The organism is Mycolicibacterium aromaticivorans JS19b1 = JCM 16368 (assembly GCF_000559085.1).
In the GTDB taxonomy this organism is placed as follows: Bacteria; Actinomycetota; Actinomycetes; order Mycobacteriales; family Mycobacteriaceae; genus Mycobacterium; species Mycobacterium aromaticivorans.
The window spans coordinates 4,231,718-4,347,060 of record NZ_JALN02000001.1; the positions used below are offsets into that span (position 1 = coordinate 4,231,718).

104 protein-coding genes and 2 tRNA genes (2 of these 106 running past the window's edge) are annotated in these 115,343 nt (G+C 66.4%); 62 read left to right on the top strand and 44 right to left on the bottom strand.

Annotated features, from left to right (window positions below; genetic code table 11):
• On the top strand, positions 1-459 hold the 3' portion of the coding sequence (locus tag Y900_RS20240) for a TetR/AcrR family transcriptional regulator (protein ID WP_036344143.1). 228 nt of this gene lie to the left of the window's left edge; 459 of the gene's 687 nt are visible here — the last part of the coding sequence; its start codon lies beyond the left edge, outside the window; its stop codon occupies positions 457-459.
• On the opposite strand, the gene Y900_RS31040 is transcribed toward Y900_RS20240, so the two are convergent.
• Positions 375-788 (bottom strand): Rv2576c family protein, encoded by a 414-nt coding sequence (locus Y900_RS31040; RefSeq protein WP_081845345.1) that lies wholly within the window; start codon positions 786-788, stop codon positions 375-377. The genes Y900_RS20240 and Y900_RS31040 overlap by 85 nt on opposite strands.
• A gap of 146 nt (positions 789-934) precedes the next feature.
• Here Y900_RS31040 and Y900_RS20245 point away from each other — a divergent pair, with 146 nt between their 5' ends.
• From Y900_RS20245 to Y900_RS20255, 3 genes are read left to right on the top strand one after another with little or no spacing between them, the layout of a single operon-like run.
• Positions 935-2,149, top strand: coding sequence for an acetyl-CoA C-acetyltransferase (locus Y900_RS20245; RefSeq protein ID WP_272945574.1), 1,215 nt, complete (start codon positions 935-937; stop codon positions 2,147-2,149).
• A complete protein-coding gene (locus Y900_RS20250) occupies positions 2,149-2,922 on the top strand; it encodes an enoyl-CoA hydratase/isomerase family protein (protein ID WP_036344144.1) in 774 nt (257 codons plus the stop codon). The genes Y900_RS20245 and Y900_RS20250 overlap by 1 nt, the downstream gene beginning before the upstream one ends.
• Positions 2,923-2,940: 18 nt before the next feature.
• Positions 2,941-4,239, top strand: a complete 1,299-nt coding sequence (locus Y900_RS20255) for an acyl-CoA dehydrogenase family protein (RefSeq protein WP_036344146.1) — start codon at positions 2,941-2,943, stop codon at positions 4,237-4,239.
• On the opposite strand, the gene Y900_RS20260 is transcribed toward Y900_RS20255, so the two are convergent.
• The 5 genes from Y900_RS20260 to Y900_RS20280 form a co-directional block, all read right to left on the bottom strand.
• Positions 4,236-5,537, bottom strand: a complete 1,302-nt coding sequence (locus Y900_RS20260) for an HNH endonuclease signature motif containing protein (RefSeq protein ID WP_036344148.1) — start codon at positions 5,535-5,537, stop codon at positions 4,236-4,238. The genes Y900_RS20255 and Y900_RS20260 overlap by 4 nt on opposite strands.
• A 107-nt stretch (positions 5,538-5,644) precedes the next feature.
• Complete coding sequence (locus Y900_RS20265) at positions 5,645-6,610, bottom strand: phosphotransferase family protein (protein WP_036347340.1); 966 nt, start codon at positions 6,608-6,610, stop codon at positions 5,645-5,647.
• Complete coding sequence (locus Y900_RS20270) at positions 6,607-7,392, bottom strand: SDR family NAD(P)-dependent oxidoreductase (protein WP_036344150.1); 786 nt, start codon at positions 7,390-7,392, stop codon at positions 6,607-6,609. Before Y900_RS20270 ends, Y900_RS20265 begins: the two co-directional genes overlap by 4 nt.
• Before the next feature lie 75 nt (positions 7,393-7,467).
• On the bottom strand, positions 7,468-8,574 hold the full coding sequence (locus tag Y900_RS20275; protein ID WP_036344152.1) for an NAD-dependent epimerase/dehydratase family protein: 1,107 nt from the start codon (positions 8,572-8,574) through the stop codon (positions 7,468-7,470).
• The gene (locus tag Y900_RS20280) at positions 8,574-9,074 is read right to left on the bottom strand and encodes a nuclear transport factor 2 family protein (protein ID WP_036344154.1); all 501 of its coding nucleotides are present in this window, start codon (positions 9,072-9,074) and stop codon (positions 8,574-8,576) included. Before Y900_RS20280 ends, Y900_RS20275 begins: the two co-directional genes overlap by 1 nt.
• 82 nt (positions 9,075-9,156) lie before the next feature.
• On the opposite strand from Y900_RS20280, the gene Y900_RS20285 reads away from it, so the two are divergent.
• Genes Y900_RS20285 through Y900_RS20310 form a run of 6 tightly spaced genes read left to right on the top strand, consistent with a single transcriptional unit; the run spans position 9,157 to position 14,971 of the window.
• Positions 9,157-9,798 (top strand): TetR/AcrR family transcriptional regulator, encoded by a 642-nt coding sequence (locus Y900_RS20285; protein ID WP_036344156.1) that lies wholly within the window; start codon positions 9,157-9,159, stop codon positions 9,796-9,798.
• A gap of 26 nt (positions 9,799-9,824) precedes the next feature.
• Entirely contained in the window at positions 9,825-10,643 is an 819-nt protein-coding gene (locus tag Y900_RS20290) for a TauD/TfdA dioxygenase family protein (protein WP_036344158.1), read from the top strand.
• Positions 10,643-11,770 carry an LLM class flavin-dependent oxidoreductase gene (locus tag Y900_RS20295; RefSeq protein WP_036344160.1) on the top strand — a complete coding sequence of 376 codons (1,128 nt, stop codon included), beginning with the start codon at positions 10,643-10,645 and terminating at the stop codon, positions 11,768-11,770. The genes Y900_RS20290 and Y900_RS20295 overlap by 1 nt, the downstream gene beginning before the upstream one ends.
• The gene (locus Y900_RS20300) at positions 11,767-12,936 is read left to right on the top strand and encodes a sulfotransferase family protein (RefSeq protein ID WP_036344162.1); all 1,170 of its coding nucleotides are present in this window, start codon (positions 11,767-11,769) and stop codon (positions 12,934-12,936) included. Before Y900_RS20295 ends, Y900_RS20300 begins: the two co-directional genes overlap by 4 nt.
• 6 nt (positions 12,937-12,942) lie before the next feature.
• Positions 12,943-13,746, top strand: coding sequence for a sugar phosphate isomerase/epimerase family protein (locus tag Y900_RS20305; protein WP_036344164.1), 804 nt, complete (start codon positions 12,943-12,945; stop codon positions 13,744-13,746).
• Positions 13,747-13,762: 16 nt separating this feature from the next.
• Positions 13,763-14,971 (top strand): DUF1214 domain-containing protein, encoded by a 1,209-nt coding sequence (locus Y900_RS20310; protein WP_036344166.1) that lies wholly within the window; start codon positions 13,763-13,765, stop codon positions 14,969-14,971.
• Positions 14,972-14,979: 8 nt separating this feature from the next.
• On the opposite strand, the gene Y900_RS20315 is transcribed toward Y900_RS20310, so the two are convergent.
• The gene (locus tag Y900_RS20315; RefSeq protein WP_036344167.1) at positions 14,980-15,696 is read right to left on the bottom strand and encodes an enoyl-CoA hydratase/isomerase family protein; all 717 of its coding nucleotides are present in this window, start codon (positions 15,694-15,696) and stop codon (positions 14,980-14,982) included.
• A 73-nt stretch (positions 15,697-15,769) separates the two neighbouring features.
• Between Y900_RS20315 and Y900_RS20320 the strand changes: the two genes are divergently transcribed.
• Positions 15,770-17,305 (top strand): AMP-binding protein, encoded by a 1,536-nt coding sequence (locus tag Y900_RS20320; protein ID WP_036344168.1) that lies wholly within the window; start codon positions 15,770-15,772, stop codon positions 17,303-17,305.
• Positions 17,306-17,362: 57 nt separating this feature from the next.
• On the opposite strand, the gene Y900_RS20325 is transcribed toward Y900_RS20320, so the two are convergent.
• The 3 genes from Y900_RS20325 to Y900_RS20335 all read right to left on the bottom strand — a co-directional run bounded on the left by Y900_RS20325 (position 17,363) and on the right by Y900_RS20335 (position 20,784).
• Positions 17,363-18,190: a putative endonuclease domain-containing protein gene (locus Y900_RS20325; protein ID WP_036344169.1), complete on the bottom strand. Its 828-nt coding sequence runs from the start codon at positions 18,188-18,190 to the stop codon at positions 17,363-17,365.
• 108 nt (positions 18,191-18,298) lie between these two features.
• Positions 18,299-19,945 carry an FAD-dependent oxidoreductase gene (locus Y900_RS20330; RefSeq protein ID WP_051660173.1) on the bottom strand — a complete coding sequence of 549 codons (1,647 nt, stop codon included), beginning with the start codon at positions 19,943-19,945 and terminating at the stop codon, positions 18,299-18,301.
• Between the two features lie 137 nt (positions 19,946-20,082).
• Positions 20,083-20,784 (bottom strand): IclR family transcriptional regulator, encoded by a 702-nt coding sequence (locus Y900_RS20335; RefSeq protein ID WP_051660174.1) that lies wholly within the window; start codon positions 20,782-20,784, stop codon positions 20,083-20,085.
• Positions 20,785-20,955: 171 nt separating this feature from the next.
• Here Y900_RS20335 and Y900_RS20340 point away from each other — a divergent pair, with 171 nt between their 5' ends.
• The 8 genes from Y900_RS20340 to Y900_RS20375 are packed head-to-tail and all read left to right on the top strand — an operon-like array spanning position 20,956 to position 30,059.
• Positions 20,956-21,819 carry an alpha/beta fold hydrolase gene (locus Y900_RS20340; RefSeq protein ID WP_036344172.1) on the top strand — a complete coding sequence of 288 codons (864 nt, stop codon included), beginning with the start codon at positions 20,956-20,958 and terminating at the stop codon, positions 21,817-21,819.
• A 2-nt stretch (positions 21,820-21,821) separates the two neighbouring features.
• Entirely contained in the window at positions 21,822-23,501 is a 1,680-nt protein-coding gene (locus Y900_RS20345) for a bifunctional 3-(3-hydroxy-phenyl)propionate/3-hydroxycinnamic acid hydroxylase (RefSeq protein WP_036344174.1), read from the top strand.
• Positions 23,428-24,366: a 3-carboxyethylcatechol 2,3-dioxygenase gene (locus tag Y900_RS20350; protein ID WP_081845346.1), complete on the top strand. Its 939-nt coding sequence runs from the start codon at positions 23,428-23,430 to the stop codon at positions 24,364-24,366. Before Y900_RS20345 ends, Y900_RS20350 begins: the two co-directional genes overlap by 74 nt.
• A gap of 29 nt (positions 24,367-24,395) precedes the next feature.
• The gene (locus Y900_RS20355) at positions 24,396-26,117 is read left to right on the top strand and encodes an FAD-binding protein (protein ID WP_036347346.1); all 1,722 of its coding nucleotides are present in this window, start codon (positions 24,396-24,398) and stop codon (positions 26,115-26,117) included.
• A complete protein-coding gene (locus Y900_RS20360) occupies positions 26,114-27,421 on the top strand; it encodes an LLM class flavin-dependent oxidoreductase (RefSeq protein ID WP_036344175.1) in 1,308 nt (435 codons plus the stop codon). Before Y900_RS20355 ends, Y900_RS20360 begins: the two co-directional genes overlap by 4 nt.
• A 12-nt stretch (positions 27,422-27,433) precedes the next feature.
• The gene (locus Y900_RS20365; protein ID WP_036344177.1) at positions 27,434-28,246 is read left to right on the top strand and encodes a coniferyl-alcohol dehydrogenase; all 813 of its coding nucleotides are present in this window, start codon (positions 27,434-27,436) and stop codon (positions 28,244-28,246) included.
• 14 nt (positions 28,247-28,260) lie between these two features.
• Positions 28,261-29,241, top strand: a complete 981-nt coding sequence (locus tag Y900_RS20370; protein ID WP_036347347.1) for a cyclase family protein — start codon at positions 28,261-28,263, stop codon at positions 29,239-29,241.
• Positions 29,238-30,059 carry an alpha/beta fold hydrolase gene (locus tag Y900_RS20375; protein WP_036344178.1) on the top strand — a complete coding sequence of 274 codons (822 nt, stop codon included), beginning with the start codon at positions 29,238-29,240 and terminating at the stop codon, positions 30,057-30,059. The genes Y900_RS20370 and Y900_RS20375 overlap by 4 nt, the downstream gene beginning before the upstream one ends.
• 79 nt (positions 30,060-30,138) lie before the next feature.
• On the opposite strand, the gene Y900_RS20380 is transcribed toward Y900_RS20375, so the two are convergent.
• Genes Y900_RS20380 through Y900_RS20390 form a run of 3 tightly spaced genes read right to left on the bottom strand, consistent with a single transcriptional unit; the run spans position 30,139 to position 34,356 of the window.
• A complete protein-coding gene (locus Y900_RS20380) occupies positions 30,139-32,313 on the bottom strand; it encodes a molybdopterin-containing oxidoreductase family protein (protein ID WP_036344179.1) in 2,175 nt (724 codons plus the stop codon).
• Positions 32,301-33,140 (bottom strand): mycofactocin-coupled SDR family oxidoreductase, encoded by an 840-nt coding sequence (locus Y900_RS20385; protein ID WP_036344180.1) that lies wholly within the window; start codon positions 33,138-33,140, stop codon positions 32,301-32,303. The genes Y900_RS20380 and Y900_RS20385 overlap by 13 nt, the downstream gene beginning before the upstream one ends.
• Positions 33,141-33,174: 34 nt before the next feature.
• On the bottom strand, positions 33,175-34,356 hold the full coding sequence (locus Y900_RS20390) for a cytochrome P450 (RefSeq protein WP_192827532.1): 1,182 nt from the start codon (positions 34,354-34,356) through the stop codon (positions 33,175-33,177).
• A gap of 216 nt (positions 34,357-34,572) precedes the next feature.
• Here Y900_RS20390 and Y900_RS20395 point away from each other — a divergent pair, with 216 nt between their 5' ends.
• On the top strand, positions 34,573-35,973 hold the full coding sequence (locus tag Y900_RS20395; protein WP_036344181.1) for a xylulokinase: 1,401 nt from the start codon (positions 34,573-34,575) through the stop codon (positions 35,971-35,973).
• Here Y900_RS20395 and alr read toward each other — a convergent pair.
• From alr to Y900_RS20415, 4 genes are all read right to left on the bottom strand, one after another.
• Positions 35,934-37,076, bottom strand: a complete 1,143-nt coding sequence (gene alr / locus Y900_RS20400; RefSeq protein ID WP_036344182.1) for an alanine racemase — start codon at positions 37,074-37,076, stop codon at positions 35,934-35,936. The genes Y900_RS20395 and alr overlap by 40 nt on opposite strands.
• Before the next feature lies 1 nt (position 37,077).
• On the bottom strand, positions 37,078-38,097 hold the full coding sequence (locus Y900_RS20405; protein ID WP_051660175.1) for an aminotransferase class IV: 1,020 nt from the start codon (positions 38,095-38,097) through the stop codon (positions 37,078-37,080).
• A 22-nt stretch (positions 38,098-38,119) separates the two neighbouring features.
• On the bottom strand, positions 38,120-39,640 hold the full coding sequence (locus Y900_RS20410; protein ID WP_036344183.1) for an APC family permease: 1,521 nt from the start codon (positions 39,638-39,640) through the stop codon (positions 38,120-38,122).
• 89 nt (positions 39,641-39,729) lie between these two features.
• On the bottom strand, positions 39,730-40,635 hold the full coding sequence (locus Y900_RS20415) for a LysR family transcriptional regulator (protein ID WP_036344184.1): 906 nt from the start codon (positions 40,633-40,635) through the stop codon (positions 39,730-39,732).
• Positions 40,636-40,811: 176 nt separating this feature from the next.
• Between Y900_RS20415 and Y900_RS20420 the strand changes: the two genes are divergently transcribed.
• From Y900_RS20420 to Y900_RS20460, 9 genes are read left to right on the top strand one after another with little or no spacing between them, the layout of a single operon-like run.
• Positions 40,812-41,627: an SDR family NAD(P)-dependent oxidoreductase gene (locus Y900_RS20420; RefSeq protein WP_036344185.1), complete on the top strand. Its 816-nt coding sequence runs from the start codon at positions 40,812-40,814 to the stop codon at positions 41,625-41,627.
• A gap of 46 nt (positions 41,628-41,673) precedes the next feature.
• Positions 41,674-42,339, top strand: coding sequence for a TetR/AcrR family transcriptional regulator (locus tag Y900_RS20425; RefSeq protein ID WP_036344187.1), 666 nt, complete (start codon positions 41,674-41,676; stop codon positions 42,337-42,339).
• 7 nt (positions 42,340-42,346) lie between these two features.
• Positions 42,347-42,541, top strand: coding sequence for a ferredoxin (locus tag Y900_RS20430; protein WP_036344189.1), 195 nt, complete (start codon positions 42,347-42,349; stop codon positions 42,539-42,541).
• A 3-nt stretch (positions 42,542-42,544) separates the two neighbouring features.
• Entirely contained in the window at positions 42,545-43,783 is a 1,239-nt protein-coding gene (locus Y900_RS20435; RefSeq protein WP_036344191.1) for a cytochrome P450, read from the top strand.
• Positions 43,784-43,823: 40 nt separating this feature from the next.
• Positions 43,824-44,993: an amidohydrolase family protein gene (locus tag Y900_RS20440; protein ID WP_109751243.1), complete on the top strand. Its 1,170-nt coding sequence runs from the start codon at positions 43,824-43,826 to the stop codon at positions 44,991-44,993.
• Positions 44,994-45,051: 58 nt separating this feature from the next.
• Entirely contained in the window at positions 45,052-46,320 is a 1,269-nt protein-coding gene (locus Y900_RS20445) for a M24 family metallopeptidase (RefSeq protein WP_036347361.1), read from the top strand.
• Positions 46,310-47,458: a M24 family metallopeptidase gene (locus tag Y900_RS20450; protein ID WP_036344193.1), complete on the top strand. Its 1,149-nt coding sequence runs from the start codon at positions 46,310-46,312 to the stop codon at positions 47,456-47,458. The genes Y900_RS20445 and Y900_RS20450 overlap by 11 nt, the downstream gene beginning before the upstream one ends.
• Complete coding sequence (locus Y900_RS20455; protein WP_036344194.1) at positions 47,451-48,464, top strand: enoyl-CoA hydratase/isomerase family protein; 1,014 nt, start codon at positions 47,451-47,453, stop codon at positions 48,462-48,464. Before Y900_RS20450 ends, Y900_RS20455 begins: the two co-directional genes overlap by 8 nt.
• A gap of 2 nt (positions 48,465-48,466) precedes the next feature.
• Positions 48,467-50,866 carry a CaiB/BaiF CoA transferase family protein gene (locus Y900_RS20460; protein ID WP_036344195.1) on the top strand — a complete coding sequence of 800 codons (2,400 nt, stop codon included), beginning with the start codon at positions 48,467-48,469 and terminating at the stop codon, positions 50,864-50,866.
• 2 nt (positions 50,867-50,868) lie between these two features.
• Here the strand turns inward: Y900_RS20460 and Y900_RS20465 are convergent, their stop codons facing one another.
• Together Y900_RS20465 and Y900_RS20470 are read right to left on the bottom strand one after the other, a co-directional pair.
• Complete coding sequence (locus Y900_RS20465; protein ID WP_237752608.1) at positions 50,869-51,459, bottom strand: TetR/AcrR family transcriptional regulator; 591 nt, start codon at positions 51,457-51,459, stop codon at positions 50,869-50,871.
• On the bottom strand, positions 51,456-51,887 hold the full coding sequence (locus Y900_RS20470; protein WP_109751108.1) for a nuclear transport factor 2 family protein: 432 nt from the start codon (positions 51,885-51,887) through the stop codon (positions 51,456-51,458). The genes Y900_RS20465 and Y900_RS20470 overlap by 4 nt, the downstream gene beginning before the upstream one ends.
• Positions 51,888-52,006: 119 nt before the next feature.
• On the opposite strand from Y900_RS20470, the gene Y900_RS20475 reads away from it, so the two are divergent.
• The 12 genes from Y900_RS20475 (at position 52,007) to Y900_RS20530 (ending at position 62,200) form a co-directional block, all read left to right on the top strand.
• A complete protein-coding gene (locus Y900_RS20475; protein ID WP_036344199.1) occupies positions 52,007-53,197 on the top strand; it encodes an amidohydrolase family protein in 1,191 nt (396 codons plus the stop codon).
• Complete coding sequence (locus tag Y900_RS20480; protein WP_036347363.1) at positions 53,197-54,654, top strand: FadD3 family acyl-CoA ligase; 1,458 nt, start codon at positions 53,197-53,199, stop codon at positions 54,652-54,654. Before Y900_RS20475 ends, Y900_RS20480 begins: the two co-directional genes overlap by 1 nt.
• 252 nt (positions 54,655-54,906) lie before the next feature.
• The gene (locus tag Y900_RS20485; protein WP_036344201.1) at positions 54,907-55,617 is read left to right on the top strand and encodes an Rv1363c family protein; all 711 of its coding nucleotides are present in this window, start codon (positions 54,907-54,909) and stop codon (positions 55,615-55,617) included.
• Entirely contained in the window at positions 55,614-56,327 is a 714-nt protein-coding gene (locus tag Y900_RS20490) for an Rv1363c family protein (RefSeq protein ID WP_081845177.1), read from the top strand. Before Y900_RS20485 ends, Y900_RS20490 begins: the two co-directional genes overlap by 4 nt.
• 25 nt (positions 56,328-56,352) lie before the next feature.
• Positions 56,353-57,849: a class I adenylate-forming enzyme family protein gene (locus tag Y900_RS20495; RefSeq protein WP_036344202.1), complete on the top strand. Its 1,497-nt coding sequence runs from the start codon at positions 56,353-56,355 to the stop codon at positions 57,847-57,849.
• Positions 57,850-57,865: 16 nt separating this feature from the next.
• Positions 57,866-58,168 (top strand): hypothetical protein, encoded by a 303-nt coding sequence (locus Y900_RS20500; protein ID WP_036344203.1) that lies wholly within the window; start codon positions 57,866-57,868, stop codon positions 58,166-58,168.
• Between the two features lie 8 nt (positions 58,169-58,176).
• Positions 58,177-58,815, top strand: a complete 639-nt coding sequence (locus Y900_RS20505; protein ID WP_036344204.1) for a hypothetical protein — start codon at positions 58,177-58,179, stop codon at positions 58,813-58,815.
• Between the two features lie 10 nt (positions 58,816-58,825).
• Positions 58,826-59,029, top strand: a complete 204-nt coding sequence (locus tag Y900_RS20510; RefSeq protein WP_036344205.1) for a (2Fe-2S)-binding protein — start codon at positions 58,826-58,828, stop codon at positions 59,027-59,029.
• Between the two features lie 3 nt (positions 59,030-59,032).
• On the top strand, positions 59,033-59,491 hold the full coding sequence (locus Y900_RS20515) for a nuclear transport factor 2 family protein (RefSeq protein ID WP_036344206.1): 459 nt from the start codon (positions 59,033-59,035) through the stop codon (positions 59,489-59,491).
• Positions 59,488-60,225: an SDR family NAD(P)-dependent oxidoreductase gene (locus tag Y900_RS20520; RefSeq protein WP_036344207.1), complete on the top strand. Its 738-nt coding sequence runs from the start codon at positions 59,488-59,490 to the stop codon at positions 60,223-60,225. The genes Y900_RS20515 and Y900_RS20520 overlap by 4 nt, the downstream gene beginning before the upstream one ends.
• An 83-nt stretch (positions 60,226-60,308) precedes the next feature.
• Complete coding sequence (locus tag Y900_RS20525; protein WP_036344209.1) at positions 60,309-61,298, top strand: Acg family FMN-binding oxidoreductase; 990 nt, start codon at positions 60,309-60,311, stop codon at positions 61,296-61,298.
• A 20-nt stretch (positions 61,299-61,318) separates the two neighbouring features.
• Positions 61,319-62,200 carry a universal stress protein gene (locus Y900_RS20530; RefSeq protein ID WP_036347370.1) on the top strand — a complete coding sequence of 294 codons (882 nt, stop codon included), beginning with the start codon at positions 61,319-61,321 and terminating at the stop codon, positions 62,198-62,200.
• Between the two features lie 25 nt (positions 62,201-62,225).
• Here Y900_RS20530 and Y900_RS20535 read toward each other — a convergent pair whose 3' ends face one another.
• The 5 genes from Y900_RS20535 to Y900_RS20555 form a co-directional block, all read right to left on the bottom strand.
• Positions 62,226-63,953 (bottom strand): GAF domain-containing sensor histidine kinase, encoded by a 1,728-nt coding sequence (locus tag Y900_RS20535; RefSeq protein ID WP_237752609.1) that lies wholly within the window; start codon positions 63,951-63,953, stop codon positions 62,226-62,228.
• Between the two features lie 35 nt (positions 63,954-63,988).
• Positions 63,989-64,636 (bottom strand): hypoxia response regulator transcription factor DosR/DevR, encoded by a 648-nt coding sequence (gene dosR / locus Y900_RS20540; RefSeq protein ID WP_036344212.1) that lies wholly within the window; start codon positions 64,634-64,636, stop codon positions 63,989-63,991.
• Positions 64,637-64,669: 33 nt separating this feature from the next.
• Complete coding sequence (locus tag Y900_RS20545) at positions 64,670-65,539, bottom strand: universal stress protein (RefSeq protein WP_036344213.1); 870 nt, start codon at positions 65,537-65,539, stop codon at positions 64,670-64,672.
• Between the two features lie 73 nt (positions 65,540-65,612).
• Positions 65,613-65,885 carry a dsRBD fold-containing protein gene (locus tag Y900_RS20550; RefSeq protein ID WP_081845178.1) on the bottom strand — a complete coding sequence of 91 codons (273 nt, stop codon included), beginning with the start codon at positions 65,883-65,885 and terminating at the stop codon, positions 65,613-65,615.
• Between the two features lie 71 nt (positions 65,886-65,956).
• A complete protein-coding gene (locus tag Y900_RS20555; RefSeq protein WP_036344214.1) occupies positions 65,957-67,348 on the bottom strand; it encodes an acyl-CoA dehydrogenase family protein in 1,392 nt (463 codons plus the stop codon).
• 224 nt (positions 67,349-67,572) lie between these two features.
• On the opposite strand from Y900_RS20555, the gene Y900_RS20560 reads away from it, so the two are divergent.
• Entirely contained in the window at positions 67,573-67,992 is a 420-nt protein-coding gene (locus Y900_RS20560; RefSeq protein ID WP_036347375.1) for a ChaB family protein, read from the top strand.
• Here the strand turns inward: Y900_RS20560 and Y900_RS20565 are convergent, their stop codons facing one another.
• The 5 genes from Y900_RS20565 to Y900_RS20585 form a co-directional block, all read right to left on the bottom strand.
• A complete protein-coding gene (locus Y900_RS20565) occupies positions 67,993-69,288 on the bottom strand; it encodes an MFS transporter (RefSeq protein ID WP_036344215.1) in 1,296 nt (431 codons plus the stop codon).
• A 67-nt stretch (positions 69,289-69,355) separates the two neighbouring features.
• Positions 69,356-70,156, bottom strand: coding sequence for an ABC transporter permease (locus Y900_RS20570; protein WP_036344217.1), 801 nt, complete (start codon positions 70,154-70,156; stop codon positions 69,356-69,358).
• Positions 70,156-71,019: an ABC transporter permease gene (locus Y900_RS20575; protein WP_237752610.1), complete on the bottom strand. Its 864-nt coding sequence runs from the start codon at positions 71,017-71,019 to the stop codon at positions 70,156-70,158. Before Y900_RS20575 ends, Y900_RS20570 begins: the two co-directional genes overlap by 1 nt.
• Positions 70,998-72,188: an ABC transporter substrate-binding protein gene (locus Y900_RS20580; protein ID WP_036344218.1), complete on the bottom strand. Its 1,191-nt coding sequence runs from the start codon at positions 72,186-72,188 to the stop codon at positions 70,998-71,000. The genes Y900_RS20575 and Y900_RS20580 overlap by 22 nt, the downstream gene beginning before the upstream one ends.
• Before the next feature lie 16 nt (positions 72,189-72,204).
• Positions 72,205-73,236, bottom strand: coding sequence for an ABC transporter ATP-binding protein (locus Y900_RS20585; protein WP_051660177.1), 1,032 nt, complete (start codon positions 73,234-73,236; stop codon positions 72,205-72,207).
• 172 nt (positions 73,237-73,408) lie between these two features.
• On the opposite strand from Y900_RS20585, the gene Y900_RS20590 reads away from it, so the two are divergent.
• The 3 genes from Y900_RS20590 to acpS all read left to right on the top strand — a co-directional run bounded on the left by Y900_RS20590 (position 73,409) and on the right by acpS (position 84,283).
• Complete coding sequence (locus Y900_RS20590) at positions 73,409-74,152, top strand: DUF1906 domain-containing protein (RefSeq protein ID WP_109751109.1); 744 nt, start codon at positions 73,409-73,411, stop codon at positions 74,150-74,152.
• Positions 74,153-74,632: 480 nt separating this feature from the next.
• Positions 74,633-83,881 (top strand): type I polyketide synthase, encoded by a 9,249-nt coding sequence (locus tag Y900_RS20595; protein WP_036344220.1) that lies wholly within the window; start codon positions 74,633-74,635, stop codon positions 83,879-83,881.
• 9 nt (positions 83,882-83,890) lie between these two features.
• A complete protein-coding gene (acpS, locus tag Y900_RS20600; protein ID WP_036344221.1) occupies positions 83,891-84,283 on the top strand; it encodes a holo-ACP synthase AcpS in 393 nt (130 codons plus the stop codon).
• Positions 84,284-84,286: 3 nt separating this feature from the next.
• Here the strand turns inward: acpS and Y900_RS20605 are convergent, their stop codons facing one another.
• Both Y900_RS20605 and Y900_RS20610 read right to left on the bottom strand, forming a co-directional pair.
• Complete coding sequence (locus tag Y900_RS20605) at positions 84,287-84,676, bottom strand: VOC family protein (protein ID WP_036344222.1); 390 nt, start codon at positions 84,674-84,676, stop codon at positions 84,287-84,289.
• Positions 84,661-84,999: an ArsR/SmtB family transcription factor gene (locus Y900_RS20610; RefSeq protein WP_202807780.1), complete on the bottom strand. Its 339-nt coding sequence runs from the start codon at positions 84,997-84,999 to the stop codon at positions 84,661-84,663. The genes Y900_RS20605 and Y900_RS20610 overlap by 16 nt, the downstream gene beginning before the upstream one ends.
• A gap of 38 nt (positions 85,000-85,037) precedes the next feature.
• Between Y900_RS20610 and Y900_RS20615 the strand changes: the two genes are divergently transcribed.
• Positions 85,038-86,369 carry a dipeptidase gene (locus Y900_RS20615; protein ID WP_036344225.1) on the top strand — a complete coding sequence of 444 codons (1,332 nt, stop codon included), beginning with the start codon at positions 85,038-85,040 and terminating at the stop codon, positions 86,367-86,369.
• A 5-nt stretch (positions 86,370-86,374) separates the two neighbouring features.
• Here the strand turns inward: Y900_RS20615 and bcp are convergent, their stop codons facing one another.
• Positions 86,375-86,848, bottom strand: coding sequence for a thioredoxin-dependent thiol peroxidase (gene bcp, locus Y900_RS20620; RefSeq protein ID WP_036344226.1), 474 nt, complete (start codon positions 86,846-86,848; stop codon positions 86,375-86,377).
• Positions 86,849-86,935: 87 nt separating this feature from the next.
• Between bcp and Y900_RS20625 the strand changes: the two genes are divergently transcribed.
• Complete coding sequence (locus tag Y900_RS20625) at positions 86,936-87,163, top strand: DUF3618 domain-containing protein (RefSeq protein ID WP_036344227.1); 228 nt, start codon at positions 86,936-86,938, stop codon at positions 87,161-87,163.
• A 156-nt stretch (positions 87,164-87,319) separates the two neighbouring features.
• Here Y900_RS20625 and Y900_RS20630 read toward each other — a convergent pair whose 3' ends face one another.
• Positions 87,320-88,411: a M42 family metallopeptidase gene (locus tag Y900_RS20630; protein WP_036344228.1), complete on the bottom strand. Its 1,092-nt coding sequence runs from the start codon at positions 88,409-88,411 to the stop codon at positions 87,320-87,322.
• Positions 88,412-88,616: 205 nt separating this feature from the next.
• Between Y900_RS20630 and Y900_RS20635 the strand changes: the two genes are divergently transcribed.
• The gene (locus tag Y900_RS20635; RefSeq protein WP_420329834.1) at positions 88,617-90,275 is read left to right on the top strand and encodes an MFS transporter; all 1,659 of its coding nucleotides are present in this window, start codon (positions 88,617-88,619) and stop codon (positions 90,273-90,275) included.
• A gap of 428 nt (positions 90,276-90,703) precedes the next feature.
• Here Y900_RS20635 and Y900_RS20640 read toward each other — a convergent pair whose 3' ends face one another.
• From Y900_RS20640 to Y900_RS20650, 3 genes are all read right to left on the bottom strand, one after another.
• Complete coding sequence (locus Y900_RS20640; RefSeq protein ID WP_036347386.1) at positions 90,704-91,903, bottom strand: cytochrome P450; 1,200 nt, start codon at positions 91,901-91,903, stop codon at positions 90,704-90,706.
• 89 nt (positions 91,904-91,992) lie between these two features.
• Positions 91,993-93,378 carry an FAD-binding oxidoreductase gene (locus Y900_RS20645; protein WP_036344230.1) on the bottom strand — a complete coding sequence of 462 codons (1,386 nt, stop codon included), beginning with the start codon at positions 93,376-93,378 and terminating at the stop codon, positions 91,993-91,995.
• A gap of 122 nt (positions 93,379-93,500) precedes the next feature.
• Positions 93,501-93,573 (bottom strand) — tRNA-Lys (locus tag Y900_RS20650).
• A gap of 165 nt (positions 93,574-93,738) precedes the next feature.
• Here Y900_RS20650 and Y900_RS20655 point away from each other — a divergent pair.
• Positions 93,739-94,959, top strand: a complete 1,221-nt coding sequence (locus Y900_RS20655; RefSeq protein WP_036344232.1) for a L,D-transpeptidase — start codon at positions 93,739-93,741, stop codon at positions 94,957-94,959.
• On the opposite strand, the gene Y900_RS20660 is transcribed toward Y900_RS20655, so the two are convergent.
• The 5 genes from Y900_RS20660 to orn all read right to left on the bottom strand — a co-directional run bounded on the left by Y900_RS20660 (position 94,956) and on the right by orn (position 98,767).
• A complete protein-coding gene (locus tag Y900_RS20660) occupies positions 94,956-96,242 on the bottom strand; it encodes a hypothetical protein (RefSeq protein WP_051660178.1) in 1,287 nt (428 codons plus the stop codon). The genes Y900_RS20655 and Y900_RS20660 overlap by 4 nt on opposite strands.
• Before the next feature lie 222 nt (positions 96,243-96,464).
• Entirely contained in the window at positions 96,465-96,923 is a 459-nt protein-coding gene (locus Y900_RS20665) for a hypothetical protein (protein WP_036344233.1), read from the bottom strand.
• Positions 96,924-97,223: 300 nt separating this feature from the next.
• Positions 97,224-97,559 (bottom strand): hypothetical protein, encoded by a 336-nt coding sequence (locus Y900_RS33120; RefSeq protein WP_237752611.1) that lies wholly within the window; start codon positions 97,557-97,559, stop codon positions 97,224-97,226.
• Positions 97,560-98,015: 456 nt separating this feature from the next.
• A tRNA-His gene (locus tag Y900_RS20675) sits at positions 98,016-98,088 on the bottom strand.
• Between the two features lie 43 nt (positions 98,089-98,131).
• Complete coding sequence (gene orn, locus Y900_RS20680) at positions 98,132-98,767, bottom strand: oligoribonuclease (RefSeq protein ID WP_036344235.1); 636 nt, start codon at positions 98,765-98,767, stop codon at positions 98,132-98,134.
• 75 nt (positions 98,768-98,842) lie between these two features.
• On the opposite strand from orn, the gene Y900_RS20685 reads away from it, so the two are divergent.
• Entirely contained in the window at positions 98,843-100,414 is a 1,572-nt protein-coding gene (locus tag Y900_RS20685; protein ID WP_036344237.1) for a helicase HerA-like domain-containing protein, read from the top strand.
• A gap of 122 nt (positions 100,415-100,536) precedes the next feature.
• On the opposite strand, the gene cmrA is transcribed toward Y900_RS20685, so the two are convergent.
• The gene (cmrA, locus tag Y900_RS20690) at positions 100,537-101,343 is read right to left on the bottom strand and encodes a mycolate reductase (protein ID WP_036344238.1); all 807 of its coding nucleotides are present in this window, start codon (positions 101,341-101,343) and stop codon (positions 100,537-100,539) included.
• Positions 101,344-101,417: 74 nt separating this feature from the next.
• Here cmrA and Y900_RS20695 point away from each other — a divergent pair, with 74 nt between their 5' ends.
• A complete protein-coding gene (locus Y900_RS20695) occupies positions 101,418-102,734 on the top strand; it encodes an MFS transporter (protein ID WP_036344239.1) in 1,317 nt (438 codons plus the stop codon).
• On the opposite strand, the gene Y900_RS20700 is transcribed toward Y900_RS20695, so the two are convergent.
• A complete protein-coding gene (locus tag Y900_RS20700) occupies positions 102,731-103,492 on the bottom strand; it encodes an MmpS family transport accessory protein (protein WP_036344240.1) in 762 nt (253 codons plus the stop codon). The two genes, Y900_RS20695 and Y900_RS20700, sit on opposite strands and share 4 nt — an antisense overlap.
• A gap of 136 nt (positions 103,493-103,628) precedes the next feature.
• Here Y900_RS20700 and Y900_RS20705 point away from each other — a divergent pair, with 136 nt between their 5' ends.
• The 3 genes from Y900_RS20705 to Y900_RS32800 all read left to right on the top strand — a co-directional run bounded on the left by Y900_RS20705 (position 103,629) and on the right by Y900_RS32800 (position 105,980).
• Complete coding sequence (locus tag Y900_RS20705; RefSeq protein ID WP_036344241.1) at positions 103,629-105,512, top strand: alpha/beta hydrolase family protein; 1,884 nt, start codon at positions 103,629-103,631, stop codon at positions 105,510-105,512.
• Positions 105,513-105,574: 62 nt separating this feature from the next.
• Positions 105,575-105,784 carry a hypothetical protein gene (locus tag Y900_RS31045; RefSeq protein ID WP_081845180.1) on the top strand — a complete coding sequence of 70 codons (210 nt, stop codon included), beginning with the start codon at positions 105,575-105,577 and terminating at the stop codon, positions 105,782-105,784.
• Positions 105,785-105,824: 40 nt separating this feature from the next.
• A complete protein-coding gene (locus tag Y900_RS32800; RefSeq protein WP_165760857.1) occupies positions 105,825-105,980 on the top strand; it encodes a DUF6131 family protein in 156 nt (51 codons plus the stop codon).
• Here Y900_RS32800 and Y900_RS20710 read toward each other — a convergent pair.
• Positions 105,977-106,600, bottom strand: a complete 624-nt coding sequence (locus Y900_RS20710) for an SACE_7040 family transcriptional regulator (protein ID WP_036347393.1) — start codon at positions 106,598-106,600, stop codon at positions 105,977-105,979. The genes Y900_RS32800 and Y900_RS20710 overlap by 4 nt on opposite strands.
• Positions 106,601-106,698: 98 nt before the next feature.
• Here Y900_RS20710 and Y900_RS20715 point away from each other — a divergent pair, with 98 nt between their 5' ends.
• The 8 genes in view from Y900_RS20715 to Y900_RS20750 are tightly spaced (at most 59 nt apart) and all read left to right on the top strand, a layout consistent with a single transcriptional unit that may run on beyond the window.
• Positions 106,699-108,243 carry a carboxyl transferase domain-containing protein gene (locus Y900_RS20715; RefSeq protein WP_036344243.1) on the top strand — a complete coding sequence of 515 codons (1,545 nt, stop codon included), beginning with the start codon at positions 106,699-106,701 and terminating at the stop codon, positions 108,241-108,243.
• Positions 108,244-108,245: 2 nt separating this feature from the next.
• A complete protein-coding gene (locus Y900_RS20720; RefSeq protein WP_036344244.1) occupies positions 108,246-110,225 on the top strand; it encodes an ATP-binding protein in 1,980 nt (659 codons plus the stop codon).
• On the top strand, positions 110,222-111,382 hold the full coding sequence (locus Y900_RS20725) for an acyl-CoA dehydrogenase family protein (protein ID WP_036344245.1): 1,161 nt from the start codon (positions 110,222-110,224) through the stop codon (positions 111,380-111,382). The genes Y900_RS20720 and Y900_RS20725 overlap by 4 nt, the downstream gene beginning before the upstream one ends.
• Positions 111,382-111,870, top strand: coding sequence for a MaoC family dehydratase (locus tag Y900_RS20730; protein WP_036344246.1), 489 nt, complete (start codon positions 111,382-111,384; stop codon positions 111,868-111,870). Before Y900_RS20725 ends, Y900_RS20730 begins: the two co-directional genes overlap by 1 nt.
• Positions 111,870-112,688, top strand: a complete 819-nt coding sequence (locus tag Y900_RS20735; protein ID WP_036344247.1) for an HpcH/HpaI aldolase/citrate lyase family protein — start codon at positions 111,870-111,872, stop codon at positions 112,686-112,688. The genes Y900_RS20730 and Y900_RS20735 overlap by 1 nt, the downstream gene beginning before the upstream one ends.
• A 59-nt stretch (positions 112,689-112,747) precedes the next feature.
• On the top strand, positions 112,748-113,809 hold the full coding sequence (gene pdhA / locus Y900_RS20740) for a pyruvate dehydrogenase (acetyl-transferring) E1 component subunit alpha (RefSeq protein WP_036344248.1): 1,062 nt from the start codon (positions 112,748-112,750) through the stop codon (positions 113,807-113,809).
• Positions 113,806-114,858 carry an alpha-ketoacid dehydrogenase subunit beta gene (locus tag Y900_RS20745; protein WP_036344249.1) on the top strand — a complete coding sequence of 351 codons (1,053 nt, stop codon included), beginning with the start codon at positions 113,806-113,808 and terminating at the stop codon, positions 114,856-114,858. Before pdhA ends, Y900_RS20745 begins: the two co-directional genes overlap by 4 nt.
• On the top strand, positions 114,855-115,343 hold the start of the coding sequence (locus Y900_RS20750) for a dihydrolipoamide acetyltransferase family protein (RefSeq protein ID WP_036344251.1). The gene runs 606 nt beyond the window's last position; 489 of the gene's 1,095 nt are visible here — the first part of the coding sequence; the start codon lies at positions 114,855-114,857; its stop codon lies off the right edge, out of view. The genes Y900_RS20745 and Y900_RS20750 overlap by 4 nt, the downstream gene beginning before the upstream one ends.

Sequence of the window (115,343 nt, forward strand, 5' to 3'; positions counted from 1 at the left end):
CGGGTGGCGCTCGCCTCGCCGCAACCGTTGTGGGCGCTCTGGCGGTTCGGTATCAACCCCGACGCCAGCCGTCTGACGATGGAGATGGCGGCGCTGGCCAACCATCGCAAGGCGCTGCGCACCGAGATGTCGCGATACGCCGAGCTCTTCCGCGAGCAGCAGCGAGAAGTGTTCGTGACCGCGCTGGACCGGCACGGTGTGCTGCCCAGTGAAGTGCCGCCGGTGGTCTGGTCGATCCTGCTGACCGGTCTGTCGACGGTGGTCATGCTGGGCGAGGCGCTCGGCGTGACCGCGGGCCACGCGGAGACCATGGAACTCGTGGAGCGCTACCTCACGCTGATGGAAGGACCGCCGCTACCGGTGGACGACTCAGCTCACCAGTGGCGCAGCGAGCAGAGCGCGCCTTTGGGCCCGGAGTTCTCCGCGACGACGACGCCGTCGACCGCAAGTACACAGTGAACGTTCGGCGGGGTGGGAGATAGCCCGCTGGTGGCCGCCACCATCGCCCACTCGTCGGGGTTCGCCAACGTCACGTTGAGCACCCACTTCTTGGTGGGGCCGATGTCCGCCTCGACCTTCGGGCTGAACACGTAGGGGTCGTGGCTGTAGTCCGACCAGTTCGCCGGTTCGGTGTCCCGGTAGTAGATGTCGGCGGCCCGGAACGGCAGCTCCGAGAACACGCTGTACGTGACTTGGTGCAATGGCTCGTCAGCGCCGGCGGGAGCCGACGAACCGGCCACGCACGCCGCAGCCAATGCGATCGCAGAACCCACCCGGACAACGCGCATGGCTCAGTTTGACATGGGGACGTCGTCCTGGTGGACGGTTTCTTGTGTGGTGGGACCTTCTATGCAACAGTGCGCTTAGAGAACTCTATTCTCGGTTTCAGCGAAGCAGCATTCCAACGAAGGGGCCTGTTATCAGAGACGCGCTCATCCTCGACGCGGTGCGCACTCCGCGTGGTCGGGGTCGCCCCGACGGCGCGCTACACGGTGTTCATCCGCAGGATCTCTTGGCGCAGTGCCTCACCGCGACGGTCCACCGAGTCGGCTTCGATCCCGCCGACGTCGACGACGTGATAGCCGGCAACGGCATCTTGGCGGGGGAGCACGGTGACGACATCGCCAGGCTGTCGCTGCTGCTGGCCGGCTGGCCGCAGACGGTCCCGGGGATGACGTTGAACCGCTTCTGCGGATCCGGACAGCAGGCCGTCACGGTGGCGGCCGCCGGGATCACCGGCGGCCAGCAGGATTTGGTGGTGGCCGGCGGCGTGGAATCGATGTCACGCTGGAACGTCAGCGTCGGTGCGCCGACGATCGACGGAGCGAATCCGGCGTTCCGGCGGTTGTATCCGACCGTGCCGCAGGGTGTTTCGGCGGACCTGATCGCCTCGATGGAGGGATTCAGCAGGGCGGACGTCGACGCGTTCGCGGTCACCAGCCAGGACCGCGCCGCGGCGGCCATCGCGGGCGGGCACTTCGACCGGTCGATCATCGCGGTGCGGGGCCGTGACGGAGAGGTCGTCGCGGACTCCGACGAGCACCCGCGGCCGGGTTCGACAGCGGAAAAGTTGGCCAAGCTGCCACCCGCCTTTGAGCGGATGGGCGCAGCGAACCTCGACGGCGAGGACCTCAGCTTCGACGAGATCTGTCTGAGCCGGTACCCGGATGTGGCGCGCATCGACCATGTTCACCATGCAGGCAACTCGTCAGGCGTCGTCGACGGTGCCGCGGTGGTGACGCTGGCGTCCGCGGAGTGGGCGCGGGCCCACGGTGCGGTGCCGCGTGCGCGGGTTCGGGCCACAGCCGCGATCGGCAGCGAGCCGATCATCATGCTCACCGCACCCGGCCCGGCCGCCGAGCGCTGCCTGGCCAAGGCCGGGATGACCGTCGGCGACATCGATCTCTGGGAGATCAACGAGGCGTTCGCCGCGGTGCCGCTCAAGACGATTCGCGATCTGCATCTGGACCCCGAACGGGTCAACGTCAACGGCGGAGCGATCGCGCTCGGACATCCGATCGGGGCCACCGGGGCCATGTTGATCGGCACCGTCCTCGACGAGTTGGAGCGCCGCGACCTCAGCACCGGCTTGGTCACCATGTGTACCGGCGGTGGGATGGGCACGGCGACCGTCATCGAGCGAGTCTGATGACCGAGACCCTCGAAATCGAGACGCCAGCACCCGGCGTCGTGCTGATCCGGCTCAATCGCCCGAAACAACTCAACGCGATCAACGAGGTGATGCGCGACGAGCTTGCGCTGCTGCTGGCCTCGCTGGCGCGGGACACGTCGGTGCATGCGGTGGTGATCACCGGCGCCGGGCGCGGCTTCTGCTCGGGCATTGACATCCGTGACTTCGGCCCGGGCATGCTCGACGCCCAGGCCCCCGCTATTGACCGGATGCGGTTCCAGGAGGCGATGGCGGGCCTGGTGCGCGCGGTCGCCGACCTGCCGCAACCGGTGATCGCGGCGGTCAACGGAGCGTGCGTGGGCGCCGGGCTGGCGTTGAGCCTGGCCGCTGATATCCGGATCTGTTCCACCGCAGCCACATTCGGTAACGCGGCGATCCTGCTCGGGCTGTCCGGCGCGGAGATGGGGATGAGCTATCACCTGCCCCGGATCGTTGGGGCGGGGGTAGCCGCGGACTGGATGCTCACCGGCCGCACCGTGTCTGCCGAGGAGGCAGACCGTCGGGGCTTGGTCAGCCAACTGGTGGAGCCGGAGAAGCTCGTCGAGCGATCCGTCGACGTCGCCCGTGGGGTTGCCGAACTGGCGCCGTTCGGCGTTCAGCTGACGAAGCGGGCGCTGCAGGTCAACATCGCCGCCGCGGGGCTGGGCCCGGCTCTGGAGCTGGAGAACCGCAATCAGGTTCTCAGCCACGCGACCGATGATGCGGCAGCCCGCAGATCCAGCCGGTCGTAATCGAAAGGGGCGACGCATATGTCGTGGGATTTCTCCGCCGATCCGGAGTGGGCGGATCAACTGAAGTGGGTCGAGGAATTCGTTCGCTCGGAGTGCGAGCCGATCGATTACATCGTCAAAGAATCCCATGACCTCACCGATCCGGTACGTCAGGCGCTGATTCCGCCGCTGCAGAAGATCGTCAAAGACCGCGGCTTGTGGGCAACTCACCTCGGCCCGCATCTCGGCGGCCCGGGCTACGGTCAGGTGAAGCTGGCGCTACTCAACGAGATCCTCGGCCGGTCGGAATGCGCACCAATAGTTTTCGGCTCGCAGGCACCCGACTCAGGCAACAGTGAGATCCTCGCCCACTATGGCACGCCGGAGCTCAAGGAGCGTTACCTCGAGCCGCTCCTGGACAACCGCATCATCTCCTGCTTTTCGATGACCGAACCGCAGGGCGGCGCCGATCCGAAGATTTTCGAGACCACCGCTGTGCAAGACGGCGACCACTGGGTCATCAACGGCGAGAAGTGGTATTCGTCGTTCGCGTCGAAGGCGTCGTTCATCATCGTGATGGCGATGACGGACCCGGATGCTGCGCCTTACGACCGGTATTCAATGTTCGTGCTGCCCGGCGGTGCCCCGGGCATCAATGTCCTGCGCGATGTCGGGCTGGGCTATCAGCCACTCGGGGGCGGCGGCCGCGAGGGTTACGTGCGGTACGAGAACGTGCGGGTGCCGGCTGACCACATGCTTGGGCCGCGCGGCGGTGCGTTCGTGGTGGCGCAAACCCGTCTGGGCGGCGGCCGAATTCACCACGCGATGCGGACCGTCGGCCTGGTGCGGCGGATCTTCGACATGATCTGCGAGCGAGCGGTGTCGCGCTACACCCAGGGCAGTGTGCTGGCGGCCAAGCAGATGGTGCAGGAGATGATCGCCGACTCTTGGATGGAGATCGAGGCGTTTAGGCTGCTGACCTTGCAGACCGCCTGGAAGATCGACCAGTACAACGACTACAAGGCGGTGCGAGCCGACATCTCGGCTGTCAAGGCGATGATGCAGAAGGTGTTGCACGACGTCTCGGCGCGCGCGCTGCAGATTCATGGTTCGCTGGGCACCAGCCACGAGATGCCGTTCGTGCAATACCTTACGGAGTCGTTCGTGCTGGGGCTCGCCGACGGACCGACGGAGGTACACAAGGTGACCTTGGCCAGGCTGCTGCTCAAGAACCGCGAACCGGCGCCGGACCTGTTTCCCTCGGAGCACCTGCTGCGGTTGCGCGCCGCCGCCGAGGAGAAGTTCGCCGAACGGCTTGCCGGCATTCCGCGCGGCTAGTCCTTTTCGTCGTCGTTGGGCAGGAAACGCTCAGGGTGGTGGTAGTCGTTGGTGCCGCCGCGCAGGGGTATGTCGGGTGGTGGGGTCCAGTGAGTCTGGCCGTTAGGGAGTTGGTGGGTGGTCCAGCCGTCGTTTTCGACGAGGAGGTTGTCGCATTTGCAGGCCAGGGTGAGGTCGTCGATGTCGGTGCTGCCGCCGTGTTTCCAATCCTTGGTGGCGTGGTGGACGTGGCTGGTGTAGCCGTTGACGGTGCAGTCGGGTGCGGTGCAGCCGCGGTACTTGGCCAGCAGCATGATTCGCTGATCGGCTGAGGCCAGGCGTTTGCTTCGGCCCAGCCACAGTGATTGTCCGGTGACGCCGTCGAACACGGCGAGGTAGTGGTGGGCGGGGGCGGCCATCCGGATCAGGTCGGTGATCGGGAGCAGGGTGCCACCGGCGGTGACGGCGTGTCCGGCGCCGGCCTGTAGGTCTTGCAGGGTGGTGGTGACGATCATGGTGACGGGTAACCCGTTGTGCTGGCCGAGTTTGGGGTCACCAAGACGGCCGCGGACCAACTCGGCGAGCGCGTCGTGTTGGCGTTGGGCGTGGCTGCGGAGGTCGGGTTCGGCACCGTCCGGATCGGGTTTGGGGGCGGCGAATTTCGCCAGCCAGGCATCCAGCATCGATCGTAGTTCGGGATCGGCGATCAGTTTCCCGATGCTCATGCCGTCGGGGCGTTGACTGCCGCACCATTGGAAGCCACGCTTGCGGGCCCGGTCTTCCTCGGAGTACTGGCCGTCGGGGTTGAGGTGGACGGCGAGGCGGTCGGCGATTTTCTCCAGTTGATCGGGGCGCATGGTCTGGGCGTGCTCGGCCAGGGTGTGTTCAGCTTTCTCGATCTCGACCGGGCCGACGTGATCGGGTAGGTCGCGGAAGAACTTCTGGATCACCCGGACGTGCTCACCGTCGAGAAGCCCGGCCTCCCAGGCTTTTGCGGTCTCAGGTAGCAGCGCAGCCAACGGTTCGCCGGTCAACGCTCGGCGCGGAATCAACTGCTCGGCATCGCGCATCCGGCGCTTGGCCGCGGAACGGCTGATCCGCAGCACGTCGGCCACCACGATCGGGATCGGTGGGCAGCCCTCATACCGTTCCAGATGGGTGATCTGCTCGTGGGATATCGCGACCTGGCGGCGCACCGCACTTTCCAGCCGCTCCAAAGCCGAGAAGCGTTGCGGGGCAGGCAGTTCCTCGATATCGGCGGCACCCAGAAGTTCGACCGCCGCGTCCAGCGCATCCAACGCCGCACTGATCGAACTCATATTCGAAACACTACGCCGACCCACCGACAGGAAGCCGGTCAGAAAGCCGACCTGTGGATGAACGTGGAACTGTGGAAAACGCTGCACTGCTTCGTAGTTCGACTGTCCTAGCCGAGATGGTCCGCAGCTCGGGCCAGCAGGCCGGGTAGGGTCACGGCCATCGCCTCGAGCTCGGGGTCAGGTGAAGGTCGGCGTCGGTTGTGTTTGACGATCAGCGACCAGGTCGCCGTCGATTTGAAACAGGCGAGCGCCTGGAACCACTCCAGCTGAGGTGCATCGCGCCCCAGCGCATCCTCGTACTCGACGACCAGTTCGTGCACCGGCGGGGTCGTCCCGCTGTACGGGGTGGCTCGCCGATAGGTGTCCGGGTCGGAGTTGATCAAGAACCAGCCCACGTCGACGCGCGGGTCCCCGACTGACCAGATCTCCCAGTCGATCACAGCGGTGATGTCCCCCTCGTCGGCCAGCAGGTTGCCCAACCGGAAGTCGCCGTGCACGATCGCAGGCGCGGTCGGGGGCGGGGAGGCAACGCGTAGCGCGGCCGCAACCTGTTGCCAACCGGGCACGAGCGCCGGATCCACCGTTTCCAATGTGCGACACCACTTGTCGACTTCCGCCACGGGCGCGACGACGGGCTCCTCAGCCAAACCGAGCTCGGCAGGGGACAGCCGGTGCAGCGCACCCAGCGTCCGCGCGCCGTCACGGAATCGCGCGGCAACCACGGGCTCTGGGCCCGCGTCGTCGGTGTCGAACAGCGGCTCCACCGACGTTCCGGGGGTGAACGACATCACGAACAGCGGTGGGACCCCGGGTGGTTCGCCCGCGTCGTCGAACAGGATCTGCGGTACCGGAACCTCGGTGCCACGCAGGGCGCGGATGATCCTGGCCTGGCGAAGAACGTCACGGTGCGCGATGGGCGCATGGCCGGGCGGGGCAACTTTCACCACGACACGACGATCGGCGAGGTCACCGGCGAAGGTCAGGCTGGACGCCCCACCGGCCAACGGCTGCAGCCCGGAAATCCCCTGGGGGGCAAGACGGGTCTGCAGCTCGTCGAGGAGATCGCTGGTCAGCTCAGCACGCCGATCTCGCGAAGAAATGTCTGGGTCTGCACGATGCGCCCCGTCACGGTCGACGGATCGCCGGTACACAACTCCAACGCGGTCCGGGTGATCAGCTCGATGTCCTCGGTATCGGTCTTGGCCAGGTCCAGAGTGCCGGCACCCGGAGTGGCGACAGGGTTGGTCGGCGCGGCGGCGTTCACCGCAATACCGTCGTCGTACAGTTCGGCGGCAAGGCTTTTGGTCATCCGATTCATCGCCGCCTTGGCCGTGCCGTAGATCCCGAACCCGGCGGTGCGGTCGAACTCGGAGAACGGCGGTCCCGGGGGCAGATCGCCGCCGACCGAGGTGAGGTTGAGCACCCACCCGCGGCCGCGCTCCCGCATGGCAGGGATGGCGAGCTGCGTCAGGTGCAGCGGTGCAACGACGTGCATCTCCAGCATCAACCGGACCCGCCGCTCGGGGAAGCCGTCCAGTGGGCGCAGGAAGGTCACCGCGGCATTGTTGACGACGATGTCGGGGGCGCCGACCTGAGCCACGGCCTCGGCGAACAACCGCTCGCGGTCCGCGGTGTCGGACAGGTCCGCAGCGATGGTGACCGCGGTGCCGCCGGCGTCGGCGATCTCCTGCTGGGTCTGCACCAGTGAGCCGTCGTATCTCGGATCGGGTTCTGCGGTGCGGGCGGTCAGCACCACGGTGGCGCCCTCCGCGGCCAGTCGCTGCGCAATTGCCTTGCCGAGGCCCCGGCTGCTGCCGGTCACCAATGCCACCTTGCCCGCGCACCGTCCTGACACGTCGGCTCCTCTCGCGACTATCCGAGAACCGGTTCTCGGATATTTGTGTTGCCAGGCCTTCTCGAACTGAGATGCCTAGTTGCCGGCACCGGCCAGGATTTCGGGCCCGTACTTCCCGGCGATGAAATTCCACGGGTCGGCGTACTTGCCGCGGCCCTCTTGGCGGCGTTGCGCGGCCAGCACCAGCCGCAACGCCGGCCTGATGACCGGTCCAGCCAGTGCAAGAACGGTTTTCAGCGCACCGCTTTGCGAGCCGGATACCCAGGCCACGGTCTCGGACCAGGGGTGCTCTTGAAAGTCCAGCAGCGCTTGGGATTCCGTTGTGTCGTACCACCCGGTAAAACTCCAGCCCCGGTCGTCGTCGGGGTCGCCGGGAAGACTGGCACCGGCGCCCAGTCGGCCGAGCCCCATCGCGGACATCATGTCGTCCTCGACGTCGCGGTGAGTGTGCAGGTGGGTGTCGTCGCCGCCGATCAACAGCACCTTGCCTGCGATGGCCTTGGCGCGGTCGACCCCGTTGGCGAAGGCCAACGCGACATCGCGGGCGTCGACGGTGTGCAACCGGTTGTCGCCGGGAGTCGCCCGCATCAGAACCAGGTAGTCACTGTTCATCGAGCCTGCGGCATCGGGGGAGATGACACCGGCCAGGCGCAGCATCGCATACGGCAGACCGCTGTCGGTGATCACTTTCTCGGCCAGCACCTTGTCCTCGCCGTACTGGTCGATCGGATTCACCGGTGTCTGCGGGGTGATCAACTCGGGGTAGCGGTAGGGATTGCGGGATCCGTAGACCGACGCACTGGACGCGTACACCATCGTCGGCGGCGCAGACAGCGCGGCTGCGCCGTTGACCAGATTGGTGGTACCGCCGACATTGACCCGGCGGGCCAGCTTCGGATTGCGGTACGAGGCAGGCGAAAGCATCGCGGCCAGATGCACGATAGCGCTCGGAGAATGCTCGGTGAGCATTCCCTTCACCGCGTCGGCGTCGGTCAGGTCGGCGTACACCGGCAGGAGTGTTCCTGGGTGCGCCGCGGCGGCCAGTCGGGCAGCGACGGTCCGGGACGTGTCGGTCGGCAGATCTGTGGCGACGACGGTGTACCCGCGTTGCAACAGGATCTCCGCCGTGCGCCAGCCGACTTGACCGAACGCTCCGGTGACGAGAACTGTGCGTTGCGACATCAGACCATGCCTCGCTTTCGTGCCAGCCGCGCCGCGGAGTCCCGTAAGCGTGGCGAAATACGGACGGAGAACAGGGGATTGAACACGTCCTCGCGCAGCCTGGTCAGTGTCGACGTCTTGATCCGCCACCGCCCGTCGGCCTTCTCATAGGTCTCGTGATAGTGGCCGTATCCCGCGAGGTTGACCCCGGGGGCCAGGCGCACAACATCATTCAGCGCCCAGATGCCCGAGGCGGTCGTCGGCGAGGTCAGTTCGATCTCAGGGGCGTGCACCTGATGCACGGTGGGTTGAGAGGGTTTTCCGAGTGTCTTCTTGATGAAGGCGACCATATTGTCGGCGCCGGTGATGAGCACGCCGCCGGATGCGGTGGTGTCGCTGACGAAGTCGTCGGTGAAGACCTCCCGCCAGCCCGTCCAGTCTTTGGTGTCGAGTAGACGGCAGTACCGGGCTTTCAGCTGTTTGATCGCTTCGATGTCCGCTGCCTCGTCGGTCACCGGCATAGGTTAGCGAACCGGCGCTGCGCGGGAGACAGACTCACGCGGTCGCCGCCGATGTGATAGACGGCGACGTAAACTCTCGCGAATGGCAAAGGCATCGCCGGCGCAGCGGCGGGGCGGTCGGCCGACACAGGTGGAGGCCGCCGCCCTTCACCAGCGGCTCAGGGAAGCCGCGGTGCGCATCTTCCTGGAGAACGGCTACGACGCGACCACGATGGTGGCGATCGCCGACGCCGCCGGAATCGCCAAGCCCACGCTGTATGCCCGCTACCCCGACAAGCGTGCGGTGTTCCTCGATGTCATCCCGTGGGCGTTCAGCCGTGCCGTGCCGGTCGACGCGGACGACACCGTCGACAAGAAGGATTTGCGTGCCGCCTTGATCGCCATCGGCCAGGGCGCGCTGCGTCATGCACTTGATCCGGACATCGTGCAACTGCATCGAATCGCGCGAACTGAAGCGCATCGTTTTCCCGAATTCGCGCTCAGTGCCGACTCTCTGGGCTGGGCACGTCGCCAGCAGCAGGTGATGGATCTGCTGCGGCAACACGTGGCGGCCGGTGCCATCGACGTCGATGACATCGAACTCGCCGCCGAGCACTTCCTGGCAATGGTCGAGGTCCTGCCCGCCCGACTGGCAGATTTCGGCCTTTACCGCAGCCGAACGGAAGAACGACGACGCCTGCTGCACGCGGTCGATCTGTTCCTACGCGGAATCCTTCCCCGGTAACTGTACACCTGTGTATAGTTTCGCTCATGACCTTGTCGGTCGCCGATATCGCACCGGCCATCGCCTCAGAAGTGCGGGCGACCAAAGCGGAGTTGCTCACCGGCGTCCACGCCGACACTCTCCGCGAGCTCCTCGAACGTCGTGGTGTGCTGGTGTTCCCCCAGATCGGCTTCAGCGATGCCGAGCAGATCGAGTTCACCCAGACACTGGGCACATTCGTCCCCGAGCGCACCGGTGAGCAGGTCTATTCCGTCACCTTGGACACCACCGTCAACGAGCTGGCCGACTATTTGAAGGGCTCGTTGTACTGGCACATCGACGGGACCATGAACGAGGTACCGATCCGTGCATCCTTGCTGTCCAGTAAGGTCGTGTGCCCAGACGGCTCCGGCGACACCGAATTCGCCAATACCTACGCGGCCTACGATGCGCTGGACGATGCCGACAAGGATGCGCTCGAATCGCTGCGGGTGATGCACTCGGCGTGGAACACGCTGTTCTACTACGACCCCGAACCCAGCTATGCGACGCTGCGGAAGATGATGGCTATCGGCGACCGGGAACTTCCGCTGGTGTGGAATCACCGCTCCGGGCGCCGATCTCTGGTTTTGGGGTGTACGGCGCGCCACGTGGTGGACATCGACTTCCGCAGGAGCGTCGAACTGCTTGTCCGATTGCGGGATTGGGCTACCCGGCCTGAGTTCGTCTACCGCCACCACTGGTCGGTCGGCGATCTCGTCATCTGGGACAACACCGGAACTATGCACCGCGCAACGCCTTACGATCCGCAGTCCGGCCGGTTGCTGCACCGCACCAAGCTGGAAGGCGAGGAGCCGTTCGCCTGATGGATGTCCAGCCGGCCGCATTCCTGCGGACCACCCTTCCGTTGGATCTGTCCTGCCTCGACGAGCTGGACAGTGGCCGGTACCACTCGATCTGGCTGCCCGACCACATGGTGAGCTTCTGGCCGGATTCGTTGTGGACCCCGGAGTTCACCGATCTGGCGACCGCATCGCCGTCGCCGCATCGCCATCTGGATGGCATGGCGGTAGCTGCTGCCGCGGCCGTGCTCACCAGCAACGTGTCACTGGCCACCAGCGTCGTCGACACAGTGCGGCGTCATCCCGCCTTGCTTGCCCAGAGCGCCTTGACGGTCGACCACCTGTCCCGCGGACGGTTCATCCTGGGTCTCGGCAGCGGTGAGACCGAGAACATCGTGCCGTACGGCTTCGACTTCGCCAAGCCGGTCAGCCGCTTCGAGGAAGCACTACAAGTGATTCGTCTGCTGTGGGAGAGCCACGGCCCGGTCGACTTCGACGGTCGGTTCTATCGGCTCGAGCATGCTCGGCTGGACACCGAACCGTACGGGGGGCGATTCCCCCCGATCTGGATCGGTGCCAGCGGCCCGCGCATGCTCGAGATCGTCGGCCGGTACGCCGACGGCTGGTGGCCGGCCGGGGCGTGGACACCCGATCACTACGCGGACATGCTTGCTGCGGTGCGTCAGTCGGCCGAACGAGCCGGACGTGACCCACTGGCGATCACCCCGTGCTTCGTACAGGTATGCCTGATCGGCGAAGACGACGCCGCCCTCGAGCGCATCGTTCGCGCACCGCTGGTGGCGAGCTTCCTGCTGCAGGTGTCGGCACACGTGCTGCGCGGCTTCGGATTCGACCATCCGATGGGGGAGGACTGGGGCGGGTTCCACGACCTCAACCCCGCCACCCTCACCCGGGAACGCATCCTCGGATTCCTCGACAAGGTCGATCCCGAAGCGATCCTGGCCGTCGTCCCGCACGGCACGCCCGGCCAGGTCGCGCGGATCATCAAGTCGTATGTCGATGCCGGCCTGAGGGTTCCCAAGATCTTGGACTACAGCGCGATGGCCGGCCTGGAGTTCAGCGCGGCATCGGCGGTCAACGTACGCAGGACCGAAGACGAACTGCTTGCCCTGTGCGAAGGACAGCCATGACCGTTGGATTGGATGCCACCGACATGCTCGCCAGAGCGCGGGCCGAAACCGGCTCCGACGACTTTGGCGATCCGAGTCTGCCGGAGCGCTTCACCCTGGCCGTCGAACACCTCAACGGTATCGGGATGGACGTCAACGGGATTGCCGAGGCAACGCGTGTCTGCCACTGGCTGTTGACGTCCCGGCTGGAACTGATCGCGGACCGGAGTCGCTTCCCGATCGCCGACGAAGTGATCGACCGGCCGATGTTCGTCACAGGGGAGCCGCGCTCGGGTACCACGTTGATGCACGCGTTGATGTCCGTCGACCCGCATGGCCGCGCGTTGCGCTTCTGGGAAGTGATGTATCCGTCGCCGCCATCTGGCCTCGCCGGACCGGACGACCTACGCCGTGACAAGGCAGATGCCGACTGGCGCGAGATCAATACCAAGATGCCCAAATGGCTTCATAGCCATCCGTACAACGAGATGCTCGGCGACGGTCTTCCGGAAGACGAACGCACCTGGGCGTTCGATTTCCGGGTGATGACCCCGACCGCGTGGTGGCGGGTGCCGATGCAGACGCTGGTCGGCGGGCTGCCGACCGATCCGGCCGCGCAGTACCGGCTGCACAAGGCGATGCTGCAACAATGCCAGTACCACCGGCCACGCAAGTACTGGGTGCTGAAAGGCTTCCACGGGTTCCGTCTGGAGGCACTCTTCGACACCTATCCTGACGCGAATCTGCTCTGGCTCCATCGTGATCCGGTTCAGGTCGCCGCATCGCGCACCATGATGATGGCCGACATCCTGGAGGGCATCGTCGGGCCTGTCGACCTGCAGGCTGCCGCAAAAATGCACCTTGAACTGACCCGGGACAGCATCGCCAACACGATGAGCGCCCCGCTGGTGGACGACCCGCGGATCATGCACGTTCCATACCTCGATTTCATCGCGGATCCCGTCGCGACCGCACGGAACTATTACGCCTTCTGCGGACGGGATCTCACCGGTGAGGCCGAGGTTGCTATGCGTACCTACCTGGCCGGGAATCGCGGCGACCGATACGGCAAGTTCCGCTACTCCACCTCGCTGCTGACCGACATCGGCGAGGACCTCGACGATCTGCACGCCGAGTTCGCACCGTTTCGCCAACGGTTCAACGTTGCCATCGAGAAGCGGGACTGATCGGTCATGGATGAGCAGCTGTCTGTTCACGACGTCACCTTCCTCGGATCGAGTCCGGCCGAACTGCAAGGCCATTGGACAGAACTCGGGGTGAGGTGCCTGAGTGTGATCGACACAGAGCTGGTCGATCCTGAATTCCGGCGGATCGTCGGATCCGGCGACTACCTGGTGCAGGCGGTCTGTCACGTCTTCGGTGCCGGCCGAGTGCCGGCCGACGCGCGATCGACCGACGACGCGCGCAGCGCACTGTCGCGGCTCATCGATGTTGCGGCGTCCGTGGATGCGCGCTGCATCTACATGCTGACCGGTGGTCGCGGTTCGCTCGACTGGGAGCAGGCCGCCGACGCGTTCGGTTCCGCTATCGAGCCTTGCGTGTGGGAGGCCGAGCGGGCCGGCATCAGCCTCGCCATCGAGAACGCCTCGGCCCTGTACGCCGACATCCATATGGCGCACAGTCTTCGCGACACCATCACGCTCGCGGAGTCGGCCGGCCTCGACATCTGTATCGACCTGTTCCACTGCTGGGCCGAGGCCGACCTCGCGGGCCTGCTGCGCACAGCGCTTCCGCGGACGCGGTTGATCCAGCTGAGCGATTATGTGCTCGGTGATCGTGGCCTGCCTGCACGTGCGGTGCCCGGAGACGGCGTTATCCCGATCGAAGCCGTTGTGGCGCAGGCATTGGCCGACGGTTACCGGTTCGGGTTCGATCTGGAGCTGCTGGGCCCGCGGATCGACGCGGAGGGACGATTGGCGGCCGCGCAACGGGCATATGGGGTGGTCCGCGGGATGCTCGACCGGGTCGGCAGCTGAGAAGAGGAGAAGTCCAGTGGCACTTGGCGACGGCCCGGATGACGCAGTGCTCGACGATGCGTGGAGTGAGTTCTGCGACCGCCTGAAGGCCGCTGGCAGGCAGTCGTTCAAGGACCTCAACGCCACCTGCGGAATCCAGCGTGCCGACGCCTTCCGCTTCCTCACCCAGAACCTCGGGCAAGCGTTCGACCTCGCCTTGGAAACCCGTGATCCGCGGTACCCGAGCATCCACGCCTTCTGCAACCCGACTCGTAAGCTCGGCGGGGATTGCGCCGATTTCACCTACCAGCAGGCTTGGGTCGACGGCGAGTCTACCTATCGGATCACCGGAACCCGCGGTACTGCAAGATTTTTCAACATCACGGTTCAGGGGGGGCGCCCGGTCGGCCCGCACGTTCTACACGAGCCGTTCGGTGATGTGCCGCAGGCTAATGTGTTCGGCCACCAACTAGAAGTCGAAACCGACGGCACTTTCGAGCTGTACGTCGGCGGCCCCGAGCGCGGGCCGAACTGGCTCCCCACCACTGCGACTACCCGGAAGTTGTTCATTCGGCAGGGCTTTGACAGCTGGGATGAGCGGCCCGGACTGCTACGCATAGAGCGGGTCGACATGGCCGCACCGAAGCCCGTGCCCACGGCAGCTGCAATGGTCGAAGCGATGCGGTGGGCCGGCGATTTCGTCACCGGCCTGATGACCAGCTGGCCGGAGTTCCCGTACACCTACGGTGGTGTCGACAGCGAGCACCCGAATTGCTTTCCGGCGGTGGAGGCCACCAGCGGCGACGTCCAGCGCGGCCGCGTAGCGGCGAACATGTACTGGGAACTGGGTCCTGACGACGCTCTGATCGTCGAGTTCGACGCACACGACGGACTGTGGATGATCACCAATATGGGCGCGTTCTTCACCAGCATGGACTTCCTGTACCGTCCGGTCAGCTACACGCCGAGCCGTACGTCGGTGGACAGTGACGGCAAGGTCCGCCTGGTTCTCGCACATGACGATCCGGCCGTGCACAACTGGGTCGACACCCAGGGCTTCGAGCGCGGGAACCTCACCTACCGGCACATGCTCGAGGGTGCGCCCGCCGTGCTGTCCACCCGCCTGGTCGCTCGTGGCGAACTCGACGATGCGCTACCTCTGGATACCAATCGCATCACCGCATCTGAGCGCACTGCTCAGATGTGGGAACGGTTCACCGCGGTGCGCGCCAGGTTCCCGCTGTGATGTCGTCGCTACTTCCCGCGGTTCATCACGCGGTCGGCAGCGTCCCAATGCTCGTCGGACACCCACAGTTCGGCGAAGGCGTCGATGGCTTCGGCCGGTGTCACCCCGCCGATCACCTTCTTGATGCGGCCGGCCGGCCGGTTTGCCAACGACGTTGCCAGCGTGCGCAATTCGTCGTCGAACGAGTCTCGCGCCACGACGCGATCGATCAGCCCCCACCGTTCGGCCTCGCCGGCGGTGAGGAGCGTGCCGGAGCCGGCGAGCAGCAGGGCTTTGCTTTTGCCGACGAGTGCCGCCAACCGTTCGGCGCCGCCCCAGGCCGGCATGATTGCCAACGTCACCTGGTTGAAGCCGATCTTGATGTCGTCCGCGGCGATCCGGATGTCGGCGGCGACGGCGACTTCGGCCCCGCCGCCGAGCGCGTGCCCGTTGAGTGCGGCGATGACGGGGGCGGGGAAACCGGCAATGCGGTCGCAGATCGCGCGCATGCGGGCAGCCATCGCGGCGGCCTCCTCGGTGGTGCGCAGTGCGCTCAGTTCCTTGAGGTCGCCGCCGGACACGAATGCCCGGTCGCCGCCGCCGCGGATGACCAAGGCCTGCGCCCCGGCCGCCGCGTCGAGCGCCTCTTCGAGTTCACCCATGGTCGACAGGGCGATCGCGTTACGGGCATGCGGACGGTCGATGGTGAGGACCGCAAGGCCGTCGCTCGTCTCCAGATCGACCATGTTCACGTTCTCCAATTTCGGTATTGGCATTCTCAGTGACGGAGAATAGCATCGCCAAGCGGAGGTGCTGTAGTTGAGGAATATCCCGGTTGAGCTGAGCAAACGCTACATCGACGAGGGCTGGTGGACCCCGGATACTCTCGGTGAGCTGCTGGCCAGGGGACTGGCGGCCAACCCTGACACCGGGTTCTGGGTGCACTCCGCGGTGCGGCCGTTCAGCGGGACCTTCCACGACGTGGAGGTCCTGGCACGCCGGCTGGCGGCGGGGTTGCGGGCCCGCGGGGTGGGCCCGGGCGACGTGATCGCGTTCCAGCTGCCCAACTGGGTCGAGGCCGCGGTGACGTATTGGGCGAGCTCGTTCCTCGGTGCTGTCGTCGTGCCGATCGTGCACTTCTACGGTCGCAAGGAATTGACCCACATCATCGGTACGGCACGGCCGAAGGTGTTCATCACCACCGAGCACTTCGGACACATGACGTTCCAGCCGGACCTGTGCGCCGACGTGCCCATCGTTGGGCTGGTGGGGGACAACTTCGAAGACCTGCTGGCCGACGAGCCGATGGACGGCGAGTTGCACACCGATCCAGCCGGCCCGGCGCTGATCGCGTTCACCTCCGGAACTACCCGAGACCCGAAGGGCGTGATCCACAGCCATCAAACGCTGGGGTTCGAGACCCGCCAGCTGCTGGAGAACTACGCGCCCGACCGCGGCAGGCAGATCACCGCGACGCCCGTCGGTCACTTCATCGGCATGGTCGGGGCTTTCCTGATCCCGGTGCTCGAAGGCGCTCCTATCGACCTGACCGACGTCTGGGATCCCGGCCGGGTGCTGGAACTGATGGAGTCCGAAGGCATGTCGATCGGCGGTGGCCCACCGTACTTCGTCACCAGCCTGCTCGATCACCCCGAGTTCACCGACGCACACATGAGCCGGATCAAGCATGTCGGCCTCGGCGGCTCGACGGTGCCGATCGCGGTGACCCGTCGGCTCGCCGATCTGGGTGTGCACGTCTTCCGCTCGTACGGCAGCACCGAGCATCCGTCGATCACCGGGTCACGGCCGAGCGCGCCGGAGGACAAGCGGCTGTTCACCGATGGCGACGCGCGTCCCGGGGTGGAGGTTCGTCTGACCGACGAGGGCGAGATTCTCTCCCGAGGGCCGGATCTGTGCCTGGGCTACACCGATGACACGCTGACCGCCAAGGCTTTTGACGCTGACGGTTGGTACCACACCGGAGACATCGGCGTGCTTGACGAGGACGGCTACCTGACGATCACCGACCGCAAGGCCGACGTGATCATCCGCGGTGGCGAGAACATCAGCGCCCTCGAAGTCGAGGAGCTGCTGCTGAGTATGCCCGCCGTCGCCGAGGCGGTGGTGGTCTCCGCGCCGGATGCCCGTCTCGGTGAGCACACCGCCGCCGTGCTGCGCGTCAGGGAAGGCCACCAGATGCCGACGATGCAGGAGGTTCGCGCACACTTCGAGAGCTGCGGAGCCGCACGACAGAAGTGGCCCGAGGAATTGCACGAGGTGGCCGACTACCCCCGCACCGCCAGCGGCAAGGTGCAGAAGTATCTGGTGCGCAAGCACATTGCCGAAGCCCAGTAAGCGTTGACATCGCACTGGGAGCGAGCTTTTCGCCGAAGGCCCGCTCTCAGTGCGCTCTCAACGCCACGCCTCGTGGACTCGTCGCAGGATGTCGTACTTCCGGTGACCTGCCAGCACTCTGACGCGCCGCCAGCCGACCTGTGTGATGTACTCCGATCGGATCACGTCGCCGCCGTAGGTCTCGCGATCGAGGCGGTGTTGCTCGCCGTCGTATTCGACCGCGACCATGACATCGGGCCAGCCCATGTCGAGAAAGTAGTGCGAATACCCGTCGGCCCGGAGCACTGGAATCTGAGTCTTTGGGCGCGGAAATCCCGCGTCCATCAGCAGCAGTCGCAGCCAGGTTTCACGCGGCGACTGCGCGCCGGCGTCGACAAGGTCCAGCAGCTCAGGCACGCGACGCAGACCTTTGACGTGGGGATGACTATCGGCCACCGCGAGAACATCACCGACTCGGAAGTCGGTGGCCGCGGCCAGCGCGTCGAGCCGCTGGACAGCCTTGGCCGTGGGCCCGTGTCGCGCGAGGTCGAACGCGGTCCGCTCGATGCTGGTGACGGCCACACCGTGCCGCGACGTGATTTCCGCGTCGAACAACGTGTCTCGGCTGATCTGAACACCCGCCGGAGACTTGCGACCGGGCCAATTCACTTCGATGACGGCGTTGTCGTCCACCCACTTTGCGCCATGCAGTGCTGACGCGGCCGCACCCGAGATGACACCTTGGCGTCCGGACCACAACCACGTGGCCATGGTCCTGTCGCGGAGCGAAGGCGCACGCTTCGCGGTGTAGACGTCAGGCAGCACGCGTTGGTAGTGCGCCCGCAGGTCGTACTTCGTAACCCTGCCCGCCGCCAATGCCTCGCTGCCGATGAACACCTGCGCCATGGGTTGCACGGTGTCAAAGGGCGCACATGGACGTGTTCACCCATCCACAGGGCGTTGAGAGCGCACTCAGAGCGGAGATTTCGCGAAATCTTCGTCGTCGATGCGCTGTCAACGCGAAGGCGCGCCCGCTGCCGCCAGACCCGCGCGGTAGCCGAACACCATTGCCGGCCCCAGTGTTCCGCCGGCCCCACCGTAGGCGCGGCCCGTCACGCCGGCCATCGCGTTGCCCGCGGCGAACAGCCCGGGGATCGGCATGCCGTTGACGTGCAGCACTCGGCCGTCGCGGTCGGTGCGCGGGCCACCCTTGGTGCCCATGGCGCCGATGCCCACCGGCACGGCGTAGTACGGCGGGGTGTCCAGCGGGCCGAGGGTCTGCAACGCCGGGGTGGACGCCGAGTTGTCACCCCAGTACCCGTCGTATGCACTTGCGCCACGGCCGAATTCGGGGTCCACCTCGTCAGCGACGGCGGCGTTCCATGCGGCCAGGGTGGCGCCCAGCCCGTCGGCGTCGATGCCGGTCTTCTCCTCCAGTTCGGCCAGCGTCGCGGCCTTGTTGAACCAGTCGGGCGCCTCACCTCCGGGCTCGACACCCAGGAAGCCGTAGCGCTTCAGGTGCTGATCATCGAAGACGATCCACGCCGGATCGTTGACGTACCCCAGGCGCGGGTCGAGCTGATGGAACGGTCCGGACATCGAGTTGTATTCGCCGGCCTCGTTGAGGAAACGCTTCCCGAACCGGTTGACGATGATGCTGCGCGGCCGGGTGCGCTCGAGGCGCACACTGCGACTGCGCGGCCTGCCGCCGAGCGTGTCGCCGGGGATCTGAATGACCGGCACCCACCAGGCCTCGCCCATGTTCGCCAGGTCGGCGCCGTGCGCCATGGCCATCCGCAAACCGTCGCCGGTGTTGTTCGGCGGTGACACCGGTCCGCGCAACGGCCCCCGCAGATAGGCCTCGACCAGCCTCTGATCCCATTCGAATCCGCCGGTGCCGAGGATTACCCCTTTGTCGGCACGGACTCGAATCTCACGATCGCCCAGGGCGATCCGTACTCCGGTGATCGCCGACGCGGAGCCGGTCAGCTCGAGCGCGCGGGCCTCGGTGACCGGGGTGACGCCGAGATCCAGCAGGCCCTTGAGTAGGCCCGCGATCAACGCGGTACCGGCGACGCAGTAGTCGCCGTCCATATCGTCGACGGCGGCGTGGATGCGTGCCCGGGTCTCGGCGTCGATGCCGACGTTGCTGAAGTCGATGGGGAACGACGTGATGCGCGACGCCCAATCGTCCAGGGTGGCAAGGTCAAATGGCTTGGCGTTCAACGACCGTCCGCCACCTGGCTGACCACCCGGCAGTTCGGGCTTGTAGTCGGGGAAGCCCTCGGCGACCTCGAACTGCAGCGCGCTGTTGCCTTCGACAAAGTCCAGCATCGCCGGGCCGGTGCGCACAAAGGTTTCGACCAGTTCACGATCCATGAAGCCCAGCGATTGGGCCTCAAGGTATTTCAGCGCATCGTCGACGTTCAGCTCACCACCGGCCGCCCGGTCATGCGCGGGAATCCAGACGATTCCGCCGGACACCGCGGTCGTGCCCCCGACGCTGGGCGCCTTCTCGAACACCGCGACCGATGCGCCACTGACCGCTGCGGTCAGTGCAGCGGTCAGGCCGGCCGCGCCGGTACCGAGCACCACGACGTCGACTTCACGGTCCCACGTAGGTGGGCCAGACTGGCCGGAGTCCCAGGTGGTGTCCGCCATCGCTTCACTCCTCTTGCCGCACACTGGTATTGGCGTGTGCATTTACCGAACGTGGGTGTTCGTTGTTGTCACGCTAATGACGGCGATCGCACAGTGTCAAGCGCTCCATCCGGCAAAACCCCAGTTCAGCGGGGTGCTTAACTCAGAACGACCGAAAGGCGCTGCGCCGCTGCGATCGCCGACTCCCGCCCGCGCAGCACCACGTCTTCGCGGTGTGAGATCAGGTTGATGCACGTGTGCGGCGAGCCGGCCGGCCGGTGCACCGGCACCGCGAGACCGTAGGTGTTGGGCTCGACCTCCCCGTAGGTGATGATCCAGCCCTGCTCGCGCGCGCGGGTGACCAGCGGGCGTTCGCCGGGCCGCGCCGGCATGCTGGCCAGCAGTGCGATACCGGCCGCGCCGCGGTCGAGGGGATAGCGGCTGCCCTCGTGGAAGGACAGCTGATAGGACACCCGGGTCGGCACGATCACAGCGATCGCGACCTGCTGATCACCCTCGGCCACCAGTAACGACACCGTGGTGTCGAGCTCGTCGGCGAGGTCGCGCAGCGTCGGCATCGACAGCTCGCGGATGTTGTTGTCGAACGACGCGCCCAGGGCGGCGAGCCCGGCCGCGGCGCGGAATCGCCCGTCTTCGGCTTTGGCCACCATCCGGTACGACGCCAACGTGCTCAGCAGCCGGTAGGCGATGGTCCGGTGCACCCCGATGTGGTCGGCGACCTGCTGAATGGTCAGCCCGCCCTTGGCGGCCGCGACCAGCTGCAACGCGTGCAGTCCGCGGGCCAGGGTTTGCGACCCGGGCGCAGCGCTGATCGGGCTCTCGGTGGGTGTCTGCGTCATGTCGTCCCCGTGCGTGAGGTGCGAAAGCGGGCTCGAGTCACCCCGAAGTGCCTTGACAGACGGCACTCCGAGAGTGATGCTCTTAAACTATCGCACACCGTAGTTCAATAATTACACATACCGCTTACAAAAAGCGAGAATCCCATTATCACCGAGGATAGGGGCAGCTGGGTGCCGGAGTTCGAGAGCGTCTGGAGTGATCTGCAGGGCGTTGCGTTCTCGCAGGGTTATCTGGATGCAGGCGGAGTGCGCACCCGCTATCTGCATGCCGGCGATCCGGGTAAGCCGACCCTGGTGTTGCTCCATGGCTCGGGCGGCCACGCCGAGGCGTACGTCCGTAACATCGAGGCGCACGCCGAGCACTTCTCGACCTGGTCGATCGACATGCTGGGGCACGGCTACACCGACAAGCCCGGGCATCTGTTGGAGATCCCGCACTACGTCGATCACCTTGCCGCCGTCCTCGACACCATCGGCGCGCAGCGGGCGCACATCTCCGGTGAATCGCTGGGCGGCTGGGTTGCGTCGCGCTTCGCCGTCGACCATCCCGACCGGCTCGAGCGGTTGGTGCTCAACACCGCGGGCGGTTCGCAGGCCGACCCCGAGGTGATGAAGCGGATTGTCACGCTGTCGATGGCCGCCGCGGAGAACCCTAGCTGGGAAACCGTGCAGGCCAGGATCAAGTGGCTGATGGCGGACAAGTCCAAGGACTACGACGACATCGTCGCCAGCCGCCAGCGGGTGTACCGGCAGCCCGGGTTTGTCAACGCGATGCGCGACATCATGGCGTTGCAGGATCCGGATATCCGGCAGCGAAACCTGATGAGCCCCAGCGACTACGGCGCTATCACCGCGCCGACGCTGGTGCTGTGGACCAGTGACGACCCGACCGCCGACACGACGGAGGGCCGCCGGATCTCGGAGATGATCCCGGGTGCGCGCTTCGAGGTCATGCAAGGCTGCGGGCACTGGCCGCAATACGAGGACCCCAAGACGTTCAACCGCCTGCACATCGACTTCCTGATGGGCCGGTGAGTATGGAGTTCGACGTCGTCGTGGTGGGAGCCGGGCCAGTTGGACTGACGCTGGCCAATATCCTTGGCCTGCAGGGGGTCCGGACACTGGTCGTCGACGAGCGGGACGCGCTCATCGACTATCCGCGCGGAGTGGGCCTCGACGATGAAGCCCTGCGCACCTTTCAGGCGATCGGCCTGGTGGACGCCGTCCTGCCGCATACCGTGCCCAACCAGATCTTGCGGTTTTACGACGGCAAGCGGAGATTGCTCGCCGAGATGGCACCGCCCGACGCGCGGTTCGGCTGGCCCAAGCGCAACGGCTTCGTGCAGCCGCTGGTCGACGCCGAGTTGTACAAGGGGCTCAGCCGGTTCGACAATGTGGAAGTGGCGTGGGGTCATCCCATGACCTCGATCACCGAGACCGCCGATGGAGTCGTCGTCGAGTTGTCTCCGGCCGATTCCCAGCCCCGAAAGGTCAGCGCCCGCTACGTCGTCGGCTGCGACGGCGGCCGTAGCGCCACCCGTCGCCTGATGGGGGTGTCCTTCGACGGCACGACGTCCTCGACCCGCTGGCTGGTGGTGGACATCGCCAACGACCCACTCGGACATCCCAACAGCGAGGTCGGCGCCGACCCGGTCCGGCCCTACGTCTCGATCGCCATCGCCCACGGCATCCGGCGCTTCGAGTTCCTGATCCACGGCCACGAGACCGACGAGCAGGCCGAGGATCCCGCGTTCGTGGCGCAGATGCTCTCCCGGCTGGTGCCTTACCCGGACAGGTGCGACATCATCCGACGCCGCCTGTACACCCACCACTCGCGAATCGCGAGCTCATTCCGCAAGGGCCGCATTCTGATCGCCGGGGATGCCGCCCACCTCATGCCGGTGTGGCAGGGGCAGGGCTACAACAGTGGCATCCGTGATGCCGCCAACCTCGGCTGGAAGCTGGCGGCCGTGGTCAAGGGACGGGCCCGCGATGCGCTGCTGGACAGCTACGACGTCGAGCGCCGCAAGCACGCCCGCGCAATGATCGACCTTTCGACCACAGTGGGAAAGGTCATCTCACCGACCAACTCGCGTGTCGCCGCCGCCCGAGATGTGGTCGTTCGGGCCGCATCGCTGGTCCCGACGTTGAAGCGCTATGTACTGGAGATGCGGTTCAAGCCGATGCCGCGCTACGACCACGGTGCGGTGGTGCACAGCGAGCCACGGTCACCGTCGTCCGCGGTGGGCACCCTGTTCATCCAGCCACGGGTGGACACCCGGGACAACCAGAACGTCCTGCTCGACGACGTCATAGGCCCGTGGTTCGCGTTCGTGTGCTGGAGTAACAATCCCCGGCAACTGTTGGGGGAGAAAGACTTCGCCGCATGGAAATCGCTGGGTGCGGTCTTCGTTGCGCTGCGCCCGATCACCCAGTTGCACTGGACCGGACACGACGACCCCGACGTCATCGTTGTCGGGGACCGCACCGGCGCGCTCAAGGCGTGGTTCGACACGCACGAAGAGTCGGTGATGTTCCTGCGGCCGGACCGCTGCATCGCCGGCGCCTGCATCGCCCAACGCACACCGGAATTGAGCACGGCCCTGCTCGACACACTCACCTTGACCCCGGGAGGAGGCACCGATGCCACTGGCGCTCTGCTGTATGTCACACAGCCCGCTGCTGAATCTTCCCGGCCCGTCGGCGGAACTGCTTGACGACATCACCACCCGGCTGGCCGAAACACGGCAATTCGTCGCGGAATTCGACCCCGAGCTCGTGGTGATCTTCTCGCCGGACCACTACAACGGTTTCTTCTACCGGCTGATGCCGCCGTTCTGCATCGGCACGGCCGCCGCCGGCGTCGGCGATTACGGCACGTATGCCGGACCGCTGAACGTGCCGGCCGCGCTCGCCAATGAGATGGCGGCCGCGGTGTGGGACGCCGGCGTCGACGTATCCCTGTCGTCGGCAATGGACGTCGACCACGGGACGGTTCAGCCGCTCGAGGTGTTGTTCGGGGATGCCGCAACGAGGCCGGTGATTCCGGTGTTCATCAACTCGGTCGCCACCCCGTTGGGCCCGCTCAAGCGCACCCGCGCGCTGGGTGCCGCCATCGGTGAATACCTGGGCACCCTGGATAAACGGGTACTGGTCGTCGGATCCGGTGGGCTGTCGCATGATCCACCGGTGCCCACCCTGGCGACCGCGCCACCGGCCGCCCTGGAGCGCATCGTCGGCGGGGCGCCGATGTCACCGGAGGGGCGAGCTGCACGGCAGGACGCCGTGATCGCCGCGGCACACGAATTCGCCCACGGGGACAGCCCGTTGCAGCCGTTGAACCCGGACTGGGACCGTGCCCTGCTCGATCTTATCGACACCAACCGGCTGGCCGAGGTCGACGGTTGGACCAACGACTGGATCGCCCGTGAAGCCGGCAACTCCGCACACGAGATCCGAACCTGGGTGGCGGCATTCGCCGCGCTGGCATCCCAGGGTGATTATCAGACGCAGCAGCGCTACTATCGCGCTGCTCCAGAGTTGATCGCGGGATTCGCGATCCGGACGGCGGTACCCGCATGAGCGACGCTTGCGGAGCGAATCAACAGCAGATGAGCGACAACCACTTCGATCATTCGGTCGACGTTCTCGTCATCGGTTCCGGCGCCGGCGGGATGACCGCGGCGCTACGCGCTGATGCGTTGGGGCTCGACACCCTGATCGTGGAGAAGTCGCCCAAATTCGGCGGATCCTCGGCACTGTCCGGCGGCGGCATCTGGGTACCCGGGGCACCGTCGCAGCGCAAAGCCGGCTACTACCCGGATCCCGACGAAGTGTTCACCTATCTCAAGACCATCACCGGCGGTCTGGTCAGTGACGAACGGCTGCGCGCCTACGTCGACAATGCCCCCGACATGATGGAGTTCCTCGAAAACTCCAGTGACTGGGTTGAATTCGTCTGGAAGCCGGGGTACGCCGACTACTACCCCGAACTGCCGGGTGGATCCGAGCGGGGCAGCACCATCAACGTGCCCGAGATCGACCTGCGCAAGCTCGGCGACGAGGAGTCGAACCTTCTCGCGCCACTGGCGTTGGCTCCCAAGGGAATCTGGTTCGCTCCCAAGGACCTGCGGCTGTTCTACCAGGTCCGGCAGAACTGGCGCGGCAAGGCCGTGCTGCTCAAGCTGATCTGGCGGATGTTCCGGGCCCGGGTATTCGGAGATCGGATGGCGGCCATCGGGCAATCCCTGATGGCGAGGATGCGTCTTGCGCTCAAAGAGAAGGACATCCCGCTGTGGCTGTCGGCGCCGATGACCGAGCTGATCACCGACCTCGACGGAAACGTCGTGGGGGCCGTGGTGGAGCGGGCAGGCAAGCCCGTGCGCATCGCGGCGCGGCGCGGCGTGGTGGTGGCCTCGGGCGGATTCGATCACGACATGGACTGGCGCCGTGAACATCTCCCGGTGCTGGAAAAGGACTGGAGCTTCGGCAATCCCGTGGCCACCGGTGACGGTATCCGGGCGGGGGAGAAGGTGGGGGCCGCTACCGATCTGCTCGACGAGGCGTGGTGGTTCCCGGCCATGTGCTGGCCGGACGGCCGCCTGCAGTTCATGCTGAACGAGCGCATGATGCCGGCGCAGTTCGTGGTCAACGGCGCCGGGAAGCGGTTCATCAACGAGGCCGCGCCGTATATGGATTTTGCGCACGCGATGATCGAGGGTCAGCGCAGCGGCGTGCAACACATCCCGTGCTGGCTCATTACCGACATCGCGTCGTTCCACCGGTACGTGGTCGGCGGTCACCTGCCGATTCCGAAGGTTCCGTTCGCGCCGGTACCCACCGGCCGCAAGATCCCGCAGGCGTGGTTGGACTCCGGAATCGTCAAGACCGCTGATACATTCGGCGAGCTGGCGACCAAGATCGGAGTGCCCGCGCATACATTGCAGCGCACCGCAGACCGGTTCAACGAGCTCGCGCGCAGGGGCCACGACGACGATTTCAATCGCGGCGACAGCGCATACGACAACTATTACGGCGATCCCACGCTGGCCAACCCCAACCTGGCCCCGCTGGGCAAGGCGCCGTATCTCGCGTTCCAGATCATCCTCGGCGACCTCGGCACCTCGGGCGGCCTGCTCACCGACGAGCACGCCAGGGTGCTGCGCGAGGACGGCAGCGCCATCGGTGGTCTCTACGCGACCGGAAACGCCTCGGCCGCCGTGATGGGCCGCAGCTACGCCGGCGCCGGAGCCACCATCGGACCCGCTATGACGTTCGGATACGTCGCAGCAGAACACATCTCCCACAATTCCAATCGAGAGGTAACCGCATGAAGATCTCGCTGTTCTACGAGTTTCCGCTACCGCGGCCGTGGTCCGAGGACGACGAGCACCAGTTGTTCCAGCATGGCCTCGACGAGGTGGAGCTCGCAGACAAGGCCGGCTTCTCCACCGTGTGGCTCACCGAGCACCACTTCCTGGAGGAGTACTGCCACTCCACCGCCCCGGAGATGTTCCTGGCGGCAGCCAGCCAGCGCACCAAGAACATTCGGCTCGGCTTCGGCGTCATGCACCTGCCGCCGCCGATCAACCATCCGGCACGCATCGCCGAGCGGGTCGCGACCTTGGACCACTTGTCGAACGGTCGTGTCGAATTCGGCACCGGCGAGGGCTCGTCGGTCGCCGAGCTGGGTGGCTTCGATATCGACCCCGCCGACAAGCGCACCATGTGGGAAGAAGCGCTCGAGGTCTCGATCCGCTGTATGACCGAGGCGCCGTTCACCGGTTTCAAGGGTGAGCACGTCCAGATGCCGGCCCGCAACGTCGTCCCGAAGCCGCTGCAGAGCCCGCACCCGCCGGTATGGGTGGCCTGCACCCGTCCGTCGTCGGTCCAGATGGCCGCCCAGAAGGCCATCGGCGCACTGAGTTTCGCCTACACCGGCCCGGAGGCGCTCAAGGAGCGGGTGGACGGCTACTACAAGGAGTTCGAGGAGCAGGGCACGCCCGTCACCCCGGCGATCAATCCGAACCTGCTCGCGATCGGCGGCGACCTGTCGATGATGGTGGCCAAGACCGACGAGGAGGCGCTCAAGCGGATCGGGATCGGCGGCGGCTTCTTCTCGTTCGGCATCATGCACTACTACATCAACGGCATGCACACGCCCGGCCGCACCGGGGTGTGGGAGCTGTACCAGAACGCGGTGAAGGATGACCCGACGCTGGCGTACGGCCCGGGCCGCGGGGCAATCGGTTCCCCCGATACGGTGCGCGAGTTCTTGCGAGGCTACGAGGCCAGCGGCGTCGACGAGATCATCCTGCTGCTCAACCCGCGCAGCCACGAGGGCACGATGGAGTCCATCGAGATCATGGGCAAGGAGATCTTGCCCGAGTTCATCGAACGCGACGAGAAGGCGGTCAAGGACAAGGCCGAGCGCCTGGCGCCGGTGATCGACAAGGTCGAGGCCCGCCGCCAGCCGTCGGAGGCTCCGCTGTTCGACGAGACCTACGCCTTCGGCGGGCTGCCGACCGGCCGGGGCGGAAAGTTCACCGCAGGTGAGATTCCCGAGGCGATGGCTGAGATCAACGAAGGCCGCGTCAAGGCCGCACAGTTGGAGAAGGAGAAGCGAGGGGCCCAGTAGGCCGCGAAACATATGGCCCACATCGATGATCTGCTGCGGTACGACGGCCGCCGGGCGGTCGTCACCGGCTGCGCGTCAGGAATCGGCGCGCAGCTGTGCGATCAGCTCACTGACCTGGGCGCCGAGGTGGTCGGCCTCGATGTGCGCCGTCCGGCGAGCGGGGTCAACGAGTTCGTCGAGATCGATCTGGCCGACGCAGGCTCGATCGACAGGGCGGTGGACGCGGTCGGCGGCCCCGTGGACGCCCTGTTCAACGTGGCCGGGGTGTCATCGGGGATCGGTAACCCCGTGCTGGTCGTGACGATCAACTTCCTGGGGACCCGCCACCTCACCGAGGCGCTGCTTCCGCAGCTGGCAGCCGGCGCGTCAATCGTTTGCGTGTCGTCGCTGGCCGCCGCGAACTACCGTGAGAATCTGCCGCAGGCGGCCGGCCTGTTGGAGACGGGGTCGATGGCAGCAGGTATCGAGTGGTGCCACGACAATCCCGACGCGCTGGCCGACGGCGGTTACCGGCTGTCCAAGGAGGCGATCATCGGCTACGCGATCACCAATGCCGTGGCGCTGGGCGCCAAGGGCATCCGGATCAATTGCAGCGGACCGGGTGTCACCGAGACCCCGATCCTCGATCAGCTGCGGTCGGCTTACGGGCAGGAACGGCTCGACGACATCCCCAAGCCCCTGGGCCGGGTGTCGAACCCGACCGAGCAGGCGGCGGTGCTGGCGTTCCTGGGCAGCCGGGCGGCCGGCTACATCACCGGTCAGGTCATCTGGGCCGACGGCGGCAACATCGCGGCCCGCCAGGCCGCCGACTACGAGAGGGGATGACCGGCGTGGACAGTATGAGCGATTTCCGTCGGGTTGCCGATGACGTCCGTAACTGGGGACGGTGGGGCGACGACGACGAGCTCGGCACCCTGAACTTCATCACTCCGGAGAAGATCGCGCAGGCGGCCGCAGCCGTCAAGCACGGCAGGGTATTTCCGCTCGGCGTCGACTTCGGGTCGTCCGGCCCGCAGGGGGCGTTCCAGTACCGGCAGAACCCCACTCATGTGATGACGATCGACGGCGGCGACGCCAATACATTGCTGGAGTACGGGCCCTCGTGGCTGCGAAATCCGGCGGCTGTCCAGTTGAGCGGGTATTCCACGGCTGGGCCGATGCGATTCAACGACGACATGATCATCATGCCGCTGCAGGCTGCCACGCAGTGGGATGCGCTGTCGCACGTGTACTACGAGGACAAGCTGTACAACGGCTTTCCCGCGGATTCGGTGACCAGTCTCGGCGCGTACTACCTGGGCATCGACAAGGTCGCCGGCTTGGGCATCACCTCCCGCGGTGTGCTGCTGGACATCGTCACGCTGCGCGGGGTTCCCACGTTCTGTGAGCTCGGCGAGCCGATCACGCCGGCCGAACTCGACGAGGCGGCCCGCAGGCAGGGCGTCACGATCGAACCAGGCGATATCGTGCTGATCCGAACAGGTTGGTGGGCGCGCTTTTTGGAGACCGGTGACGGGCAGGAACCCGGGGCGGGACTGGACTGGACGTGCGCGTCGTGGATGGCCGATCATCAGGTCGCCGCGGTGGCGGCCGACAACCTGATGGTGGAGAACCCGGCGTCCGGTGTCGACGGCGCCATCCTGCCGATGCACATGTTGTGCCTGCGGGATATGGGCTTGATGCTGGGCGAGTACTGGAATCTCACCGAACTGGCCGCCGATTGCGCGGCCGACGGACGCTACGAATTCCAGCTCGTCGCGCCGCCGCTGAGCGTCACCGGCGCTGTCGGATCACCCGTCAACCCGATCGCGATCAAGTGAGCATTCAGCATCGGACCCTCGCCGTCGACGGGCTGGTCACCCACTTCCTCGAGGCGGGGGAGGGCGAGCCGGTCATACTCCTGCACGGCGGCGAGTTCGGGGTGAGCGCCGAAATCGCCTGGGAAAGACTGATTCCCGAGCTCTCCCGGCGCTACCGGGTGTTGGCCCCGGACATGCTGGGTTTCGGTGAGTCGGCGAAGGTCGTCGACTTCACCGATGGCCGGGGTATGCGAATCCGGCACATCGCCCGGTTCTGCGCTCTGCTGGGCATCGACTCGGCGCACTTCGTCGGCAACTCGATGGGTGCCATCAACCTGTTGGTGGACATGACCTCGGCGTCGCCGGTGCTGCCGGTGCGCACCGCGGTCACGATCTGCGGCGGCGGTGAGATCCAGAAGAACCGGCACACCACGGCGTTGTATGAATACGACGCGACATTCGAGGCCATGCGGACGATCGTGGAGGCGTTGTTCTTCGACGCGTCGTACCCCGTCGACGAGGATTATGTGCGACGACGCTACGAGTCGAGCGTGGTCCCCGGAGCCTGGGAGTCGCTGGCGGCAGCCAGATTTCGGCGACCGGGAGTGGAGGCGCCGGCCACGCCGTCCAGTAAACGCGCCTACGAGCGCATCGCGGTGCCGGTACTGGTCGTGGAAGGGGCCGGCGACAAGTTGTTGCCCTCAGGGTGGGCCGCCGAGATCGCCGGGCAGATCACTGCGGGCCGTTCGGCGGTGATCGATGATGCCGGGCACTGCCCGCAGATCGAGCAGCCCGAGGCACTCGCCGAATTGCTGCTCGGGTTCTTCGCCGAGGTGTAGTCGCCGAAATCGACGTTGCGCAGCGTTCTACTCGCACCTCTCCGGCGAAACGTCGGTTTGGGCGAGGAAGAGGAAAGGGTCAGGGCCTGACCCGCTCCACACCCACAAACGCCGAACTCAATGCCGGCGTCTGCGACAGCGGATCGACGGGGGAGCCGTCGACGAGCAGGTTGCGGTTGACGCCGAATGACATCGGCTCGGCACCGCCGCGCGGGTCGAACACCCGCGAGCCCCAGCCGTGGTCAACGATCACGACGCCGGGTCGGGGCTTATCGCTGAGCACGGCGGTGAGTTCGATCGAACCGATGTCGGAGAACACCCTGACCCGGTCCCCGTCCGCGACGCCCAGCGCGGCCGCATCGTCCGGGTTGATCACCGCGTGGTTGTCCTTGCCCGACGGGTGCAGGCCGTCAATGTCGTTGAGCCACGAGTTCATCGAGTGCCGGCGCCGGCTGTTCGCCAGCTGGAACGGACGCTCGGCCGGTGCCACCGGATGTGGTTCGGCGAGCAATTCGTGGGTGCGTGCCACGAACTCTGCGGGCGCAACGCGAATCTTCTTGTCCTCGGTGCGCAACGCCTTTCGCAGGTGGCCGAATTCGCGCTTGCCGAACACCCAGCCGTGCGGATGCGCCATAACAGCGCGCCAGCTGATCCCGCGACTCGATGCGATGATCATCCGGTCGATCCAGTGCGGTCCGAATGCCAGTGACGGCCTGCGGGTCACCCTCGCCAGCGCCCGCGTCGCTTTCACGAACCCGTTCACACCCCGGATCCCGAGAAAGGGCCGTTTCATCGCCAGCGTGAGATCCAGGAAGAGCCGCCACTCCTCGCGAGCGTCATCTGGTGGGTCGACGGCCCGCCGCCCGTAGTGGACGTAGGGCTCGTCGTGCAGGCCGCTGGTGAGGGCCAGCAGATCGTCCCGCTCCAGCCAGTGCGCCGCCGGCAGCAGCCAGTGCGCGTGCCGGTGGCTTTCGCGCTGCAGAAAGTCGATCACGACCAACAAATCAAGCTGCTCCAGCGCGGCATCCAGGCGCGCGCCGTCCGGTCCGGAGATGACGGGGTTGCCCGCATTGATCACCATCGCGCGGATCTGCCCCGCCCCGGAAGTGGTGATTTCGCCGGGCAATTCGTCGAGTCCGTGATGACCGGCCACCATGGGCCGGCCCTGCACCCGGCTGAGGTGGTCCACCGGCTTGGCGAACGCCGCCAACTTCAGTGCGTCGACGTACCCACGCTCGAAGCGCCGCCCACCGGGCCGGTCCATCCGCCCGGTGATGACGTTGAGGACATGCCCCAGCCACTCGCCGATGGTCCCGGACACATGGAGTGACACCCCGGTGCGGGTGATCGCCATGGCGCCCGGCGCGGCGGCGAAATCTCGTGCCAACGTCTCGATCTCGGCGCGGGGGATACCGCAGCGCGTAGCCAGGTCGTCGAGGTCGGCGTCGGCGGCCAGCGCGCGCAGTGCGGCCATCCCCATGGCGAGGTCGCGGCAGTCGTCACGGTGCTCGAGGCCATCGTCGAGGATCACCTTCACCATGGCGAGTAGCAGCGCCCAGTCCTGGCCGGGGCGGACAGCCAGATGAGTGTCAGCCTTCTCAGCGCTCTCGGTGCGGACCGGGTCCACCACCACGATCCTGGCGCCCTGCCGCTGCCGTGCCAGCGCCCGTTTCCAGCCGCCCGGCACCGTCTCCACCCAATTCCAGGCGCTCACAGCGGGATTGGCGCCCACCAGTAGGAAGAAGTCGCAGTTGTCGATATCGGAGACGGGAACGAACAGTTGCGACCCATACATGGCCTGCGCCACGACGTGCAACGCGTTCTGATCGACCGAGCCGACGTAGTAGCGGTTCTGGCTGCCGATGGCGTCCAGCCAGCCGGTCATGAACAACAGGTTCGACGACGAGAAGCCGGACGGGTTGCCGGTGTAGGTGGCGACGGCATCCGGTCCGCCTGCGGAGATGATCGCCGACATCCGCACGGAGATGTCGGCGACCGCATCCTCCCACGTCGCCTCGACGTAACCGTCGCCCACCCGCCGCATCGGACGGGTGATGCGGCGCGGATGTTCGACCAACTGGGCGGCGGTGCGGCCCTTGGCGCAGAAGTCGGCCCAACTGTGCGGATTCTGTTTGTCCGCAGAGATTTTCACCACCCGACCCGCCTCGACGGTGACCTCGACACCGCACGAGGCAAGGCAGTACCGGCAGAACGTATGGACGGTCTGCGGCGGTGTGGGGGTTACTTCAAACAACTGCCGCCGTCGACGGGCAGTGTGACGCCGGTGATGTAGCGGGCTTCGTCGGAGGCCAGGAACAGCACCGCGTTGGCGATGTCCTCGGGCTCCACCCAGCCGATCGGCAGGGTGTGCATCAGCTGCCCGACCACCTTCATGTCCTCCGGGCCCGGGTTCTCCAGGTCGGGACGGAACAACTTCATCGTGCCCTCGTTCATGAACAGCGGGGTGTTGACGTTCGTCGGGTGTACCGAGTTGACCCGGATGTTCTGCGCTCCCAGCTCGACGGCGAACGTGCGCATCAGGCCGACCACGCCATGCTTGGCGGCGACATAGTGCCCGGTGTGCGGGTAGGCCTTGAGTCCGCCGACGGAGCTGGTCAGGATGATCGATCCACCGCGACCGCCTTCGAGGATGTGCGGCACACCGGCTTTCACCGTCTTCCAGACGCCGCCGAGGTTGATGTCGATCATCGCGGTCCAGTCGGTCTCGCTGGTCTTGTCCAGCGTCTGGCCGCCGTTGCCGATGCCGGCGTTCGCCACGATGATGTCGAGGCGGCCGAGGGCGTCTACCCCCGCGTCGACTGCGTTCTTGAGCGCGTCGTAGTCGCGGACGTCGACTTCGGCGGTGTAGATCTGCCGGTTGTGACCCTTGACCAGATCAGCGGTCTCGGCCAGGTCCTCCGGCGTCGACGCGGCGATCAGGTCGACGGTGTCGATCTTCTTGCAGATGTCGACCGCGATGATGTCGGCGCCTTCCGATGCCAGCCGCACGGCGTGCGCGCGGCCTTGCCCGCGAGCCGCGCCGGTGACGAACGCGACTTTGCCTTCTACCCGTCCTGCCATGGTTGTTCAGTCCTCTGTGTCGTAGTGATGGATCTCAGGAGACGATCGTGGGCATGGCGGCCCAACCGCGGACCGCGGCCGTCTCTGACTTGATTGCGTTCGGCCAGTCGACGTCCCACTCGGGAAAGCGCTTGAGAATCTCCTCGAGCGCGATGCGGCCCTCCATCCGGGCCAGCGCATTGCCCATGCAGAAGTGGGTCCCACCACCGAACGTCATGTGGGACTTCAGTTCCCGGTGGATGTCGAAGACCTCGCCGTCCGGTGCGAAGCGACGGTGGTCACGGTTGGCCGCACCGAGCAGCAACAGCATTGCCGAACCTTCCGGGACGGTCTGCCCGTAGTACTCGACGTCACGGGTGACGTAACGGGCCAGCTGCAGTGCCGGGGGCTCCCACCGGAGGATCTCCTCGATCGCCTGCGGGATCAGCGCCGGATTCTCGGCCAGCTCGCGGCGCTGATCGGGGTATTCAGCCAGGGTTTTTCCGGCCCAGCCGATCAGCCGGGTGGTGGTCTCGGAACCGGCGGTCGCGATGACCGTCAAGTACAGCAGCAGTTCCTCGCGATGCAACCGCCGAACAGTGCCGGTCTCGTCGGTGAACTCGGCATTGAGCAGGTCGGTCATGATGTCATCGGACGGATGATCGCGCCGGTAGTCGATGAACTCGGCGAACACCTCGCCGGTGGCCAGGAGATCGACTTCCTTCTTCTGCAGGGTCGCCTCCCCGTGATCGGTGATCGCGCGCTGCCGATCCTCCGGAATGCCGAGGAGCATGCCGATCACCCGCATCGGCATCTGCTCGCCGAGGTCGTTGACGAAGTCGAACCGGCCCGTACCGACCAGCGGATCCAGGCAGCGGGTGGTGAATTCGCGGATCTGCGGTTCCAGCGCGGCAACTTTGCGCGGCGTGAACACCCGCGACAGCAGATTTCGGTGGATGTTGTGGATCGGCGGATCCTCGAAAATCAAAGTCCCTGGCGGAATTTCCATGCCGGACTTGATGATTTCCAGCAAGGCGCCGCGCCCGGAGATGAAGGTCTCGTGGTCGATGACGGCCTTGTTGACGTCGTCGTAGCGGCTCAGCGCATAGAAGTCGAGATCCGGGTTGTAGTACAACGGCGCCTCTTCGCGTATCCGCGCAAAGACCGGAAACGGGTCGATGTTGAGGTCGACGTCATAGGGGTCGTAGTGAAGATCTCTGTCGGCACTGACTGTCACCGGAATGTCCTCCCATGGGCCTCGGTGAGAGCAACTGTTGCAGTTGCGTTGAAAAAGTGTCAATCCCATGTGCGGTTTGCGTCAGCTTTGCTGGCCAAGTGAGAGAACATCGTTCTCATCCCGCTCGCTTAGCGGGGCTGAGTGTTTGATCGGCCGGGGTGGCGACGGGTTCAATGGGGGAGTGACGCACCGACGCCCACACCTGACGGCCCGGCGGTGACTCTTGTTGCCGGCGTGGACTCGTCCACCCAGTCGTGCAAGGTCCTGATCTGTGATGCCGCCACTGGTGCGGTCGTGCGGTCGGCGACCACCCCGCATCCCCCGGGCACCGAGGTCGACCCCGAGCTCTGGTGGGATGCGCTCCAGCGCAGCATCGCCGACGCCGGTGGCATCGACGACGTGGCCGCGGTGTCGGTCGGTGGCCAGCAACACGGCCTGGTCTGCCTCGACCGGCGTGGCGCGGTGGTGCGGCCCGCCTTGCTGTGGAACGACACCCGCTCCGGTACGGCCGCCGCCGAACTGGTGACAGAACTGGGCGGAGCTGCCTGGTGGGCCGATCAGATCGGCGTCGTGCCGGTCGCTGCGATCACCGTCACCAAGCTTCGCTGGCTGGCCGACCACGAACCGGGCAACGCCGACTCGACCGCCGCGGTGTGTCTCCCACACGATTGGCTGACCTGGCGACTGCGCGGTACCACCGACATCGGTGAGTTGTGCACCGACCGCAGTGACGCCAGCGGCACCGGCTACTACTCGGCGGCGACCGGTGGGTATCGAGACGATGTGCTCACCACCGCCATGCGCGGCCGCCGGCCGGCACTGCCACGGGTCCTGGGTCCGCACGAGCCTGCTGGCCAGACCGCCACCGGCGCGGTGTTGGGGCCTGGCGCCGGGGACAACGCCGCCGCCGCATTGGGGCTCGGCGCCGGCGTCGGTGACTGCGTCGTCTCGTTGGGCACCTCCGGAGTGGTCAGCGCCGTGAGTGAAGCGCCGCCGCGTGACTCACACGGGCTGGTTGCCGGCTTCGCCGACGCGACGGGCCGGTATCTACCGCTGGTGTGCACTCTCAACGGCGCACCGGTGCTGGCCGCGGTCGCGGAAATGCTGGGGGTGACCCTCGAGGACTTCTCCCGCCTGGCGCTCAGTGCGCCTGCCGGTGCCGACGGCCTGATCTGGGTGCCCTACTTCGACGGCGAACGCTCACCGAATCTGCCCGCCGCCTCCGGTGCGCTGCACGGTGTGACCAGTCGTAATCTGTTGCCGGCCAACATTGCCCGAGCTGCCGTCGAAGGATTACTCGCCTCGATGCGATTCTGTCTGGACAAGATCGCCGAGCAGGGAGTCGGCACCGAACGGGTGATGATCGTCGGCGGCGGGGTGCGCTCCGAAGCGGTCCGGCGGATCGCGCCGGCCGTGCTGTCCATGGCGGTCGCGGTGCCTGAACCGGCCGAGTACGTCGCCCTCGGTGCCGCCCGTCAGGCGGCGTGGACGCTGAACGGCGGCGACTGCCCGGCGTGGTCGTCGGTCCGGTCCGTGGTCTATGAGGCCGAGCCGACTCCAACGGTGATGGAGCGCTATCAGGATGCCTGCCTGCTGACGCTGGGCCGCGATAGATAGCGCCGCACGGTGCGCCCTCGCACACCGGAGAGGATCTCGTAGTCGATCGTGCCCGCCGCGCGTGCCCAGTCCGCGGCCGTCTGCTCGCCGGTGATGCCCGACCCGAACAACACCGCCCGGTCACCCTCGGTCACGTCGGTTCTGTCAGCGCCGAGGTCGACGACGAACTGGTCCATACAGACTCGTCCCGCACTGGGGAATCGTCGCCCGTTGATCATGACCGCGAACCCGTCCGACAGCACCCGAGGGACACCATCCGCGTAGCCACAGGCCACCACCGCGATCGTGGTGTCGCGCGGCGCGATCCACGTGTGGTTGTACGAAACGCCCTGTCCTGCCGAGATCTTCTTGACGAGCGCGATCTCGGCCGTCAGCGTCATCGCCGGTTCGAGACCGAAATGGCCGAGCTGTGGAACGGGGGTGCGCCCGTAGATGGCGATTCCGGCGCGGACCAGATCGCGGGACAGGTCCGGGCGAGTCAGTGCGGCAGCCGAATTCGACACGTGCACCACCTGCGCGGGTGTGCCCGCCCGGCGCAGATCTGCCACGCAGTCATCCAGATGTGCCGCCTGCCGAGTATTCAGCGGGTGGTCCGGTTCATCGCCTCTGGCAAGGTGTGTCATCGCGGTCCGCATCACCACCGATCCGGATGCCGCAGATGTGGCGATTGCGTCGCACAGCTGCGGCCACTCCGGCAGCGCGGCGCCGCCGCGTCCGAGACCGGTGTCGACCTTCACCCCGATCGTCGCGGCGGCGCCCACGGATTCGGCTGCCGCCACCACCGCCGACAACTGATTGACCGAGGACACCACCACTTCCACGTCCGCGGCGATCGCGGCGGCGAAATCGGTTGTGGGCGTGTGGAGCCAGGCCACGATTGGGGCGGACACCCCACCGCGGCGCAGCGCCAGGGCCTCGTCGACCGTGGCAACCCCGATCTCGGCCGCACCGGCCGCCAGCGCCGCGCGCGCGACCTGGGTGGCGCCGTGTCCATAGCCGTCGGCTTTCACCACGGCCATCACACCGGACCGCGCACGGTCGCCCACCACGTGCACGTTGTTGGCGATCGCGCCCAGGTCGACGACGGCCTCGACGGCCGCCACGTCAGTAGTCGATGGCTTCGATGAGCGGCGACGGCTCGTCCATCAACGCCCAGAAGCGATCCCGGATCGCCACCGTGATTGGGCCTGGTCGGCCGTCGCCGAATGCCTCGCCGTCCAGTGAGACGATCGGCGTCACGCCGCCCGCGGTGGTCACCGCCATCAGCTCGTCGGCATCGTAGAGTTCGCGGCTGGTCACGTCGCACAAGGTCGCTTCGATGCCGATGGCGTCGGCGATCTCGAAGACCGTCTTGCGGGTGATCCCGGGCAGCGCGTTGCGCGACGGGGAGAACAGCTTGCCGTCCTTGACGATCACGACGTTGAAGCCCGGCCCCTCGGCCACACAGTTGTCGGCGTCCAACAGGATTGCGGTGCGCGCGCCGCGGTCCTTGGCCTCGAAGCTGGCCGCGGTCAGATCACCCCACTGGTAGTTCTTGATGGTCGGATCCACGGTGTTGCGGCCGGCTCGCCGGACGTGGCGCGGCACGATCGCGGTGGTGCCGAAGATCTGTTCCTCGGGCGGAAATGCCCAGAGGTAGGGGATCGCGTAGATGTAGACCTGATGGTTGAGTTTGGACAAGTCTTTCTCACCCTTGCGTTTTCCGTAGCCGCGGGTGACGGTCAGGTTGACGAACGACTCGCGCAGTCCCGACAGCGCGACGCAGCGCTTGGTGATGTCGGCCAGTTCCTCCTTGCTCATCCCCGGGTCGAGTCGCAGCTTGCGAGCGCCGTCGAGCAGCCGGTCCAGGTGATCGCCGAGCCGGAAGATGTTGCCATGCCAGACATGCGCGACGGTGTAGGTGAGATCGGAGTGGCCGAAGCCGGTGTCGAAAATGGAGATCCTGGCCTCCGAAGCCGGCACGTACTCTCCTTCGATCCAGGCGGCGCCGCCTGCGAATTCGGTGGAGTAGTCCAACTCGTAGTCACTGTATTGGATGACCGACCCGGGCGGGGTGTCCTCGCGGATGGCGCCGGGCTCGACGCTGACCAGATTGCTGGTGGCGAATTCGGTGTGAATTGTCATGTGCGTGATTCCTTTTCGGGGTTTAGTCGTTGACCAGGTGGGTGCGGGCGAAGTCTGATCCGGCCTCGCCGCGGCTGAGCCGACCACGCAGTCCGGTGCCCCACCACAGGGCGCCGACCGCGACGATGCCGAGGAACACCCAGCCATTACCGGCGAACTGTGGCAGGAATATCAGCGCCATCGCGACGGCGAGGAACACGACCAGCGCGGTGACGTAGACCGGTACGCGGAAGCGGCCCAGATCGAAGGTGCCCGGTTCGCCCTGCGGGATGGTGCCTTTGCGCACGCCGACCAGCAGGCCGATCGTCTGCAGGATGTAGACCGAGAAGAACAACAGTGAGGCGATACCGAGGATGTAGTTGAACGCCTTCTCGTTGACCAAAGCGGATAGCAGCAACACGGTGGACAGGCACCCGAGACCGATGACCGCATACGTGGGGGTCTTGCTCTTGGCCGAGACATGACGCCACAGGTGGGAGGCCGGCAGCATGTTGTCCCGCGCCATCGAGTAGGTCAGCCGGGTGGCCACCAGGATGTTGGACAGCAAGCAAGCCAGGATGTTGGTGAGCGCAACGGCGACAACGATTTTGGTGACGACCGGCCCGGCTTGCTGGTTGATGATCTCCTCGATCGGCGCGGCCGAATTGGCCTGCACGGCCGCTTCGTCCCGGATCGCCAGCACGTAGACGACGTACATCAGCAGTTCGATCACGATCGAGGTGACCAGTGCGTAGAACATGGTGCGCGGGACCACGTGGCGGGCGTTCTTGGTCTCTTCGGCGACGTCGGCGCCGGACTCCACGCCGATCAGGCCGAAGAACGGGCCGAGTGCGGCGGCCAGCCAGGCCACCGCGTAGGAGTCCTTGTCGCCGGATTCACCGCCGGTGAACAGTGCCGAGATGGGTTGGTGGTGGTCGGGGGCAGAGAACGCGATGATCGCCACCAACAGTGTCGCGCCGACGGTGACGATCAGCTCCAGGCTCACGCCGATGTTGTTGACCATGGTGGCGAAGCGCACGCCGTAGATGTTGATGAGCACGCAGAGGAACACCACGCCGATGGCGACGAGGATCTGCTCGCTCTGCGTCATGTTCCAGCCGAACAGGCCGCCGAGGTAGCCCGACAAGATGAATCCGACGCCGGTCATGCCACTGATCCAGCCGAGCAGGGCGACGAACCCGGTGAACCAGCCGAGGCTGGGGCCGTTGATCCGGCTGGTCCACTGGTAGGCGTAACCCGCCAGCGGAATCTTGGCTGTCAGGTCGGCCGCAATGAAGGCCCACAGCGAGAAGACGACTCCGGCCAGCAGCAGCGTCCACACGAACGGGCCGCCGGCGGTGAAATAGCCGGCGCCGAATCCGGTGAAGACCGCGGTCGTCGCACTGATGGTGGCGAATCCGATGGCGAACGAGGCAAGGGAGCCCACCGACCGGTCAAGTCGCTGCTGGTAGCCGAACTCGGCGAGCCGGGCGTCCTCGCTTTCGCCCGGACGGGCTGGGGGCGGTAACGGTGAATGAGTGGAGGGGGTCAGCGCATCGGTCATGGTCACTCCAGGTCAGGGCGGCTCATAGAACAACTGAAGCCAGGAAAACGCGCCGTGAACGGTTTCGGAAGTTCCACATTTCAATGGACTTATAAACGTGGATTATCAGCGGGTTCCTCGCCGAAGTTCCAGTGCTCCTGAACGTGCGAGACCAGCGCCGCTGCCTGCGGAGACAGTCGCGCAGGGTGCCACGCGAGTGCGGTGTAGCTGGGCGGGCGCCCGGTGATCGGCACGTAAACAATTCCGGGCCGGTCGTAGAAATGCGCCACCGAGGATGTCGTGAAGCTGATCCCGAGGCCCCGGGCGATCATCGTGGTCTCGGCTTCGTACGTCGCGGCGATGCCGGCGATGGACGGCGGCCGGTTGCCGCGCACGTCCATCGCCAGCCAGTAGTCGCGCCAGACGCCGGCGGTCATCGGGGCGCACACGATCGGTTCGTCGAGCAGGTCGGTGATGTCGACCTCGGGGCGGGTGGCCAGCCGGTGATCCCTGGGCAGGCACGCCACCCAGCTCTCGGCGTCCAGAAGAAGCATCCGGTGATCGGGCAGATCCACCGGCGGCCGGATCAGCGCGACCTCTGTGCTTCCGTCGCCGAGACCCGCGGTGGGGTCGGCGAAGTCGTACTCGCTGGGTTCGACGACCACGCCCGGGTGCGCCGCCTCGAAGTGCCGAACGATGCGGAACAACAGATCTGCTCCGGTGCCGATCAGATAGCCGAGTCGCAAGACGCCCTGCTGTGTTCCCGACATCGTCACCAGGTTGGCGACCACGGCGTCGACACCGCTGAGCGCCTGCTGCACCTGGGGGAGCCACGCCGCGCCCAAATCCGTCAACGCGACCTCGCGGGTGTTGCGGGTGAACAACGCGACACCGAAGTGGAGCTCGAGTTGCTTGATCGCCGTCGACAACGCCGGCTGGGTGATGAACAGCTTGTCGGCGGCGCGCCGATAGTTCAGCTCGGTGCCAAGGACCGCGAAGTACCGCAACTGGCGCAACGTGACATCGACTTTCGTGGTGCCCTCCTGGCTCGAGACTGACTGCGAGCTTCCAGTGTGCGTCGGTCTCGGCGAGATCGGCCTATTTAAATCACGCGCTTGACTTACCACGCGGACTGCGAGTTGACTGCGAACGCGCACCGGATCGGCGTGCGGACGAGAGGGATTGGGCCGTCATGGGCAACGAATTGGCAGGCAAGGTCGCGGTCGTGACCGGCGGTGCGGCGGGGCTCGGGGCCGCCATCGTCGAGCGATTTCTCGGTGAGGGCGCGATCGTCGTGTTCGGCGACATCGACGCCGAACAGGGGCAGGCGCTGGCCGCGCGGCACGGGGAGAAAGCGCTGTTTCTTCCGACCGACGTCGCCGTCACCGAGCAGCTCACCCGCCTCATCGATACTGCGGTCGAGAAGTTCGGTGGCCTCGACGTAATGGTGAACAACGCCGGCGTCTCCGGAAGGATGCACCGGAGTTTCCTGGACGACGGCCTCGAGGATTTCGAGCAGGTGATGGCCGTCAACGTCAAAGCCGTGATGGCGGGAACCCGGGATGCCGCACGGCACATGACGGAACGCGGCGGCTCGATCGTCAACCTGACGTCCATCGGCGGAATCCAGGCCGGCGGCGGTGTGATGACCTATCGGGCGTCCAAGGCCGCGGTCATCCACTTCACCAAGTGCGCCGCGATCGAACTCGCCAACCATGAGATCCGGGTGAACTGCCTTGCGCCCGGCCACATTCGGACGGCCATCGTGTCGAAGTCCGCGCACGGCATGGATCCCGAGCAGGTGGCGAAGTTCGAAGCGGGCATTCGCGCGACCATGCGCGCCGACCGGCCGCTGGAGCGGGAGGGAACCGCTGAGGACGTGGCCGAAGCGATCCTGTACTTCGCAGGCGACCGGTCGCCGTACGTCACCGGCACCGTTCTGCCGGTCGACGGCGGAACCGCGGCGGGCAAGCCGGTGCCGAAGAAGAAAAGGCCGGCGGATTCTTAAATCAATCGCTTGACTTAATCACGATCACGGCGTTGACTGGGCTGCGATGACCACCGCCACCACCCCTTCCGGGAGCACCCGCACCGATCGGGCGAGCCTGACCCGCGAAGCGATCCTCACCGCCGCCGAGCGGCTGTTTGCCGAGCACGGCGTCTTCGCGGTGTCCAACCGTCAGGTCAGTGAAGCGGCCGGGCAGGGCAACAATGCGGCCGTCGGCTACCACTTCGGCACCAAGACCGACCTGGTCCGCGCGATCGAGCACAAGCACGCCATACCGGTGGAACGGCTTCGCGAGCAACGGGTTGCGGCGATGGCCGACAGCACGGAGCTCCGGGACTGGGTGGAATGCCTGGTGCTACCGCTGACCGATCACCTGACGGAGCTGGGCAACCCCACCTGGTATGCCCGATTCGCCGCACAGGTGATGGCTGACCCGGCCTACCAGCAGACCGTCAGTCGCGACGCGCTCACGTTGCCCGCTCTGATCACGGTGCTCGAGGGCATCAATCGCTGCCTGCCGGACCTGCCGGCTCATGTCCGCGTCGAGCGCAAGATCATGGGCCGCAATCTGCTGATCCATACCTGTGCGGAATATGAACGTGCCCTCGCCGAGGGTTCAGCTCTGCCTCTGACCAATTGGCGCACAGCCGCTTCCGGACTGGTCGACGCGATCGTCGGACTGTGGCTGGCCCCCGTGACACGACAAGGTTAGTACCACGATGAAGGTCACCGTCGACCAGGACAAGTGTGTTTCCTCCGGCCAATGCGTGCTCAACGCGACCGAGGTCTTCGATCAGCGCGACTCCGACGGTGTCGTGGTGCTGCTCGAAACCAATCCGCCTGCCGACCAGGAAGACAACGCACGCCGGGCGGCCGCGGCCTGTCCCGCACAAGCCATCTACGTCGAGGAGTGAGGCATGTCGGACACATTGACGTCTGACCCGACCGAGGCGGCAACCGCCCCGGAGTATCCGATGGCACGTGAGGCGCGCTGCCCGTTCGCTCCGCCGCCTGGGCTGCTCACGATGAACGAGGCCAAGCCGCTGTCGCGGGTGCGGATCTGGGACGGGAGCACCCCGTGGCTGGTGACCGGCTACGAAGCCGCCCGAACGCTGTTCGCCGATTCTCGGATCAGCGTCGACGACCGCAACCCGGGCTTCCCGCATTGGAACGAACACATGAGTGCCACGGTCGACAAGAGGCCGCGCTCGGTGTTCACATCCGACGCCGAGGAGCACACCCGGTTCCGGCGAATGCTGTCCAAGCCGTTCACCTTCCGCCGGGTGGAGACGTTGCGCGAAGTCATCCAGCAGGTCACCGATGAATGTATCGACGACATCCTGGCCGGACCGCAGCCCGCCGATTTGGTCGCCAAGCTCGCCCTGCCGGTGCCGACCCGAGTCATCAGCGACATGCTCGGCGTGCCCTATGAGGACCACGAGTTCTTCCAGGAGCACGCCAACGCCGGCCTGGCCCGCTACGCCGCGGCCGACGCCATGCAGAAGGGCGCAATGAGTCTGCACCAGTACCTCATCAACCTGGTGCGCAAGAAGCAGGAAGAGCCCGCCGAGGACGCCATCTCCGACCTCGCCGAACGGGTCACAGCCGGCGAGATCGACGTCAAGGAAGCCGCGCAGCTGGGCACAGGATTGCTCATCGCCGGGCACGAGACCACGGCCAACATGATCGGGCTCGGCCTCCTCGCGCTGCTGGAGAACCCCGAACAGGCAGCGTTGCTTCGTGATTCGGACGATCCGAAGTTCATCGCGAATGCCGTCGAGGAATTGATGAGGTATCTGTCGATCATCCAGACCGGCCAGCGCCGGGTGGCCCTCGAGGACATCGAGATCGGGGGAGAGACGATCAAGGCCGGCGAGGGCGTGATCCTCGATCTGGCCCCGGCCAACTGGGATCCGGCCATGTACCCCGACCCGGGCACGCTGGACCTGACTCGTGATGCCAGTCAGCAGTTGGGATTCGGCTACGGCAGGCACCAATGTGTCGGCCAGCAGCTGGCCCGTGCCGAGATGCAGATCGTGTTCCCCACCGTTCTGCGCCGCATGCCAGACATGAAACTTGCGATCCCGTTCGACGAGGTGCCGTTCGCGGAAGACCACCTCGCCTACGGCGTCTACGAAGTCCCCGTTACCTGGTAGCCACCGAATACACGTTCCACAGCCCCGAATGGAGACCAGAATGACCAGCGCAAAAGCCACGCTGTATCCGCCGGAAGGTTTCGGTGCGCCGAAGAACCGCCACGGCAATTCCACCGGTGGGGTCGTGGGACTTCCGGCCGGTACCGAGATCTTCTCGGCTGACAACCACATCTCGGTTGCCGACGACATCTTCTACGATCGATTCCCCGAGGAACTCAAGGGTGCCGCCCCCCGGATCTGGTACGAGGACGGCGCGTACATGGTCGGCATGAAGGGCAAGGCCTGGACCGGGGGCGACTTCGGCCGGGTGCTGATGCAGTACGACGACCTCGCAGGCGCGGCGTCGAATAACATTGAGGCGCGTATCCGCGAGCTCAAAGAGGACGGCATCGACACCGAACTCGCCTTTCCGAACGCTGTACTCGCCCTATTTCATTACCCGGACAAGTCGTTGCGGGAGCGGGTGTTCCGGATCTACAACGAGCACATCGCAGATCTGCAGGAGTGCTCCAACGGCCACTTCTACGGCGTCGGGCTGATCAACTGGTGGGACCCGAAAGGCACGCGCAGCACCCTGGAGGAGCTGAAAGCGCTGGGGCTCAAGACGTTCCTGCTTCCGCTGAACCCCGGCAAGGATGACGACGGCAACATCTACGACTACGGCAGTACCGACATGGACGCCGTGTGGGACGAGATCGAAGCATCGGGCGTACCCGTCAGCCACCACATCGGCGAGACGCCGCCGAAGACTCCGTGCCAGAACAACAGCGTGGTGGTTGGCATGATGGTCAACGTCGACTCGTTTCGCGAGCAGTTCGCCAAGTACGTGTTCTCCGGAATCCTCGACCGGCATCCCAGCCTGAAGGTCGGCTGGTTCGAGGGGGGCATCGCCTGGGTGCCCACCGCGTTGCAGGACGCCGAGCACATGCTGGCTTCCTACCGACACATGTTCAATCACGAGCTGGAGCACCCGGTGCGCGACTACTGGTCCAAACACATGAGCGCGTCGTTCATGGTCGACCCGCTGGGGCTGCAATTGATCGATCAGATCGGCGTCGACAACGTGATGTGGTCGTCGGACTATCCGCACAACGAGAGCACGTTCGGCTACTCGGAGAAGTCGCTGGCATCGGTGGTGGAGACGGTGGGCCCCGAGGCCGCAGTGAAGCTAGTCAGCACCAACGTGCAGAAGTTCCTGGGGATCGCATGAGCGAGCTTGCGAGCGAATCATGGATGATGAGCGAGCTTGCGAGCGAATCATGGATCTGATGACGACATCGACCCAGTCTGGCGTCGTCCAGATCGCCCGGACCGGGTACGCGTCGCTGGACATTCCGCAGGAACCCGACTTCGACCGGATGCGCAGCGAAGTCGGCGCGCGGCTGCATGCCGCGATGGCCGATCAGGGCGTGGACGCACTGGTGCTACTGGGCAACGGCAACGTCATCTACGCGACCGGTATCAGCTGGCCGCTGGCGGACGCCGGGTTGTCGCATGTCGAACGGCCGGTGGCGGTGGTCCTGGCCGACGACGAGCACCCGCATCTGTTCCTGCCGTTCCGCGAGGGGGCGGCGATGGAGTCAGGCCTGCCCGATGACCATCTGCATGGGCCGATCTACCTCGAATTCGACGAAGGGGTAGGGGAATTCGCGAAGATCCTCGCCGGATTGGTCCCGGCGGGCGCGACGGTCGCGACCGATGAGTTGACCGGGGCGATGCGACGAGCGGGCGGGGCGCTGTTCCCCAGCGCGCCGGTGGACGCGGCCCCTGTGGTCGGTGCGGCGAAACTGGTCAAGACCGTCGACCAGATAGCTTGCGTCCGGCGTGCCTGCCAGATCACCGAACAGGCGGTCGCCGAGATTCACAAGTCTCTGGCGCCCGGTGCTCGCCAGATCGACCTGTCTGCCGAATTCGTCCGTCGCACTTTCGAACTCGGCGCGACCACGAACATGTTCGACTCGATCTGGCAGGTCATGCCCACATCGAAGGCGCAGGGAACCTGGACGACGACAGGCGATCTCGCCCTGCCGCTGTTGACGACCGAACGCGAACTGGCACAAGGCGACGTGTTGTGGACCGACGTGTCCATCTCCTACCACGGCTACTGCTCCGATCACGGACGCACCTGGATCGTCGGTCAGGAGCCGACCCGGGCACAGCAGCACCAGTTCGAGAGATGGAGCCGAATTGTCGACGGGGTGCTGGCGGTGACCAAGGCCGGCGCCACCTGTGGTGACCTCGGACGTGCGGCGATCGCCGCTGCCGGCGGGGAGAAGCCGTGGCTGCCGCATTTCTACCTCGGTCATGGGATCGGAACGAGTGCGGCCGAAATGCCAATGATCGGAACGGATCTCGGTCAGGATTGGGACGACAACTTTGTCTTTCCGGCCGGAATGTTGTTGGTGTTCGAGCCGGTGGTGTGGGAGGACGGCACTGGCGGCTACCGCGGCGAGGAGATCGTCGTGGTCACCGATGATGGCTGGATGCCGCTGACCGCCTATCCATACGACCCGTACGAGGTACCCAATGGGAACTGAGATCGAGGCTGATGCCCGGGCTCTGCGGCTCAGCCGTCGCGAGCGCGCACTGGCCCAGATGGAGGCCCACGACCTCGACGTGCTTGTGCTGGGTCGTCAGGCCAATGTCCGCTATATCTCCGGAGCCCCGCAGCTGTGGGTGGTCGGCACTCGCCCGTTCGGTCCGATCTGCGAATTCGTGCGCGCCACCGGCGAGATCCATCTCAACAGCACGTGGGATGAGGGTATCCCCGAGGAGATCCCGCACGAGAATCTGTATGGGTTCGCATGGAACCCGATGACATTGGTCGAGATACTGAAGAACATCAAGGGCGCCGACACCGCGCGTCGAGTCGGGACAGATGCCCTGACACCGACTTTCGCCAAACTGCTGCCGATGGCGTTCCCGAACGCGGAGCTGGTGGACGCCGAGCAGGCCATGCAGGCTGCCCGCCGCGTCAAGACTCCCGAGGAACTGCAGGTATTGCGGCACGCGCTGGCGATCGCCGAGGAGGGTCTGGCCACGGGTGCGGCGGCGCTCGGAGCGGGGACCACCACGAAGGCCATCACCGCTGTGGTGTTGGAGGCTGAGGCCGCCGGTGGAGTGAGCACCCCGGCCACCCAAGACGCCGCCTGGGTGACGTCGAAGGAGCATCCGTGGCGACGCGCCGAGGGCGGTGATGCGATCCGCGAGGGCGACCTGGTGGTGTTGTCGGCCGGGGTGCTGGCCGACGGATATGTCGCCGAGGTGGCCCGTACGCTCTATGTCGGCGATCCGACCGATGCCGTGCGCGCGCTCTACCGGCGCCGAGATGCCCTGTGGGACAGTTTGGTCGAGGCGTGCCGACCCGGCATGGCGACGAGCGCGTTGTTGGATGCCTACGCTCACGCCGGTGAGCGACTACCGGTCATGCCGGTGGCGCACGGCCTCGGCCTGGGCTTCGACCCGCCGGTCGTCTCGCCGCAGCTGCGGGCCACCGCCGAGGCTGAACTGTTGGAGGAAGGGATGGTGCTTGCCGTCGCCGCCCATGTCTGGCAGGAGTCGGTCGGCTCGGTGATCACGCGCGACGCTGTCTTGATCACCGCTGACGGGTGCGAGGTACTGACGTCTAGTCCGGCGTGGAGCGCCGCGGCGAGCGTCGCTACGAGCAATGGCTGAGACGAAACGCCCGTCGGCCGAGGAGATCATCCTCTACGACAAGGACCCGAAGACCAAGATCGCGACGATCACCTTCAACCGGCCCGAGTACCTCAATGCGCCGACCGCCGCGGCGCGCCTGCGGTATTCGGACCTGCTGTACCAGGCCGGAGTGGACGACCAGGTCAAGGTCGTCGTCATCCGGGGCGTGGGGGAGGATCTCGGCAGCGGTGCCGACCTCCCCGAGTTCATGGAGTTGCAGAACGACGAGGACACCGGCCCCCGGCTCGGGGAGTTCCGGATCCCGCCCGGCACGGTCGAATACCCGCCGCAGGGAACATATCGCCGCGGCGCCTCGGTCGGCGCCTGGTACGCCAGCCCGCAGTCGGGTATCCGCACACTGCAGGACTTCAAGAAGATCTCGATCCTCGAAGTCAAGGGATATTGCTACGGCTGGCACTTCTACCAGGCCGCCGATGCTGACCTGGTGATCTCCAGCGACGACGCATTGTTCGGCCATCCGTCGTTCCGCTACTACGGCTGGGGCCCGCGGATGTGGTGGTGGACCCAGATGATGGGCATCCGCAAGTTCCAGGAGATGGTGTACACCGGCCGGCCGTTCACCGCCGCCGAGATGTACGAGTGCAACTTCCTCAACAGCGTGGTGTCGCGGGACGAACTCGAAGACGAGGTCAGTCGGTATGCATTGGCCTGCGCGCGAAACCGGCCCACCGACACCGTTTTTCAGCAGAAGATGTTCTTCGAGGTGTTCAAGCAGTTCCAGGGCGAGTACCTGGGCAGCCTGCTCGGCAGTACGTTCGAGTCGCTCGGTGGCGCGGCCGCACGCGACGAGGACGAGTTCGACATGCACGCCGGACTCGACTCGGGGCTCGCGGGCGCGGTGAAGGACAACGACAGCAAGTTCCCACCGGAGTGGCGCCTGTCGAAGTCCGGACGTGCGAAAGTCAAGGCCCAGAAGACCAAGGCAGAGAAGACCGCGACCAAGAAGACGAAGAAGAAGAAGTAGCGATGACCGACTCACCACTGAGCGGCTTTGTCGTGGTCGATCTGTCCACCGGCATCCCCGGCGGGTACTGCACCAAGTTGCTCGCCGACGCCGGCGCCGACGTCATCAAAGTCGAGGCGCCCGAAGGTGATCCGCTGCGGCGATGGTCGGCCTCAGGAGCGCGGATCGGACCACACGAGGACGGCGCGCTGTTCAGTTTTCTGGCCGGTGGCAAGCACAGCGTGGTTGCCGACCCGGTCCTCGACGAGGATTTGCGGTGGGTGGGTGACCTGCTGGCCGGCGCCGACGCCTTCGTCTGGTCACCGGATTCGCCGCTGGCCGAACACCCGACGCTGACGCCTGCCGCTGTGCACGCCGCCCACCCGCACCTGATCGTCGCCGCAATCACACCGTTTGGTCTGGACGGACCGTGGAGTGGCCGCCCCGCAACCGAATTCACACTTCAGGCCTGGTCCGGCGGCATCGTCGGGCTGGGCCGCGGCGCACCGGACCGCGCACCGGTCTACGTCGGCGGCCGGGTCGGCGACTATCTGTCCGGGGCGTACGCCAGTGCGGCGATCCTGGCGTCCCGCATGCAGGTGCTGGCCGGCGGCGCCGGCGATCTCATCGATCTGTCCATGCTGGAAAGTCACGTCATGGGCCTGACCTACTACCCGGTGACCTACTCCGACATGCTCGGGCGGCCCTGGCGCGACGCCCGCAGGCTGACCGTACCTGGCGTCGCCCGCGTCAAGGACGGCTTGGTGGACGTCGGATGTGGCACCGCTCAGCAGTGGTTCGACCTGTGCGCGATGATCGGACACGAGGAGTGGATCGACGAGAACGCGCCCGTGAGCATCACCGAGCAGGCCAGCGAGAAAGCCGACGAGCTGTATGCCTGGATGGCCGAGCACACCGGTGACGAGGTCCGTGAGCTGGCCACGGCGTTCCGCATCCCCAACGCGCCGGTCGCGAGCCCCGACGCCATCGAGTCGCTGGAGCATTTCGTCGCCAGGAAGACGTTCGTCACCCACCCGGCCGGCTTCCGCCAACCGGGCCATCCCTACCGGATCACCGGTGTCGAGTTGCGGCCGCCGTCACCCGCGCCCCGACTCGGGGAGCACACCTACCGGCATCGCCATGCGCCGCGCACGCGACGGCAGCCCGGCACCGCTCAGGATCGATTGCCGCTCAGCGGGATTCGCGTCGTTGATCTCACGACGTTCTGGGCCGGACCGTCGGCCACCCACCTGATGGCGCTGCTGGGTGCCGAGGTGATCCACGTCGAATCTGCGCGCCGCCCTGACGGCACCCGGATGATCGCCGGGGTGCCGGTCACCGAAGACCACTGGTGGGAGCGGCAGCCGATCTTCGCCGCGCTGAACACCGGCAAGAAGGACATCACCCTCGACCTGGGCACTGAACGCGGACGTGAGCTGTTGCTCCGGCTGATCGCCACCGCCGACGTGGTCGCGGAGAACTACACGCCGCGGGTGCTCGATCACCTCGGCTTGGATTATGCGGCTTTACAACGCATTCGGCCGGATATCGTGATGTGCCGCATGCCGGGTTTCGGGCTGGACGGCCCGTGGCGGGACAACCCGGCGTTCGCGTACGTGATCGAGGCCGCCGCCGGTATCAGCTGGCTAACCGGCTACCCGGACCGCAACCCGTACGAACCGTATTCCGTCGGTGATCCGAACGCCGGCCTGCACGCGTTGAACGCGGTGCTGCTCGCGCTCGAACATCGCCGGCGCACCGGCGAGGGGGCACTGGTCGAGGCCGCGATGGTGGATGCGGCGCTCAACATCGCCGCCGAACAGATCGTCGAGTACTCCGCGTATGGCGCGGTGCTCCAGCGTGCCGACAACCGAGGACCGTCGGCATCGCCGCAGAACCTCTACCGCAGCAACGAGATCGACGAGTTCGGCCGGGACGACTCCTGGGTGGCGATCGCCGTCGAAACCGACGAGCAGTGGCAGGCGCTGCGCAACGCGCTCGGCGATCCGGACTGGGCCGCCGATCCCGACCTCGGCACCGAGAGTGGCCGGCGGCCCCGCGAGGACTTCGTCGACCGGCACCTCGGCGCGTGGTGCCGGGACCGTACCGGCGACGAGATCGTCGCCGCGCTGTGGCCGGCCGGCGTTCCGGTGGCCAAGGTCAGCCAGCCGCACCGGCAGGCCGAGCTGGAACAGCTTGCCGCCCGCGAGTTCTTCGAAGTGCTAGATCACCCGGTGAACGAGCCGGCGCGATTCACCACGATGCCGTTTCGCATGTCCCGCCGGACACCGCCGATCCATGCCGCGCCTGCGCCGCTGCTCGGCCAGCACAATCACGAACTGCTGACCGAACTCGGCCTGTCCGACACCGATATCGAGGAACTGTTGGCAGCCGGAGTGATCGGCTCCGCCCCACCGGACTGAGGCTAACGCTCGCGGGTTACGGCAGGGGTTACCAATTCCAGCACCCAAGCGCCCCACTGCGCGTCGGTGCGTTTGCCGGGCAGTGCCAATGCGCTGGACACGGTGACCAGCAGTCCGGTCGCGAAGAACGTGCGAACTCCCATCGCGTCGGCGCCGGTCGCATCGGCCACCGTGTGCTGCAGGGCCAGATAACGAGCGGCGACCTCGTCGCGGACGGTCGCGTCGCCCGATGCCGCGTAAGCGTGAAGCATGACCAGCGCCACCACCCGGTCGCGCTGCAACAGTCGACGGTAGGCGTCCCCGAGCGCCACCAGCAGTGGTCCGGATTCCGCCTGATGGGCTGCGGTCGCCGCCGCGAACGCGTCGGTGACACGCTCGAAGATCCAAGCGACGACATCGAGGAAGAGGGCGCGTTTGGACCCGAACATCTGCACGACGCGGGGGTGAGACACCCCTGCGCTCGCTGCGATCGCCTCCAATCGTGTGCCGGCCAAACCACTCTCGGCGAACTCGGCCGCCGCGGAGACGATGATCTCGTGCCGGCGCACCGCTGCCGGTTTGTGCACTCGGGGTGCCGGGGACCGACCGGTCACCGCTTCGCTGCGCGAATCTGGCGCTTGACGAGGTCGTTGTCGTAGAGGCACCGGTAGGTGGTGATCAGGCCGTCCTCGCCGAAGTCGAGCCGGTCATCGCCATGAAACTCCACGACGGTGTCCGAACCGGCCACAGTGCCGGTGAACTTCCACGCCACCAGCACGGCACGCCGGCGGACGTCGGCGAACAGGCCCTCGAGGGCAAAGGTGTTGTCGGGAAAGGTCCGCGCCATTTCGGTCACGAAGTTCTTGATCGGCTCGCGTCCGTGGACCGTCTCGCCCAGCGCGGGTTCGTCGTAGACCAGGTCTTCGGCGCAGAGGGCGGCGACCGCATCACCGTCGTGCTGGTTCCACGCGGTTGCCCAGCGGCCGCAGAACTCTTCGACTGCAGTGGGGTCGGATATGGCGATGTCGTTGATGATGGTCATGCACCCAACTTACTGGTTTGTAAGAAAAGTGCCAACGAAACCGACCCTTCGAGAGGGGGCGTATTGCCTAGGCTCGGTAATGAGAATAGGATTCTCTCCAACTGCATAAGGAGGATTTCATGGGTCAACTGTCGCACCGGGTGGACGTGCCGTTTCCGATCTTCGACGCGGACAACCATCTCTACGAGCCGCCGGAGGCGCTGACCAAGTTCCTGCCGAAGGAATACAAGGACTACGTCCAGTACGTGCAGGTCAACGGCCGCACCAAGATTGCGCTGCGCGGTCAGATCAGCAACTACATTCCCAACCCGACCTTCGAGGTCGTCGCCCGCCCGGGCGCGTGGGAGGAGTACTTCAAGTACGGCAACCCGGACGGTAAGACCAAGCGCGAACTGTTCGGTGAGCCGATGCGCGCGATCCCCGCGTTCTTCGAGCCGGGCCCGCGTCTCGAGGTGATGAACGAGCTCGGTCTGGACAAGACCCTGATGTTCCCGACGCTGGCCAGCCTGCTCGAGGAGCGGCTGTCCGACGACCCGGTGGCCATCCACGTCCTGGTCCACTCGCTCAACCAGTGGCTCGACGAGGTGTGGGGGTTCAACTACCAGAACCGCATCTTCACCACCCCCGTCATCACGCTGCCGATCGTCGAGAAAGCGATCGAGGAACTCGAGTGGGTGGTCAAGCGCGGCGCCCGCTGCATCCTGGTTCGCCCGGCGCCGGTTCCCGGGTTCCGTGGGCCGCGGTCGTTCGCGCTGCCCGAGTTCGACCCGTTCTGGGAGCGCGTCGTCGAATACGACCTACTGGTCGGCATGCACTCCAGCGACAGTGGCTACTCCCGGTACACCTCCGAATGGGACGGTGCCAGCGCCGAGATGCTGCCGTTCCAGACCAATGCAATGGGCATCCTCAACGAGTGGCGCCCGATCCAGGACTCGGTGGGGTCGTGGGTGATTCATGGTGCGCTCTACCGCCACCCGAAGCTGAAGGTCGCGATCGTCGAGGCCGGCTCGAAGTGGATGAACCCGCTGCTCGACGGCTTGGCCGAGGTCTTCCGCAAGGCCCCGGAGGCCTTCCCGAGTGATCCGGTCGAGATGGTCAAGAGCCGCATCCACGTCAGCCCGTTCTTCGAAGACGGCATCGATGATCTGGTCAACCTCGTCGGTGTGGATCAGGTGCTCTACGGCTCGGACTGGCCGCATCCCGAAGGCCTGGCCGAGCCCACCTACTACATCGAGGCACTTCAGCACCTGAAGGCTGACGATCAAGCAAAGATCATGGGCGGCAACCTGTCTCGCCTCGTCACCGTGTGATCCAGGCGGGCCCGCCAATCGAGCCTGAGTGGCAGACCATCCCTGAGATGGTCTTGAGCGCGGCGGACCGATTCGGCGACTCGGAAGCGGTCGTCGACGGTCCGCTGCGTCTTTCTTTCGCTGAGGTCGCGTACCGGGTGCGTTGTGCGGCAGGCGCGTTCGCGAACCTCGGCGTCGAGAAGGGTGACCGGGTCGCCATCTGGGCGCCCAACTCAGCGCATTGGATGATCGCGGCCTTCGGGGTGCTCACCGCAGGCGGCATCGTCGTCCCGGTCAGCACCCGCTACAAGCAGGCCGAGGCCGCCGACATCATCACCCGCAGCGGTGCCAAGGTGGTCCTGGTCGAGAAAGGTTTCCTGGGACAGGATTTCATCGTCCCGGCCGGTGTGCCTGCGATCGACCTGAAGTCCGGATTTCTCGACGACGGCCAACCCACGCAGCGGGAGATCGGCGGAACCGACATCGCCGACATCATCTACACCTCGGGTACCACCGGCCGGCCCAAGGGCGTGATGATGAATCATCTGCAGAACCTGCGGATGTACGCCGAGTGGTGCGATCTCGCCGATCTGCGCCGAGGCGATCGCTACCTGATCGTCAACCCGTTCTTCCACACCTTCGGGTACAAGGCCGGCTGCATCGCCACCTTCATCCGGGGCGCAACGATGCTGCCCGTTCCGGTCTTCGATGTCGAGCGCGTTGTCGAGCTGATCGCGGCCGAGAAGATCACGATGCTGCCGGGGCCGCCGACGCTGTACCACTCGCTGCTGGCGGTGCCGGACAAGAGCAAGCTCGCCACGCTGCGGGCCGGGGTGACCGGTGCCGCCGACATTCCGGTCGAACTCGTCCGCCGGGTGCACGAGGAACTGCCTTTCCGCACACTGGCCACCGGCTACGGGCTCACCGAGGCCGGCACCGCGACGCTGTCCCGGCCGGGGGACTCGTTCGAAGACGTCGCCACCACGGCTGGCGTGCCGTGCGACGGAGTCGAGGTGCGCATCGCCGACGACGGCGAAGTGCTGGTCCGGGGCTACAGCGTCATGCAGGGCTACTTCGACGATCCCGCGGCCACAGCGGAGGCCATCGACGTCGACGGCTGGCTGCACACCGGAGACCTCGGCAGCTTCACCGAGTCGGGACGCCTGAAAATCGTCGGGCGCAAGAAGGACATGTTCATCGTCGGCGGCTTCAACGCCTACCCGGCCGAGATCGAGGGCTTCCTGATGGAACACCCCGCTGTCGCACAGGCGGCGGTGATCGGGGTGCCCGACGAGCGGCTCGGTCAGGTCGGCAAGGCGTTCGTGGTGCTGAAAGGGGACCCTCCGCTGTCGGCGGACGATCTGATGGCCTGGAGCCGAGACCGGATGGCCGGTTTCAAGGTGCCCCGGTCGGTCGTATTCGTCGAGGGCCTGCCGCTGAACGCGACGGGCAAGGTGATGAAGGATCAGCTGAGCTGAATATGCGGAAATATCATTTCCGCACCAAGAGTGCCTGATTTGGGCATTGGCTGCGCCGGCCCGGCGAATCGACTTACCGCCTGATGATAATGTCATTCTCACCGGTTATCGCGCGTCGGTCGTACGTGTGGCGGACGGCACAGTGGTCGCCCGTACGCTGGCGGGATGTTTGGTCCAGAGAGGAGTCCGACATGCGACGCATATCTGCTGTAGCGCGCCGCGTGCCGGACCGCAAAGACATGTGTGGGTGCCATGGCGGCTGACGTGAACGAGGAGGCCGTCTCAGAAGCGCTGGCCGAGCTCGCCGAGGCCGAAGCCGCCGAGGCCGAAGCCCGAGCCGAGGCGGCGCGCGCCAAGGCCACCGCGGCGCGCTTGCGAGGTGCGGACCCCGATTCCACGGATGAGGACGCCGAAGACGCGGAAGACGCCGAAGACGACTTCGACGACGACGAACTCGAGCCCCGCGGCTGGTGGGCTCGTATCGGTGCGGTCACGGTGGCGGTGGCGGTGGTCGTGATCCTTGCCATCGCATCGATGGTGGTGACCGGCCTGATGCTCGTCGCGCACCAGAAGGTCGTCGCCCAACGGGCGCATCAAGCCGAGTTGGTGGCCGCGGCGCGCAAGGGCGTGATAGCGCTGTTGTCCATCGATTACAACCGGGCCAAGGCCGACGTCCAGCAGGTCATCGACTTGTCCACGGGAACGTTCAAGAACGATTTCACCAGGGGCGCAGACGATTTCGTCAAGACCGCTGAGCAGTCCAAGGCGGTCACCGTCGGCACGGTCAAATCTGCCGCTTTGGAGAAAGAGAGCGGCGACACCGGCTTGGTGCTGCTGGCTGCTTCTTCAACCGTAACCAATGCCAATGGGGCACATCAGGATCCGCGCGCATGGCGGATGAGCGTGACAGTGGCGCGGGATGGTGCCCAATACAAGATGTCGAATGTGGAGTTCGTGCCATGAGTAGTGACAAGGCCACCGAGCCCGTTGAGGGCGACAACAAGGCCACCGAGCCCGTTGAGGGCGACAAGAACACAGATGTAGGCGTCGTCGACGAGGAGTCGACCGCAACGGAACTCGATACGGAAACCACCGACGAGGCCGTCGAGGGCGACAAAGCCGCTGACGACGCCAGTACCGAAGCCCAGACCCCGGCGTCGGGTGCACGGCGCGGTCCCCTGAGGTGGGCCGGTAGGCACTGGGCGGCGATCCTGCTGGTGGTGTTGCTGGTCGCCTCCGCGGGTGCCGCCGGCGGCGTCTACTGGTGGCTGTACCGGCCGGACCAGCAGACCAATTCCGCGGCTCAGCAGCAGGCGATCAACGCCGCCCGCGACGGCACGGTGGCCTTGCTGTCGTACTCCCCGGAGAGCCTCGACAAGGACCTGGCCAACGCCAAGTCGCACCTCACCGGCGAATTCCTCAAGTACTACAGCCAATTCACCGACCAGATCGTCGCGCCGGCGGCCAAGCAGAAGGGCGTCAAGACCGAGGCGACCGTCGCGCGTGCGGCGCTCTCGGAGATGCATCCCAGCGACGCGACGGTGCTGGTCTTCGTCAATCAGGTGACCACGAGCAAGGATCGGCCAGATCCGGCCCTGGCGACCAGCAGCGTCATGGTGAAGCTGACCAAGACCGACGGCCACTGGTTGATCTCCGAGTTCAACCCGATCTAGGCCCGCTGAGTAGGAGGACCAATCGATGAGCGTGGCACTGTTGTTGGAGATGGCCGCCTCCGATGCCGAGCGCGTCGGGGTGGTCAGCGACGACCAGCGACTCACCGTGGGCGAGCTGAACACGCTCGCCGACGGCGGGGCGGGCGTCATCGACTCCCGCGGTGCAGGCAGCGTGGTCTACGTCGGCCTCGGCGGAGTCATGCTGCCGCTGCTCATCTTCGCCTCGGCGCGTGCCGCACGGACGTTCACGCCGCTGAACTATCGCCTGTCGGCCGAGGCGCTGGCCGAACTCATCGAGCGGCTACCCGACCCGTTGATCGTCTTCGACGCCGAATATGCCGACGTGGTGGCCGGTTTGGGCGCGGCGCGAATCGAATCACGGGAATTCCTGGCCGCGGCAGCGACGGCCGAGCCGGTCGCCGAATTCCCGGACCCCGACGACATCGCGGTCGTGCTGTTCACCTCCGGCACCACGTCGCGGCCCAAAGCCGTCGAACTGTCGCACAACAACCTCACCAGCTATGTGACCGGCACTGTCGAGTTCGCATCCGCCGAGCCCGGTGATGCCGCACTGATCTGCGTGCCGCCGTACCACATCGCCGGTGTCAGTGCGGCGCTGTCGAATCTGTACGCCGGCCGTAAGATGGTGTACCTGCGCAAGTTCGACGCGCGGGAGTGGATCCGGCTGGCGTCCACCGAAGCGGTCACCAGCGCCACGGTGGTCCCGACCATGCTCGATCGCATCATCACCGAGCTGGAGACCAACCCCACGCCGCTGCCGTCGCTGCGGTCACTGGCATACGGCGGCTCCAAGGTTGCCCTGCCACTGGTACGCAAGGCGCTCGAGCTGCTGCCCGGAGTGGGCTTCGTCAACGCCTACGGCCTGACCGAAACCAGTTCCACCATCGCCGTTCTCGGCCCGGACGACCACCGGGCGGCTCATGCGGCCGCGGACGAGTCGGCCCGCAAAAGGCTCGGCTCGGTCGGCCAGCCCGTACCGGGGATCGAGGTGCAGATCCGCGCCGACGACGGTACGGTCCTGGGCCCCGAGGAGGTCGGCGAACTCTACGTCCGCGGCGATCAGGTGTCCGGCCGCTACGCCGAGATCGGCTCGGTGCTCGACGCCGAAGGCTGGTTCCCCACCAAGGATGTCGCCTACCTCGATGCCGACGGATACCTGTTCATCGGCGGACGCTCCGACGACACCATCATCCGCGGCGGGGAGAACATCGCCCCGGCGGAGGTGGAGGACGTCCTCGTCGAGCATCCCCACGTGCGGGACGTCGCCGTCGTCGGCGTCGAGGACGACGAATGGGGCCAGATCATGGTCGCCGTCGTCGTGCCCGTCGCCGACATCACCCCGGATCCGGAAGACCTGCGCGCCCACGTGCGCACCCAGCTGCGTGGTTCACGCACCCCGGACCGGGTGGTGTTCCGCCACGAATTGCCCACCACACCGACCGGCAAGGTACTGCGCCGCCAGCTTGCCGACGAGCTCAAGTCGCCGACCGCCACCCCGTGATCCCAGGAGGACCACCATGATCAAGACCGGTACCCGACTGCAGAGCCAGGTATGCGACACCCAGGTGATCGTCGTGCGCTCATCGGAAAGTCTCGACGACCTGCGGGCCGGCGGCGTCCCGATGATCCCGCTGGATGGCGAGAAAACCGAAGGCGCCCAACTGGATCCGGATTTCTCCGGCGGCACCGTGATGGGCAAGCGCTACGTCGACTCCGACGGCGCCGAACTCCTGGTCACCAAGGCCGGAGCCGGCAGTCTCAGTGTCGGCACCACACCGTTGGAGCAGAAGACCGCAAAACCGCTGCCGGCCAGCGACTAGGGGTCGGCATGGACGGCGCGGCGGAGGTCGAGACCCACACGCTCGTGCTGGCTATGGACTACCGGGTCCCGGATCCCAGCCGGGTCTGGCCGGTGCTGCAACGCAGCGAGTCCGCGCTCGCCGATCTCGGCGCACATTACGTGCTGGTCTACACCTCGACGCGCGAGCATGGTCGCGTCATGGTCACCATCTCGCTGCGGAGCAAAGAACCCATCCTCGAGGTGCTGCGCTCGCGGGTGTTCCTCAACTGGTTCGACGCTGTCGGCCTCGACGACATCCCCGCCATCTTCGCCGGCGAGACGGTGGACAAGGTCACGCTCGTCGAGCCGACCGAGGAGACCCCGCCGGGGGTGATCGTCGGGGCGATCGCCGCGGTCGACGACGTGCCGGCGATGATCGGGCGAGTTCACCAGGGACTGCCCCGATTCGAGGCCGCGGGGGTGCGGGCCGTGCGCATCTTCAAGGCCTTCGACGACGACCACGAAGTGATGATCCTGCAGGAACTGGACGACGAGGCCGACGCCTCCGACTGGGTGAATCATCCCGACGTGGCGGCGGAGTGGATGGGGCACACCGGAGTCGGCGCCTACCCACCGGTCTTCGTCGGCCGCCTGCAGCACATCATGCGGCTGGACGAGAACGGCTGAGGGCCGATCGATGTTCGTCTGCCTCTGCAACGGTGTCACCAGCCAGGTGGTGGCCGAGGCCGTCGAGGCGGGCGCCACCACCACCAAACAGGTCGCGACGGCGTGCGGAGCGGGCGCCGAGTGCGGCCGCTGCCGTCGCACGGTACGCGCCATCATCGACGCGGCCGATGCGGCGGAACACCAGCGCCACAACGGCTTCCGACCCAAGGGGTGAGGTATGGATGTGCAGCGCATCAGCGACGAACTCGAGATCGCGTCGGTGCTGCACCGCTACGCCCGGGCAGTCGACACCCACGACTGGGATCTGCTGCGGTCACTGTTCACCGACGATGCCCGTCTCGACTACAGCTCCGTCGGTGGGCCGGCTGCGGGCCGCGACGAGGTGTGCTCCTGGCTGGAGCGCTCGCTGACACTGATGCCGATGACTCAGCACTTCATCACCAACATCGAGGCTGATATCGACGGCGACACCGCAACGGTGCGGGCGATGTTCTACAACCCGATGCTGCTGCCGGGCGCGACTGAGACAAGCGCGTGCGGCGGCAACTACCACCACGTTATGGTCCGCACCGACAGCGGATGGCGCAGCAGGCAGCTGCGCGAGGAGAACCTCTGGTTCGACAATCCGCCGAGTCCGCACAGGCGGGCGGAGTTGACCGAGGAGGCCGAGACATGAGTGGTGTCATCGTCACCGGAGCCGCGTCGGGGATCGGCCGTGCTTGCGCCGAGGCGCTGATCGCCGACGGACGCCGAGTCGCGCTGTGGGACATCGCCCCGGCGGTTGCGGAGGTGGCCGAGGCGCTCGGCATGCCGCACACCGTGATCGACGTGTGCGACGGCGCCGCCGTGAGCGCCGCCGTCGATGCTGCCGCTGCCGCTATGGACGGAATCGACGGGCTGGTGCACGCCGCCGGCCGGGTCATCGCCGAACCGGTAGGCGCTTTCACCGAGGAATCGTGGGACGCGGTGCTCGACGTCAACCTGCGCGCCCAGGCGATCCTTTCGCAGGTGCTGCTGCCACATCTGCAGGAGGCTGCCCGCGCCGGCGCCGCCCCCGCGATCGTCGGCATCTCGAGCATCGAAGGACTGACCGCCAACCCGTTCATCCCCGCCTACTGCGCCTCCAAGGCCGGCCTGCTGGGGCTGACCCGATCGATGGCAGCTCAGCTCGGTCCGGAAGGGATCCGGGTCAACGCGGTGTGCCCCGGCTTCATTCGCACCCCGATGCTGCAGATCGCCCTCGACGTCGACGAGGTGCGCGAAGGCTTCGAGGCGGCCGCACCGATCGGCAGGCTGGGGAACCCGAACGAGGTCGCCGCGGCAGTGGCGTTCCTGATGTCGCCGAAGGCGTCGTTCATCACCGGCGCCCACCTGGTGGTCGACGGGGGAGTGACCAGCAGACATCCCTGACGCTGGGATCAGCCCACTCAAGTCCCCTCAGCTTGGGACTTACGCCCCTGTCAGATCCTGGGTGGCGCGGCGACAGTGGACATATGAGCGTGCAGTTTCCCGAGCCCGAGACGATTCGGACTGTGCTGAGCCTGGCGATGCGGGCACCGTCGGTGCACAATTCGCAGCCCTGGCACTGGCGGGTCGGGCCCAGCAGCCTGCATCTGTACGCCGATTCCAGCAGACACCTGCCGAACACCGATCCCGACCGGCGCGACTTGCTGGTCAGCTGCGGTGCCGCTCTGCACCATTGCACCGTCGCGTTGGCCGCGCTGGGGTGGCAGGCCAAGATCCAGCGGTTCCCCGATCCGGCCGACGGCGCTCACCTGGCGTCGATCGAGGTGCAGCCGCTCGCCGCCGGTGAACTCGATGTCACCCTGGCCGCGGCGATCACCCGGCGTCGTACGGATCGGCGCAACTTCAGCTCGTGGCCGGTACCCGGTGGTGACATCGCGTTGATGGGTGCCCGCGCCGCACGGGCGGGGGTGATGCTGCGTCAGCTGGACCTGCTGCCGCATCTGACGGAGATCGTCGCCCAATCGGTGTCCAGGCACGCCGCTGACGCCGACTACCTCAGTGAGCTCAGCGCCTGGAGTGGTAGGTACGGGTCGCTGGCGGGAGTGCCCGCCCACAACACTCCCGCACCCGATCAGCACGCGACGCTGCCGGCCCGAGTGTTCGCAGGCCCGATCCTGGCGCAGCCGTCGGAAACACCTGCCGCCGAGGACAACGCCGTCCTGCTCGCGCTCGGCACCGAGACCGACGATGACCTGGCCCGGTTGCGCGCCGGCGAGGCGACCAGTCTGGTACTGCTGTCCGCCACCGCAATGGGGTTGGCGACATGCCCGGTCACCGAGCCGCTGGAGATCAGCGAGACACGAGACGCGGTGCGCGAAGATGTCTTCGGTACAACCGGCTATCCGCAGATGCTGGTGCGTATCGGCTGGGCGGCGGTGAACGCCGACCCACTGCCTGCCACCCCGCGCCGGCCATTCTCTGAAGTGGTCGGCGGCCTCGACAGTCGTGTTGCGTGACAACCCGGAAGGAATATCACATGTCAACCTCTGCAACGAAATACGACATCGTCGTCGGTGTCGACGGATCCCCGGAGTCGAAGACCGCCGTCGACTGGGCGGCACGCGACGCGGCGTTGCGGGGGGCGCAGGTGCACCTGGTGCATGTGCTCAGCTCGCCCGTGGTGATGACGTTCCCCGAAGTGCCCGTTCCCAGCGGTTACCTTCAGTGGCAGGAGGATTCGGCTCGCGAGATTCTGGAGAGCGCGGCTGAAACCGTCGCAGCGGCCAGCAAGGACGTGGAGGTCACCGCCGAGATCGTAAGTGGTTCTCCGGTGCCGACGCTGGCCGATCTGTCCAAAGACGCCCAGCTGATCGTGGTCGGATGCCGGGGTCGCGGTGCGCTGGCCCGCAGTCTTCTGGGCTCGGTCAGCACCGGCCTCGTCCACCACGCGCACTGCCCGGTGGCGATCATCCACGACGAGGACCTGCTGACGGCTCGCCCGTCGAAGGCCCCGGTGGTCGTCGGCGTCGACGGCTCACCGGCCTCGGAGAAGGCGTTGGAAATCGCGTTCGAGCAAGCCTCGTTGCGTGGGGTGGAACTGGTCGCCGTGCACGCCTGGAGTGACACCGGGTTGTTCGAATTCCCCGGTCTGGACTGGTCGGCACTGCGGACGATTGCCGAGGAGACACTGGCCGAGCGGCTGGCCGGCTGGCAGGAGCGCTACCCCGATGTCGTCGTGCACCGGCTGGTGGTGGCCGACCGGCCCGCACAACAGCTCATCGAGCAGTCGGAGTCGGCCCAGTTGACAGTGCTCGGCAGCCACGGACGTGGCGGATTCGCCGGGATGCTGCTGGGGTCGGTCAGCACCGCGGTGGTGCACGGATCCCGGCAGCCCGTGATCGTCGCGCGCAGCGGCTAGGCTCAAACCCATGGGGCTCAACGGCTTACGGTAGTGGTGCGCTCCAGCGAAGCACCGTGCCGCCACCGTCGGCGTCGTCGACGGTGAAGTCCCCGCCGACCTCGTAAGCGCGGCGACGTAGGTTGATCAACCCACTGGGGCTGACCTCGGTCGGCATGCCGCGGCCGTCGTCGATCACCTCGATCGCGAGTTCGTCCTCCACCCGCACAGTGACGCTGAGTGATCGCGCGTCAGCGTGGCGCACCGCATTGCTGACCGCCTCGCGAACCACCGCCTCGGCGTGATCGGCCAGCCCTGCCTCCACCACCGACAGCGGCCCGACGTACTGAATGGTGATCCGTGGCCCCGAACCGGCGAACGCGTTGACGGCGTCGTCGAGGCGCTGACGCAGCTGCGTGGTGGTGCCCACCGATCCGCCGTGCAGGTCGAAGATCGCGGTGCGGATCTCCTGGATGACCTCCTGCAGGTCGTCGACGCTGTTCGTCAGGCGCTGCCGCACTTCGGGCAGCCGGCTGCGCGGAATCGTGCCCTGCAGGGAAAGTCCGATCGCGAACAACCGTTGGATGACGTGGTCGTGCAGGTCGCGGGCGATCCGGTCGCGGTCGGAGAGCACGTCGAGTTCGCGTAGGTGCCGTTGTGTGGAGGCCAACTGCCAGGCCAGCGTCGCCTGGTCGGCGAAGCCCGCCATCATGTCGAGCTGTTCGTGACTGAACGTCTGCCTGCCGATGCGCCGCAGAATCACCACCACACCGGCGACGGTGTCGGTGGTGCGCAACGGCAGTACCAGCGCGGCGCCGATCCCGGGTATCGCGGGCAGTTCGTCGCTGATGTCGGTGAACCGCTGCGGTGCTTGCGCGGCGAAGGCGTGGCCGATCACGCTGTCCCGCACGGTGATTGGCGGCAATGATCCGGGCTGGCCGACCTTGCCCGCCGTCTCGACCACGAGCAATTCCTCGACCTGGTCGACAGGCAGTTGAATATCGCTGGGCACCGCAACAAGCACCACGTCCGCCGCGGTGAGTTTGAGCGCCTCATCGGCGATGAGCCGGAACACCTGGGCCGGGTCCGCACCACCCAGCAACTCTGTCCCGATGTCGCGGGTCGCCTCGATCCAGGACTGCCGCGTGCGGGACTGTTCGTAGAGGCGGGCGTTGTCGATCGCGATCCCCGCCGCGGCGGCCAATGCCTCGACCAGGACTTCGTCGTCCTCGCTGAACGGCTGCCCGTCTGCCTTGTCGGTGAGGTACAGGTTGCCGTACACCTCGTCGCGGATTCGCACCGGGACGCCGAGAAAGGTGCGCATCGGCGGGTGATTCGGCGGGAAGCCCACCGATGCCGGGTGCTGCGTGATGTTGTCGAGCCGGATCGGTTTCGGTTCGTCGATCAGGTGGCCGAGCACGCCACGTCCGGAGGGCAGCGGGCCGATCAGTTCGTGGGTTTCGGCGTCGATGCCCTCGTAGATGAACTCGGCGAGCTCATGGTCGTGGCCGCGTACGCCCAGCGCCCCGTAGCGAGCGTCGACGAGGTCGATCGCCGTGTGAACGATGGTCTTGAGCGTGACGTCCAATTCCAGGCCCGAGGTCACCACGAGCATCGCTTCGACCAGCCCGTCGAGCCGGTCCCGGCCCTCGACGATCTGCTCCACCCGGTCCTGCACCTCGACAAGTAACTCGCGCAGACGAAGACCCGACAATGTGTCACGCAGCGGCGAACCCGCCTTGCGATTCCCGTTTGGTCCGACAGTGTCGGTCACAGCCCTCATGTTGCCACCAGAAGGCAACGGCCGCTTCACTCTTGGCTGCGCTGATTATGGTCGAGCTTCGAGATGAACACTGCTGCCTGGGTACGGCGTTCCATCCCAAGTTTTGCCAGGAGACGCGATACGTAGTTTTTCACCGTCTTCTCGGCGAGGAACATTCGCGCGGCGATTTGCTTGTTCGTCAGACCCTCGCCAAGTAAGCCGAGCAGGACCCGTTCCTGTTCAGTGAGACCCGACAGGGGATCGGAACGCTCAGCGGCACCGCGCAACTTGGCCATCAGCGCCGCGGCGGCACGATTGTCGAGCAGCGACCGGCCCGCGCCGACATCCTTGATCGCCTCGGCGAGCTCCATGCCCTTGATGTCCTTGACCACGTAGCCGCTCGCCCCGGCGAGGATGGCGTCGAGCATCGCCTCGTCGGACGTGAAGGACGTCAGCATCAGGCACCGGAGGTTGGGCATCCGAGACAGCAGGTCGCGGCACAGCTCGATGCCGTTGCCGTCGGGCAGGCGTACGTCGAGGACCGCCACGTCGGGATTGAGCGCCGGGATCTGCGCCAGCGCGTGGGCCACCGAACCGGCTTCACCGATGACTTCGAGATCGGGATCGGCGGACAGCAGGTCGATCAGTCCACGGCGAACGACTTCGTGGTCATCGACGAGGAAGACCTTGACCATGCCGCAACGATATCGGGAGTTCGCTGTCGCGTGTCACAACAATCGCTGACGGTCGACCACCAGAACCGAGCAATCGGTGTTGTGCAGGGCCGCCGACCCGGTCGGACCCAGCAGTTCCTCGATGCCCCGGGCGTTGCGCGCGCCCACTACGACGAGCTGGATGGACCCGGCGTGTTTGGCCAGATAGTTCAGCACGCTGCCGTGGATCGCAACCGGTCGGGCGTCCAGATCGGGATATTGGTTCTTCCAATGCGACAGCCGGCGGTCCAGTTGCGCGCGCACCATCCGATTGCCGTCGGAGACGGCGTGGGAGTCGTGGACGTCGGTGTAGCGCGACTGCCACGAGCCGAGAACCCGCAGCGGCGCGCCCCGCAAGCGCGCTTCGGCGACCCCGAACTGGAGTACCGCCGCGCTGTCGGGGGATTCGTCGAGCTCGACGACGATCCAGCCGGGATCATGGCCGGCGATCCGATCCTCGCCCCGCACGATCGTGACCGGGCAGTGCGCCGCGGTGACCAGCGCGGTCGCCGTCGACCCGATGCGGTCGGCGTCGAAGTGCTTGAGGCCGACCTCGCCGACGCAGATCATCGCCGCCACCCGGGAGGCGTCCACCAGCGTCGCGATCGGCAGACCCTGAAGGATCTCGACTTCGAGTTTGACCTGCCGACCGGTGGCCTCGACCGCGTCTGCCGCGGAGCGGACCGCGAATTCGGCGCCGGCGAGCAGGCGCGCCTCCTCCTGCGGATTCGCCGGATCCGGGCCGGGCGGATGGATCGCATAGACCAGACGCAGGGGGATGTCGCGGCTGATTGCTTCGTCGATCGCCCACAACGCGGCCCGCACAGCGCCCCGAGAACCGTCGATGCCCACCACGATGGACGGCGGTGTGAACGATTCGGGCATCAGGGGCTCCCCGGGACGGCGGACTCCATTGTCGCCGACGGCGACATCAGCGCGCGGTGAAAACGCCGGGTCGCTAGCCGGCGGCGGCGTCGATCTCCGACATCGACGTCGCGAAGAGCTGACTGGCCAGGTTGGACAACGCCCTCGCGACGGCCACCTCGTCGCGCAGTTCCACAGCATGCTCGGTACCGGCATCCATGCAGGCAGTCCCCATACCCACCAGGGCGGTACTCCGCCAGGACAGCAGTGCGGTGGCCCGAGTGCGATCGGCGTCCTCGTCGACGGCGATCAACACGGCCGAATGCTTGGTCTGGTCGAGATCTTCCATGATGTCCCCCTCAGTCATACCGATCCGACCATGGGGGCCGGCGTCGCTGATAGGGGCTGAAGTCCCATCGGGGCGGGCCGTTCGGCGGCTCAGCGCTTCGGCTTCGGCGGCGCCAGAACCTTCATGACCATCCGCATCGCCGGCTCCGGAACGCGGTCTTTCATGGCGAGAGCGGTCTCGGCGACACGGCCGCGCGCCGGGGTGCCGCGGCCGAACAGCCGGTTGAACGGACCGCCCGACGGTTCCAACTCGACATGCATCGGCGGCCCGCCGTCGGCGGCGCCGAGCGCCGAGGAGATCACGATCCGCTGGATCTCGCTGGTGCCCTCGAAGATGGTGTACAGCTTGGCGTCGCGGTACCACTTCTCCACCGGATGGTCGCTGATGTAGCCCCAGCCGCCCATGGTCTGGATGGCCCGCTCGGTGGTTTTGACGGCGATCTCGCTGGCGGCCAGCTTCGCCATCGAGCCTTCACCCCGCTCGAACGGGACGTTATTGGCGGCCATCCAGGATGCGCGCCACGTCAACAGCCGGGCGGCGTCGATACCGGTGGCCAGGTCGGCGAGCGGGAAGGCGATGCCCTGGTTGTCGATGATGGGAGCGCCGAACGCCTCGCGGCGGTTGGCGTAGGCGGTCACGTATTCCAGTGCGGCCCGGGCGATTCCCAGCGCCTGGGCCGCCACCATCGGGCGGGTCTGCTCGAATGTGCCGAGCGTCGCCGATCCGGAGCGCCGTCCGCCGGTCGCCATGGCCTCGCGGGTCTTGGCCAGCTTGTGCTCGAGCTTGTCCTGCCCGCCGAGCAGGTTCGCACCGGGCACCCGCACGCCGTTGAACTTGAGCTCCGCGGTGTGCGATGCGCGGCACCCGAGCTTGTCGAGCTTGCGGACGAGCTCCAAACCCGGTGTGCCACCGGGCACTACGAACAAGGCCTGTCCGCGGTGACCCAGTTCCTCGTCGACGACGGCGTTGACCACGTGCACGTTGGCGATGCCGCCGTTGCCGATCCACATCTTGTGCCCGTCGATGATCCAGTCATCACCGTCGCGACGGGCCCGGGTCCGCAGGTTGCGCACATCGCTGCCACCCTCGGGTTCGGAGATCGCCAACGCGGCGAGCTTCAGATCTCCCGGGGTGCCGAAGCATTCGGGCGCCCAGGTCAGCATCTGCTCGGGGGTGGCGGCCTGGCCGATCGCCGACAGCGCCAGCGCCGGCATGACCACGGCCAAACCGATTCCCGCACAACCCCAGAACAGCTCCTCCATGAACATCGGCAGCGACAGGCCGGTCGGATCACCGATGAGGTCTCGGTAGAAGAGCGGACTGTAGAACCCCCGGCGGGCGGCTTCCTCGAGTACCGGCCAGGGAAACTCCTGGCGCTTGTCGTAGTCGGCGGCCACCGGCCGGATGCAGTGTTCGGCGAACTCGTGTGCGCGGCGAGCGAGATCGTGCTGCGCATTCGTCGGCGTGAGGTCCAGGCCCATCGTGCGTCCCTTCGACGCTTGGGTGATACCTCCGGTACCGCATGATCAAACGTCGGGCCGACGGCCGGGAAAAGTTGGAGCCCGGGCTGCCGCGGAGTCGGGTTGCACGGCAGCTCGGGGCTGACTGGGATATCGACCGCCGACCGGTGGGTGTTACCGCCCTTTGCACCGACGTTTTTTGCCCCTGGTGGCCGGGTAGTCGACTGGACACGGAGGTGATGTCGATGCCCAAGACAACCAAGCGCGGCGACGCCAAGAAGAGTGAGTTGCCCAGCACTTTGAAGAAGTCCGACGCGAAGGCGCAGCGGACGTTCGCCAAGGCACACGACGCGGCGGCCGAGGAGTACGGCGAGGGCGAGCGGGCCCACCGGGTGGCCTACAGCGCGCTCAAGCACAGCTATGAGAAGGTCGGCGACCATTGGGAGGCCAAGAGTTCCAAGGGGCCCTCGGATTCGCGGGCCCGCAGCGGTGGTCCCAACCCCAAAGGCAAGAGCGCCGAGGGGGTGGACGCCAATGCGAGCAAGAAGCATCTGCTCGACGTCGCCAGACGACTCGACATCAGCGGGCGTTCCTCGATGAACAAGGGCGAACTGGTCGAAGCGATCATGAAGGCTAATCGCCGCGAGAGCAGCCGCAACCGTTGATCAACGGTCCGGACGAGGGCTGGCCTGCGCCGATTCGGAGTCGCTGAAGAACTCCAGCAGGTACCGGCTTTCCTCGATCTGGCCGATCGTGCGCCTGGCTTTGCGGCGGGTGATCAGGATGCCTGCGATCGCAAACGCCCACACCGCGTATTGGACGCACCAGGCCAGCCGGAACGATGCGAACGAGTAGCCGCCGGTCGCACCGATGATCACGCCCATCGCCTGCATGACCAGCAGTGAGGCCACAAAGCCGCCCATGTTCACCGCGCCCTGTGCGGTGCCCAGCGTCGAGCGCGGGTTGAAGGTACGGGCGAAATCGAAGCCGACCATCGAGCCCGGGCCGCCGAACGAGATCACCACGATCAGGAGCACCAGCAACCAGCGCGGTGCCGCGGACGGCAGCGCCAGCACCACCGTCCAGATGAGCGCATTGCTGATGACGATGCCCAGCACGATCCACGATCGCCGGTGCGGATGCCGGCCGGTGATGATGCCGATCAACACCCCGAAGACGATCGCGGCGACCACCGAGATGGTCAGCAGTGTTCCCGCCTCACCGCGCGAAAGATTCTGCGCCACTGTCAGATACGGGACTCCCCACATCAACGCGAAGACGGTGACCGAGAACTGGGTGCCCATATGGGTGAAGAAGCCGAGCCGGGTGCCGGGTCGCATCCACACCGTCTTCACGCTGGCCAGCGTCTCGCGAACGCTGGTCACCGGATCATGGGCCGTCACACCGCTCGGGGTGTCTTTCACCAGAGCCAGGGTCAGCACCAGGGACAGCACGCCGAACGCCGCGACGGCGAGGTACGCCCGGGTCCACCCGGACCCGATGAGCAGCGACAGGAACGGCACCGCTGAAAGTACTTGTCCCAGTTGGCCTGAGATGCCGGTCAACTGGGTCACCAACGGGATCTGACGTGGCCTGAACCAGTGCGGCACCAGCCGCAACACCGAGATGAACGTGAACGCGTCGCCGAGCCCCACGACCGCGCGGGCGGCGATCGCGGTGGGCAACGACACAGTGACTGCCAGCACCAGCTGACCCGCGACCATCAGAGTCGCACCAGTCAGGATCATCTTTTTGGACCCGAACCGGTCGAGGAGCAGTCCCGCCGGGATCTGTGCGGCCGCGTAGACGATCACCTGCAGCACGACGAACGTCGACAGCACGCCGGGGCTCGCCGAGAATCGCTTGGCAGCATCCAGGCCGGACACGCCCATGGTGGTGCGGTCCAGGACGGCGACGATGTAAGCCAACGTTCCCGTCGACCACACAATCCAGGCCCGCACTGTCCGTCATCCTTTCGCCGATTCGCCCCGACCAATCATCTCCCGGCCACGCAAATTGATTCCCGAGCTATACCCGGGTCGAGGCGGGATCGCCGCCGAAGCGTTGCGCCAGCCACACCGGGATGATCGCCAGCACGGTCAGCGTCGCGGCGACGACGTTGATCACCGGAGCCTGGTTGGGCCGGAACAGGTTGCCGAAGATCCAGATCGGCAGGGTCTGCACCGTCGGCCCCGCGGTGAACGTGGTGACGACGATCTCGTCGAAACTGAGCGCGAAGGCCAGGATCGCTCCCGCCACCAGCGCGCCCCGCATCATCGGGAACGTGACATAGCGAAACGTCTGCCAGCCCGATGCGCCGAGGTCGGCCGACGCGTCCTCCAGACCGGTGCCGAGCCGGCGCAGCCGGGCCTGGGTGTTGTTGAACACGATCACGATGCAGAACGTCGCGTGGCCGACGATGACCGTCGCCAGTCCCAGCGTCATCCCCAGTGCCGAGGTGAACGTCGCGTTCAGCGCGATACCGGTGACGATCCCGGGCAGCGTGATCGGCAGCACCACCAGGAAGCTGATGGTCTGCCGCCCGAAAAACTCGTAGCGCTGTACGGCGAATGCGGCCATGCTGCCCAACAGCAGCGCAAGAGCCGTTGCGCACACACCCACCACCACCGAGTTGGCCAGCGAATGCCACATACCGTCGCTGGCCCAAGCATCGGCCCACCACCGCAGCGTGAAACCACTTGGCGGGAAAGCGAAGGTCTTCGACGAGTTGAACGCGTTGAGCACCACCAGGAGCAGCGGCGCGTACAAGAAGACGAGCACGAACAGCGTCCAGATCCGGACCAGCCGGCGCAGGGTGGGCGACAGCATCAGACGTTCTCCAATGCGCCGGTGCGCCGCATCGCGAGCAGGTAGAGCACGATCGCCGCCAGCGGGATCAGCGACAGCGCGGCCGCCAGCGGCTGGTTGTTGGCGGTCACCAACTGTCCGTAGATGATGTTGCCCAGCATCTGGGTTTTGCCGCCGACGATCGTCACCGCGATGTAGTCACCCATCGACAGTGAGAACGTGAAGATCGAACCGGCCGCGATGCCGGGAAACACCAACGGCGCCACGATGGTTCGCAGTGTGGTGAGATCTGATGCGCCCAGGTCGGAGCTGGCGTCGATCAGCGGGCCGGGCACCCGCTCGAACGCCGCGAACACCGGGATCACCATGTACGGCAACCAGAGGTAGGCCAGCGTGAGCACCGTGGCGATCAGGCCGTAGCCCGGTGTGTACCCGGCCATCCAGTGCAGCGGACCCTCCGGAGACAGCAACATCCGCCAGGCATAAGCCTTGACGAGATAGCTGGCCCACAACGGGGTGGTCACCGCGACCACCAGGGCCAATCGCACGCGCGGTGAGGAGACCTTGGCCATGTACAGGCCGAGTGGTACGGCCAGCACGATGCAGATGGCGGTGACGCTCAACGCGATCCCGACCGTGCGCAGGGTGGCTGTGCGGAACACCGCGTCGGTGAGCACCCGCACGATGTTGTCGCCGGTGTAGGAGCGCACCACCGCGCCGGTGAAGGTGTCGGTGCTCCAGAAGGCTGAAAGCAGCAGTACGCCAAGCGATCCCAGGTAAGCCACCACCAGCCAGGCCAGTGGCGGAACGAGCAGGAAGGCGAGACGAAGGCGCTGGCTGATCCCGGGGCCCACCCGTCGGCTCAGCCCTTGATCTGCTGCCACTTGTCGACCCACTCGTTGTAGGCCGTGCAGTTGTCACCGCTGCCGTCCACGCATTGCTTCTGCGGCGTCGTCCAGTAGCTGATCTTCTCCGCATAGGCGGAATCGGTGGCGTGATAGGTGTCGCAGAACGTCTTGTCGCTGGTGAATTCGCAGGCTTTGGTCTGCGCGGGGGCCTCACCGAAGTACTCGGCCACCTGGGCGTTCACCTGTGGCGAGGTGATCCAATCCATCCACTGGTACATGCAATTGGGGTTCTTGGCCTTGGAGGAGACCATCCAGGTGTCCGACCATCCGGTCGCGCCTTCCTTGGGCAGCACAGTGGCGATCTTGAGTTTGTTGTCGGAGGTGATCATGTTGGCAATCACCTGCCAGGTGGTGCCGATCACCGAGGTGCCGGACTCGAAGGCCTGCACCGCCTTGGTGTAGTCCGACCAGTATTCGCCGATGTTGCCGTGCTGCGCCTTTAGTAGATCCACCGCGGCATTGAGCTGGTCCTCAGTCAAGGAGTACGGATTCTTGATGCCGAGTTCGGGTTTCGTCTTCGACAGGTACAGCGCGGCGTCGGCGATGTAGATGGGGGAGTCGTAGGCGGTGACCTTGCCCTTGTATTCCGGGGCGCCGGGGAACACCGCACCCCAGCTGTCCGGGGCGCCCTTGACGACATCGGTGTTGTACATCAGCAGGTTCGCGCCCCAGCCGTGCGGGATGCCATACATCTGGCCGTTCACCGAGTTCCACGGCTTGTCCTTGAGGAACGCCGAGATGGTCTCGTAGTTGGGCACCAGCTTGGTGTTGACCGGGGCGACGTCGCCTGCGTAGATCAGGCGCAGCGTGGCGTCACCGGACGCCGACACGCCGTCGTATTGACCGGTGCGCATCAACTGCAGCATCTCGTCGGAGGTGTTGCCGATCTTGACGTTGACCTTGCAGCCGGTCTTCTGCTCGAACGGGTGCACCCAGTCGACCTTGGGGTCGTTGGACCCGTCCTCGGCGTAGCCGGGCCAGGCGATGAGGTTCAGTTGGCCTTCGCCCTTGCCGAGGGCCGACAACGGCTCCATCTTCGGCGGTGCGGTGGTGCCGCCGCCGGAGTTGTTGGAACTCGAACAGGCTGCGACCAGTGCGGCGCACACGGCTAGCGCAACGCCGAGGCGGCGGGTGGTGGTTCTCATGGCGAAGCTCCTCTTCTCAGGCGGACAGGGATCGGACGGCGCTGTCTGGCCAGGCCAGTACGACGGTTGCACCGTGAGTGAGGTCGGTGGATGCCTCGGCTGACAGCAGGGTTGCGGTCAAACCGACCCCGGATGCGTCGACGGCCACCCAGGTGATCGGTCCCGCGTACACCACTTCGGCGATTTGGGCTGTGACACTGCGCATTCCGGCCGGGACGGTCTCCTCAGGTGCCAGCACGGCGATGCGTTCCGGGCGGATCGCGACGGTGCCGGGTCGGCCGACCAGCGCTTCGGCGGTCGCACCGTCGACCACATTGGAGGTGCCGACGAAGTCGGCGACGAACCTGTTGGCTGGGTTCTCGTAGACCTCGCGCGCGGCGCCGACCTGTTCGATGCGGCCCTCGTTGAACACCGCGAGCCGGTCGCAGAGGGTGAGTGCTTCGTCCTGATCGTGAGTGACGATCACGAACGTGATGCCGACCTCGCGCTGAATCGCCTTGAGCTCCACCTGCATCTGCTCGCGCAGTTTGAGGTCCAGCGCGCCGAGCGGCTCGTCGAGCAGCAGCACTTTGGGCCGGCCCACCAGCGCGCGGGCCAGCGCGACCCGCTGTTGCTGGCCGCCCGACAACTGCGCGGGCTTGCGCGCCGCGTGCCCGGACAGTCGCACCATGTCCAACGCGGCTGCCGTGCGCTCGCGGCGTTCGGCTTTGGGCACGCCCTTGACCTTCAGGCCGTACTCCACGTTCTGGGCGACCGTCATGTGCGGAAACAGCGCGTAGTCCTGGAAAACGGTGTTTGTGTCGCGCTTGGCCGGCGGCAACGCGGTGACGTCGGTGCCACCGAGGTGAACCGTGCCTGCGGTCGGCTGCTCGAAGCCCGCGATCATCCGCAGCACAGTGGTCTTGCCCGAACCGGACGGACCGAGAATCGCGAACAGTTCCCCGTCGGCGACGGTCAGGTCGGCGCCCTCCACCGCGGTCACTTCGCCGAACACCTTTCGCACCCCGCGCAACTCGATCTGCGGTGCGCGAGAGGGGGCGGTCGGCATGGGTGGATCCTACGGATTGAGTTGTCCACCCGCAGCGTCATGGTGGACTTCGCCGGTCATCGAACCTCTGGGCCACCGGATTCGCGATCCACACCGTGGACGCCGAAATGTGATGCGATGTGACCGGTGTCGTTGGTGTAGTCGTTGAGGCAACTGTCATATTCTGGGGCTCGTGTTCATGTCGCGACGCGACGTCCTCAAACTGGCCGCCGTGACCCCGGCCGCCCTGGGTCTCGGGACGCTGGCGTCGACGCTCACGACACCCGTTGCGAGCGCCGAGCCGGCTACCGCCGCCACCGGGTCCCTGGGCGTACTGCTCGACTACGCGGCAGGCGTCATCAGCGCCAGCGATCTGAAGGCATCCGGTGCCGTCGGCGCCATCCGGTACGTCTCGGACCGGCGGCCGGGCGGGGAATGGATGCTGGGCAAGCCGATTCAGCTGGCCGAAGCCCGCGACCTGTATCAGGCCGGCCTGAAGATCGTGTCCAACTACCAGTTCGGCAAGCAGGACACGGCGGACTGGCTCGGCGGCCAGCAGGCCGGAATCATCCACGCCAAACGGGGCTGGCAGCTGCACACCGCCGCCGGAGGCCCGGTGGCAGCCCCGATCTACGTGTCGATCGACGACGACCCGACCGCGGATCAGTACAAAACACAGATCGCGCCGTACCTGAGGGCCTGGGAATCGGTGCTCGGACATCAGCGCGTCGGCGTGTACGGGAACTCCAAGGTCATCGACTGGGCCCTGCAGGACGGTCTCGGGTCCTGGTTCTGGCAGCACAACTGGGGCTCCCCGGAGGGCTACACCCACCCTGCCGCGCACCTGCATCAGGTCGAGATCGACAAGCGCAAGGTGGCGGGTGTGGGCGTCGACCTGAACAACATCCTCAAGCCGCAATTCGGCCAGTGGGACTGACTCAAAGGCAAAAAACTTACCGGCAAGTAAGGATTTGCCAGCAAACTCGATGACGCCATTTTGGTGAACAATTGTGGACTGAAAAACCTAGCAAGTGCTTGGCTGGCGATCTCGGGCGCAGACGCGCGGCGGAAAATCGACAGGTAACGATTCGATAACAATCGTGCTTTGAACAGCACTGTTTCCCCTACTCAACCGTAACCACCTGCATGCAGGACGTTTGTCCCGGATGGTCTGGGCGCCTGTTCGGCGCGGTGTTACCCAGCGTGCTGTTACCCGTCCGTAGAACTCGTCAGTAACCAATCTTGGGCGGAAAATGGTGCTGGTTCTTATGCCACTCTTAGTAGAGCCGAGATGTCAGCCGGCACCCTCACGGGGGAAGCGCGCGGCGGCCGTGATTCGACGGGGAATCGCCCACACCGACATACGAAACGAAGACGCGACGACCGCGACGACGAGCACGACAGGGAGATACACAAGGTGACGATCCACGAGCACGACAGGCTTTCCACGGGCGACGGATCATGGCGCGGGGGCGCCAAGGAGACCACCACGCATGCGCTGGTCGATCGTCTCAACGCCGGTGAGCCGTACGCCGTGGCTTTCGGTGGACAGGGCAGCGCCTGGCTGGAGACCCTCGAAGAGCTGGTCACCTCGGCCGGTATCGAATCCGAGCTCGCGACCCTGGCCGGTGAGGCTGAGCTGCTGCTCGAGCCCGTCGCCGACGAACTCGTCGTGGTCCGCCCGATCGGCTTCGAGCCGCTGCGCTGGGTGCGCGCGCTGGCCGCCGAGGAAGCGGTGCCCTCGGCCAAGCAGCTGACGTCGGCCGCGGTGTCGGTCCCCGGCGTCCTGCTGACCCAGATTGCCGCCACCCGGGCCCTGGCGCGCCAGGGCATGGATCTGGCGGCCGCCCCGCCGGTGGCCGTCGCGGGCCACTCCCAGGGCGTGCTGGCGGTCGAGGCGCTGCGCGCCGGTGGGGCCAAGGATGTCCAACTGCTCGCTCTGGCCCAGCTGATCGGCGCCGCTGGCACGCTCGTCGCCCGTCGCCGCGGTATTTCGGTCCTGGGCGACCGCCCGCCGATGGTCTCGGTGACCAATGCCGAGCCGGAACGCATCTACGAACTGCTCGAAGAGTTTGCTCAAGACGTCCGGACCGTGCTGCCGCCGGTGCTGTCGATCCGCAACGGCCGACGCTCGGTCGTCATCACCGGAACCCCGGAACAGCTGTCCCGATTCGAGCTGTACTGCGAGCAGATCGCCGACGCCGAAGCGGCCGACCGCAAGAACAAGAACCGCGGCGGCGCGGTGTTCGCGCCCGTATTCGATCCGGTCCAGGTCGAGGTCGGCTTCCACACCCCGCGGCTGGCCGACGGGATCGACATCGTGGGACGCTGGGCCGCTGCCGTCGGCCTGGACGTCGAGCTGGCGCGCGCCCTGACCGACGCGATCCTGGTTCAGCAGGTCGACTGGGTCGAAGAGGTCACCGCCCTGCACGACGCCGGAGCTCGATGGATTCTCGACCTCGGCCCCGGCGACATCCTCACCCGGCTCACCGCGCCGGTCATCCGCGGCCTCGGCATCGGCATCGTGCCGGCCGCCACCCGCGGCGGGCAGCGCAACCTGTTCACCGTCGGGGCGGTTCCCGAGGTGGCCAAGCCGTGGTCGAGCTACGCGCCCTCGGTGGTCACCCTGCCCAACGGCTCGGTGAAGCTGTCGACCAAGTTCACCCGGCTGACCGGTCGCTCGCCGATTCTGCTGGCGGGCATGACGCCGACAACCGTCGACGCCAAGATCGTCGCCGCGGCCGCCAACGCCGGCCACTGGGCCGAACTCGCCGGTGGCGGCCAGGTCACCGAGGCCATCTTCGACAAGCGCATAGAGGATTTGGTCGAGCTCTTGGAGCCGGGCCGAGCCATCCAGTTCAACTCGCTGTTCCTGGATCCCTACCTGTGGAAGCTGCAGCTGGGCGGCAAGCGGTTGGTGCAGAAGGCACGCCAGTCCGGTGCGCCGATCGACGGCGTCGTGGTCAGCGCCGGCATCCCCGAGCTGGAGGAAGCCGTCGACCTCATCGACGAGCTGAATACGGTCGGCATCGCCCACGTCTGCTTCAAGCCGGGCACCGTCGAGCAGATCCGCTCGGTCATCCGGATCGCCGCCGAGGTGCCCACCAAGCCGGTGATCGTCCACATCGAGGGCGGCCGCGCCGGTGGCCACCACTCCTGGGAAGACCTCGACGACCTGCTGCTGACCACCTACTCGGAACTGCGCGGCCGCGCCAACATCACGGTCTGCGTCGGTGGCGGCATCGGTACGCCGGAGCGCGCCGCGGAGTACCTGTCCGGCCGGTGGTCCGCCGTCTACGGCTACCCGCTGATGCCTGTCGACGGCATCCTGGTCGGCACCGCGGCGATGGCCTGCCTGGAGGCGACCACCTCGCCCGCGGTCAAGCAGTTGCTGGTCGACACCATCGGCACCGATCACTGGGTCGGCGCCGGAAAAGCTGTGAACGGCATGGCTTCCGGGCGCAGCCAGCTGGGCGCCGACATCCACGAGATCGACAACGCCGCCTCCCGCTGCGGCCGCCTGCTCGACGAGGTCGCCGGTGACGCCGAGGCCGTGGCGGCGCGCCGGGACGAGATCATCGCCGCGATGGCCGTCACCGCCAAGCCCTACTTCGGCGACGTCGGTGAGATGACGTACCTGCAGTGGCTGCAGCGCTTCGTCGAGCTGTCCATCGGTGACGACGACTCCACAGCCGACACCAAGACCGCCGACTCGCCGTGGCTCGACATCACCTGGCGGGACCGCTTCGCCGAGATGCTGCAGCGCGCGGAGGCCCGACTCAACGCGAAAGACACCGGCCCGATCGAGACGCTGTTCGATGCGTCCACGGCTGACGGCGAGTGGCTGCTGGAGAACCCGGGCCAGGCCTTGGAGGCCCTGCAGGCCCGCTACCCGGACGCCGGGTCGGTGCTGCTGCACCCGGCCGACGTGCCGTTCTTCGTCCAGCTGTGCAAGACGCTGGGCAAGCCGGTCAACTTCGTCCCGGTCATCGACAAAGACGTTCGGCGCTGGTGGCGCAGTGACTCCCTGTGGCAGGCGCACGATGCGCGCTACACCGCCGACCAGGTGTGCGTCATCCCCGGTACCCAGGCCGTCGCGGGAATCACCCAGGTCGACGAGCCGGTCGGTGACCTGCTCGACCGCTTCGAGCAGGCCGCGGTCGACGAGGTGCTGGCCTCGGGCGCGCAGCCCGAGCCCGTAGCCGCGCGACTGCGGGTGCGCACCGACGCGACCGGGCCGCTGGCCATCGTGCTGGATTCGCCCGACGTGCTGTGGGCCGGTCGCACCGCCACCAACCCGGTACACCGCATCGCGGCGCCGTCGAAATGGCAAGTCCGCGATAACAATTCGGCAACCAATCATGACACCGGGGCGCGACTCGAAGTCACCGCGGACAACCGGGTGGTGCTCAGCATCCCGCTGTCGGGCACCTGGATCGACATCGCCTTCAGCCTGCCCGCCACCGTGATCGACGGCGGAATGCCGGTCGTTCGTACCGAGGACGCCGCCACCGCCATGCGCGCCGTGCTGGCCATCGCTGCCGGGGTGGACGGCCCCGACGCGCTGCCGCCGGTGGTCAACGGCTCCACCACGGTCACCGTCGGCTGGGATCCCGAGCGGGTCGCCGATCACACCGGCGTCACCGCGACGTTCGGTTCGCCGCTGGCGCCGACGCTGTCGATCGTTCCTGACGCATTGGTCGGCCGCTGCTGGCCCGCGGTGTTCGCCGCCATCGGCGGCGCGGCCACCGACTCCGGCTTCCCGGTCGTCGAGGGTCTGCTCAGCCTGGTGCATCTGGACCACGCGGCCCGCCTGCTCAAGCCGCTGCCCAAGGAACCGACCCAATTGACGGTCACCGCAACGGCTTCGGTCGCCACCGACACCGAGGTCGGGCGCGTCGTGCCGGTGACGGTGAACGTCACCGACGCCAGGGGCATGATCCTGGCTGTCCTCGAGGAGCGCTTCGCAATCCGCGGCCGAACCGGCGCCAAGGAACTCACCGACCCGGTACGCGCCGGGGGAGCGGTGTCGGAGAACGCCACCGACACCCCGCGCCGCCGTCGCCGCGACGTCACGATCGGCGCGCCGGTCGACATGCGTCCGTTCGCCGTGGTCTCCGGTGACCACAACCCGATCCACACCGACCAGGCCGCCGCGCTGCTGGCCGGGCTGGAATCGCCGATTGTGCATGGCATGTGGCTCTCGGCCGCCGCCCAGCACGTGGTCACCGCCACTGACGGCAAGCCCGGTGCGCCGGCCAAGCTGATCGGCTGGACCGCCCGCTTCCTGGGCATGGTCAAGCCCGGCGACGACATCGACTTCCGGGTCGACCGGGTCGGAATCGACCTGGGCGCTGAGGTTTTGGAGGTCACCGCCAAGATCGGCACCGACCTGGTGATGAGTGCGACCGCCCGGTTGGCGGCGCCGAAGACGGTGTACGCCTTCCCCGGTCAGGGCATTCAGCACAAGGGCATGGGCATGGAGGTGCGCGCTCGGTCCAAGGCCGCCCGCAAGGTGTGGGACACCGCCGACAAGTTCACCCGCGACACGCTCGGCTTCTCGGTGCTGCACGTGGTCCGGGACAACCCGACCAGCCTGATCGCCTCCGGTGTGCACTACCAGCACCCCGAAGGTGTGCTGTACCTGACGCAGTTCACTCAGGTCGCGATGGCGACCGTCGCCGCCGCGCAGGTCGCCGAGATGCGTGAGCAGGGTGCGTTCGTCGAGGGCGCGATCGCCTGCGGCCACTCGGTCGGTGAGTACACCGCACTGGCCTGCGTGTCCGGGGTGTATCCGCTGGAGGCGTTGCTGGAGGTGGTGTTCCACCGCGGCAGCAAGATGCACGACATCGTCCCGCGCGACGAGATGGGCCGCTCCAATTACCGGCTGGCCGCGATCCGGCCGTCGCAGATCGATCTTCCCGATGCCGACGTCACGGAGTTCGTGGCCGAGATCGCCGAGCGCACAGGGGAGTTCCTGCAGATCGTGAACTTCAACCTGCGCGGCTCGCAGTACGCGATCGCCGGCACGGTGCGCGGTCTCGAGGCGCTGGAGGAAGAAGTCGAGCGGCGCCGCGAGATCAGCGGCGGCAAGCGGTCGTTCATCCTCGTTCCCGGCATCGACGTGCCGTTCCACTCGGACGTGCTGCGAGTCGGCGTCGACGATTTCCGTCGCGCGCTGGAACGTGTCATGCCCGCCGATGCCGATCCGGCGTTGCTGATCGGGCGCTACATCCCGAACCTGGTGCCGCGGCCGTTCACGCTCGATCGCGACTTCGTCCAGGAGATCCGGGATCTGGTGCCGGCCGAGCCGCTGGACGAGATCCTCGCCGACTACGACACCTGGCGTAACGAGAAGCCGCACGAGCTGTGCCGCAAGATCGTGATCGAGCTGCTGGCCTGGCAGTTCGCCAGCCCGGTCCGCTGGATCGAGACCCAGGACCTGCTGTTCATCGAAGAGGCGGCCGGCGGTCTGGGTGTCGAGCGCTTCGTCGAGATCGGCGTGAAGTCCGCGCCGACGGTCGCGGGCCTGGCCAGCAACACCCTGAAGTTGCCGGAATATGCCCACAGCACAGTGGAAGTGCTCAACTCCGAGCGCGACGCCCCCGTGCTGTTCGCCAGCGACGAGGACCCGGCCACCGACGACTCCGACGACGAACCGGCAGCAACGAGCGAGGCTCCGGCTGAAGCCGTTGCGGTCGAGGCCGCCCCGGCGGCAGCGCCGGCGGCCGCACCGTCCGGCGGCCCCCGCCCGGACGACATCGGATTCGACGCCGGTGACGCCACATTGGCGCTGATCGCGCTGAGCGCCAAGATGCGCATCGACCAGATCGAGCCGCTCGATTCGATCGAGTCGATCACCGACGGTGCGTCCTCGCGGCGTAACCAGCTGCTGGTCGACCTCGGTTCGGAGCTGAACCTGGGCGCCATCGACGGTGCCGCCGAGGCGGATCTGGCGGCGCTGAAGGGTCAGGTCGCCAAGTTGGCGCGCACCTACAAGCCGTTCGGCCCGGTGCTGTCCGATGCGATCAACGATCAGCTGCGTACGGTGCTCGGCCCGTCCGGCAAGCGGCCGGCCGCGATCGCCGAACGGGTCAAGAAGACCTGGGAACTGGGCGACGGCTGGGCCAAGCATGTCACCGCCGAACTGGCGCTGGGCACCCGTGAGGGCAGCAGCGTGCGCGGTGGCGCACTCGGCGGCCTGCACGAGGGCGCGCTGGCCGATGCCGCGGCCGTGGACAAGGCGATCGACGCCGCGGTCACCTCGGTGGCGGCCCGCAAGGGCATTGCGGTCTCGTTGCCGTCGGCCGGCGGTGCCGGCGGCGGTGTGGTCGACTCGGCCGCTCTGACCGAGTTCGCCGAGACGGTGACCGGTCGCAACGGTGTGCTGGCCTCGGCCGCGCGCATGGTGCTGGGTCAGCTCGGCCTGGACAACCCGGTGACGGCCGCTCCCGCGGCCTCCGACGCCGAACTCATCGACCTGGTGACCGCCGAGCTCGGCTCGGACTGGCCGCGGTTGGTCGCCCCGGCGTTCGATGCCAAGAAGGCGGTGCTGCTCGACGACCGCTGGGCCAGCGCGCGCGAGGATCTGGTCAAGCTCTGGCTGGCCGACGAGGGCGATATCGACGCCGACTGGCTGAAGCTCTCGGAGCGGTTCGAAGGCGCAGGCAATGTCGTTGCCACCCAGGCCAACTGGTGGCAGGGCCGGGCCCTGGCGAGTGGACGCAACATCCATGCGTCCCTGTTCGGCCGGATCGCCGCCGGTGCCGAGAACCCGGACAAGGGTCACTATTCCGGCGAGGTCGCGGTGGTCACCGGTGCGTCGAAGGGCTCGATCGCCGCATCGGTGGTGGCGGGTCTGCTCGACGGCGGCGCCACGGTGATCGCGACGACGTCCAAGCTCGACGACGACCGGCTGGCGTTCTACAAGGCGCTCTACCGCGACCACGCCCGCTACGGCGCGTCGCTGTGGGTGGTCCCGGCCAACATGGCCTCGTACTCCGACATCGACGCCCTGGCGTCGTGGGTCGGTAGCGAGCAGACCGAAAGCCTTGGGCCGCAATCGATTCACCTCAAGGACGCGCTGACCCCGACGCTGCTGTTCCCGTTCGCGGCGCCGCGGGTGGCCGGCGATCTGTCAGAGGCGGGCTCGCGCTCCGAGATGGAGATGAAGGTCCTGCTGTGGGCCGTCCAGCGGTTGATCGGTGGGCTGTCGTCCATCGGTGCCGAGCGGGACATCGCCTCGCGTCTGCACGTCGTCCTGCCCGGTTCACCCAACCGCGGCATGTTCGGCGGTGACGGTGCCTATGGCGAGTCCAAGTCCGCGCTGGATGCGGTGGTCAACCGCTGGAGTGCGGAGACGTCGTGGGCGCAGCGGGTCAGCTTCGCGCACGCGCTGATCGGCTGGACCAAGGGCACCGGTCTGATGGGTCACAACGACGCCATCGTCGGTGCCGTCGAAGAGGCCGGCGTCACCACCTACAGCACGGAAGAGATGGCTGCGATGCTGCTCGACCTGTGCTCGGTGGAGGCCAGGGTCGCCTCGGCCAACGCCCCGCTCAAGGTCGACCTCACCGGTGGACTCGGCGATGTCCAGCTCGACATGGCCGAACTGGCTGCCAAGGCCCGTGAGCAGATGGCCAGCGAATCGGCGGATGCCGCTGCGTCCTCCGAGCCGACCGCGGGCACCATCGCCGCGCTGCCATCGCCACCGCGCGGCTACGTCGCGAACACGCCGCCGGCATGGGCCGACCTCGACGTCGACCCGGCCGACTTGGTGGTCATCGTCGGTGGCGCCGAACTGGGCCCGTACGGCTCGTCGCGCACCCGCTTCGAGATGGAGGTCGACAACGAGTTGTCGGCGGCCGGCGTGCTCGAATTGGCCTGGACCACCGGGCTGATCGGGTGGGAGGACGATCCGAAGCCGGGCTGGTACGACAGCGCGACCGGCGAGATCGTCGACGAGGCCGAGCTGGTGGAGCGCTATCACGACGCCGTCGTGGAGCGTTGCGGTATCCGCGAATTCGTGGACGACGGCGCCATCGATCCCGATCACTCCTCACCGCTGATGGTCAGCGTCTTCTTGGACAAGGACTTCAGCTTCGTGGTGTCCTCGGAGGCCGACGCTCGTGCGTTCGTGGAGTTCGACCCCGAGCACACCGTCGCCCGGCCGGTGCCGGACTCCGGTGACTGGGAGGTGATCCGCAAGGCGGGCACCGAGATTCGCGTCCCGCGCAAGACCAAGCTGTCGCGGACGGTGGGGGCGCAGATCCCGACCGGCTTCGACCCGACGGTCTGGGGCATCAGCCCGGACATGGCCGGCTCGATCGACCGGGTGGCGCTGTGGAACATCGTCGCCACCGTCGACGCGTTCCTGTCGTCCGGCTTCACCCCGAACGAGCTGATGCGCTGGGTGCACCCCAGCCTGGTGGCCTCCACCCAGGGCACCGGTATGGGCGGTATGACGTCGATGCAGACGATGTACCACGGCAACCTGATGGGCAAGGCCAAGCCGAACGACATCCTGCAGGAAGTCCTGCCGAACGTCGTTGCCGCGCATGTCATCCAGTCCTACGTCGGCAGCTACGGCTCGATGATCCACCCGGTCGGCGCGTGCGCCACCGCGGCGGTGTCGGTCGAGGAGGGCATGGACAAGATCCGCCTCGGCAAGGCCGAGCTGGTGGTCACCGGCGGCTTCGACGACATGACGTTGGAGGCCGTCATCGGCTTCGGTGACATGGCGGCGACCGCCGAGACCGCGACGATGCGGGCCAAGGGCATCAGTGACTCGAAGTTCTCCCGCGCCAACGATCGTCGCCGGCTGGGCTTCCTGGAGGCACAGGGCGGTGGCACCATCCTGCTGGCGCGCGGCGACCTGGCACTGAAGATGGGTCTACCGGTGTTGGCCGTGGTGGGTTACGCGCAGAGCTTCGGCGACGGCGTCCACACCTCGATCCCGGCTCCCGGTCTCGGCGCGCTGGGCGCCGGTCGGGGCGGCAGGGATTCGCAGCTGGCCCGTTCGCTGGCCAAGCTGGGGGTCGGCGCCGACGACATCGCGGTGATCTCCAAGCACGACACCTCGACGCTGGCCAACGATCCCAACGAGACGGAGCTGCATGAGCGGCTGGCCGATTCGCTGGGCCGTGCGCCCGGGGCTCCGCTGTTCATCGTCAGCCAGAAGAGCCTGACCGGTCACGCCAAGGGTGGCGCGGCGGTCTTCCAGATGATGGGGCTCTGCCAGATCCTGCGCGACGGCGTCATCCCGCCGAACCGCAGCCTGGACTGCGTCGACGACGAGCTGGCCTCCTCGGGACACTTCGTGTGGCCGCGGGAGACCCTGCGTCTGGGCGATAAGTTCCCGCTGAAGGCGGGTCTGGTCACCAGCCTGGGCTTCGGTCACGTGTCGGGTCTGATTGCGCTGGTGCACCCGCAGGCGTTCCTGGCGTCGCTGAGCGAGCAGGAGCGGGCGGACTACACCAAGCGGGCGCACGAGCGGGTGCTGGCAGGTCAGCGCCGCCTGGCCTCGGCCATCGCCGGTGGACGGCCGATGTACGAGAAGCCTGCCGATCGCCGGTTCAACCATGACGAGCCGGAGAAGCGCCAGGAGGCGGCGATGCTGCTCGACCCGGCCTCACGGTTGGGCGATGACGACCTCTACGTGCGATAAAGTCGCGGCGTGGCAATAGTGGGAGTGGGGATTGACGTGGTCTCCATCCCCGATTTCGCCGAGCAGGTCGATCAGCCGGGAACGGTGTTCGCCGAGACGTTCACGCCAGGTGAGCGCCGCGACGCCGCCGACAAGAGTTCGGTGGCGGCGCGGCACCTGGCGGCTCGGTGGGCCGCCAAGGAAGCCGTCATCAAGGCGTGGTCGGGCTCGCGATTCGCGCAGCGTCCGGTGCTGCCGGAAGGCATCCACCGCGACATCGAGGTGATCACCGACATGTGGGGCCGGCCCAAGGTCCGCCTCACCGGTGACATCGCCAAGCATCTGGCCGAGGTGACCATCCACGTGTCCCTGACGCATGAGGGCGACACCGCCGCGGCGGTGGCCATCCTGGAGATCGGCTAGGGCTCAGCCGGTCTGGTGGGCGATCTGGATCAGGTTGCCGCAGGTGTCGTCCAGAACGGCGACCGTCACCGGACCCATGTCGGTGGGCTCCATGGTGAAACGCACCCCGAGCGTACTGAGCCGCTTGAACTCTGCGTGGACGTCGCCGACAGCGAACGATGTGAACGGGATGCCGTCATCGGTCAGTGCCTGCTTGAACGGTTTGGCAGCGGGATGGCCGTCCGGCTCCAGGACGAGTTCGGTGCCGTCCGGCTCATCCGGGGAGACGACGGTGATCCAGCGGTGCTCGCCCATCGGGATGTCGTGCTTGGTGGTGAATCCGAGAACCTCGGTGTAGAACTTCAGCGCCTTGTCCTGGTCGTCGACGAGCACGCTGGTCATGTTGATTCGCACGGTGATTCCTTTGTGTTCTTTGTGTTCTGCAGCCACCGCTCGACGATCGGTGCCAGCGGCGCGGTGTTGATGTAGTGGAACTTGTAGCGTCCCGAGCGCTTCGTCTCCACCAGACCTGCGGCCACGAGAAGGTCGAGGTGTTGCGAAATCGCTTGTCGTGACGAGCCGAGACCGTGTTTGGTCGCCAGGCGGGCGCAGATCTCGAACAGCGTCTGCCCGTTGCGCTCGGTCAGCTCGTCGAGGATCGTCCGGCGTGTGGAATCTGCCAGCGCCTTGAAGACATCACCCACAACTGGGCACGATAGGCAAGCATTTCCTTGCATGTCAATGCCTGCCGCCTTGGCCCGCTAACGTCGTCTGCATGACTGATCTCGTCGAACGCGTGCAGGCGGTGCTTCCCTCGGTGCGAGCCGACCTGGAGGGTCTGGTCCGTATCCAATCGGTGTGGGCCGACCCGGCCCGCCGCGATGAGGTGCACCGCAGCGCCCGGGCTGTGGCTGACCTGTTGAGCAATGCGGGCTTCGCCGAAGTCGAGATCGTTGCCGAGGGCGGCGCCCCCGCGGTGATCGCACACCATCCCGCGCCGCCCGGTGCGCCCACTGTGTTGTTGTACGCCCATCACGATGTCCAGCCCGAAGGTGAACCTTCGCAATGGGATTCGGACCCCTTCGAGCCGACCGAACGCGACGGGCGGCTCTACGGTCGCGGCACCGCCGACGACAAGGCCGGCATCGCCACCCACTTGGCGGCGTTCCGTGCCCACGACGGCAAGCCACCGGTCGGCGTCACGGTGTTCGTCGAGGGGGAGGAGGAGTCCGGCTCGCCGTCACTGGGCCGGCTGCTGGCCGCCCACAAGGACAAGCTGGCCGCCGACGTCATCGTGATCGCCGACTCGGATAACTGGACCTCCGAAATCCCGGCGCTCACCGTGTCATTGCGCGGACTGGCCGACTGCGTGGTCGAGGTCGCCACGTTGGACCATGGACTGCACTCGGGGCTGTGGGGTGGGGTGGTGCCCGACGCGCTCAGTGTCCTGCTTCGGCTGCTGGCCGGCCTGCACGACGACGACGGCAACGTCGCCGTGCAGGGCCTGCACGAGGCGATCGCCGCCGACGTCGACCGCGGTCCGCGGTGGGTGCGCGCCGAGTCCGGACTGCTCGACGGCGTGCAGGAGATCGGCTCGGGCAGTGTGGCGCAGCGCATGTGGGCCAAGCCCTCGATCACCGTCATCGGCATCGACACCACACCGATCGGCAAAGCGTCCAACACCTTGATCCCGCGCGCCAGCGCCAAAGTCAGCATGCGGGTCGCTCCCGGCGGGGACGCGGCCGCCCATCTGCATGCGCTCCGCCACCACCTCGAGCAGCACGCACCCTGGGGCGCGCACGTCAAGGTCATCCCCGGCGATGTGGGTCAGCCGTACGCGATCGATGCCAGCGGTCCGGTGTACGACGCAGCGCGTGCCGCCTTCCGGGAGGCCTGGGGCACCGACGTCGTCGACATGGGAATGGGCGGATCGATCCCGTTCATCGCCGAGTTCGCCAGCGCGTTCCCGGACGCCAGGATCCTGGTCACCGGAGTGGAGGACCCGGGCACGCAGGCGCACAGTGTCAACGAGAGCCTGCATCTGGGGGTGCTGGAGCGTGCCGCCACCACCGAGGCGCTGCTGCTCGGCAAGCTGGGGGAGCGTTAGATCCTTCAGACCGAGATGTCGCGGCGCAGTTTGGCGACGTGTCCGGTGGCCTTGACGTTGTACTGGGCCACCTCGATCTTGCCTTTCCCGTCGACCACGAACGTCGACCGGATGACGCCCTGCACGGTCTTGCCGTACATCTTCTTCTCACCGTAGGCGCCCCACGCGGTGAGGACCTTCTTGTCGGGGTCTGACAGCAGCGGGAACGTCAGCTCGTCGCGCTCGGTGAACTTGGCCAGCTTCTCCGGCTTGTCGGGGGAGATGCCGACGACGTCGATGCCCGCGCCGTTGAGTTCGGCCAGGCTGTCCCGGAAGTCGCACGCCTGTTTGGTGCAGCCGGGCGTCATCGCGGCCGGATAGAAGTACACGATCACCTTGCGGCCTTTGAAGTCGGACAGCTTGACGGTCTTGCCGCTCGCGTCAGGCAGGCTGAACGCCGGCGCCGTATCGCCGACTTCGAGGCGTGCTGTGTCGGTCACCTAGTAGTCCCTTCATCCACCGGTGCATCGGGGTTAGCCCGGGTTGATCTAGGGTAGTTCGGCAGGGCGGCGATTTGGAGGACGGAAGTGGCTGACCGGGACCCCGAGGTCATCAAGGCCGAGATCGACCAGGCGCGTGACCGGCTTGCGGTCACGGTGGACTCGCTGGCCGAGCGCGCCAACCCACAGCGCATCGCCGACGATGTCAAGGCCGCCTTGCTGCGCTTCGTCAAGAAGCCTCCGGTGGCCGCGGCGCTGGCCGGTGTCAGCGTGGTGACCGTCGTCCTGGTGGTGCGGCGCATCCGTAACGGCTAACCGCGACCGCCGAATGCCGCTGCGTGGCGGCCGACAGCGCTGCTGCTCGCATAGCACTTGAACCCATTGTGCCGCAGTCCCTTTCGCGTGACCCCGGCAACCGGCACGCCTCGCTCGTCGGTGGAGGTGAGCGGCTCGTACCCGGACGGAACGGCATTACGCAGTTGGGGCGAGCACGAACTCGACGAGGACGTTTGTCATCCCCGGAATCGCGTCTGCCGGGATGACCTCGTAACCGTGTGTGCTCAGCGTGGGTAGACACAGCAATGCCGACCGGGCGGTCTGCCCCACTGCGACGGAGTGCGACGCGTCGGATTCGAATGCCCCGAGAACAGCCGCTTGCGGGGACAAGTCGAGCTTGGTGGCGATGTCCATCAGCCGGTCGGCGATGTTCTTGTCGTAGATGGACTTCTCGTCGCTGTAGGCAACGATGGGCCCGCCCCCGACGGTGGTGGAGTACTCCGCTTCGGTCGGCCCGACTTCGAGGGCCAGGGTCAAGTCGCCCGGCAGCGCGTGGCTGGCGTAGGTGCCGCCGATGCCGCCGATCTCCTCGCTGACGGTGAAGACGAAATAGACGTCCGCCGGTGCGCGGCGGCCATCCGCGTGCAGGCGCCGTGCCGTTTCCAGCAGGGCTGTCACCGAAGCCCTGTCGTCCATGAAGTAGCAGCCGAGATATCCGCCCACCTCCACGAGACTGCGCTTGCTGCGGTCGATGCAGACCCGCGTGCCGGGCCGGACGCCCGCGGCGGCGAGTTCCTCGGTGGTGCGGCCGGTGAAGACGTAGACGTGGTGCCAGTCCAGTGACTTGTCACCGCGGTCCGGCTTCGTCTGCCAGATCCGCCAGCTCTCCGTAGTGGTGTGCTCCGAGCCCAGGGTCAGCACCGCGGGCACAATGCCGTGGTTTCCCAGCACCGCCACCGGACCCAGCCCGAAGTTGCCCGGATACATGGTTCCCAGGGGCGTCAGATGCAGTGTTCCGTCCGGATTGATGCGCTTGACGAGCATCGAGAGTTCGTCCATGTGTGCCATCACCCGAATCGGAGAGTGGCTCTCGTCACCGGACCCGCGGAGCAGCCCCACCAGGTTGCCGGCCTCGTCCACCCAAACCTCGTCGACCAGCGGGGTGAGTTCGCGACGGCAGATGTCGCGGACGGCATCCTCCTGACCGACCGGCCCGTAGGCGGCCAGCAGCTCCTGCAACAACGGACGATTCAGGTCCCGGACTGAGTGATGTGGATCGTGGGTCATCGAACGTGAATAACCGGTTATCGGTCCGATAATCGCGGTGGCGGAACACACAGGAAGTCATTTACATAGTTAATGAATGTTTTGGTTATCCCTGGACTGGAGCGAAGGGAAGCCGACAGTGACGACTACAGACCCGATGACCGACGCGCCGGTGGTCGATGCCGAACTCGACGCAGTTGCCGAGACCACACGCCGGCCCCAGCGGATGGACCGGGAGCATCCCCGTTACAAGTGGGTGGCGTTGTCGAACACCACGCTGGGTGCACTGCTTGCCTCGATCAACTCGTCGATCGTGCTGATCTCGCTGCCGGCGATATTCCGCGGCATCGGGCTCAACCCGTTGGCGCCGGGAAACGTCGGCTACCTGTTGTGGATGCTGATGGGGTATCTGGTCGCCACCGCCGTGCTGGTGGTGCCGCTGGGCCGGCTGGGCGACATCTTCGGCCGCGTCCGCATCTACACGGTGGGCTTCGTTGTATTCACGGTTGCGGCAATCGCCCTGTCCTTCGACCCCTTTCACCTGGCGAAAGGCGCGGTGTGGCTCATCGGCTGGCGGGTGGTGCAAGGCGTCGGCGGCGCCATGCTGATGGCGTGTTCGGCTGCGATCCTCACCGACGCGTTTCCCAGCCGGCAGCGGGGGATGGCCCTGGGTGTCAATCAGGTGGCCGCGATAGCCGGGCAATTTCTGGGGCTGCTGATCGGCGGTCTGTTGTCGCAATGGGATTGGCGGGCGGTGTTCTGGGTCGGCGTGCCGCTGGGACTGGCCGGAACCATCTGGAGTTTCCGGTCTTTGGTGGAGGTCGGTGTCCGTACCCCGGCCAAGCTGGACTGGTCGGGTACCGCGCTGTTCGCTGTCGGATTCACAGTTCTGCTGGCCGGCATCACCTACGGCATTCAGCCCTATGGGGGACACCCGACCGGCTGGACCAATCCGTGGGTGCTGGGCGCCATCGGGTTGGGCGTGTTGCTGCTGGCGGTGTTGTGCATCGTCGAGCTCCGGGTGCGCGCTCCGATGCTCGACATCCGCTTGTTCACCTCCAGACCGTTTGCCCTGGGCAACCTTGCGGGTTTGATGGCGGCGGTCGGGCGCGGGGGACTGCAGTTCATGCTCATCATCTGGCTGCAAGGGATCTGGTTGCCGTTGCACGGCTACAGCTTCGAATCGACACCGCTGTGGTCGGGCATCTATCTGCTGCCGATGACGCTCGGCTTCCTGGTGGCCGGCCCGCTGTCGGGCACGCTATCGGACAAATTCGGCTCGCGTCCCTTCGCCATCGGCGGCATGTTGTTGATGGCCGCGACTTTCCTTGCGCTGATGGTCATTCCGGTGAACTTCAGCTTCTGGGTGTTCGGGGTGCTGATCTTCCTCAATGGCGTGGGGGGCGGCGTCTTCACCTCGCCGAACACGGCAGCGATCATGTCCAGCGTGCCGGCTTCCGAGCGCGGTGCCGCTTCGGGCATTCGGGCCACGTTCACCAACGCCGGCATGTCGCTGTCGATCGGCATCTTCTTTTCGCTGATGATCGCCGGTCTGGCCAAGTCTCTGCCGGGCACGCTGAGCGCCGGGCTCCAGCAGCAGGGTGTCTCGCTGTCCGACGCACACCGCATAGCGGAGCTGCCGCCGGTGGGCAGCTTGTTCGCGGCGTTCCTGGGCTACAACCCGATCGGCGAGCTCATGGGTGACACGCTGCAGCAGCCGGGCGTGAATGCATCGGTGCTGACGGGCAAGGAGTTCTTCCCGAACCTTATTTCGGGACCGTTCCACGCCGGACTGACGGTGGTGTTCATCGCGGCGGCGGTGATGATGGTGATCGGGGCAGCCGCGTCGTGGGTCAACCCGGGACGCGTCGCCGAGAGTGACTAGCGGCGGCGAAGCCAGTCCCCGAACGATCGGCGGAAGCCCGGGGGATTGGCCGTCAGACCCAGCCGGCCGCAGCTGTGCACGTGCAGTGGCGTCGCCGGTGCGGGTGCCTGCGGAGCTACCTCGCCCTGGGAGTGGGAAACGAGGTTTTCCGGCTTCATGCGGCTAAGTCCTCACTACGTCACTGGACACGCGGTCCGGGGGCGGCTGTTGGTCAGTACAGCTAACGCCGACTATAACACCGCATCTTGCATAAGTGCAGCACAAAGCACTACTTCAGATCGCGGATAACCCTTCCGGTTATCTTCATGTCGACATTTTTGCTGGTCAGTAGACTGTCCCGGCGTTTTGCCCAGCGGATTCACAGCGATGCATCTCACAGGCGTCGCCGACCGGTACACCCGCAACCTCGGGCAACGTCGGCGCCTCGGTCAGGGCAGGACGATCGGTAGCCGTTCCCAGCCCCGCACGGTCGAGGTCGGTGTCAGTTTGGCGTTGGCGTAGTCGATGTCCCATTCGGGGAAGCGGTTGAGCAGTTCGTCGAGCGCAACCCGCCCTTCGAGGCGGGCCAGGTTGGCGCCGAGGCAGTAGTGGACACCCTTGCCGAATGTCAGATGGCTGATTGTGTCGCGGTGAATGTTGAAGCTGTCGGGGTCGTCATAGCGGCGCGGATCGCGGTTGGCGGCGCCGAACAGCAGCAGCATCGCGCTGCCGGCGGGCACCGTCGTGCCGTAGCATTCGAAGTCTTTGAGCACATAGCGCCCGACGTGCGGGCCGGTGGGTTCGAAGCGCAAGGTCTCGTCGATCGCGCGATTCAGCAGCGAGCGGTCGTTGCAGATGGCGCGGCGTTGGTCGGGATGCTCGGCCAGGACCTTGGCCAGCCAGCCGATCAGCCGCCCGGTGGTCTCGTTGCCTGCACCGGCCACCACCTGGGTGTAGTGCAGTACCTCTTGGCGGGAGAGTTTGCGGCTGACCCCGCCGGAATCGACGAACTCGACGTTGAGCAGTGCCGTCATCAGATCGTCGGAGGGGTTGTGGGAGCGCCACTCGACGTAGTCGGCGTAGATCCGGCCGTCGGCGATGCGGTCGGGATCGGCAACCTTCATCGGTGTTCCGGGCTTGGTGCGCAAGTTGGCATCATTGGCATCGCGCACCGAAACCTGTTCGGACTCCGGGATTCCCAGCAGCATGCCGATGACGCGCATCGGCATCATCGAGGCCAGTTCGGCGATGATGTCGAAACCGCCCGAGCCGACCAGCGGATCGAGGCAGCCCACGCAGTATCGGCGGATCTGGTCTTCGATCTCCGCCATCCGCCGCGGTGTGAACACCCGCGACATCAGTCCGCGCAGGTGGGTGTGGGCGGGCGGATCCTGGAACATCATCACGCCGCCGGGCATGTCGAAGTCGGACTTGATCAGCTCCAGGATGTCGCTGCGACTGTTGGAGAACGTTTCCCAGTCCGACAGCGCGGCGTCGACGTCGGCGTGCCGTGACAAGGCCCAGAAGTCGTAGCGCCCGTTGTGGTAGATCGGCGCCTCGTCGCGCAGGCGGGCATACACCGGATAGGGGTCGGTGACGATGTCGACGTCGTACGGGTCGTAATAGACGGTGTCGTTCGCAATCGCCATATCCATCCCCGGTCCTGGCCCCGTTGCGTGCTGAGCGATCGCTCAAACTCTCGGGTGGTGCCATGTTTAGCAGCCCCGGCGATTACCGGTCAAGGACGCTGCTGGACGAAAACGACGCCGGGGTTCAGGATTCCGGCCGGGTCGAAACTGTGCTTGATCCGCTGCATCAGGGCCAGCTTGGCGGGATCCTCGAGCTCGCAGAAATAGTCGGCCTTGGTCCGCCCGACGCCGTGTTCGCCGGAGATCGCCCCGCCCAGCGACATGCCAACAGCGAAGATCTCGGTGAGCAGCTTCTTTCGGGTTGTCGGGTCTTTGCAGAACAGCACGCCGTGCACGTTGCCGTCGCCGGCATGCCCGCACCCGCTCATGCCGACTCCTTCGGCCATCGCGATGTCGCGGGCCTTGCGCAGGAACTCCGGCATCGATGCTCGGGGCACGACGACGTCGATGATGTCGTCCGCGCCGATCGCCTTCGCGGTCCAGAACACGTTCTCCCGTGCCACGATCAACCGGCGGGCTGAATTGCCTTGCAGTACATAGGCATCCACCGCTCCCCAGTCGCTGAGTAGCGCGCCGAGCGCGGCGGCGTCCTCGTCGAGGCGGTCGGTGTGGTTGTTCTCCAGGGCGACGACGAGGTAGGCCGCGCACGTCTCGCGGATGTCCTCGGGAATGCCCAGCTCCAGCTTCTCGGCGTTGACGATTGCGGCCATCACGACGTTGTCGATGTACTCGACGATCGTGGGGTTCATGCCGCTCGAGATCAGCCTCGGCACGGCTGCCATGACCCGGTCGAAGTCGTCGAACGGCGCCAGCACGGTGACACTGTGCGCCAGCCGGGGCACCAGCTTGACGGTGACCTCCGTTGCCAGCGCCAAGGTGCCCTCCGAGCCGATGATCAGCTGCGTGAGGTCGTACCCGGTGGAGATCTTCGACATCTTGCCGCCGGTACGAATGATCTCGCCGGTGGGCAGGACGGCCTGCAAACCGAGCACGTTGTGACGGGTGACCCCGTACTTCACCGCCCGCATACCGCCGGCATTGGTCCCGACGTTTCCGCCGACGCTGGACGACAGCTCGCCGGGGTACACCGTGTAACTCAGTCCGACGCGGGCGGTCTCGGCATCCAGCTCGGTCAGGGTGACACCCGGCTGCACCACGGCGACGTGATTGTCGGTGTCGATCTCCAGAATGGCGTTCATCCGCTCGAACGAGATCAGCAGCCCGTCGGCGACCGGTTGGGCCGCACCCGACAGTCCGCAACCCGACCCTCGTGCCGTCACCGAAACATGGTGTTCGGTTGCGGTTTTCAGCAGCGCAGCGACCTCGTCTGCGGTGGCGGGCTTGGCGAGGTAGGCGGGACGCTGCGGTGGGATGGTCAGCGCCTCGTCGTGGCCGTAGTCGTCGGAGATGGCGTCGCCGGTCAGTAGGTGGGTGCGCCCGACGACGTCGGAGAAGAGTGCCGCCAGATCGGCCATGGCCAAACCCTAGTCAGCACGGCCCAGGATCAACAGGTCTACGGCACTGGGGCACGAGGGAATTCGGTGGCGTGGCTGCAGATGACAAGAGCCCCGCCCGAGGGGCGGGGCTCTTGTCACTGTGCGCCGTCAGGGTTTCGAACCCCGGACCCGCTGATTAAGAGTCAGCTGCTCTACCAACTGAGCTAACGGCGCGTAACCGCGTCAGCGACAATAACAAACACCAGTGCCGAACATGAAATCCCGCTGGTGGACTCGGCCGGGCCGCTGATCTGCGTAGTCGCCACCAGTCTGGAAGTTCCCTTAGACTATTGCCAAACATTCCCAGCGTTCGCACAGCTAGCAGGATTTGAGGGCGGTATGTGGCAGGTCGGCTCGCTGAACCGGCCGGGGCGTCGAGCCCGGCTGGCGGCCCTCGCGATCATCCCCGCCCTGCTTATCGGGCTCAGCGGGTGCAGCAGCGGTGAGTCGGCGCCCGCCCCGGTCAAGGTCATCGCGGACAAGGGCACGCCCTACGGCGACCTGCTCGTGCCGCAGCTGACGGCGTCGGTCAAGGACGGAGCGGTCGACGTGCCGCTCGACCGCCCGGTGACGGTGAGCGCCACCGGCGGGGTCCTGGGGTCGGTGACGATGGTCAACGAGTCCGGCAAGCAGGTGGCCGGCACGCTCAGTCCGGACGGCGTGACATGGTCCACCAGCGAGCCGCTGGGCTACAACAAGAGCTACTCGCTGAGTGCGCAGTCGATGGGTCTCGGCGGCGTGACGACCGAGAAGCTGACCTTCGAAACGCAGTCGCCGGAGAACCTGACAATGCCGTACCTGTTGCCCGGTGACGGCGAGGTCGTGGGTGTCGGACAGCCGATCGCGGTGCGCTTCGACGAGAACATCCCGAATCGCCTGGCGGCCGAACGGGCGATCACGGTGACCACCAACCCGCCCGTCGAGGGGGCCTTCTACTGGCTGAACAACCGCGAGGTGCGCTGGCGCCCGCAGAACTTCTGGAAGCCGGGCACCACGGTCGACGTCCAGGCCAACACCTACGGGGTCGACCTCGGTGACGGGTTGTTCGGCCAGCAGAACCTGTCGTCGCGCTTCACCATCGGTGACGAAGTGATCGCGACCGCCGACGACAGCACCAAGCAGTTGACGGTCCGGCGCAACGGCGAGGTCATCAAGACCATCCCGATCTCGATGGGCAAGAACAGCACCCCGACCAACAACGGTGTCTACATCGTCGGCGACCGGTTGTCGCACATGATCATGGATTCATCGACGTACGGCGTTCCGTCCAACTCGCCCAACGGCTATCGCACCGAAGTGGATTGGGCCACCCAGATGTCCTACAGCGGCATCTACGTCCACTCCGCGCCATGGTCAGTGGGCGCGCAGGGATACTCCAACACCAGCCACGGCTGCCTGAACGCCAGTCCGAGCAACGCGCGGTGGTTCTACGACAACACCAAGCGCGGCGACATCGTCGAAGTCCGCAACACCGTCGGCTCGACGCTGCCGGGCACCGAGGGGCTCGGTGACTGGAACATTCCGTGGCAGCAGTGGAAAGCGGGGAACGCCAACGCTTAGTGCCGGTTGTCGAAATTGCGGACGAACGACAGCACGCGCGGCGACAAGTGCGGGGGAGTCCACGGTTCGTGGGTTGCTCCCGGCGCCGATTTCACAGCGTCCATACCCTTTTCACCGCCGAATCGGCCGATCAGCTCTTTGACGGCTGCGACGTCCTCCGCGACAGTCGGATACAGGATGTTGTCGATCTGTCCCTGCAAGGCCGTCAGTTTCGGCTGAATCCCCTTGACCATGTCCAGCACACTGGGATCGCGGCCCAGCGCGGCGAGTTCGCCGGGCGCCGGCCACCTTGTGCCCGGCTGGTTCGCGCGTGCTGCCATGCGGTGACGGTCGAGGTGAACGTCCACATGAGGCTCGTCGTGCCGGCGCGCGGTGAACTGGTAGCGCAGCGCGTTGCTTTCGTCGTGCTGCATCCACTCGTTCAGTTCGCTCAGCCATCGGTAGTCGAACGACGACTCGGCGAGGTCGTGGAACAACGCATCAACAGCCTGGGACTGAGGGCTGTTGTGGCCGAACGTCTTTGACGCACTCGCGATCGACCGTTGTCGATGGCTGTGCACAGCGGCGATGACGGCAGCCAGTGCCGAGCCGATCTTGCGGCGGCGCTCGTCGTTGATGCGCTCATCGAACGTGGAACCGTGGGTGGTCTGCAAATCGAGGACGACGCCGGAGACGACGTCAGTCAAGATATCGCTCGTAATTACGATGTGCTGCAACGACTCCCGGTTCACCATCGTGCGCAGGCGGCCGTAAGCCTCGCGGTAGCGCTTGTTCTCGGCATTCGTGAGCGCGCACACCTTGTCGAACGTGATTCCGGTGTCCACGGTCGGCCGGGCGCCCGACGCCTGCAGGCTGGCCACCGTCGAGATGGTGCGGGCGTTGATCTCGTCGGCCGGCGGACCACCCTCCTGCAGCCAGCGACCGCACTCGCGCCGCAGCGTGCCCAGGCAGTGCTTGATCGAGGTGTGCATCGCTGCTGCGGTCATCCGGTCGCGAACATCGGCGGTGCGGTAGTAGTCGAGGGTCGCCGAGGTCATCGCATGTGCCAGCGATTGGAGGGTCCCGAGAACCACCAGGATGGCCGGGTCGTCGTGTGGCGGGGGATCGGCTGCCGCGGCACCCTGCCATATCTCCCAGGCGTCGGCGCAGTAGTCGAAGGGGTCGTCAGCGTCGATGGCGTCCAGGGCCGCGCAAAAGGCGTCGAGTCGGTCGGTCCAGATAGCGAGAGGGCCGGTGTCGCCGGCGAACCCGTTCGATTCGGTGGTCATATCGTGGCCCTGCATGCTGCAACCCTCCCCCAGCTAAGCGGCGCAGTTATTACCAGACGGTAACTCATGTTCGAATGTTTGTGTCGCTCAACTGCGACGAACAGACGAAATCTTTACCGTTTCGGTGTTCGGGAGAGTGAATCGGCCCTCGTAGGCCGCACTGGGACGGCATTCGAACAGGCTGGTAATGATGGACACCTGTCCGGCCCCCATTGGGGTGGGAACAAATCGTTGGTGCTAGGCCGAGAGCTGGTTGCCGAACTTGGTGGCAACCTGCAATCCAGCCATCGCGGCGGCGCTTCGGGCCTTGACGGTCGCGGGTCCAGGCAAACTTTCGCGCTGCCACCGCTCGCATTGGAGGCGGACTGCGTTCAGCTCATCGATCAGCGAGGTGTGGATGGCCGAGAGCGTCAGTGGACGGCTGCCGTTCGGTGTGCTGTGGTGATCGCGAGCGGTCGAGGTGATCGCCGCGGCCAACACCTCAATCACGCCCAGGACTAGAAGCATTGCCGGATCGGTGGCTGAGGGGGGATCGGAGATAGCTGCGCTCTCCCAGATGTCCCAGGCGTCCTCGCAGAACGTGTACGGGTCGTCGGCATCGATCGCGTCGAGCGCGGTGACGAAGGCCGCCAGGCGGTCCTGCCAGGCGGCCAATTGCTGCGAACCGTCGACTTCAGCGAATTCGTTAGCGGTCATTACTCGGGTCCCTTCGCGATATGCGTCCCCCCGGACGCCAAGCTGTTGTATTGGCCTGTACCCCCTTGTGAAGCCTTTGAATCATCAATCTTTGCCAGAGGTCAGGCGAGCGCAGTGGGTCCGGCCACCGCGTGGATCCATCCGTTGCGGCAATGAGGCCTCGCGCCGACCGCTCAGAAACCATGCTTGGTGATTAGTGAACTATTAGCTCACTCGTAACCGGTCGGCCTGCGCTCCCGTAACCAAGCGGCCGGGAGTGAATGTTGATGGCGCGTCCGGCGCCGCCGAAACCTTGCGGCGTCAGGGCTGATAGCCGGGAACGAGCAGCTGCCCCGGGTAGTTGACGTACAAGGCCAAGCAGGCGAGGTTGTGCCTGCAGCCGATGATTGCCCCGGCGTCGGGCGCGGCGCCGACGACTTGGTTGGCCCGCGACGGCAGATTGCAGTTCACGACGTAGGGGTTCAGCGGGACGATCCCGTTGACGCACGGTTGCGGGCCGCTGGCGATCTGGCTGGCCGGCGGGTTGAACGAGCTGAACCCCAGGCCCAGCACGGCGGTGCCGATTCCGAGGACGGCCACCGCGAGCGCACGTCCAGATTTGCCGCGGTTGTTCTTCGTCATCTGGTGTGACTTCATCGTCAAAACTCGCTCTCTATGGAGTGAGCACCCGATCACGCTGACCGGACACTCAGTAGCTATTCGGAGCCGCATGCCCGCCGGATTGGTCCGGGACGGATTGCGAAGCAAGCACTGCGTCACCGGCTTGGGCGGGCTGCCCGCAGTTCGGGAGCTTGCGCTTCGCCGTTCAGCGCTACGACCGCACGAGCGCAGCCTGTAACTCCTCGCGATGATCGTCGCTCACCAATCCTTGCTGCACGTCGCGTTCAATGCTGGCAATCAATTGGGCAACGTTGGCATCGCGGGTACGTCCTGAGGCTCTCATTCCACATCTCCGGCCTCGGCCAACGGGGCTTTCCAGCCTGCGTTCGGATGATGCGGAACGGCTGTAGGGCTACAGCAAGGTTGCGATGAGAGCGCAAGCTGCTCACCCATGAAAAAAGTCAGGCCCCGAAATCGGGGCCTGACCTGCAGGGTGGCTGACGGGACTCGAACCCGCGACAGCCAGGATCACAACCTGGTGCTCTACCAACTGAACTACAGCCACCATCGCTGCGGACCGTCAGAAGGCGGCAGCAGCGTCGTCGATACTAGCTGTTGTCGGCCTCTCCAGCCGAATCCGTTTCGCCCGGGGCGTCGAGCTCGGCCGCCGCAGCGGCAATCTCGCTGGTAGACGGCCCTGGCTGGGGGACGAACGCGGTGCGTCGGTAGTACTTCAGCTCGCGGATCGACTCCTGGATGTCGGCCAGTGCCCGGTGGGCGAGCCCCTTTTCGGGCTGGCCGTAATAGATCCGCGGATACCAGCGCCGGCACAGCTCCTTGATCGAGCTGACGTCGATCATCCGGTAGTGCAAGTAGTTGTCGAGCGTCGGCATGTCCCGCGCGATGAACCCGCGGTCGGTGGCTATCGAATTGCCGGCCAGTGGCGCGGTCTTGGCCTGCTTCACATGGGAGCGGATGTACTCCATCACGAGTTCCTCGGCGGCAGGCACGTCGATGACCGACGCGCGGACTTCCTCGGTGAGCCCGGACCTGCTGTGCATCTGGGTGACGACCTCGACCATTCCGTCCAGTGACTCGTCGTCGGCATGGATCACGACGTCGATGCCCTCGCCGAGGACGTTGAGCTCGGCATCGGTCACCAGGGCGGCGATCTCGATGAGCTTGTCGGTCCGCAGATCGAGGCCGGTCATCTCGCAGTCGATCCACACCAATTCTTCACGCACAGCGCTCAACCCTAAGCCCCCGCCGGCTTGTAGTGTCGTAGCGGCCATCACACCGAGCGACCACGGAGGCGGCCGATGAGCAGCGAATCGACGACGACCCCTGCCCAGCAGATAGCCGCGGGGTACGCGACCACAGGGGCAACACTCGATCTCGGCTCGGTCGTCATCGATGGCGCGGTCGATCCGGCGGCGCAGGTCCGCATCCCGCTTGCCATGATGAACCGCCACGGCCTGGTCGCCGGGGCAACCGGCACCGGTAAGACCAAGACGCTGCAGGTGATCGCCGAACAGTTGTCGGTTGCCGGGGTACCGGTGATGATGGCCGACGTCAAAGGTGACCTGTCCGGTTTGTCGCGGCCGGGGGAGTCCAGTGACCGCACCCTGCAGCGCGCCAAGGACACCGGCGACGGCGGCTGGGTGGGCGCGCCGTTCCCCGTCGAGTTCCTTTCGCTGGGCACCGGCGGCATCGGCGTCCCGGTGCGCGCCACGATTTCGGCGTTTGGGCCCATCCTGCTGTCAAAGGTGTTGGGGCTCAATGCCACTCAGGAGTCCACGCTCGGACTGATTTTCCACTGGGCCGACCAGCAAGGGCTGCCGTTGCTGGACCTGAAAGATCTGCGGTCGGTGATCACCTACCTGACCAGTGACGAGGGCAAGGAGACTCTGAAGACCATCGGCGGGGTGTCCGCCCAGACTGCGGGTGTCATTCTGCGTGCACTGGTCAACCTCGAGGCCGAGGGCGGTGACACCTTCTTCGGGGAGCCCGAGATCGACCCCGCCGATCTGCTGCGCGTCGATGCGCAGGGCCGGGGTGTGATCACCCTGCTCGAGCTCGGCGACCAGGCCGCGCGGCCGGTGATGTTCTCGACATTCCTGATGTGGGTGCTCGCTGATCTGTTCACCTACCTGCCGGAGGTCGGTGACGTCGACAAGCCCAAGCTGGTGTTCTTCTTCGACGAGGCGCATCTGTTGTTCACCGATGCGTCCAAAGCGTTCCTGCAGCAGGTCGAGCAGACGGTCAAACTGATCCGCTCCAAGGGTGTCGGGGTGTTCTTCTGCACCCAGCTTCCCACCGATGTGCCCAACAACGTGCTGTCGCAACTGGGTGCCCGCATCCAGCACGCGCTGCGGGCGTTCACACCGGATGACCAGAAGGCGCTGTCGAAGACGGTGCGCACGTATCCCAAGACCCAGTTCTACGATCTGGAAACGGATTTGACGTCATTGGGCATCGGCGAGGCCATCGTCACGGTGCTCTCCGAGCGCGGCGCTCCGACTCCGGTGGCGTGGACTCGGCTGCGTCCGCCGCACTCGCTGATGGACACCATCGGCCCCGACGCGATCAAGGCTGCGGCGCAGTCGAGTCCGCTGTTCGCCAAGTACGGCCAGACCGTCGACCGCGAATCTGCCTACGAGATGCTGGCGACGAAACTCGCGCCGCCGCCTCAGGAGCCCGTCGACCTGCCGCCGCTACTGCCCACCGGAATCGACCTGCCGCCGATGCCCAAGCCGCAGAAGGCCGAGCCCGGCGTGCTCGATCAGGTGATGAACAGCCCGGCTTTCAAGAGTGCGATGCGTTCGGCGGGCACCGTGATCGGACGCGAGATCACCCGAAGCATCTTCGGGACCGGCCGCCGGAGGCGCTAGGCGCCGAGATCGACGCCAGCGTGACGGTTACTCGATCTTGTCCACGCTCACGTCGATCTCGATGAAGAGCTGCCGCGCGGATAGGCCGAGGCGCGCGCCGAGAGCGCGAGAGCGCGAGGAAGCTACTCGCCGCCCAGCTTCTTGTAGACCGCACCGACGATGGGCGTGACGATCGAGCGCGGCGCGTACCCCGCCGCCACCGACATCGCCTTGGACGTCAGCCCGGGCACCACCCGCATCTTGTTGTGCTCCAAGCCATCCAGCGAGATCCGTGCCGTGTACTCGGTGTTGATCCACAGGAAGTCGGGGATCAGCCGCTCCACGAGTGACTGCTCGGCCTCGTCGGGCAGCTCGGTGCGCACCGGCCCCGGCGCCAGCACGGTCACGTGCACTCCGGCACCCTTCAGTTCGCCGCGCAGCGACTCACTGAACGTGTTCGCGAACGCCTTGGTCGCGGCGTAGGTGGCGTTGTTCGGGATCGGCGAGTTACCGGCGGCCGAGCCCGAGATCAGGATGCCGCCGGCCTTGCGGGCGACCATCCGCGGCAGCACCGCGAGCACCAGATCGTGCACACCGAGAACGTTGAGCTGGACCTGTGCTCGCTCGGCCGCCGGATCGAGTTTCGCAACGGGTCCGAAAGTAGCGGTGCCCGCATTGGCGCACAGAATCGAGATCTCGCGGCCGGCCAGCTCGTCGGCGAACGCGGCCCGCGCGTCGGGATCTGCGAGATCGACCGCGCGCACCTCGACGTTGACGCGGTAGCGCTCGGTGAGTCGCGCGGCCAGCTCGGCCAGCACCTCGCCGCGGCGCGCGGTGATGATCAGGTGGTGGCCGCGGGCGGCGAGTTCGGTGGCCAGCGCCTCACCGATGCCTTGCGAGGCACCGGTGACGACGGCTCTGCTGTCCGGAGAGGGTGCGGGTACTGGCATGCGGCAATCGTAGGGGGCTCAGGTTCCGGTGGGCAGGAGCGCTAGCGACTCGGGGAGTGGATAGGGTGGCCCGCATGACCAGGCCCCCGTCGGTTGCCCAGACCGCCGGGCGGTCGAAAGTCGTGGCGTGGGCGCTGTGGGACTGCGGTTCCACCGGCATGAACGCCATCGTCGCGACATTCGTTTTCGCCGTGTACCTGACCAGCACGGTCGGTCAGGGCCTGCCGGGCGACACCTCCCCGGCGAGCTGGCTGGGGAGGGCGCTGGCACTCGCCGGCCTCACCGTCGCGGTTCTCGCGCCGCTCACCGGCGTGCTGGTTCAGGCACCGCAGCGGCGTCGCGCCGCCCTCATGCTGCTGACGGGATTGGCGGTGCTGTCGACGACGGCGATGAGCCTGATCCGCGCGGAGCCCGCCTACTTCGCTATGGGTCTGGTGCTGTTGGCGTTCACCGCGGCGTGCGGCGACCTGGCCAGCGTGCCGTACAACGCGATGCTGCGGCAGCTCACCACCCCGCAGACGTCCGGGCGCATCTCCGGAATCGGAGCGGCGGCCGGATACTTCGGCAGCGTCCTGCTGCTGATGATCATCTACGTCGCGTTCATCGCAGGCTCCGGACCGGACCGGGGCCTGCTCGGCATCCCGGTCGCGGACGGCCAGAACGTGCGCGCGGCGATGCTGATGGCCGCCGCCTGGTTCGTCGTCCTCGCGTTGCCGTTGGTGATCACCGCTCACACCCTCGCCCCGGCTGTCGATCTGGAGCCGGTGCCGCCCGGTCAGGCCGGTGGTTACCGCGGCCTGTGGAACGATCTGCGCTCCGAGTGGCGCCGCGACCGCAACCTGGTCTACTACCTGGTCGTCAGCGCGATCTTCCGCGACGGCATCGCCGGCGTCTTCGCCTTCGGCGCGGTCCTCGGCGTCAGCGTCTACGGCATCTCGCCGTCCAACGTGCTGATCTTCGGGGTGATCGCCAGCACCATGGCCGCGCTCGGCGCGGTGCTCGCCGGGCCCGTCGATGACCGGATCGGCGGCAAACCGGTAATCGTCGCCTCGCTGACGTTGATGATCGTCGTCGCCCTGACGCTGTTGTCGCTGTCGGGGCCTGTCGTGTTCTGGATCTGCGGCCTGCTGTTGGCGCTGTGCGTCGGACCGGTCACCACGTCCGCGCGCACAGTGCTGTTGCGGATGGTCAGCGACGGTAAGGAAGCCGTCGCGTTCGGGCTTTACACCACCACCGGACGGGCGGCGTCGTTCCTGGCGCCGTGGCTGTTCTTCGTTTTCGTCGACGCCTTCCACGCTGACCGTGCCGGGCTCGGCGGGTTGTCCGTGGTGCTCGCGGTTGGTCTGCTGGGCATGCTGCTGGTGAAGGTGCCCAACAACCGGGCGGGTTAGCCTGCTCCGGTGCAGATCGTCAGGCCGCGCCCGGTGCGTTGGCGAACCTGTGAGCCGTTCACCGACACGCTGCAGGTCACGTCACGCCCGACGTTGACCACCGCGACGCTGGCGGAGGTCCGCGCCGGCGACGACAGGCTGACTTCCTTGCTCCACGGCAGCAGCACGTTGAACTCGGTCTGCATGACGCCGCCGGTGTCGACGTAGGTGATGTTGATCGCGCGGCCGTCACCGGAGACGGTGTAGACGACGGTGTCGGTGCCCGTCGGGCTGGTGGTGTCGGTGGGTGGCGGCGCCGCGGTACCCGGTGCGCCGCTGGTCGTCGGCAGCGTGGGCGATGTCGTCGACGGCACCAGGGTGGTGGCCCGCGGCGCGGTCGTGGTCTCCGACAGCGGTGGCAGCGGCGCCACCACGGTGGACTCCCTGGCCGAGCTGGTCACGATCACCAGGGCGATCACCAGTCCCACCACCAGCAGCACCGCGACCGCGGCGGCGATCCACAACCACTTCGGCGACTTGGGTGGGCCCGGTGGCGGCGTGGGTGGCTCGCTGGGCGGATAGCCGCCGCCTTGATGCCAATAGGACGGCAGCTGTTCGGTGGGCTGCATCGTCGGCGGCACGCCGCCCTGCCCATAACCGGGGCTGCCGTAACCGGGTCCGTAATACTGACCGGAGTAGGCGGGATCGGTGCTCGGCGGATAACCATTGCCGGCCGACTGCGTCGGGTCAGACCACTCTGGTCGACGCGGATCGTTCATTCCCACCTCATGCGTGCAGGCTACCTGCGAGTGGCAGCGCGGGGTTGAATGCCTGTTGCTCAGCACCGTGTTTACCACCGGTGGGCGACGTGGAACGTGTTACTCCGGTAAGAGGAACCAAAGAAAGTGAGGTGGCGTGGAACCCGACGTGCGCGCGACGTATGGCGCATCCCTGTCGCCGGACGCGACGGCATTCGCCCATATCGTCGACGACGGCGGATATCCGCGCGCCGTCCAGCGTTTCCTGCGGGGCTGGCGGGCAAGTTCGTCCCGGGACGTGGAATTGCCGGTGGAGGGGCCGGTGACCAAGGTCATCCATTCCGCTGACGGGCACTGGTTGGCGTGCCAGGTCGCCCCCGAGGGCAGCACCCGGAGCCAGATCTGGGTGGTCACCACCGACCCCGACGACCGGATGGCCCGCCGCATCGACGGGATGGGCTTCGACGGGATGGCCGGCACAGCCGAGCTGATCGCCTGGGACGGCACCCGGGTGTGTGCGATTCTGACCGGCGAGGACGGCGTCGGCCAGTCCAGCCTGATCGACCCGGCCGACGGCGGCGTGACGGTGCTGGATCGGCGCTCGGGTGGCCGTCTGGTGGACGCCTGGGCCGGGTCAGCGTTGATCCGGGTCGGTCCGCGCGGCTATCGCGAGCTGATCATGCTGACCGGTCCGACTGAAATCGCTTTGCTGCCTTCAGATCCCGGCTCGTCCACGGACATGGGCGTGATCTTGGACGATCATCATCCTCGGCGGCTGCGCTCTGGGCCGGACGGTGAGCACACCACGCTGTATCACCCGGCCTACACCTACGGGCCTGATTTCGTCGACGGCTACGTGCGCGCCTTGATCCGCAGCGACAACGGCTCGGACAACAGCCGTCTGCTCGAGGTCACGGTCACCCCTGACGGCGTCGCCTATCACGTGGTCGCCGAGCGCCGGGGCCACGACCTCGACGAGTTCGTGGTCAGCGATGACCTGTCGACTGTCGCGCTGTTGTGGAACATCAACGGCTGCAGCGAATTACAGATCCTGGAATATGTCGACTACACGATGTCCGAGCCGATCCCGCTGCCGAATCTGGTGGGGAGTGAACTGTCCATCAGTGCGGGCGGATCGATGGTCGCTATGACGATCCAGGGTGCCGATCTGCCGCGCACCGTCGAACTGGTCGATCCCCGGTCGCGGGAATGGGAGCGCATCGATCGCAAGCCCAGCATCGGTCCGGTGTCGGACCGGCCGAGGCTGCATTTCGTCACCGCACGAGACGGGCGTTCCTTGACGGGCTGGTTGTATTGCCCGCCGCCCGCCGTCGAGCAGACCGGCATGATGATCTACCTGCATGGCGGGCCGGAGGGTCAGGCCCGGCCCTCGCACAGCGAAATCTTCCCGGGCTTGCTCGACGAAGGGATCGCGGTGTTCACGCCGAACGTCCGGGGTTCGGGTGGGCAGGGCCGGGAATTCGTGCACGCCGACGACAAGGACAAGCGGTTCGCCGCGATCGACGACGTGGCCGACTGCGCGCATTACCTTGCTGAGCGTGGTCTGGCCGATCCCACGCGAATCGCCTGCGCGGGTTGGTCTTACGGCGGCTACCTCACGATGGCGGCGCTGGCGTTCCATCCCGATCTGTTCGTCGCGGGCGTCAGCATTTGCGGGATGAGCGATCTGGGGACGTTCTATCGCACCACCGAGCCGTGGATCGCGGCGGCGTCCTATGCCGAATACGGGCACCCCATCGCCGATCGCGACCTCCTCGACCAGCTCTCGCCGCTGCAGCGGGTGGACAAGTTGACTGCACCGTTGCTGCTGGTGCACGGCGGCACCGACACCAACGTTCCGGTCAGCGAGTCCGAGCAAATGGTCGAGGCGTTGCGTGCCCGTGGCCGCACCGTGCGCTATCTGCTCTTCGCCGACGACGGCCACGAGATCGTCAAACGTGAGAATCACGCCGCATTGGCTCGAGCCGTCGCGGATTGGCTGGCCATGGCGTTTGAGCGCAGCCAAATTCGGAAGGTTTAGGAAACTTTCGGGCGGGTAAACCCTTGTCCGCCAAGTCCTGCGGACCATCAAGGAGGCCAACCATGCGAGGCCGCGGAATCATAGGCGTGATCGTAATCGTGTGGCTGCTGATCGGAGTTTTCGCTACCTGGCAGCGCGGTTACTTCTCGAATAGTGAAACCAACTGCGCTACTGCGGGGTCCATCGCTCTGACGGTGGTTGCGGGACCGCTCAATTACGGCGGAGTCAATCCCAAGGTTGCCAGCTGCAACCTGCCGCAGCCTAGTCAGTAGTGGCGAAAACAGTTCAGCACGTGAGCATCTGGAGGAAGAAATGATCATTCTCGGAGCAATTCTGCTCATCTTGGGTTTCGTCCTGAAGATCCAGATTCTGTGGACCATCGGGATCATTCTGCTGGTGATCGGCGCGGTGTTGTGGCTGCTCGGCGCAGTCGGCCGTCCGGTCGGCGGCAGACGTTCGTGGTACTAGCCCGAGCTGCGGGCGTGACGGTCGGCTGACGCTAGCGCCGCGACCGTCATCGCCCGGAGGACATCGCGTGAACGCCCCTGGTCGGCTCCCCGTGCCGCCAGGGGCTTCATGCTGTGTGGGGTCGAGTTGAGCAGTCCGAACACCGCGTGCGCCATCAACCGGGCGTCAGCCTCCGCGGTGTCTGGATGGACCTGGCGTAGCACCTCGACCCAGACCTCGACATAGCTGCGCTGCGCCCGGCGCACCTGCCGCTGGGCGGAGGGCGGCAGGTGTGCGAGATCGCGATCCTGGATGCGGATCAGGTCCGACTCGCCGAGTGCGAAGTCGAGGTGGAATTCGATGAGACCGGCGAGCGCGGCTTCCGGCGCGGCAGCCCCGTCGACGACGGCCCGAGCGCCGGCCAGAAGTCGCGTGCTGATACCGACCAGGAGTTCGACCAGGAGGGCTTCCTTGTTGGGGAAGTGCCGGTAGACGGCAGGCCCGCTCACTCCCGCCGCGGCGCCGATGTCCTCGATCCGCACGGTCTGGAAGCCCTTGTCCGCCATCAGCCGCTCCGCGGCCACCAGCAGGGCGGACCGACGATCCGATTTCTGCCTGCTTCGACGGGTCGACGTGTCGATGGGGACCCTCCTGGAATGGCTCTGGACGTTTCGGTTAATCTTCACTAACGTTACATCAGTTAGTCGTCATTAACTCAATTCGCGACGGGACATCGACGATGGCATCGCCCAACCGTGAAGCGCATCTGCAGCTGGTCGAGCAGTTGCGCGACAAGCTGGCCACCGCGGCGCTCGGCGGGCCCGAACGCGCCCGCGAACGGCATGTCGCCCGTGGCAAGCTGCTGCCGCGCGACCGAGTCGACGGACTACTGGATCCCGGCTCCGCGCTGCTCGAGGTTGCTCCCCTGGCCGCCGACGGTATGTATGACGACGACTGCCCCGCGGCCGGGATCATCACCGGTATCGGCCGGGTCTCCGGGCGGGAGTGCATGGTCGTCGCCAACGACGCGACGGTGAAAGGCGGCACCTACTACCCGGTGACGGTCAAGAAGCACCTGCGCGCGCAGGAGATCGCGCTGCAGAACCGCCTGCCGTGCATCTACCTCGTGGATTCCGGCGGCGCGTTCCTGCCCCGCCAGGACGAGGTGTTTCCCGATCGCGACCATTTCGGCCGGATTTTCTTCAATCAGGCGACCATGAGTGCGGCCGGTATCCCGCAGATCGCCGCCGTGCTCGGCAGCTGTACCGCCGGTGGCGCCTACGTTCCCGCGATGAGTGATGAGGCGGTGATCGTCCGCAACCAGGGCACGATCTTCTTGGGCGGCCCGCCGCTGGTGAAGGCAGCCACCGGCGAGGTGGTGACCGCTGAAGAACTCGGCGGCGGCGACCTGCACTCCAAGACCTCCGGCGTGACCGACCACCTCGCCCACGACGACCGGGACGCGCTGCGCATCGTGCGTCGCATCGTCGCCACCCTGGGTCCGCGTGAGCCGCGACCATGGGATGTGCGTCCCCCCATCGCGCCGATCGCCGACCAGCACGAGCTCTACGACGTCGTCCCTGTCGACGCGAGGGTGCCCTACGACGTGCACGAGGTGATCACCCGAATTATCGACGGCGGCGAATTCAGTGAATTCAAAGCGGAATACGGCACCACGCTGGTCACCGGATTCGCGCACATCCACGGCCATCCGGTCGGCATCGTCGCAAACAACGGTGTCCTGTTCGGCGAATCCGCTCTCAAGGGAGCACATTTCATCGAACTGTGCGACAAGCGGATGGTGCCGCTGCTGTTCCTGCAGAACATCACCGGCTTCATGGTCGGGCGAGACTACGAGGCCGGCGGTATCGCCAAGCACGGCGCGAAGATGGTGACGGCGGTGGCCTGCGCCCGCGTGCCCAAGCTGACCGTCGTGATCGGCGGCTCCTACGGCGCGGGGAACTATTCGATGTGCGGGCGGGCCTACTCGCCGCGGTTCCTCTGGATGTGGCCGAACGCCCGGATCTCGGTGATGGGTGGCGAGCAGGCCGCCTCGGTGCTGGCCACGGTGCGCGGTGACATGACGCCCGAGGAATCCGAGGCCTTCAAGGCGCCGATCCGCGACCAGTACGAACATCAGGGCAACCCGTACTACTCGACAGCACGGCTGTGGGACGACGGCGTCATCGATCCTGCCGATACCAGAACTGTTCTGGGACTGGCACTCTCGGTGACCGCCAACGCTCCCGTCGAGTCCGTGTCCTACGGCGTCTTCAGGATGTGACGATGTTCAACACTGTGCTTGTCGCCAACCGTGGCGAGATCGCTGTGCGGGTCATCCGCACCTGCAAGGCGATGGGCATCCGTTCGGTGGCCGTCTACAGCGACGCCGACGCCGGTGCCCGCCACGTCACCGTGGCCGACACCGCCGTCCGTATCGGACCCCCACCGGCCCGGCAGAGCTACCTCGACATCCAGGCTGTCGTCGACGCGGCGCTGCGTACCGGAGCCCAGGCCGTCCATCCCGGATACGGCTTCCTTTCGGAGAACTCCGAATTCGCGGCGGCGCTGGAACAGGCGGGGCTTGCGTTCATCGGGCCGCCGTCGGCCGCGATCCGCACCATGGGCGACAAGATCGCCGCCAAGGCGACGGTCTCGAAGTTCGGGGTCCCTGTGGTGCCGGGTATCGCCCGGCCCGGCCTGACCGACGCCGAACTCATCGACGCCGCCGGCGACATCGGATTCCCGATCCTGGTCAAGCCATCCGCCGGCGGTGGCGGCAAAGGCATGCGACGCGTCGACGACGTTGCCGACCTGCCGGCGGCACTCGCGGCCGCGCGGCGGGAATCCGCGGCGGCCTTCGGCGACGACACGCTGTTCCTGGAGCGGTTCGTGTTGCGGCCCCGGCACATCGAAGTCCAGGTGCTTGCCGACAGCTTCGGCAACGTCGTGCACTTCGGTGAGCGCGAGTGCAGCCTGCAGCGCCGCCATCAGAAGGTCATCGAGGAGGCGCCGTCGCCGCTGCTGGACCCGCAGACTCGCGCCCGGATCGGCGCGGCGGCCTGTGACACCGCCCGCAGCGTCGACTACATCGGCGCGGGCACCGTCGAGTTCATCGTCTCCGCCGACAGGCCCGACGAATTCTTCTTCATGGAGATGAACACCCGACTGCAGGTGGAGCATCCGGTCACCGAGATGGTCACCGGGTACGACCTTGTCGAGTGGCAGGTGCGCGTTGCGGCAGGGGAGAAGCTGCCCTTCACCTCCGACGACATCACGCTGACCGGGCACGCCATCGAAGCGCGCGTGTACGCCGAAGACCCGGGGGCGGGCTTCCTGCCCACCGGTGGGCAGGTGCTGGGATTGCTCGAACCGTCCGGCGACGAGGTTCGGGTGGATTCCGGTCTTGCCCAAGGGATAACGATCGGCAGTGACTACGACCCGATGCTGTCGAAAGTCATCGCCCATGGCACCGACCGCGCGGCCGCACTGCGCACCCTAGACCGGGCGTTGTCGCAGACGGCGGTACTCGGTGTGGGAACCAACGTCGAGTTCCTGCGTTTCCTGCTGGCCGACGATGACGTGGCCGCGGGCCGGCTCGACACCGGCCTGATCGACCGGACCACGTTCGTGCCCGCACCGGCCGGCGATGACGCGTTCATCGCCGCGGCGGCCTTCCGCTGGCTGAAACGCTGGCCGTCGGCGCCGGCGGATCCGTGGGATGTGCCGTCGGGCTGGCGGATCGGCGCACCCGCACCCACCGGCATTCGGCTCCGATCCGGCGACCGCACCGACCACGTCCACATCACCGGAGTTCCTGCCGAGGCTGTCGCCCGCATCGAGGATGGCGAAAGCCATTCACTGTCAGCCCGATTGGATGGGGACCACCTTGCCGTCACCATCGACGGCATTCGCAGGCTGTACACCGTGGCTGTCGACGGCGATCAGATCTGGCTGGCCGGCGGCGGCCGCTCACTGGTGCTGGAGGAAGTGCGCGAGGCGCCGGTCCGCCCGGACGATGAGCACAGTGGTGACGCTGAGCTCGTCAGCCCGATGCCCGGATCGGTTGTGGCGGTCGGTGTTTCCAACGGAGACGACGTCACCGCGGGCACGGTGGTGGTCGCCGTCGAGGCGATGAAGATGGAGCATTCGCTCACCGCGCCGGTCGACGGGATTGTCGAACTCCATGTCGCCGTCGGCGATCAGGTCAAAGTGGGGCAGCTGCTGGCCAAGGTCACAGCCAGAGAAGAGAAAGCACAATCATGACTGACTTCCTGTCCACGGGAACACTTCCCGACGAGTACGCGCAGCTCGCCAAGACGGTGCGCGACTTCGCCCAGACCGTCGTGGCCCCCGTGGCGGCTGAACACGATGCGCAGCACACGTTCCCGTACGAAGTCGTGGCGGGGATGGCCGAGATGGGTTTGTTCGGTCTGCCGTTCCCCGAGGAGTACGGCGGCATGGGCGGGGATTATTTCGCTCTGTGCCTGGCATTGGAGGAACTCGGCAAGGTCGACCAGAGCGTCGCGATCACGCTGGAGGCCGGAGTCTCGCTGGGCGCGATGCCGGTCTACCGATTCGGCAACGAGGCGCAGAAGCAGGAGTGGTTGCCGCAGCTGACCAGCGGACAGGCCCTTGGCGCGTTCGGGCTGACCGAGGCGGGCGGTGGCACCGACGCCGGCGCCACCAAGACGACCGCGCGCCTGGACGACGGGCACTGGGTGATCAATGGCACCAAGCAGTTCATCACCAATTCGGGCACCGACATCACCCGACTGGTGACCGTCACCGCGGTCACCGGTGTCTCCGGCGACAACCGCGAGATCTCCTCGATCCTGGTGCCGGTGCCCACTGCCGGTTTCACCGCCGAGCCGGCCTACGACAAGGTCGGCTGGAATGCCTCCGACACTCACCCGCTGACCTTCGACGACGTTCGGGTGCCGGAGGAGAACCTGCTCGGTGAACGGGGCCGCGGTTACGCCAACTTCCTGCGGATCCTCGACGAGGGCCGGATCGCGATCGCCGCGTTGTCGGTGGGTGCGGCGCAGGGCTGTGTCGACGAGAGCGTGAAGTACGCGCGCGAGCGGGCTGCCTTCGGCCAGCCGATCGGGAAGTTTCAGGCCATCGAGTTCAAGATCGCCCGGATGGAGGCCCGCGCGCATGCGGCCCGCGCCGCCTACTACGACGCGGCGGCGCTGATGCTGGCCGGTAGGCCGTTCAAGAAGGAGGCGGCGATCGCCAAGCTGGTCGCCAGTGAGGCGGCGATGGACAACGCCCGCGACGCAACCCAAATCCACGGCGGCTACGGTTTCATGAACGAATACCCGGTCGCCCGGCATTACCGGGACAGCAAGATCCTCGAGATCGGGGAAGGGACAACCGAAGTGCAGCTGATGGTCATCGCCCGGCAGATGGGAATGTAGTGAGCGAGTCGCCCGAGGAGAAGGTCGTCGTTCAGCGCGGCCTGTGGTACGAGGAGTTCGAACTCGGGGTGCGCTACGTGCACGCCCCCGGGCGCACCATCACCGAGGCCGACAACGTCCTGTTCACCACGCTGACGATGAACACCCAGGCGCTGCACCTGGATGCGGCGTTCGCCGACTCTCTGCCGCCGTTCAACCAGCGGCTGGTGAACTCGATGTTCACGCTGTCCACGTTGGTCGGCTTGTCGGTCACGCAGCTGACGCAGGGCACTATCGTCGGCAACCTCGGTTTCTCCGACATCGCCTTCCCGAAGCCGCTTTTCCACGGCGACACGATGTACGCCGAGACCGTCGTCACCGACAAACGCGAATCCAAGAGCCGCCCCGGAGAGGGCATCGTCACGTTCGCGCACACCGCACGCAATCAGCACGGTGACATCGTCGCCACCGCCAGCCGCAAGACCATGGTCCGAAAGAAGCCAACCTGATGGCACTCGACAATCCAGGACCGGCCTGGCTGTTCTGCCCCGCCGACCGTCCCGAGCGGTTCGAAAAGGCCGCCGCCACAGCCGATGTCGTGATCCTCGACCTCGAAGACGGGGTCGCCGGCAGAGACCGTGAGGCCGCGCGTGAAGCGCTGGTGTCCACCCAGCTCGATCCCGAGCGCACGGTTGTCCGGGTCAATCCCGTGACCACGCCAGATCATCCGCTCGATCTTGAAGCGCTGGCCCGCACGCCGTACACCACGGTGATGCTGGCGAAGACCGAGTCCGCCGAGCAGGTCGCCGCGCTGGCTCCGCTGGATGTCGTGGCGCTGATCGAAACCCCGCTGGGTGCGCTCAACGTCGGCGAGTCCAGCCGGCCCGACAACGCATTCGCCGTCATGTGGGGTGCCGAGGACTTGTTCGCCGTCCTCGGTGGCACCGCCAACCGCTATCCCGACGGCTCGTACCGCGAAGTCGCACGGCACGTGCGGTCGCAGAGCTTGCTGGCGGCCAAGGCATACGGCCGCCTCGCGCTGGATTCGGTGTACCTCGACATCAAGGACCTCGACGGCCTCGCGGCCGAGGTGGACGACGCGGTGGCTGTCGGTTTCGACGCGAAAGTGGCCATCCATCCTAGCCAGATCCCGGTGATCAGGAAGGGCTACCTTCCTAGCGCTGAGCAGGTAGCTTGGGCGCGACACGTGCTCGAGGCGGCCCGCGATGAACGCGGTGTCTTCCAATTCGAGGGCATAATGGTGGATGCCCCGGTGCTTCGGCGAGCAGAGCGCATAGTCCAGCTAGCGCCCGACCCCGGCCGCTAGCTGGAGCCTGCTACAACAGGTTTGCTCCGAACGCCTCCGCACCGGTAGAGGAGGCGGTTATGGATCAGCCGGTTCAACTCATCGGGCCCGACGGAACAGCGACGGCCGAAAGCCGATATCGCCGTGATCTGGCGCCGGAAACCCTCGCGTGGCTCTACGAGAATCTTGTTGTCGCGCGCGATCTCGACGTCGAGTTCGTCAATCTGCAGCGCCAGGGCGAATTGGCGCTGTACGCGTCGTGCCGGGGCCAAGAGGCCGCACAGATCGGCGCGGCAGCGGCACTGCGGAAAACCGACTGGCTGTTTCCGCAATTCCGCGAACTCGGTGTCTTCCTGATTCGCGGGATCCCGCCCGCCAACGTTGCCGCTCTCTGGCGCGGTGCCTGGCACGGCGGGCTGGATTTCACCGGCAAGTGCTGCGCACCCGTCGCCATTCCCATCGCCACCCACACCGTGCACGCCGTGGGCGCAGCGATGGCTGCCCAACGGCTGGGCGAGGATTCAGTGACGGTGGCATTCCTCGGCGACGGCGCCACCAGTGAAGGTGACACGCACGAGGCGATGAACCTGGCTGCCGTCGAGAAAGCGCCGTGTGTCTTCTACATCCAGAACAATCAGTGGGCCATTTCGGTTCCGGCGAGTCGTCAATATGCGGTGCCCACCCTCGCGCACCGCGCGGCCGGCTACGGAATGCCCGGAATCCGGGTGGACGGCAACGACATCCTGGCCTGCTTCGCGGTGATGAGTGAAGCAGCCGAACGGGCACGGGCCGGGGATGGACCCACAGTCATCGAAGCCGTCACCTACCGGATGGAACCCCACACCACCTCCGACGACGCCACCCGATACCGGAGCGCCGAGGAGATCGCCTACTGGTCGGCCCGGGATCCGATCGTCCGATACCGCACCTATCTCCAACACCGCGAGATCCTCACCGAGCGGATCGAGCAGCGGGTGCATGCGCGGTCGGCGCGGCTGCGGACCGAACTCCGCGATGCGGTGGTGGGCGCCCCGGATCCGGACGTGAACGAGCTCTTCGACCACGTGTACGCCGAGATCACCCCCGAATTATCCGCGCAGCGAGAACAATTGCGCGCCGAACTGGCGGGACGTGCACGATGACCCAGATCATCGAACGTCCGCCGATGCGGGGCGACGGCACACCGGAACCTGACGGCCCGATCTTGACCGAACTGCCCACTGTCAGCACCCTGACCATGGCGCAGGCGATCAACCGCGCCCTGCATGACGCGATGGCAGGCGATGACCGGGTACTGGTGTTCGGTGAAGACGTAGCCGACCTGGGTGGAGTCTTCCGAATCACCGAGGGTCTGGCCGAAACCTTCGGAACCCAGCGATGTTTCGACACACCCCTGGCCGAGTCGGCGATCATCGGTATCGCTATCGGCCTGGCGATCCGCGGGTTCGTACCAGTCCCGGAGATCCAGTTCGACGGGTTCTCCTACCCGGCATTCGACCAGGTGGTCAGCCACCTCGCCAAGTACCGTAACCGCACCCGCGGCCAGGTCGACATGCCGGTCACCGTTCGGATCCCGTCGTTCGGCGGCATCGGCGCCGTCGAGCATCACTCGGAGTCCACCGAATCCTATTGGGTGCACACGGCGGGCCTGAAAGTTGTTGTGCCGTCGACTCCGTCGGACGCCTACTGGCTGCTCCGGCATGCCATCGCCGCCCGCGATCCGGTGATCTACCTCGAACCGAAGCGGCGGTACTGGGGCCGCGAGGCGGTGGACCTCGCTGTGCCGGGGCCGCCGATAGGCAAGGCCGTGATCCGTCGACCCGGCGATGACGTCACGGTGCTCACGTACGGCGGGCTGGTCGGCACCGCGGTGAACGCGGCCGAGATTGCCGACTGCAGCGTCGAAGTGATCGACCTGCGCTCGCTGAGCCCCCTGGACTTCGACACGGTGACCGCGTCGATCCGCAAGACCGGCCGCGCGATCGTCATGCACGAGGGACCCCGCACACTGGGCTTCGGAGCCGAGCTGGCCGCGCGGATCTCCGAGGAACTGTTCTACGAACTCGAGTCGCCGGTGCTGCGCGCCACCGGATTCGACACTCCGTACCCGCCGGCGCGATTGGAGAAGCTCTGGCTGCCGGGAGTGGACCGGTTGCTCGACTGCATTGAGAAAGCGATGCGACGGCCATGAGCGACTTCCTGGTGCCCGACCTGGGGGAGGGCCTCGAGGATGCGACGATCACCAGTTGGGCCGTCGCCGTCGGGGATGTTGTCGAACTCAACCAGACCCTATGCACCGTCGAGACCAACAAAGCCGAAGTCGAGATCCCCAGTCCATATGCCGGGCGGGTCGCCGAACTCGGTGGTGAAGAGGGCGAAACCCTTTGTGTGGGAACACTGTTGGTGCGCATCGAGACCGGGGAGCGCACGCCGGTTCTGGTCGGCTACGGCATCGACGAAGGCATGGACCGCAGCCGGCGGGCGCGTGCGGCCCCGAAAACGCGTAAGTTGGCCGCCGACCTCGCGGTGGACTTGAACGGGCTGCGGCCGGGATCAGGGGCCGACGGCGTGATCACCCCCGAGGACGTGCTCGACGCGGCCGGGACTGTCTCACACAGCATTCCGGTGCGCGGTGTGCACGCCCGGATGGCCGCCCACATGTCGTTGTCCCGCAGC

Excerpts from the sequence above, each read along its gene's own strand:
- Y900_RS20500 (WP_036344203.1), top strand. The coding sequence starts at position 57,866 with ATGATCAAGACCGGTACCCGACTGCAGAGCCAGGTATGCGACACCCAG.
- Y900_RS20370 (WP_036347347.1), top strand. The coding sequence starts at position 28,261 with ATGAGCGATTTCCGTCGGGTTGCCGATGACGTCCGTAACTGGGGACGG.
- Y900_RS20450 (WP_036344193.1), top strand. The coding sequence starts at position 46,310 with ATGGGAACTGAGATCGAGGCTGATGCCCGGGCTCTGCGGCTCAGCCGT.
- Y900_RS20345 (WP_036344174.1), top strand. The coding sequence starts at position 21,822 with ATGGAGTTCGACGTCGTCGTGGTGGGAGCCGGGCCAGTTGGACTGACG.
- Y900_RS20610 (WP_202807780.1), bottom strand. The coding sequence starts at position 84,999 with ATGCAAGGAAATGCTTGCCTATCGTGCCCAGTTGTGGGTGATGTCTTC.
- Y900_RS20560 (WP_036347375.1), top strand. The coding sequence starts at position 67,573 with ATGCCCAAGACAACCAAGCGCGGCGACGCCAAGAAGAGTGAGTTGCCC.
- Y900_RS20515 (WP_036344206.1), top strand. The coding sequence starts at position 59,033 with ATGGATGTGCAGCGCATCAGCGACGAACTCGAGATCGCGTCGGTGCTG.
- Y900_RS20255 (WP_036344146.1), top strand. The coding sequence starts at position 2,941 with ATGTCGTGGGATTTCTCCGCCGATCCGGAGTGGGCGGATCAACTGAAG.
- Y900_RS20555 (WP_036344214.1), bottom strand. The coding sequence starts at position 67,348 with ATGGGCCTGGACCTCACGCCGACGAATGCGCAGCACGATCTCGCTCGC.
- Y900_RS20570 (WP_036344217.1), bottom strand. The coding sequence starts at position 70,156 with ATGCTGTCGCCCACCCTGCGCCGGCTGGTCCGGATCTGGACGCTGTTC.
- Y900_RS20580 (WP_036344218.1), bottom strand. The coding sequence starts at position 72,188 with ATGAGAACCACCACCCGCCGCCTCGGCGTTGCGCTAGCCGTGTGCGCC.
- Y900_RS20360 (WP_036344175.1), top strand. The coding sequence starts at position 26,114 with ATGAAGATCTCGCTGTTCTACGAGTTTCCGCTACCGCGGCCGTGGTCC.
- Y900_RS20700 (WP_036344240.1), bottom strand. The coding sequence starts at position 103,492 with ATGAACGATCCGCGTCGACCAGAGTGGTCTGACCCGACGCAGTCGGCC.
- Y900_RS20545 (WP_036344213.1), bottom strand. The coding sequence starts at position 65,539 with ATGCCCGAATCGTTCACACCGCCGTCCATCGTGGTGGGCATCGACGGT.
- Y900_RS33120 (WP_237752611.1), bottom strand. The coding sequence starts at position 97,559 with ATGAAGTCACACCAGATGACGAAGAACAACCGCGGCAAATCTGGACGT.
- Y900_RS20525 (WP_036344209.1), top strand. The coding sequence starts at position 60,309 with ATGAGCGTGCAGTTTCCCGAGCCCGAGACGATTCGGACTGTGCTGAGC.
- Y900_RS20285 (WP_036344156.1), top strand. The coding sequence starts at position 9,157 with ATGGCAAAGGCATCGCCGGCGCAGCGGCGGGGCGGTCGGCCGACACAG.
- Y900_RS20260 (WP_036344148.1), bottom strand. The coding sequence starts at position 5,537 with ATGAGTTCGATCAGTGCGGCGTTGGATGCGCTGGACGCGGCGGTCGAA.
- Y900_RS20325 (WP_036344169.1), bottom strand. The coding sequence starts at position 18,190 with ATGGCGCAGGTGTTCATCGGCAGCGAGGCATTGGCGGCGGGCAGGGTT.
- Y900_RS31040 (WP_081845345.1), bottom strand. The coding sequence starts at position 788 with ATGCGCGTTGTCCGGGTGGGTTCTGCGATCGCATTGGCTGCGGCGTGC.
- Y900_RS20470 (WP_109751108.1), bottom strand. The coding sequence starts at position 51,887 with ATGACCATCATCAACGACATCGCCATATCCGACCCCACTGCAGTCGAA.
- Y900_RS20665 (WP_036344233.1), bottom strand. The coding sequence starts at position 96,923 with ATGACCGCTAACGAATTCGCTGAAGTCGACGGTTCGCAGCAATTGGCC.
- Y900_RS20550 (WP_081845178.1), bottom strand. The coding sequence starts at position 65,885 with ATGACTGAGGGGGACATCATGGAAGATCTCGACCAGACCAAGCATTCG.
- Y900_RS20520 (WP_036344207.1), top strand. The coding sequence starts at position 59,488 with ATGAGTGGTGTCATCGTCACCGGAGCCGCGTCGGGGATCGGCCGTGCT.
- Y900_RS20365 (WP_036344177.1), top strand. The coding sequence starts at position 27,434 with ATGGCCCACATCGATGATCTGCTGCGGTACGACGGCCGCCGGGCGGTC.
- Y900_RS20280 (WP_036344154.1), bottom strand. The coding sequence starts at position 9,074 with ATGCCGGTGACCGACGAGGCAGCGGACATCGAAGCGATCAAACAGCTG.
- Y900_RS20410 (WP_036344183.1), bottom strand. The coding sequence starts at position 39,640 with ATGACCGATGCGCTGACCCCCTCCACTCATTCACCGTTACCGCCCCCA.
- Y900_RS20585 (WP_051660177.1), bottom strand. The coding sequence starts at position 73,236 with ATGCCGACCGCCCCCTCTCGCGCACCGCAGATCGAGTTGCGCGGGGTG.
- Y900_RS32800 (WP_165760857.1), top strand. The coding sequence starts at position 105,825 with ATGATCATTCTCGGAGCAATTCTGCTCATCTTGGGTTTCGTCCTGAAG.
- Y900_RS20660 (WP_051660178.1), bottom strand. The coding sequence starts at position 96,242 with ATGCAGGGCCACGATATGACCACCGAATCGAACGGGTTCGCCGGCGAC.
- Y900_RS20300 (WP_036344162.1), top strand. The coding sequence starts at position 11,767 with ATGACCGTTGGATTGGATGCCACCGACATGCTCGCCAGAGCGCGGGCC.
- Y900_RS20695 (WP_036344239.1), top strand. The coding sequence starts at position 101,418 with ATGACCAGGCCCCCGTCGGTTGCCCAGACCGCCGGGCGGTCGAAAGTC.
- Y900_RS20645 (WP_036344230.1), bottom strand. The coding sequence starts at position 93,378 with ATGGCCGATCTGGCGGCACTCTTCTCCGACGTCGTCGGGCGCACCCAC.
- Y900_RS31045 (WP_081845180.1), top strand. The coding sequence starts at position 105,575 with ATGCGAGGCCGCGGAATCATAGGCGTGATCGTAATCGTGTGGCTGCTG.
- Y900_RS20490 (WP_081845177.1), top strand. The coding sequence starts at position 55,614 with ATGAGTAGTGACAAGGCCACCGAGCCCGTTGAGGGCGACAACAAGGCC.
- Y900_RS20505 (WP_036344204.1), top strand. The coding sequence starts at position 58,177 with ATGGACGGCGCGGCGGAGGTCGAGACCCACACGCTCGTGCTGGCTATG.
- Y900_RS20435 (WP_036344191.1), top strand. The coding sequence starts at position 42,545 with ATGTCGGACACATTGACGTCTGACCCGACCGAGGCGGCAACCGCCCCG.
- Y900_RS20475 (WP_036344199.1), top strand. The coding sequence starts at position 52,007 with ATGGGTCAACTGTCGCACCGGGTGGACGTGCCGTTTCCGATCTTCGAC.
- Y900_RS20530 (WP_036347370.1), top strand. The coding sequence starts at position 61,319 with ATGTCAACCTCTGCAACGAAATACGACATCGTCGTCGGTGTCGACGGA.
- Y900_RS20305 (WP_036344164.1), top strand. The coding sequence starts at position 12,943 with ATGGATGAGCAGCTGTCTGTTCACGACGTCACCTTCCTCGGATCGAGT.
- Y900_RS20745 (WP_036344249.1), top strand. The coding sequence starts at position 113,806 with ATGACCCAGATCATCGAACGTCCGCCGATGCGGGGCGACGGCACACCG.
- Y900_RS20430 (WP_036344189.1), top strand. The coding sequence starts at position 42,347 with ATGAAGGTCACCGTCGACCAGGACAAGTGTGTTTCCTCCGGCCAATGC.
- Y900_RS20350 (WP_081845346.1), top strand. The coding sequence starts at position 23,428 with ATGCCACTGGCGCTCTGCTGTATGTCACACAGCCCGCTGCTGAATCTT.
- cmrA (WP_036344238.1), bottom strand. The coding sequence starts at position 101,343 with ATGCCAGTACCCGCACCCTCTCCGGACAGCAGAGCCGTCGTCACCGGT.
- Y900_RS20290 (WP_036344158.1), top strand. The coding sequence starts at position 9,825 with ATGACCTTGTCGGTCGCCGATATCGCACCGGCCATCGCCTCAGAAGTG.
- Y900_RS20455 (WP_036344194.1), top strand. The coding sequence starts at position 47,451 with ATGGCTGAGACGAAACGCCCGTCGGCCGAGGAGATCATCCTCTACGAC.
- Y900_RS20440 (WP_109751243.1), top strand. The coding sequence starts at position 43,824 with ATGACCAGCGCAAAAGCCACGCTGTATCCGCCGGAAGGTTTCGGTGCG.
- Y900_RS20460 (WP_036344195.1), top strand. The coding sequence starts at position 48,467 with ATGACCGACTCACCACTGAGCGGCTTTGTCGTGGTCGATCTGTCCACC.
- Y900_RS20405 (WP_051660175.1), bottom strand. The coding sequence starts at position 38,097 with ATGACAATTCACACCGAATTCGCCACCAGCAATCTGGTCAGCGTCGAG.
- Y900_RS20655 (WP_036344232.1), top strand. The coding sequence starts at position 93,739 with ATGTGGCAGGTCGGCTCGCTGAACCGGCCGGGGCGTCGAGCCCGGCTG.
- Y900_RS20510 (WP_036344205.1), top strand. The coding sequence starts at position 58,826 with ATGTTCGTCTGCCTCTGCAACGGTGTCACCAGCCAGGTGGTGGCCGAG.
- Y900_RS20640 (WP_036347386.1), bottom strand. The coding sequence starts at position 91,903 with ATGGCGATTGCGAACGACACCGTCTATTACGACCCGTACGACGTCGAC.
- Y900_RS20495 (WP_036344202.1), top strand. The coding sequence starts at position 56,353 with ATGAGCGTGGCACTGTTGTTGGAGATGGCCGCCTCCGATGCCGAGCGC.
- Y900_RS20420 (WP_036344185.1), top strand. The coding sequence starts at position 40,812 with ATGGGCAACGAATTGGCAGGCAAGGTCGCGGTCGTGACCGGCGGTGCG.
- Y900_RS20735 (WP_036344247.1), top strand. The coding sequence starts at position 111,870 with ATGGCACTCGACAATCCAGGACCGGCCTGGCTGTTCTGCCCCGCCGAC.
- Y900_RS20720 (WP_036344244.1), top strand. The coding sequence starts at position 108,246 with ATGTTCAACACTGTGCTTGTCGCCAACCGTGGCGAGATCGCTGTGCGG.
- Y900_RS20250 (WP_036344144.1), top strand. The coding sequence starts at position 2,149 with ATGACCGAGACCCTCGAAATCGAGACGCCAGCACCCGGCGTCGTGCTG.
- Y900_RS20315 (WP_036344167.1), bottom strand. The coding sequence starts at position 15,696 with ATGGTCGATCTGGAGACGAGCGACGGCCTTGCGGTCCTCACCATCGAC.
- Y900_RS20425 (WP_036344187.1), top strand. The coding sequence starts at position 41,674 with ATGACCACCGCCACCACCCCTTCCGGGAGCACCCGCACCGATCGGGCG.
- Y900_RS20635 (WP_420329834.1), top strand. The coding sequence starts at position 88,617 with ATGGACCGGGAGCATCCCCGTTACAAGTGGGTGGCGTTGTCGAACACC.
- Y900_RS20725 (WP_036344245.1), top strand. The coding sequence starts at position 110,222 with ATGACTGACTTCCTGTCCACGGGAACACTTCCCGACGAGTACGCGCAG.
- Y900_RS20445 (WP_036347361.1), top strand. The coding sequence starts at position 45,052 with ATGACGACATCGACCCAGTCTGGCGTCGTCCAGATCGCCCGGACCGGG.
- Y900_RS20385 (WP_036344180.1), bottom strand. The coding sequence starts at position 33,140 with ATGGCAGGACGGGTAGAAGGCAAAGTCGCGTTCGTCACCGGCGCGGCT.
- Y900_RS20485 (WP_036344201.1), top strand. The coding sequence starts at position 54,907 with ATGGCGGCTGACGTGAACGAGGAGGCCGTCTCAGAAGCGCTGGCCGAG.
- Y900_RS20330 (WP_051660173.1), bottom strand. The coding sequence starts at position 19,945 with ATGGCGGACACCACCTGGGACTCCGGCCAGTCTGGCCCACCTACGTGG.
- Y900_RS20335 (WP_051660174.1), bottom strand. The coding sequence starts at position 20,784 with ATGACGCAGACACCCACCGAGAGCCCGATCAGCGCTGCGCCCGGGTCG.
- Y900_RS20355 (WP_036347346.1), top strand. The coding sequence starts at position 24,396 with ATGAGCGACAACCACTTCGATCATTCGGTCGACGTTCTCGTCATCGGT.
- pdhA (WP_036344248.1), top strand. The coding sequence starts at position 112,748 with ATGGATCAGCCGGTTCAACTCATCGGGCCCGACGGAACAGCGACGGCC.
- Y900_RS20685 (WP_036344237.1), top strand. The coding sequence starts at position 98,843 with ATGAGCAGCGAATCGACGACGACCCCTGCCCAGCAGATAGCCGCGGGG.
- Y900_RS20295 (WP_036344160.1), top strand. The coding sequence starts at position 10,643 with ATGGATGTCCAGCCGGCCGCATTCCTGCGGACCACCCTTCCGTTGGAT.
- Y900_RS20630 (WP_036344228.1), bottom strand. The coding sequence starts at position 88,411 with ATGACCCACGATCCACATCACTCAGTCCGGGACCTGAATCGTCCGTTG.
- Y900_RS20615 (WP_036344225.1), top strand. The coding sequence starts at position 85,038 with ATGACTGATCTCGTCGAACGCGTGCAGGCGGTGCTTCCCTCGGTGCGA.
- dosR (WP_036344212.1), bottom strand. The coding sequence starts at position 64,636 with ATGGTCAAGGTCTTCCTCGTCGATGACCACGAAGTCGTTCGCCGTGGA.
- Y900_RS20715 (WP_036344243.1), top strand. The coding sequence starts at position 106,699 with ATGGCATCGCCCAACCGTGAAGCGCATCTGCAGCTGGTCGAGCAGTTG.
- Y900_RS20275 (WP_036344152.1), bottom strand. The coding sequence starts at position 8,574 with ATGTCGCAACGCACAGTTCTCGTCACCGGAGCGTTCGGTCAAGTCGGC.